General features: G+C 71.8%; 96 protein-coding genes and 6 pseudogenes. 59 read left to right on the forward strand and 43 right to left on the reverse strand.

Annotation, left to right across the window (positions count from 1 at the left end; all coding sequences use genetic code 11):
• Window positions 1–258 precede the first annotated feature (258 nt).
• Window positions 259–1,077, reverse strand: coding sequence for a type I methionyl aminopeptidase (map, locus tag ABT006_RS26195; RefSeq protein WP_350710556.1), 819 nt, complete (start codon window positions 1,075–1,077; stop codon window positions 259–261).
• 89 nt (window positions 1,078–1,166) lie between these two features.
• Between map and ABT006_RS26200 the strand changes: the two genes are divergently transcribed.
• Window positions 1,167–1,433 carry a helix-turn-helix domain-containing protein gene (locus tag ABT006_RS26200; protein ID WP_350710558.1) on the forward strand — a complete coding sequence of 89 codons (267 nt, stop codon included), beginning with the start codon at window positions 1,167–1,169 and terminating at the stop codon, window positions 1,431–1,433.
• Between the two features lie 38 nt (window positions 1,434–1,471).
• Here the strand turns inward: ABT006_RS26200 and ABT006_RS26205 are convergent, their stop codons facing one another.
• A complete protein-coding gene (locus ABT006_RS26205; RefSeq protein WP_350710560.1) occupies window positions 1,472–1,669 on the reverse strand; it encodes a hypothetical protein in 198 nt (65 codons plus the stop codon).
• A 109-nt stretch (window positions 1,670–1,778) separates the two neighbouring features.
• Here ABT006_RS26205 and ABT006_RS26210 point away from each other — a divergent pair, with 109 nt between their 5' ends.
• Both ABT006_RS26210 and ABT006_RS26215 read left to right on the forward strand, forming a co-directional pair.
• Window positions 1,779–2,192, forward strand: coding sequence for a hypothetical protein (locus ABT006_RS26210; RefSeq protein ID WP_350710562.1), 414 nt, complete (start codon window positions 1,779–1,781; stop codon window positions 2,190–2,192).
• Window positions 2,159–3,223: a hypothetical protein gene (locus ABT006_RS26215; RefSeq protein ID WP_350710564.1), complete on the forward strand. Its 1,065-nt coding sequence runs from the start codon at window positions 2,159–2,161 to the stop codon at window positions 3,221–3,223. The genes ABT006_RS26210 and ABT006_RS26215 overlap by 34 nt, the downstream gene beginning before the upstream one ends.
• Window positions 3,224–3,377: 154 nt before the next feature.
• Here ABT006_RS26215 and ABT006_RS26220 read toward each other — a convergent pair whose 3' ends face one another.
• A complete protein-coding gene (locus tag ABT006_RS26220; RefSeq protein ID WP_350710566.1) occupies window positions 3,378–3,635 on the reverse strand; it encodes a DapH/DapD/GlmU-related protein in 258 nt (85 codons plus the stop codon).
• 394 nt (window positions 3,636–4,029) lie between these two features.
• Here ABT006_RS26220 and ABT006_RS26225 point away from each other — a divergent pair, with 394 nt between their 5' ends.
• Entirely contained in the window at window positions 4,030–4,449 is a 420-nt protein-coding gene (locus ABT006_RS26225; protein WP_350710568.1) for a GNAT family N-acetyltransferase, read from the forward strand.
• A gap of 126 nt (window positions 4,450–4,575) precedes the next feature.
• Here ABT006_RS26225 and ABT006_RS26230 read toward each other — a convergent pair.
• The 4 genes and pseudogenes from ABT006_RS26230 to narY all read right to left on the reverse strand — a co-directional run.
• A pseudogene (locus ABT006_RS26230) lies at window positions 4,576–4,922 on the reverse strand (carboxymuconolactone decarboxylase family protein).
• A 64-nt stretch (window positions 4,923–4,986) separates the two neighbouring features.
• Window positions 4,987–5,736: a respiratory nitrate reductase subunit gamma gene (gene narI, locus ABT006_RS26235; protein ID WP_350710570.1), complete on the reverse strand. Its 750-nt coding sequence runs from the start codon at window positions 5,734–5,736 to the stop codon at window positions 4,987–4,989.
• A pseudogene (gene narJ / locus ABT006_RS26240) lies at window positions 5,733–6,397 on the reverse strand (nitrate reductase molybdenum cofactor assembly chaperone). The gene narI and the pseudogene narJ overlap by 4 nt, the downstream one beginning before the upstream one ends.
• Window positions 6,398–6,423: 26 nt before the next feature.
• Window positions 6,424–6,828, reverse strand: a pseudogene (gene narY / locus ABT006_RS26245) (nitrate reductase subunit beta); the annotation flags it as partial.
• Between narY and ABT006_RS26250 the strand changes: the two are divergent.
• Window positions 6,828–7,454, forward strand: a pseudogene (locus ABT006_RS26250) (MFS transporter); the annotation flags it as partial. The pseudogenes narY and ABT006_RS26250 overlap by 1 nt on opposite strands.
• Window positions 7,455–7,938: 484 nt before the next feature.
• On the opposite strand, the gene ABT006_RS26255 reads toward ABT006_RS26250, so the two are convergent.
• The 4 genes from ABT006_RS26255 to ABT006_RS26270 all read right to left on the reverse strand — a co-directional run bounded on the left by ABT006_RS26255 (window position 7,939) and on the right by ABT006_RS26270 (window position 10,151).
• Window positions 7,939–8,646 (reverse strand): hypothetical protein, encoded by a 708-nt coding sequence (locus ABT006_RS26255; protein WP_350710572.1) that lies wholly within the window; start codon window positions 8,644–8,646, stop codon window positions 7,939–7,941.
• A 109-nt stretch (window positions 8,647–8,755) separates the two neighbouring features.
• Complete coding sequence (locus tag ABT006_RS26260; RefSeq protein WP_350710573.1) at window positions 8,756–8,878, reverse strand: hypothetical protein; 123 nt, start codon at window positions 8,876–8,878, stop codon at window positions 8,756–8,758.
• Between the two features lie 75 nt (window positions 8,879–8,953).
• On the reverse strand, window positions 8,954–9,403 hold the full coding sequence (locus ABT006_RS26265) for a hemerythrin domain-containing protein (protein ID WP_350710575.1): 450 nt from the start codon (window positions 9,401–9,403) through the stop codon (window positions 8,954–8,956).
• A 130-nt stretch (window positions 9,404–9,533) separates the two neighbouring features.
• Window positions 9,534–10,151, reverse strand: coding sequence for a DUF2249 domain-containing protein (locus ABT006_RS26270; protein WP_350710577.1), 618 nt, complete (start codon window positions 10,149–10,151; stop codon window positions 9,534–9,536).
• Between ABT006_RS26270 and ABT006_RS26275 the strand changes: the two genes are divergently transcribed.
• From ABT006_RS26275 to ABT006_RS26285, 3 genes are all read left to right on the forward strand, one after another.
• Complete coding sequence (locus tag ABT006_RS26275; protein WP_350710579.1) at window positions 10,150–10,272, forward strand: cupredoxin domain-containing protein; 123 nt, start codon at window positions 10,150–10,152, stop codon at window positions 10,270–10,272. The two genes, ABT006_RS26270 and ABT006_RS26275, sit on opposite strands and share 2 nt — an antisense overlap.
• The gene (locus ABT006_RS26280) at window positions 10,272–10,739 is read left to right on the forward strand and encodes a cupredoxin domain-containing protein (RefSeq protein ID WP_350710581.1); all 468 of its coding nucleotides are present in this window, start codon (window positions 10,272–10,274) and stop codon (window positions 10,737–10,739) included. The genes ABT006_RS26275 and ABT006_RS26280 overlap by 1 nt, the downstream gene beginning before the upstream one ends.
• A 361-nt stretch (window positions 10,740–11,100) precedes the next feature.
• On the forward strand, window positions 11,101–14,424 hold the full coding sequence (locus ABT006_RS26285; protein ID WP_350710582.1) for a beta-N-acetylglucosaminidase domain-containing protein: 3,324 nt from the start codon (window positions 11,101–11,103) through the stop codon (window positions 14,422–14,424).
• Window positions 14,425–14,444: 20 nt separating this feature from the next.
• Here the strand turns inward: ABT006_RS26285 and ABT006_RS26290 are convergent, their stop codons facing one another.
• Window positions 14,445–15,218: a GntR family transcriptional regulator gene (locus ABT006_RS26290; RefSeq protein WP_350710584.1), complete on the reverse strand. Its 774-nt coding sequence runs from the start codon at window positions 15,216–15,218 to the stop codon at window positions 14,445–14,447.
• A gap of 140 nt (window positions 15,219–15,358) precedes the next feature.
• Here ABT006_RS26290 and ABT006_RS26295 point away from each other — a divergent pair, with 140 nt between their 5' ends.
• The 10 genes from ABT006_RS26295 to ABT006_RS26340 all read left to right on the forward strand — a co-directional run bounded on the left by ABT006_RS26295 (window position 15,359) and on the right by ABT006_RS26340 (window position 30,160).
• Complete coding sequence (locus tag ABT006_RS26295) at window positions 15,359–16,651, forward strand: ABC transporter substrate-binding protein (RefSeq protein WP_350710586.1); 1,293 nt, start codon at window positions 15,359–15,361, stop codon at window positions 16,649–16,651.
• The gene (locus ABT006_RS26300) at window positions 16,630–17,580 is read left to right on the forward strand and encodes a carbohydrate ABC transporter permease (protein ID WP_350710588.1); all 951 of its coding nucleotides are present in this window, start codon (window positions 16,630–16,632) and stop codon (window positions 17,578–17,580) included. The genes ABT006_RS26295 and ABT006_RS26300 overlap by 22 nt, the downstream gene beginning before the upstream one ends.
• Complete coding sequence (locus ABT006_RS26305) at window positions 17,581–18,486, forward strand: carbohydrate ABC transporter permease (RefSeq protein ID WP_350710590.1); 906 nt, start codon at window positions 17,581–17,583, stop codon at window positions 18,484–18,486.
• A complete protein-coding gene (locus tag ABT006_RS26310) occupies window positions 18,483–19,418 on the forward strand; it encodes an N-acetylglucosamine kinase (RefSeq protein WP_350710592.1) in 936 nt (311 codons plus the stop codon). Before ABT006_RS26305 ends, ABT006_RS26310 begins: the two co-directional genes overlap by 4 nt.
• Window positions 19,419–19,465: 47 nt before the next feature.
• On the forward strand, window positions 19,466–20,659 hold the full coding sequence (locus ABT006_RS26315; RefSeq protein WP_350710594.1) for a hypothetical protein: 1,194 nt from the start codon (window positions 19,466–19,468) through the stop codon (window positions 20,657–20,659).
• Window positions 20,652–21,401 (forward strand): sugar isomerase domain-containing protein, encoded by a 750-nt coding sequence (locus ABT006_RS26320; protein ID WP_350710596.1) that lies wholly within the window; start codon window positions 20,652–20,654, stop codon window positions 21,399–21,401. Before ABT006_RS26315 ends, ABT006_RS26320 begins: the two co-directional genes overlap by 8 nt.
• A 642-nt stretch (window positions 21,402–22,043) precedes the next feature.
• On the forward strand, window positions 22,044–25,253 hold the full coding sequence (locus ABT006_RS26325; protein WP_350710598.1) for a LamG-like jellyroll fold domain-containing protein: 3,210 nt from the start codon (window positions 22,044–22,046) through the stop codon (window positions 25,251–25,253).
• A gap of 604 nt (window positions 25,254–25,857) precedes the next feature.
• Complete coding sequence (locus tag ABT006_RS26330) at window positions 25,858–28,764, forward strand: beta-N-acetylglucosaminidase domain-containing protein (protein ID WP_350710600.1); 2,907 nt, start codon at window positions 25,858–25,860, stop codon at window positions 28,762–28,764.
• A 204-nt stretch (window positions 28,765–28,968) separates the two neighbouring features.
• Entirely contained in the window at window positions 28,969–29,322 is a 354-nt protein-coding gene (locus tag ABT006_RS26335) for a hypothetical protein (RefSeq protein WP_350710601.1), read from the forward strand.
• Between the two features lie 370 nt (window positions 29,323–29,692).
• A complete protein-coding gene (locus ABT006_RS26340) occupies window positions 29,693–30,160 on the forward strand; it encodes a nucleoside deaminase (RefSeq protein WP_350710603.1) in 468 nt (155 codons plus the stop codon).
• Between the two features lie 92 nt (window positions 30,161–30,252).
• Here the strand turns inward: ABT006_RS26340 and ABT006_RS26345 are convergent, their stop codons facing one another.
• A complete protein-coding gene (locus ABT006_RS26345; protein WP_350710605.1) occupies window positions 30,253–31,290 on the reverse strand; it encodes an SGNH/GDSL hydrolase family protein in 1,038 nt (345 codons plus the stop codon).
• An 86-nt stretch (window positions 31,291–31,376) separates the two neighbouring features.
• Between ABT006_RS26345 and ABT006_RS26350 the strand changes: the two genes are divergently transcribed.
• From ABT006_RS26350 to ABT006_RS26360, 3 genes are all read left to right on the forward strand, one after another.
• On the forward strand, window positions 31,377–31,802 hold the full coding sequence (locus tag ABT006_RS26350) for a VOC family protein (RefSeq protein ID WP_350710606.1): 426 nt from the start codon (window positions 31,377–31,379) through the stop codon (window positions 31,800–31,802).
• 111 nt (window positions 31,803–31,913) lie between these two features.
• A complete protein-coding gene (locus ABT006_RS26355) occupies window positions 31,914–32,321 on the forward strand; it encodes a YciI family protein (RefSeq protein WP_350710608.1) in 408 nt (135 codons plus the stop codon).
• A gap of 4 nt (window positions 32,322–32,325) precedes the next feature.
• On the forward strand, window positions 32,326–33,471 hold the full coding sequence (locus ABT006_RS26360) for an RNA polymerase sigma factor (RefSeq protein WP_350710610.1): 1,146 nt from the start codon (window positions 32,326–32,328) through the stop codon (window positions 33,469–33,471).
• Window positions 33,472–33,540: 69 nt separating this feature from the next.
• Here ABT006_RS26360 and ABT006_RS26365 read toward each other — a convergent pair.
• A pseudogene (locus ABT006_RS26365) lies at window positions 33,541–33,803 on the reverse strand (type B 50S ribosomal protein L31).
• Window positions 33,800–35,088: pseudogene (locus tag ABT006_RS26370) on the reverse strand (CobW family GTP-binding protein). The pseudogenes ABT006_RS26365 and ABT006_RS26370 overlap by 4 nt, the downstream one beginning before the upstream one ends.
• 251 nt (window positions 35,089–35,339) lie before the next feature.
• On the opposite strand from ABT006_RS26370, the gene rpmB reads away from it, so the two are divergent.
• The 4 genes from rpmB (at window position 35,340) to ABT006_RS26390 (ending at window position 38,867) form a co-directional block, all read left to right on the forward strand.
• On the forward strand, window positions 35,340–35,576 hold the full coding sequence (gene rpmB / locus ABT006_RS26375) for a 50S ribosomal protein L28 (protein ID WP_350710612.1): 237 nt from the start codon (window positions 35,340–35,342) through the stop codon (window positions 35,574–35,576).
• Window positions 35,576–35,743: a 50S ribosomal protein L33 gene (gene rpmG, locus ABT006_RS26380; RefSeq protein WP_350710614.1), complete on the forward strand. Its 168-nt coding sequence runs from the start codon at window positions 35,576–35,578 to the stop codon at window positions 35,741–35,743. Before rpmB ends, rpmG begins: the two co-directional genes overlap by 1 nt.
• 1 nt (window position 35,744) lies before the next feature.
• Window positions 35,745–36,050 carry a 30S ribosomal protein S14 gene (gene rpsN, locus ABT006_RS26385; RefSeq protein WP_350710615.1) on the forward strand — a complete coding sequence of 102 codons (306 nt, stop codon included), beginning with the start codon at window positions 35,745–35,747 and terminating at the stop codon, window positions 36,048–36,050.
• 477 nt (window positions 36,051–36,527) lie between these two features.
• A complete protein-coding gene (locus ABT006_RS26390) occupies window positions 36,528–38,867 on the forward strand; it encodes a heavy metal translocating P-type ATPase (protein ID WP_350710617.1) in 2,340 nt (779 codons plus the stop codon).
• A gap of 256 nt (window positions 38,868–39,123) precedes the next feature.
• Here ABT006_RS26390 and ABT006_RS26395 read toward each other — a convergent pair whose 3' ends face one another.
• The 5 genes from ABT006_RS26395 to ABT006_RS26415 all read right to left on the reverse strand — a co-directional run bounded on the left by ABT006_RS26395 (window position 39,124) and on the right by ABT006_RS26415 (window position 42,094).
• Entirely contained in the window at window positions 39,124–39,414 is a 291-nt protein-coding gene (locus ABT006_RS26395) for a sulfurtransferase TusA family protein (RefSeq protein WP_350710619.1), read from the reverse strand.
• On the reverse strand, window positions 39,411–39,566 hold the full coding sequence (locus ABT006_RS26400; protein ID WP_350710620.1) for a hypothetical protein: 156 nt from the start codon (window positions 39,564–39,566) through the stop codon (window positions 39,411–39,413). The genes ABT006_RS26395 and ABT006_RS26400 overlap by 4 nt, the downstream gene beginning before the upstream one ends.
• A 255-nt stretch (window positions 39,567–39,821) precedes the next feature.
• Window positions 39,822–40,904, reverse strand: coding sequence for a hypothetical protein (locus ABT006_RS26405; RefSeq protein WP_350710622.1), 1,083 nt, complete (start codon window positions 40,902–40,904; stop codon window positions 39,822–39,824).
• On the reverse strand, window positions 40,901–41,467 hold the full coding sequence (locus ABT006_RS26410) for an RNA polymerase sigma factor (RefSeq protein WP_350710624.1): 567 nt from the start codon (window positions 41,465–41,467) through the stop codon (window positions 40,901–40,903). The genes ABT006_RS26405 and ABT006_RS26410 overlap by 4 nt, the downstream gene beginning before the upstream one ends.
• A 123-nt stretch (window positions 41,468–41,590) precedes the next feature.
• On the reverse strand, window positions 41,591–42,094 hold the full coding sequence (locus tag ABT006_RS26415) for an O-acetyl-ADP-ribose deacetylase (RefSeq protein ID WP_350710626.1): 504 nt from the start codon (window positions 42,092–42,094) through the stop codon (window positions 41,591–41,593).
• 128 nt (window positions 42,095–42,222) lie between these two features.
• Here ABT006_RS26415 and ABT006_RS26420 point away from each other — a divergent pair, with 128 nt between their 5' ends.
• On the forward strand, window positions 42,223–43,236 hold the full coding sequence (locus tag ABT006_RS26420; RefSeq protein ID WP_350710628.1) for a hypothetical protein: 1,014 nt from the start codon (window positions 42,223–42,225) through the stop codon (window positions 43,234–43,236).
• Window positions 43,237–43,327: 91 nt separating this feature from the next.
• On the opposite strand, the gene ABT006_RS26425 is transcribed toward ABT006_RS26420, so the two are convergent.
• From ABT006_RS26425 to rox, 3 genes are all read right to left on the reverse strand, one after another.
• The gene (locus ABT006_RS26425) at window positions 43,328–44,122 is read right to left on the reverse strand and encodes a DUF2785 domain-containing protein (protein WP_350710629.1); all 795 of its coding nucleotides are present in this window, start codon (window positions 44,120–44,122) and stop codon (window positions 43,328–43,330) included.
• A 284-nt stretch (window positions 44,123–44,406) separates the two neighbouring features.
• Window positions 44,407–44,541 (reverse strand): transposase, encoded by a 135-nt coding sequence (locus tag ABT006_RS26430; RefSeq protein ID WP_350710730.1) that lies wholly within the window; start codon window positions 44,539–44,541, stop codon window positions 44,407–44,409.
• Window positions 44,542–44,684: 143 nt separating this feature from the next.
• Entirely contained in the window at window positions 44,685–46,148 is a 1,464-nt protein-coding gene (gene rox, locus ABT006_RS26435; RefSeq protein ID WP_350710631.1) for a rifampin monooxygenase, read from the reverse strand.
• 650 nt (window positions 46,149–46,798) lie between these two features.
• On the opposite strand from rox, the gene ABT006_RS26440 reads away from it, so the two are divergent.
• From ABT006_RS26440 to ABT006_RS26495, 12 genes are all read left to right on the forward strand, one after another.
• Window positions 46,799–47,476 (forward strand): hypothetical protein, encoded by a 678-nt coding sequence (locus ABT006_RS26440; RefSeq protein ID WP_350710633.1) that lies wholly within the window; start codon window positions 46,799–46,801, stop codon window positions 47,474–47,476.
• 89 nt (window positions 47,477–47,565) lie between these two features.
• Entirely contained in the window at window positions 47,566–48,918 is a 1,353-nt protein-coding gene (locus ABT006_RS26445; RefSeq protein WP_350710634.1) for a lanthionine synthetase C family protein, read from the forward strand.
• Entirely contained in the window at window positions 48,915–52,100 is a 3,186-nt protein-coding gene (locus ABT006_RS26450) for a lantibiotic dehydratase (RefSeq protein ID WP_350710636.1), read from the forward strand. The genes ABT006_RS26445 and ABT006_RS26450 overlap by 4 nt, the downstream gene beginning before the upstream one ends.
• A gap of 228 nt (window positions 52,101–52,328) precedes the next feature.
• Entirely contained in the window at window positions 52,329–52,814 is a 486-nt protein-coding gene (locus tag ABT006_RS26455; protein WP_350710638.1) for a hypothetical protein, read from the forward strand.
• 33 nt (window positions 52,815–52,847) lie between these two features.
• Window positions 52,848–53,738, forward strand: coding sequence for a tetratricopeptide repeat protein (locus ABT006_RS26460; protein ID WP_350710640.1), 891 nt, complete (start codon window positions 52,848–52,850; stop codon window positions 53,736–53,738).
• A gap of 154 nt (window positions 53,739–53,892) precedes the next feature.
• Entirely contained in the window at window positions 53,893–54,798 is a 906-nt protein-coding gene (locus ABT006_RS26465) for a hypothetical protein (RefSeq protein ID WP_350710642.1), read from the forward strand.
• Between the two features lie 9 nt (window positions 54,799–54,807).
• A complete protein-coding gene (locus ABT006_RS26470; RefSeq protein WP_350710644.1) occupies window positions 54,808–56,001 on the forward strand; it encodes a sensor histidine kinase in 1,194 nt (397 codons plus the stop codon).
• A complete protein-coding gene (locus ABT006_RS26475; protein WP_350710646.1) occupies window positions 55,998–56,660 on the forward strand; it encodes a response regulator in 663 nt (220 codons plus the stop codon). The genes ABT006_RS26470 and ABT006_RS26475 overlap by 4 nt, the downstream gene beginning before the upstream one ends.
• Before the next feature lie 273 nt (window positions 56,661–56,933).
• On the forward strand, window positions 56,934–58,835 hold the full coding sequence (locus ABT006_RS26480; protein WP_350710648.1) for a serine/threonine protein kinase: 1,902 nt from the start codon (window positions 56,934–56,936) through the stop codon (window positions 58,833–58,835).
• Window positions 58,832–61,234, forward strand: coding sequence for an FHA domain-containing protein (locus ABT006_RS26485; RefSeq protein WP_350710650.1), 2,403 nt, complete (start codon window positions 58,832–58,834; stop codon window positions 61,232–61,234). The genes ABT006_RS26480 and ABT006_RS26485 overlap by 4 nt, the downstream gene beginning before the upstream one ends.
• Complete coding sequence (locus tag ABT006_RS26490; RefSeq protein ID WP_350710652.1) at window positions 61,231–61,875, forward strand: hypothetical protein; 645 nt, start codon at window positions 61,231–61,233, stop codon at window positions 61,873–61,875. The genes ABT006_RS26485 and ABT006_RS26490 overlap by 4 nt, the downstream gene beginning before the upstream one ends.
• Window positions 61,876–62,060: 185 nt before the next feature.
• On the forward strand, window positions 62,061–62,672 hold the full coding sequence (locus ABT006_RS26495; RefSeq protein ID WP_350710654.1) for a hypothetical protein: 612 nt from the start codon (window positions 62,061–62,063) through the stop codon (window positions 62,670–62,672).
• A gap of 67 nt (window positions 62,673–62,739) precedes the next feature.
• Here ABT006_RS26495 and ABT006_RS26500 read toward each other — a convergent pair whose 3' ends face one another.
• Window positions 62,740–64,134, reverse strand: coding sequence for a serine hydrolase domain-containing protein (locus ABT006_RS26500; protein ID WP_350710656.1), 1,395 nt, complete (start codon window positions 64,132–64,134; stop codon window positions 62,740–62,742).
• A gap of 534 nt (window positions 64,135–64,668) precedes the next feature.
• Here ABT006_RS26500 and ABT006_RS26505 point away from each other — a divergent pair.
• Complete coding sequence (locus ABT006_RS26505; RefSeq protein ID WP_350710658.1) at window positions 64,669–65,424, forward strand: class I SAM-dependent DNA methyltransferase; 756 nt, start codon at window positions 64,669–64,671, stop codon at window positions 65,422–65,424.
• Between the two features lie 99 nt (window positions 65,425–65,523).
• On the opposite strand, the gene ABT006_RS26510 is transcribed toward ABT006_RS26505, so the two are convergent.
• Entirely contained in the window at window positions 65,524–66,555 is a 1,032-nt protein-coding gene (locus tag ABT006_RS26510; RefSeq protein ID WP_350710660.1) for a questin oxidase family protein, read from the reverse strand.
• Window positions 66,556–66,635: 80 nt separating this feature from the next.
• On the reverse strand, window positions 66,636–68,756 hold the full coding sequence (locus ABT006_RS26515; protein ID WP_350710662.1) for an amylo-alpha-1,6-glucosidase: 2,121 nt from the start codon (window positions 68,754–68,756) through the stop codon (window positions 66,636–66,638).
• 157 nt (window positions 68,757–68,913) lie between these two features.
• On the opposite strand from ABT006_RS26515, the gene ABT006_RS26520 reads away from it, so the two are divergent.
• The 4 genes from ABT006_RS26520 (at window position 68,914) to ABT006_RS26535 (ending at window position 73,253) form a co-directional block, all read left to right on the forward strand.
• Window positions 68,914–69,894, forward strand: a complete 981-nt coding sequence (locus ABT006_RS26520; RefSeq protein ID WP_350710664.1) for a LacI family DNA-binding transcriptional regulator — start codon at window positions 68,914–68,916, stop codon at window positions 69,892–69,894.
• 26 nt (window positions 69,895–69,920) lie between these two features.
• Window positions 69,921–71,171, forward strand: a complete 1,251-nt coding sequence (locus tag ABT006_RS26525) for a sugar ABC transporter substrate-binding protein (protein ID WP_350710666.1) — start codon at window positions 69,921–69,923, stop codon at window positions 71,169–71,171.
• 67 nt (window positions 71,172–71,238) lie between these two features.
• A complete protein-coding gene (locus tag ABT006_RS26530; protein ID WP_350710668.1) occupies window positions 71,239–72,366 on the forward strand; it encodes a carbohydrate ABC transporter permease in 1,128 nt (375 codons plus the stop codon).
• A complete protein-coding gene (locus ABT006_RS26535; RefSeq protein WP_350710670.1) occupies window positions 72,363–73,253 on the forward strand; it encodes a carbohydrate ABC transporter permease in 891 nt (296 codons plus the stop codon). The genes ABT006_RS26530 and ABT006_RS26535 overlap by 4 nt, the downstream gene beginning before the upstream one ends.
• Before the next feature lie 145 nt (window positions 73,254–73,398).
• Here ABT006_RS26535 and ABT006_RS26540 read toward each other — a convergent pair whose 3' ends face one another.
• Together ABT006_RS26540 and ABT006_RS26545 are read right to left on the reverse strand one after the other, a co-directional pair.
• Complete coding sequence (locus ABT006_RS26540) at window positions 73,399–75,069, reverse strand: glycoside hydrolase domain-containing protein (protein ID WP_502891024.1); 1,671 nt, start codon at window positions 75,067–75,069, stop codon at window positions 73,399–73,401.
• Between the two features lie 124 nt (window positions 75,070–75,193).
• Window positions 75,194–76,411 carry an MFS transporter gene (locus ABT006_RS26545; RefSeq protein WP_350710672.1) on the reverse strand — a complete coding sequence of 406 codons (1,218 nt, stop codon included), beginning with the start codon at window positions 76,409–76,411 and terminating at the stop codon, window positions 75,194–75,196.
• Between the two features lie 65 nt (window positions 76,412–76,476).
• Here ABT006_RS26545 and ABT006_RS26550 point away from each other — a divergent pair, with 65 nt between their 5' ends.
• A complete protein-coding gene (locus ABT006_RS26550) occupies window positions 76,477–77,469 on the forward strand; it encodes a helix-turn-helix domain-containing protein (RefSeq protein WP_350710674.1) in 993 nt (330 codons plus the stop codon).
• Between the two features lie 157 nt (window positions 77,470–77,626).
• Here ABT006_RS26550 and ABT006_RS26555 read toward each other — a convergent pair whose 3' ends face one another.
• A complete protein-coding gene (locus ABT006_RS26555) occupies window positions 77,627–78,412 on the reverse strand; it encodes a DeoR/GlpR family DNA-binding transcription regulator (RefSeq protein ID WP_350710676.1) in 786 nt (261 codons plus the stop codon).
• 153 nt (window positions 78,413–78,565) lie between these two features.
• Here ABT006_RS26555 and ABT006_RS26560 point away from each other — a divergent pair, with 153 nt between their 5' ends.
• The 9 genes from ABT006_RS26560 to ABT006_RS26600 all read left to right on the forward strand — a co-directional run bounded on the left by ABT006_RS26560 (window position 78,566) and on the right by ABT006_RS26600 (window position 87,085).
• On the forward strand, window positions 78,566–79,465 hold the full coding sequence (locus ABT006_RS26560) for an SIS domain-containing protein (protein ID WP_350710678.1): 900 nt from the start codon (window positions 78,566–78,568) through the stop codon (window positions 79,463–79,465).
• Window positions 79,462–80,409 (forward strand): 1-phosphofructokinase family hexose kinase, encoded by a 948-nt coding sequence (locus ABT006_RS26565; protein ID WP_350710680.1) that lies wholly within the window; start codon window positions 79,462–79,464, stop codon window positions 80,407–80,409. Before ABT006_RS26560 ends, ABT006_RS26565 begins: the two co-directional genes overlap by 4 nt.
• The gene (locus ABT006_RS26570; RefSeq protein WP_350710681.1) at window positions 80,387–81,253 is read left to right on the forward strand and encodes a class II fructose-bisphosphate aldolase; all 867 of its coding nucleotides are present in this window, start codon (window positions 80,387–80,389) and stop codon (window positions 81,251–81,253) included. The genes ABT006_RS26565 and ABT006_RS26570 overlap by 23 nt, the downstream gene beginning before the upstream one ends.
• Before the next feature lie 334 nt (window positions 81,254–81,587).
• Window positions 81,588–82,793 (forward strand): macrolide family glycosyltransferase, encoded by a 1,206-nt coding sequence (locus ABT006_RS26575; RefSeq protein WP_350710683.1) that lies wholly within the window; start codon window positions 81,588–81,590, stop codon window positions 82,791–82,793.
• Between the two features lie 84 nt (window positions 82,794–82,877).
• Window positions 82,878–84,380, forward strand: a complete 1,503-nt coding sequence (locus ABT006_RS26580) for a B12-binding domain-containing radical SAM protein (RefSeq protein ID WP_350710685.1) — start codon at window positions 82,878–82,880, stop codon at window positions 84,378–84,380.
• Between the two features lie 77 nt (window positions 84,381–84,457).
• Window positions 84,458–84,688 (forward strand): hypothetical protein, encoded by a 231-nt coding sequence (locus ABT006_RS26585; protein ID WP_350710687.1) that lies wholly within the window; start codon window positions 84,458–84,460, stop codon window positions 84,686–84,688.
• Window positions 84,689–84,827: 139 nt separating this feature from the next.
• Window positions 84,828–85,421, forward strand: coding sequence for a hypothetical protein (locus tag ABT006_RS26590; protein WP_350710689.1), 594 nt, complete (start codon window positions 84,828–84,830; stop codon window positions 85,419–85,421).
• A 10-nt stretch (window positions 85,422–85,431) separates the two neighbouring features.
• Complete coding sequence (locus ABT006_RS26595; protein WP_350710691.1) at window positions 85,432–85,992, forward strand: copper resistance CopC family protein; 561 nt, start codon at window positions 85,432–85,434, stop codon at window positions 85,990–85,992.
• Between the two features lie 520 nt (window positions 85,993–86,512).
• Window positions 86,513–87,085, forward strand: a complete 573-nt coding sequence (locus ABT006_RS26600; protein WP_350710693.1) for an SRPBCC family protein — start codon at window positions 86,513–86,515, stop codon at window positions 87,083–87,085.
• Between the two features lie 40 nt (window positions 87,086–87,125).
• On the opposite strand, the gene ABT006_RS26605 is transcribed toward ABT006_RS26600, so the two are convergent.
• The 11 genes from ABT006_RS26605 to ABT006_RS26655 all read right to left on the reverse strand — a co-directional run bounded on the left by ABT006_RS26605 (window position 87,126) and on the right by ABT006_RS26655 (window position 102,115).
• A complete protein-coding gene (locus ABT006_RS26605) occupies window positions 87,126–88,439 on the reverse strand; it encodes a cytochrome P450 (protein ID WP_350710695.1) in 1,314 nt (437 codons plus the stop codon).
• Window positions 88,436–89,875 carry an NDP-hexose 2,3-dehydratase family protein gene (locus ABT006_RS26610; protein WP_350710697.1) on the reverse strand — a complete coding sequence of 480 codons (1,440 nt, stop codon included), beginning with the start codon at window positions 89,873–89,875 and terminating at the stop codon, window positions 88,436–88,438. Before ABT006_RS26610 ends, ABT006_RS26605 begins: the two co-directional genes overlap by 4 nt.
• Window positions 89,876–89,960: 85 nt before the next feature.
• On the reverse strand, window positions 89,961–90,227 hold the full coding sequence (locus tag ABT006_RS26615) for a MoaD/ThiS family protein (protein ID WP_350677252.1): 267 nt from the start codon (window positions 90,225–90,227) through the stop codon (window positions 89,961–89,963).
• A 2-nt stretch (window positions 90,228–90,229) separates the two neighbouring features.
• On the reverse strand, window positions 90,230–91,180 hold the full coding sequence (locus ABT006_RS26620) for a formylglycine-generating enzyme family protein (protein ID WP_350710699.1): 951 nt from the start codon (window positions 91,178–91,180) through the stop codon (window positions 90,230–90,232).
• 4 nt (window positions 91,181–91,184) lie between these two features.
• The gene (locus ABT006_RS26625) at window positions 91,185–92,255 is read right to left on the reverse strand and encodes a methyltransferase (protein ID WP_350710701.1); all 1,071 of its coding nucleotides are present in this window, start codon (window positions 92,253–92,255) and stop codon (window positions 91,185–91,187) included.
• Between the two features lie 30 nt (window positions 92,256–92,285).
• Window positions 92,286–96,101 (reverse strand): type I polyketide synthase, encoded by a 3,816-nt coding sequence (locus ABT006_RS26630; protein ID WP_350710703.1) that lies wholly within the window; start codon window positions 96,099–96,101, stop codon window positions 92,286–92,288.
• Between the two features lie 43 nt (window positions 96,102–96,144).
• On the reverse strand, window positions 96,145–97,179 hold the full coding sequence (locus tag ABT006_RS26635; protein WP_350710705.1) for a ketoacyl-ACP synthase III family protein: 1,035 nt from the start codon (window positions 97,177–97,179) through the stop codon (window positions 96,145–96,147).
• Window positions 97,180–97,228: 49 nt separating this feature from the next.
• Window positions 97,229–98,491 (reverse strand): NAD(P)/FAD-dependent oxidoreductase, encoded by a 1,263-nt coding sequence (locus ABT006_RS26640; RefSeq protein WP_350710707.1) that lies wholly within the window; start codon window positions 98,489–98,491, stop codon window positions 97,229–97,231.
• Window positions 98,492–98,532: 41 nt separating this feature from the next.
• On the reverse strand, window positions 98,533–99,741 hold the full coding sequence (locus tag ABT006_RS26645; RefSeq protein ID WP_350710709.1) for a cytochrome P450: 1,209 nt from the start codon (window positions 99,739–99,741) through the stop codon (window positions 98,533–98,535).
• Between the two features lie 72 nt (window positions 99,742–99,813).
• Window positions 99,814–100,950 (reverse strand): nucleotide disphospho-sugar-binding domain-containing protein, encoded by a 1,137-nt coding sequence (locus tag ABT006_RS26650; RefSeq protein ID WP_350710711.1) that lies wholly within the window; start codon window positions 100,948–100,950, stop codon window positions 99,814–99,816.
• A 34-nt stretch (window positions 100,951–100,984) separates the two neighbouring features.
• Window positions 100,985–102,115 (reverse strand): DegT/DnrJ/EryC1/StrS family aminotransferase, encoded by a 1,131-nt coding sequence (locus tag ABT006_RS26655; RefSeq protein ID WP_350710713.1) that lies wholly within the window; start codon window positions 102,113–102,115, stop codon window positions 100,985–100,987.
• A gap of 197 nt (window positions 102,116–102,312) precedes the next feature.
• Here ABT006_RS26655 and ABT006_RS26660 point away from each other — a divergent pair, with 197 nt between their 5' ends.
• Entirely contained in the window at window positions 102,313–103,305 is a 993-nt protein-coding gene (locus ABT006_RS26660) for an aldo/keto reductase (protein WP_350710715.1), read from the forward strand.
• A gap of 50 nt (window positions 103,306–103,355) precedes the next feature.
• Window positions 103,356–104,549: a macrolide family glycosyltransferase gene (locus ABT006_RS26665; RefSeq protein ID WP_350710717.1), complete on the forward strand. Its 1,194-nt coding sequence runs from the start codon at window positions 103,356–103,358 to the stop codon at window positions 104,547–104,549.
• Window positions 104,550–104,704: 155 nt separating this feature from the next.
• Here ABT006_RS26665 and ABT006_RS26670 read toward each other — a convergent pair whose 3' ends face one another.
• From ABT006_RS26670 to ABT006_RS26680, 3 genes are read right to left on the reverse strand one after another with little or no spacing between them, the layout of a single operon-like run.
• The gene (locus tag ABT006_RS26670) at window positions 104,705–105,895 is read right to left on the reverse strand and encodes a DUF885 domain-containing protein (RefSeq protein WP_350710732.1); all 1,191 of its coding nucleotides are present in this window, start codon (window positions 105,893–105,895) and stop codon (window positions 104,705–104,707) included.
• Between the two features lie 53 nt (window positions 105,896–105,948).
• Window positions 105,949–107,631 (reverse strand): ABC transporter substrate-binding protein, encoded by a 1,683-nt coding sequence (locus ABT006_RS26675; RefSeq protein ID WP_350710719.1) that lies wholly within the window; start codon window positions 107,629–107,631, stop codon window positions 105,949–105,951.
• Window position 107,632: 1 nt separating this feature from the next.
• A complete protein-coding gene (locus ABT006_RS26680) occupies window positions 107,633–108,961 on the reverse strand; it encodes an aminotransferase class V-fold PLP-dependent enzyme (RefSeq protein ID WP_502891025.1) in 1,329 nt (442 codons plus the stop codon).
• A 198-nt stretch (window positions 108,962–109,159) separates the two neighbouring features.
• On the opposite strand from ABT006_RS26680, the gene ABT006_RS26685 reads away from it, so the two are divergent.
• From ABT006_RS26685 to ABT006_RS26700, 4 genes are all read left to right on the forward strand, one after another.
• Window positions 109,160–110,158 (forward strand): methyltransferase, encoded by a 999-nt coding sequence (locus tag ABT006_RS26685; RefSeq protein WP_350710722.1) that lies wholly within the window; start codon window positions 109,160–109,162, stop codon window positions 110,156–110,158.
• 23 nt (window positions 110,159–110,181) lie between these two features.
• Window positions 110,182–111,888, forward strand: a complete 1,707-nt coding sequence (locus ABT006_RS26690) for an ABC transporter substrate-binding protein (protein WP_350710724.1) — start codon at window positions 110,182–110,184, stop codon at window positions 111,886–111,888.
• A 116-nt stretch (window positions 111,889–112,004) separates the two neighbouring features.
• On the forward strand, window positions 112,005–112,991 hold the full coding sequence (locus ABT006_RS26695) for an ATP-binding cassette domain-containing protein (protein WP_350710726.1): 987 nt from the start codon (window positions 112,005–112,007) through the stop codon (window positions 112,989–112,991).
• Complete coding sequence (locus ABT006_RS26700; RefSeq protein ID WP_350710728.1) at window positions 112,988–113,830, forward strand: ABC transporter permease; 843 nt, start codon at window positions 112,988–112,990, stop codon at window positions 113,828–113,830. The genes ABT006_RS26695 and ABT006_RS26700 overlap by 4 nt, the downstream gene beginning before the upstream one ends.
• Window positions 113,831–114,079: the final 249 nt, after the last annotated feature.

Raw genomic sequence — 114,079 nt, forward strand, 5'->3', positions numbered from 1 at the left:
AGGACCCGCTTCGTGAGCTGCTGCAGCAGCCCGCCCTCGCCGGTCAGCTTCAGCCCGTCACCACGAGCCCGATCGACCAGCATCGCGATCAACTGCTCATCCGTGACCGCACTCACCGACCCTGCGGCCGGTTCCTGCCCCGAGGTGATCTCGGTCGTCATCTGGCGTCTCTCCCTTGATCGGTCGATCAGCCGTTATTTGTACAGTCCCCACGCCCAAGCCAAACAGGTTAAAGATCAAGCTAGGGCGGGCCGTGGGTCAGGAGGCTGTGGCGGGCTTCTTGGTGGGGTCGGCCGAGGTGGCGCCGTGAGTGGGGCGGCGGGTCAGGACTTGGGGGCCGGAAGCCGTGATGGCGACGGTGTGTTCGGAGTGGGCGGTGCGGGAGCCGTCGGCGGAGCGGATCGTCCAGCCGTCGTTGTCGAACTTGATCTTGTCGGTGGAGCGGCAGAACCAGGGCTCGATGGCGATGGTGAGACCGGGGGCGAGTTTCACGCCGCGACGGGCGCGGCCGTCGTTGGAGACGTGCGGGGCCTCGTGCATGGTGCGGCCGATGCCGTGGCCGCCGAACTCGGCGTTGACGCCGTAGCCGTAGGAGCGGGCGACCTGGCCGATAGCGGCGGAGATGTCGCCGAGGCGACCGCCGGGCTGGGCGGCGGTGATGCCGGCCTCCAGTGCGACCTCGGTGGCTTCGATCAGCTTCAGGTCGGCCGGGTCGGGGGTGCCGACGACGACGGAGAGCGCGGAGTCGGCGACCCAGCCGTCGATGCTGGCCGCCATGTCGATGCTGAGCAGGTCACCGTCCCGCAACACATAGTCGTGCGGCAGGCCGTGCAGCACCGCGTCGTTGACCGACAGGCACAGCACGTTGCGGAACGGGCCGCGGCCGAACGAAGGGGCGTAGTCCCAGTAGCAGGATTCGGCGCCGCGTTCGGAGATCCGGCGGCGGGCGTGGTGTTCGAGGTCCATCAGGTTGACGCCGACTGCGGCGACATCGCTCAGCTCGGCGAGCAGTTCGCCGACGAACTGGCCGGCCACCGCCATCCGGCCGATCTCCTCGGCGGACTTGAGTTCGATCACGACAGCCTCCCCCTCCGGGTGCGGTATTTTTATACCGGCATTTTTATACCACGTCAGGTCGGGGCACTCCGGCGGGATATCCTGCTGGCATGGTTCGCCAACCACTCACCGCCGAACAGATCGCAGCGGGCCAGCGCCTCGGAACCGCCCTCCGGGCCGCGCGTGCCGGCCGCAGCCTCGTCGAGGTGGCCCTGGCGGCCGGCATCTCCCCCGAGACGCTGCGCAAGATCGAGGCGGGCCGCCTTCCCGCGCCGGCGTTCGGCACCGTGGTCTGCCTCAGTCAGGCCCTCGGCGTCCCCCTCGGCGACCTGGCCGACGTCTGGCTGGCCGACATGCCCATCCGCCAGGCGTCCTGAAGGCCAGCCGCCCAGATCCTCCAACCAGCGGGGGTCGGTCACTCGCAGCGGTCCTCGGCGCCTCGGCCGTACGGCTCGCAGCAGTCGGGGCGGTGCCGGTAGACCCGCAGGTCGCGGCCGTGCCGCTCGCTGTACTCGGTCGTGATCTCGTACAGGCAGGCCCGCCATACGACGGTTTCCCCGCCGCCGGGCAGCACCTGGCCGTCACCCGGCCCGCCGCGCAGCAGCACGTCCACCCTTCGACGGTACGTCCCCGGTGAGCGCGCGACGCGGCGTGTGAAACTCTGCCCCTCGAGCGGGCGGCGTTGCGGGCCACGGCCCAGTCCCGCCAGGTTTTACGACCGGGTGACCCTGATCGACGCCGGCGAGTACACCACCCGGATCACCTGCTCACGCTGTGAGGAAGACATCAGCTTGGCCTGGCTCGGCGACCTGGTCAGGAAGAACGGCGGCCTGCGCTTCGACCACCTGGACGTGACGGTGCCCTGCTGTCGTGCCGTGGTCGAGCTCGACAGCCTGCGCTACGAGGAGCCGATCGGCTTCGCAAGGTTCGAGGTCAGTGCCATGAACCCGACCCGGGCGACATACGAGCTCGACGCCGAGGAACTCGCCGTAGTGGCTGGTCTTCTTGGCCATTCGTTGCGCAGATCCTCGCCCACTACTGAGGACAGGCATCAGGCCGGGGGCGGGCGGAGCGCAAACGGCGGGGTTCTACGATCCCACGCATGGGCTCCCGGGCGAACGTGGCCGTCAGACTGAACGGCGAATGGACGCACTGCGGCAGTAACGGCATGGGCTACAGCCTCGACGCGTGGCTTGCGCTCGGTCCAGCTCCCGCGCTGGCGGTCATCGAGTCCTTCGCCGTATGGGACCGGGACGAGTGGCAGATCGAGTCCTCGTGTGAGGCGGGCGCCCTGATCGACCTGGACGGCCAGGACCTGCTGTTCTTCCTGGACGCCGACTACGACCAGCGGCTCGCTGATCTGGACGGGTATCGCCGTACCTGGCCGGGCTGGACGATCCGCTGGGCATACAACGGCATCGCCGACATAACCGACGCACTCGACCTGGACAGGGCGGTCCTGCGACGTAAGCCATGGGACAACACCGATCTGTTCCAGTGGGGACATCCCGATGCCCAAGAGCCGCCGGACCTTCGATACCTCGTCACGGTCGGCGATGCCGGATACGGTCTGAGCGGCTGGGCGGTGCCACCGTGGCAGGTCGGACCTGACCTGCTCGACCAACTGACCGGCCTCCCGCAGCCGTCGACGTGGCCGGAGGTACCGCGCGGCGGCCTGCATCTGGATCCCGCCGCTCGCCGTGCCGGAGTCTGGTCGGTCGATCCGGTGCTGGGCCTAGCCGACCGGTTCGCCGAGTGCTGGCCGGGCTGGACCCTGGAGTTCTGGCAGGACCGGTATCAGGAGCAGGAGCGCCGGTGCGCCGGGGCGTTCCGCTTCCCTGATCCGGCGCCCGCCGTCGACCTGTGCGGCTACGCCCTATTGCGGCGGGTAATGCAGCATTGGGTGCGGGCCACCGCGGAGTTCCGGGACAGCTGGCCACAGGAGCAGGAGGACTATGACCCCTTCTACGGCACGCGCAATGCCAGACTCAGCGTCGCGGACCTGCAAAGACTCGGCGAATTGCTCCTCGGTCCGGACCGCGATCCCCACCACCCGCCGGCCATCCCGCACGGCTGGCCCGCGTTCTGGACCGAATGGGCGACGACCGGCGACTGGAGCCGACCCCTCGACGTCGCCGCGTACGCGCGCCAACTTCACGGTCACTGATACGAAGGCAACGCCGACAAGCCTCCGGAAGCCCTCGTCCGACATGCATGATGAGGCGTCCTCATTTGCCGCGAAGCGTTCGTCACCGAACGTGACGCTGGGGTCGGTCGCTGGTATTCGCACGTGCCGACGTGCGCCGGTGGAGCCGCAGGCCTCAGAAGGTTGCAGTAGATGCCGGCCTCAAACGCTCTCGCTCGACAACACTTGTTGCCGTCACCACACTCAGCGGCGGCACGTCCTTCGCGACAACGGCGCCCACGCCGACGACCGAGCCGCGACCGATTGTTACTCCGGGGGTGCCCGTGGCTGCGGCACCGATCCACACATCATCCTCGATGAGGATGGGCGCGTGCGTGATGAAGTCGTACCGTTCGTCGATCTCGACGGGGTGTCCAGCCGTGCTCAGAGTCACTCGGGGGACCGATCAGGACGCGGTCACCGATCGTGATGCCCCCGTAGTCGAGGAAGAAGCATCCCTGATTGATGAACATGCGCTCGCCGAACGATGCTCCAGGTCTGTAGTCGCAATAGAACGGGGGCAGGATGGACAGAGGAGGGGATCGGTTGGCCGAAGATCTCGATGAGCACCTTCCTGCGCGCATGCCAGCACCGCGGCCGGCGACCTGCACCGGCCCTGGGAACACCCCGGGCAGCCATGGGAGGTAGGCGGCCTCGTGTTCGCTCGGCCCACGCCCCGGCATCGGGGCAGGTCGGGACGAGAACGCGGCCCTGATCCAGGAACTTGACACACTGGGCGGAACGGGGCGACCTACGGTCGTGATGAGGGGCGTCTCTATTGTGGCGGTATGTCCATCGAGTTGGTGTCGCGCTTCACGGTTGACGACGGCGAGCTCAGCGCGCTGCACGCGCGCGCCTTTGGCGGCGGCGAGCAGTTGACACCGTGGCGCGAGCGCCTGCAACGACACGCTCTGAGTTGGGTGGGCGCGTTCGACGCCGGACGCCTGGTGGGATTCGTGCAGGTGTGCTGGGACGGGGGAGCCCACGCGTTCCTCCTGGATACCGCAGTGGATCCGCCCTGGCAGCACCAGGGGATCGGCCGGCGGCTGGTCGAGGCCGCGGCGGCGGACGCCACGGCGGCCGGCTGCCACTGGCTGCACGTCGACTTCGAACCCCACCTGGAGAAGTTCTACCTGCAAGGATGCGGATTCACGTCCACCTCGGCCGGTCTGCTGCGCCTCGGCGGCGAACCGGGCGCCGGCTCCTGAGCGTGGTGCGGCCGGCGTCCGGGTGTCCGCCGTCGCGACGCGCCCACCCCGCCTGACGGGCCCGCGCCCTCGGCGGGGACGAACTCTGGCGCGTCGGCGGCTTCGCCGCCGGCTCCGGTTGCCGGGCTACGACGCGGCTGCGCCGCCGTCGGGGAGTTTCTCGGCCACCGCCACTTCCTCGATCCAGCCGAGGGCGGCGATCGCGGTGGGGAAGCCGCACGTGGTGATGGCCCCGAGGGCGACGGCGCGCACCTCGTCGAGCGTTGCTCCGTGCTCGACGGCTTTGCGAACGTTGGAGCGCACCGCCCCCTCGGCCTCGGCTCCGATCGCCATGGCAAGTCGGATCAGCCGGTCGGTCCGCTCGTCGAAGGGCTGCGCTCACGTACGAGGCGAGCGAGCACCCCGTGCGCCTCGGCGACCTCCGGGAAGCGTTCGAGGAACTGCTTGTAGATGGTGGGCAGGTAGTCGACCACGTCTCCTCCGCCGTCCGTGAGTTCTCAATCCCCACCCGAGTTGTGACGCGGGGCGTTCCTGCCCTCACCGAACCGGTGACCCGGGCCGGCGGGCGGTCGCCTCGCGCACCGCGGCCGGCGAGGCGGGAGCGGCCGGGACGGGGCCGCGGCGCGCGCGGTAGACGACGTACGGGCGCCACAGGTAGGCCAGCGGCGCAGACCAGACGTGAACGAGCCGGGTGAACGGCCACAGCGCCAGGAACAGGAAACCGCCGATGGCGTGCAACTGGTAGACCAGCGGCGCGCCGACCATGAGGTCGCTACGCGGCGCGAACCAGAAGACGCTGCGGAACCAGACAGCGATCGTCTCCCGGTAGTCGTACCCGCTCCCGAGCAGGTTGGTGGCGACCGTGGCGGTCATGCCGAGCGTGACCATGGCCGCCAGCGCGGCATAGAGCACCTTGTCCATGGGGGTGGTCTTACGCCGGATCCGCCCGTTGACGAAGCGCCGGGCGATGAGCAGGACCAGTCCGGCAACGAGCATGAGGCCGGTGATGGTGCCGCCCCAGACGGCGGTCAGGTGGTAGGCGTGCTCGGGGATGCCGACGGCCTCGGTGACGGAGGCCGGCACCAGCAGCCCCATGGCGTGCCCGCCGATGACGCCGAACGCGCCGAGGTGGAACAGCGGCGATCCCAGGCGCAGGATCCGGTTCTCCAGCAGCTGGCTGGTGTGGGTGGTCCACCCGAACTGGTCGTGTCGCCACCGCCACACGTGGCCGGCGACGAACACCGACAGGCACAGGTAGGGCAGGACGATCCAGATGACGGTGTTCATCGCGGCGCCTCCGACGGCGGCAGGTGGGGTAGGGGGCGAGGCCGACGCCGGTGAGCTCGTCGGGGCCGAGGGCGTCCAGGCCGACGGACTCGACGGGCGGGCCGTCGAGGGCGAGCGCCGCGATGGCGTCCCGGTCGGCGTCGGTCAGCGCGGGCAGGGCGCTGGTGATCGCGTCGAGGAGCAGGTGGTAGGGCGTGCGGAGCTCGGCCAGCGCGGCGCGCAGCAGTTCGATACCGCGCCGGTGCTGGCGCAGCGGGGCTTCCCCCGCACCGGGGCCGACGGTCGCGGCGAACTCGAGCACGACCGGCAGCAGGTCGGGCAGCTCGCCGCCGGTCAGCCGCAGCCCGTGGGCGCGGTAGCGCTGCTGGAGGATGAGCAGCGCCATCCCCCGCTTGCGGGTGTCGCCGTGCAGGTAGTACGTCAGGTACAGGCCGGAACGGCGGCGCAGGTCGAAGGTCTGCACGTAGTGCCGCTGCACGTCGATCGGCGCGGTGCCCAGCAGCCAGGTGAGGAACTCCTCGACCTGGCCGCGCAGCCGCGGGTGCTCGATCCGCGCGGCTGCGCCACGCAGCTCGTCCCCGGCGCCGAGCAGGTCGGCGTCCGGGTAACCGAGCAACACGGACGTGAGCTGGAACAGCCGGATCCGGTTGGCCGCGGTCACCGGGACGGTGCCGATGGCGGAGGCGGTCACGACCGGCCCCACAGCGGGTTGATGGACAGCCCGGCCCGCCCGTCGCGGCGCCGGGTGACCAGCCCGCGCCGGCCGACGTGCACGTCGTCCTCGCCGTCGACGAGGTGGAAGCGCTCCACGGCCGCTGCGACCGGCGCCTCGCCCCCCATACCGGGCCCGCCCTCGCAGTCGAGTGAGCAGCCGGCCTGCGCATCGAGGGCGGCGGCGTCGGCGCGGTAAGCGGTCCGGATGACGTACCGCTCGTCGTACTTGGCGATCGCCAGCAGCCGGTACATCGACTCGACCTGGCCGGCGGTTATCCCGATGCGGTCCAACAGGTCCTAGGCGACGGTGCCGTCGAGGGTGCGGGCGCGCATGTACGAGCGCATGGCGGCCAGCTTCATCAACACGCCGGCGATGGCCCACCGGCTCCCCCTGGCGGCGACTGGCCGACGTCGGGCGGCTCACCGTGACCTGGCAGCTGTGCTTCCTGTACGCGGTCGGCCTCGGCGGCTTCGTCGCCTTCAGCGTCTACCTACCCGCCTACCTGGGCACCACGTACGAACTGAGCGCCGCCGACGGGGCGCTGCGCACCGCCGGCTTCGTGGTGCTGGCCGTGGCCGCCCGCCCCGTCGGCGGCTGGCTGTCCGACCGTCTGCACCCCGTGCCGGTGCTGGTGTGGTGCTTCGCCCTGGTGGCCGCCCTGGCCGTCGTCCAGGCCTTCGAACCGCCGCTGATGCCGGTTGCCACGGTGGCCCTCCTCGGCATGGCGAGCCTGCTCGGTGCCGCCAGCGGAGCCGTCTTCGCGCTGGTCGGCAAGGTCGCCCCGCCCGAGCAGGTCGGCGCGGTCACCGGGCTGGTCGGCGCGGCGGGCGGCCTCGGTGGATTCGTGCCGCCCCTCGTCATGGGCTGGGTGTACGGCGCACAGGGCTCGTACTCGATCGGGCTGATGCTGCTGTCGGACGTGGCGCTGGCCGCAGCGGTGTTCACCGCGGTGCGGATGAGCGGCTTCGCCCGCCGGTCCGGTCGGCAGCCGGTGGCGGCGTGAGACCTCGCGGTCGAGCGGGGATGTGCTGGAGTGCGCGGGTATCCACGACGTGCTCCTGACCGTGTTGCGCAACGTCAGGGTCGCCGGGCCGCCGTCGGTGGTGCAGGGGCAAGGGCGACCGCGCCGCTGAGGCTCCGCGTCGATCGAGGCCCGCAGGTCGTTGACGTGCGCCGTCAGCTCGGCGCAGAACCGGTTGAGCTCGGCCGGGTCGAGCTGGGCGAGGACGAGTTCCAGGTTGCCGCCGCCCGCCCCTGCCACCACCAGCCGGATCCCGCCGCCGCGACGGTCGTGGCGGGCGTGTTGGACGGTGCCGCCCGACGGCGGTGCGGCCACCGTGGGCCGCGGACCAGGATCAGCGCGACCCCGGCGCCGCCCACCCGAGCAGCAGCGGCAACCGGCTCCGCCGCCTCGTCGGCGTCGAACGGGTTCGGGTGAGCGGCGGTACCGGAGCTGGTCCGGAAGCAGACCGAGGGTGGCCTCGAAGTCAGCGACGAGGTCGCCGGTGAACAGCCGGAAAGCCCGACTGCCAGGGCATGTTCGCGGAATCGCCGTGCAGCGAATCGGTCCAGGGTGAACCGCCGACCATCACCGGCTCCGGTTCGTCGGCCTTACCCGGCTTCGTCGGGTCCTCAGCCTGCTTCGTCGACCCGAGCCCGTCGGCACCGAGCGGGCGGAGTCCATCCGCGCCGAGCGGGCGGTCCCGTTCCGATGCCAGCGGAATGAGCGTGTCGGGGACAACGGCCGTCGGCTCATCGGCGTCCGGCTGCGGCCAGCGCCGCCACCGCTGGACACTGGCGACCCCGACCAGGAGCAGCGAGCCCAGCAGCAGCGTCGTCCCGGTCCGTACGGGGGTGAGCAGGTCGATCTGGTAGCCCGCCACGCTCAGCTTGTGACCGAGCAGGTCCAGCAGCCGTGCTGGGCTGAACAACAGGCCCACGTAGCTGACCGTGTACGCCAGTCCGGTCAGCACCGAGCCGAGCGGGGAGATCCGTACGGTGGCGGTGAGTCCGAGCAGAAGGCCAGCAGCCGCAAGCACCAGCAACGGCTTCAGCAGAGCGTCAGGGGCCAGGGCCTCACCACTTTCCTGCGCATCCCCGAACACCCGCAGGGACCGGCCTTGTCCAGCGGCGAGCAGGACCCAGGCCAGCGGACCCACGACGAGCGCGGCGATTACGGTCTTGATGTGTCGCATTCGGGCAAGGTACCGAGCATCCGTCGTTGACCGGCAACGCGATAAGCAAAACTTAACCTGCCACCACACTGCGTCGTACGGCGTAGCTGACGGTGTCGAAGGTGGGCGGTCAGCATACGTAGCAGTCGATGAGTTCCACGCCGAAGATCGCGCCGACCCACCCCTCGACGAGGGTGTGCGTGGTGCCGGCGGCCCGCGCCGCCGCACCGCCACGGGCGGGGCACCCGAGCAACGCTGTCCGTCACCTCTGCCGCGAAACGGGTCGAACGCCAGAAGGGGGCGGGACGGGCTCGCGGCGCACCCGTACCTACGACCTGGCCGGATCGGCCTCCGCCATGGTGGTGATCCGGTCCCACGCCGGAATGGGAAGGGCGATCACGGCGGCCGGGAAGAGCCCGTGCTCCTCGTTGTCGATGTGCCGGTGCAGCCGGTCCAGGGCGGCGAGCACGGCGGGCCAGTCCGGGGCCGTCCGATCCACCGCACCGAGCACGCCGTGGATGTCGTCGTGTTCGGCGCAGAGCTTGTCGACGGCCTCGGCCAGGCTGCCCTCCTCGCGCAGTTCGACGAAGAGGCCGGTCTCCTCGGTCGCGGTGTGCGGGAGCAGCAGGGAGAGCAGGGCGTCCAGGGCGGCCAGCCGGTCGTCGGTCCCGGCGAGGATTGCCCGACGAAGCTCGCCGGCCGCGTTGGCGATCTCGTCGTGCTCGGCCGACAGCCGGCCGATCAGCGGGAAGTCGCGGCAGCCGCAGTAGTTGCACATTGTCCTTCTCCCTCTCCAGGCGCGGTTCGATCGTCCACCCGGTGCGGCGTGGCCAGCCAGGCCGAAAGACCCGCCGGCGCCGGGGCGGTGGTCACACCGCCCGGCGTCCCGCGATCCGTCGTCGTTCCGGTCAGCGGGGTGCGAGCGTCCGGCTCAGCCGGATCTGCCACACCTGCGGGCCGTCCTGCAGCCACTCGGTCGCCACCGCGCCGCCGTAGCGCTGATCGATCTCGGCGACCAGCGGCCTGGGCGCGTGCGGCGCGACCAGGATCAGCGCGTCACCCGCCCCCAGCCGGTCCAGGGCGGCGAGCACGGTGGCGTGCCGCTGTCCGTGCGGGAGGTCCCGGACGTCCAGCCGGGGGTCGATGCTCAGCACCGGCGCCTCGCCCACGCCGGCCGGGGCGTCCCCGCCGCAACCACAGGAGCCGCCGCCGCACCCGCCCCCGGCGGCCGGCGTCGCCTCGACCAGCAGATCGTGCATGCCGGCGAGCAACCCCGCGAGCGAGACGTCGGCGGCTCCGACCAGTAGCGGTACGACCAGGCGGTTTTCCTTGTCGAGGTGCACCGCGAACAGCGCGGCGAGGGCGCGAGCGGCCGCCGCCGCGGGCACCGCGCGGGTGAGGCCGGCCAGCTCGGAGACGAGCCCGACGATCGCCTTGTGCTCACCGAGCATGCCGTCGACGAGCAGCTTCCCCTCGGCGAGTGCCGCCGCGGCGGGGTACAGGGCGCTCTGGACGTTCGACGGCATGGTCCCCGGGCCGGTGCTGCGCGGCAAGGTCGGCGACACCTTCGAGATCACCCTGATCAACGACGGCACGGTCGACCACGGGATCGACTTCCACGCCGGTGCGGTCGCCCGGACGAGGTGATGCGCCCGATCGCGGTGATCATCGACCCGCCCAGGGTCGACCGCGAATTCGTCCTCGTCCAGTCCGAGCTGTACCTCGGCGGCGACGGCGAGCCCGGCGACCTGGCGAAGATGCAGGCGGAGCGGCCCGATGCCGTCGTCTTCAACGGCTACGTCGCCCAGTACGCCCACCGGCCGCTACCCGCGCGGGCCGGCGAGCGCGTCCGGGTCTGGCTGCTCGATGCCGGCCCCAACCGGGACAGTTCGTTCCACGTCGTCGGCGCCCAGTTCGACACCGTCTACCGGGAGGGGCGGTGGGAGGGCCGGCCGGCCGACCCCGGTGGGGCTCAGGTGCTCTCGCTGACTCCGGCCGCCGGCGGCTTCGTCGAGACGGTCTTTCCCGAGCCCGGACACTACCCGTTCGTCAGCCACGCCATGGTCGACGCGGAACGCGGTGCCCGGGGCGTCTTCGAGGTGACGCCCTCCTGACAGCTACCGCCGCCGCGACGACCGGAGGCCACGCCAAGCGGGCGCACGCCCATCCCGGCCGACCTCCCCAGCGGGTGGTTCGGTGTTGTGCCGGGTCACGAGCTGGTTCCCCTGAGTGCTGCGCGCGGTGGTTGATGGCCGGCCGCCCGCGTCTGCGTTCGCCGGCAGGGTTGACGTGGTCAGGCGTGGCATGGATTCTTGTTACTGGTATAGACCGGTGTGGCCAGCTGATCTGTTGGGAGTCGAGGATGCGGCGCGGCGGACCTCGGGCCTCAGCCTTCGCGGCGTTCCGCTCGGTGTGTGCCATGCCGGGATTCATGCCGATACCAGGCGCCAGCCAAGTTGAAGGAGTGGAGGTGTGATGTTTCTGTCGCGTTCGTTTCGTGGCTTTCGCCGTGCCGGAATATTCGCCGGACTGGTCGGGCTCGCCATTGGACTGGTGAACCCTCCTCCTGCCCGGGGCGAGGCCCAGGCTCCTGATCGGGTGGATGTGGCGCGCATTCTCCCGGTGCCGCAGCAGGTAGCGCCGCGTCCGGGCTCCGTCGTCCTGCCCGGCGATGTCGATGTCGTCGCGGGCGCGTCCGTGGATTCGGCGGCCGAGGAATCGCTCGTGGATCTGCTCGGGGCGCACGGTGTCACGGCCAGGGTCGTCCGAACCGCGGACATGTCGACGTCGCGCCCGTTGATCCTCCTCGGCGGGCCGGGCGAGACGTCGGCGAGCACCGCGGTGCTGAGTGCCCTCGGGGTCGAGGGGCCAGCGGGGCTGCCCGGTGAGGGGTACGTTCTGGCGGCCGGCCACGATCGTCTCGGGCGACCGCGGATCGTCCTCGCGGGTCTGGACGGCGCCGGCACCTTCTACGCCGTTCAGTCACTGCGTCAGCTGCTCGTGCCGGAAGGCTCCCGGGTAACGGTCGACGGTGTGGCGGTGCGCGACTGGCCGGGTTACCGAATTCGTGGCGGCATGGAGTCGTTCTACGGACCGGTGTGGTCGCAGGAGGACCGGCGTTCGCAGATCGAGTTCCTGGCTCGGCACAAGATGAACCAGTTCTTCTACGGGCCTGCGGACGATCTGCGTACCGGGTCGGAGTGGGACTCTCCGTACGACGCGGCGGAACTGGGCCGGCTGAAGGAGATCGTGGACCTGGCGCGGTCGCGTCATGTCGATTTCGTGTACCGGGTCTCGCCGGAGGCGCCCTTGGCCCCGGGTCAGGGGATCTGCCACGTGCGCGAGTCCGATCGGGCCAAGCTGCTGGCCCGCTTCGCGCAGTTGTGGGAGATCGGGGTCCGCAGTTACGTCATCGCCTGGGACGACGTGTCCGGTAACTTCGCGTGCCAGGAGGACCGGGACGCCTACCGGAACGATTCGTCGCCGCTCGCCGCCGCCCAGGCCGGGGTCACCAACCTGGTCCAACGCGAGTTCATCGAGAAGCACCCCGGCGCCACCCGCCTGGTGACCGTGCCGACCGAGTACTGGGGCATGACCCGCACGCCGTACAAGAACCGGTTCGACGAGTTGGTGAGCGCCGACGTCGACCTCTACTGGACCGGGCCGGAAGTGGTCTCGCCGAGCATCACCCGGGACGACCTCCGGGCCGCGCAGGCCGCCTGGCCGCGGCACCGGATCATGCTCTGGGACAACTACCCGGTCAACGACTACAGCCCCAACCGGCTGCTGTTGGGCCCACTGGTGAAGCGCGACGCCGGCATGGCGGACGACGTCATCGGCATCTCGTTCAACGAACTCGTCCAGCACCAGGAGGCCTCGCTGATCTCACTCGGCACGCAGGCCGACTACGCCTGGAACCCCGGGGCCTACGACCCGGAGCGCTCCTGGACGCGCACGCTGCAGATCGTCGGCGGCGACGCCTACCAGGAACTGCGGCTGTTCGCGGAGAACAACCGGGCCAGCGTCCTCGACAACACCGCCCGGCCGCGGTTCGCCGCACTCATCAACCGGCTCATCGCCGAGTACTCGGCGGGCCGGCCGGTGGGCGACGAACTCGAGCAACTCGATCGTGAGATGCGCCGCCTGGCGGAACTGCCCGCCGCGCTCCGGGCACAGCTCGACAACCCCGCGCTGCTCAAGCAGATCGGACCCTGGCTGGACCGCGTCGGAACGACCGGCCAGGCAGGCCGGGCGGCCGTGGCCATCCTCCGGGCCCAGGACCGGGGCGACGGCGAAGCCGCCTGGCTGGCACGACGGGATCAGGCGCGTGCCCGCGGCATCCTCGACAGGACGTGGCACCAGATCAGTCCCGGTCCGGTCGACGACCTGCTCAGCTTCGCGGCCTCGCAGAGCGACGGCTACATCGGTGACCGCTGGTACGGCGACCTTGGGGCTCCGACGGGCCTACCGGCTGCCGCCCAGGGGTCGGCGCTGGGCAACCTGACCGACCGGCGCGACGACACGGCGTATGTCGCCGCCGGCACACCGCAGGACGGCGACGCGATCACGGTGCCGATCACCAAGCCGCACCGGCTGTCGGCGGTGACCGTGGTGCAGGACGCGACCGCTCCCGCCGACGGCATGATCCAGGCGCTGGTCGACGGCGCCTGGGTGGATCTCGGACCGCTCGCTGACGGGTTCACCAAGGTGCCGGCCGCGGACCTCGCGGCCAGTGCGGTACGGATCCGGTGGACATCGGGCAGCGTGGCCCCGCACATCTACGAGATCGTCCCGCACTACTCCGACGTGTTCAGCGGCGCCGTCTCGGTCGATCCGCCGGGATCGCTCATCGCGCCCGGTAAGACGAAGCGATTCCAGGTCGCCTTCGAGGTGTTCGCGGATCACCGGATCAGTGGCCAGGTGAGCGCCACCGGCCCGGCCGGCTGGACCATCGACCCGGCGAAGCAGGTGTTCCGTGCCCAGCCGGGGGGCCGAACCGTCGTCGCGAGCGTACCGGTGGAGGTGACCGTCCCGGCCGATGCCGAGACGGGACGCCACCAGGTGACGGTGTCCTTCGCCGAGGACGGCGCGCCACCGGTGAACGTGTCGCTGCCGATCCTGGTCGGGGAGCAGAGCTACCCGAACCTCGTGACCGGGGCAGACCCGGCCGGCTACTGGCGGCTCGGCGACGCGACCGACTCCAGCACCGCCGTGGACGGCTCCGCCAGCCGGCAGAACGGCGCCTACCTGGCCGGTGCCCACCCGGGGGCCGAGGGCGCGATCACCGGTGACCGGGCGGCGGACCTCTCCGCCGGGTACATCGAGGCGCCGCGAAGCCCGCGAACCGACCTCCAGGGCGCGTTCACCCTGGAGGCGTGGGTGAAGCTCGACACGCTCGCCCCGGCGCCGGGGCAGGCGATCATCGAGAGTTACACCGGGCCGGCGGTCAACGGATATGCGCTGAGGGTGACAGACGGCGTCCTGCAGGCGTGGTCGCTGGGCGCTGCCGGGAAGGGGTACGGCCTGGTGACCGGCCGTACCCGGCTGACACCGAACACGTGGCACCACGTCGCCGCCGTCTTCGACGGGTCACGACTGACCGTGTACCTCGACGGGGTGGTGGACAACAGCGCCGCGACGTCGGTGTCGCCGGGCAGCGGTACGGCGAGCGTCAAGCTCGGTGGCCGCGGGGACGACGCGAACCAGCGGCTCCAGGGCGACCTCGACGAGGCGGCGATCTACGACCGGGCCCTGACAGCGGCCGAACTCGAGGCGCACCACCTCACCGGACTCGGCTGACCGGCCTCCGCCGATGTGCGTCAGCCCTCCGACGACGGGGGGCTGACGTGCATCTGGATGGCGTAACGATCCCCGCGGTAGAGCGACCGGCCGAACTCCACGACCTTTCCCATGTTGTCCACCGAGATGCGCTCGATCAGGAACGCCGGGCTGTCCTCCGCGACTTCGAGCCGCTTCGCCTCGGCGTCGGTCAGCCGGGCGATGGTGACCGTCTGCCGCGCCGATTCCAGCCGCACCCCGAAGACGCGGCCCAGCACCTCGTACAGCGAGTCATCGCGCCCCATCACCGCCAGCAGGTTGGGGAACCGCGTCGCGGCGAGGTTGGTCCGCTCCAGCGCCATCGGGATGCCGTCCGCGGTACGGATCCGCTCGATGTAGTGGGTCGGCTCGCCCGGGGCGATGTCGAGGCTGGCGGCGACGGCGCGGGTGGCCGGGCGGGTACGGGCGCGGTACGACTTGGCGCCCGGTGCCATGCCGCGCATCCGCATGTCCTCGCTGAACGAGCGGAAGATCTCCGAGTGGGTCAGCGTGGGGTGCTGCACGAAGGTCCCGCGCCCGGGCACCCGCCGGACCATTCTCTTCGACTCCAGCGCGTCGATGGAGCCCCGGACGGTCATCCGGGCGACGCCGAACCGTTCGGCGAGGACCCGCTCCGAGGGAAGTAGCGCGCCGTCCCGCGAGCTCAGGACCATGGCGGTGAGCACGTCTCTGATGTGCTCACCCTTGCCGCGGTTGTGCTCCGCCGGCAACGATTCAAGCGCCCCCTCGCTCGGCTCGTGTCGCCTCCTTGGCACGGACCCGATCCCCTCTCCCCGTAGTTGGAGCCATCCTACGGGCAGTTTCCGCCCCGCCGCCGACATCGATGCAACCCGTTGACCTCCGGTCTATACCGGTATTACGCTCGGCGCGTCCGCAGGTCTCGAGGATGGCGGCCATGACGATCGGAGACGAGATGCCCAGAAGATTCGGTGTGATGGGGGTGGTGGCGACACTCGCCGTCACCCTTGCCGCCTGCGCGCCGGGCGACAGCGGGGATGGCGGTGGCGACGCCGTCAACCTGAAGGTCTGGGGCTGGCGGCAGGAGGACGTCGCGGCGTACAAGAAGATCTTCCAGATCTACGAGAAGGCCCACCCGGGCGTGACCGTGGAGTACGTCCCCTACAAGAACACCGAGTACGACACGATCCTCAAGACCGGCCTCACCGATGCCAACGGCCCCGACGTCGCGCAGCTGCGCTCCTACGGACTGCTCCAGCCGCTGGTCGGCTCCGGCAGCCTGGTGCCCCTCGACGACCAGGTCGACAAGCTGAGCGGATTCCCGAAGCCGATCCTCGACGGCGCGAAGGGCGAGAAGGACGGGCGCGTCTACGGCGTTCCGTTCGCGATCCAGACGCTGCACGTCATCTACAACAAGAAGATCTTCGCCGACAACGGCATCGCCGCCCCCACCACCTGGGCGGACATGATCGCGGGCTTCGACAAGCTCAGCAAGGCCAGCGTCACCCCGCTGGCGAACACCGTCACCGACAAGTGGATGCTGCCGATCGAGCAGGAGATCTTCGGAGCCACCACGTACGGCGGCCCCGACTACCTCACCAAGATGCTCAACGGCTCGGCGAAGTTCACCGACGCGCCCTGGGTGAAGTCGCTAGAGACCTGGAAGGGCACCCAGAAGTACTGGCCGGCGCAGGCGTCCGGGGTGAACTACAGCGACGCGCAGGCCCTCTTCACCTCCGGCCGGGCCGCCATGTTCCCGGGTGGCGTGTGGGAGCTCGCCGGGTTCAAGAAGGCCAACCCCCAGCTCGACATGGGCATCTTCAACGTGCCGCCGGCGCCCGGCGCGGCGGTCGACAAGACGCTGGTGCCCGGCTACGTCGACGGGTCGTTCGGTGTCTCGGCGAAATCCCGCCACCGGGACGCGGCGCTGGACCTCGTGCGGTGGATGGCGACGGAGGAGTTCGGCAAGGCGTTGTCGAACGAGCTTCAGCAGATCTCCCCGGTGCCGGGTGTCGAGCCGCAGGACGAACTCCTGGCGCAGGCACTCAAGGCATACCAGGCGAACCCCAGCCCGTACGTCACCTACGCGTACTTCTCCGGCGGCACACCCACCGCCTGGGACCTCGCCTCCGAGGCGTTCTCCGACTACGTCCTGGGCCGAGGCAACGCCGCTGACGTGGCCGCACACATCCAACGAGGGGTCGATCAGTGGTTCCGGCCCAAGAACTGACGGTCCGTCCTGCCCGGCGGTCACGCCGCCGGGCGGGACGGGTCTCGGCAGGGTGGATCACGACGTTCTGCCTGCCGGCGTTCGCGCTCTACGGGCTGTTCCTCGTGGTGCCGCTCGTCACCGCCTTCTACTACGGGCTGTTCCGCTGGGACGGCACCCGCCAGGGGGAGTTCGTCGGGATCGGCAACTACCGGGAGATCCTCACCCGCTACCCGCTGAGCGACGAGATCCCCGCCGCGCTCGGACACAACGTGCTCTTCTTCGTCGGCACCATGGCGATCCAGAACACCATCGGGCTCGGCCTGGCGGTGCTCCTGCACCGCAACCCTCGGGGCAAGCGGCTGTTCCAGACGCTCTTCTCGCTCCCGTACCTGATCAGCCCGCTTATCGTCGGGTACATCTGGTCGCTGTTGCTGAGCCCCACCTTCGGCCCGATCAACTTCGCGCTCAGTGCGGTCGGCCTGGACGCCTGGGCGCGCCCGTGGCTCGGCGAGCCGGACCTCGCCCTGCCGGTACTGATCCTGGTCAACGCCTGGCAGTGGATCGGCGGACCGATGCTCATCTTCGGCGCCGCTCTGGCCGGTATTCCCCAGGAGTTGGAAGAGGCGGCCGCGGTGGACGGCGCGTCACCGACCCGCACGTTCTGGAGCATCCGGTTCCCACTTCTGATGCCGGCGGTCGGCGTGATCACCGTGTTGACGTTCATCGGATGCTTCAACATCTTCGACCTCGTCTACGCGCTGGGCGGTTCCGACGGCGGGCCCGGCGGCGCCATGGACGTGCTGGGTCTGCTCTATTACCGGACCGCCTTCCAGGGCGGCAGCAACGCGATCGGAGAGTCGTCGGCGTTGGCCATGCTGATCTTCGTGCTCATCTTCGGCGTCTCCCTGGCCCTGGAGCGGGCGCTGCGCCGCCGGGAGGTCCACTGAATGAGTACCACTACCACCCTTCGCGCCGCCCCCCGCCGGGCATCGAAGGTCGGAGCCGGGACCGTACGTCCGCGCGGCATCCGCCAGCGTTCGCTGCTGCACGGCGCAGGCAGCCAGCTCCTCCTGTGGACGTATGCCGCGATCGCCTTCGGCCCGCTGCTGCTGGTGCTGATCGGCTCGTTCCGGCCCAACGCGGAGATCCTCCGCGCGCCGGTCGGCCTGCCCAGCTCGTTCGACCTGAGCAACTACACCCGCGCGTGGCAGACCGCGTCGATCTCGACGTACTTCGTCAACTCCCTCACCGTCACCTGCGCTTCCGTGGCACTGTGCGTCAGCGTGTCGGCGATGACCGCCTACGCCCTGGCCAGGTGGAAGTTCCGGGGCCGCGCCCTGCTGGCGGCGTTCTTCCTGTCGGGGTTGATGATTCCTGCGAAACTCGGCCTGCTGCCGGTGTTCTACATGTTCCAGTCGATGGGTCTGATCGACAGCCGGATCGGGCTGGTGCTGCTCTACGCGGCGAGCGGAATCCCGTTCTCGGTCTTCGTGATCATGGGCTTCATGCGGGGACTGCCCGGTGAGCTGGAGGAGGCCGCGCGGATCGACGGGGCGAACGAGGGCCGGCTGTTCGTGTCGGTCGTCCTGCCCCTGATGCGGCCGGCGCTCGCGGTGGCAACCGTCTTCCAGTTCGCGCCGACCTGGAACGACTTCTTCTACCCGTTGGTACTGCTGCGCAGCGGCGACAAATACACCATTCCGGTCGGGCTGACCCGGTTCTTCGGCGAGTTCGCCGCCGACCGCGGCACCCTGTTCGCCGGACTCGTGATCGCCCTGGTGCCGCTGGCCGTGGTGTTCGCACTCGCGACCAAGCAGATTGTTGCAGGACTGACCGCAGGGATGTCGCGATGACCACGACGATCACCATCGACGGCGGCAAGTCGGAACTTCGGCTGCTGCTGCGTACCCCGGCGGGCCGTCGGCTCGGCGTCGGTCCGGGCTTCTCCTACCAGCCGCACGAGGATGGCGTCGAACGGATCCTGGCCGCCGTTCGTGGCGCCGCGGCGACGATCACCCTCCCCGCACAGGTGGCCGGCGTGGTAGCCGGTTTGACCGGCGTACCGGGGGAGCACGCTGAACGCCGGCGTCTCGCGCTCGCCCTCGAGCGGCAGTTCGGCGGCCGGGCCGTGGTCGTGGAGGACAGCATCCTCGCGCACGCCGGCGCTCTCGGCGGTCCCGGCGTGCTGTTGTGTGTCGGGACCGGGACGACAGTGCTCGCCGTGGACGCGGACGGCGACCACGCCCGGCTCGACGGATGGGGTCCCCACCTCGGTGACCGGGGCAGCGCGTACGCCATCGGACTGGCCGGAATGCGCGCCGCGACCGCGTCGCACGACCAGGTCGGGCCGGCAACGGCTATGGCCGACCGTCTCGTCACCGCGCTCGGCGGCATCGACCTGGCGTCGCTGCAGCGTTACTACCGGGACCCCGCCATGGTCGCCCGTACCGCGGCCTTCGCCCGCGACGTGCTCGAGGCGGCCGCGCAGGCCGACCCGGCGGCGGGGCGGATCTGCGCCCAGGCCGCGGCCGATCTCGCCGATACGGCGCAGGTGGCAGCCGTCCGGCTCGGCCTCAGCGGGGCAGCCCGACGGGTGTCCTTCAGCGGACGGCTGCTGGCCCCGGGGAACGCGCTCCACCAGGCGCTGGCGGCCGAACTCGAGGCCAGGGGGCTGTCGCTGGTCACACCCAGAGCGGAGCCGCTCGACGGCGGGCCGGCGTTGCTGAGCGCTGTCGCCCCCTACGCACGCCTGCTGGCGAGCCACGGAACCGGCGGCGACGCATGAGGGTCGGACACGGGGTGGTGCGTCTCGAGGTCGTGCCCGGAGAACCCATGGGTGGCTATGCCGACCGCTCCGACGGCGTCCAGAACGTGCTCGACCCGCTGGAGGTCCATGCCGTCACGTTCGCCGACGACGGCCACCGGTTCGCGCTGGTGGTCGCGGATCTGATCTGCGTCAACGTCGACGTCGTCGAGCGGATCCGCAGCGCCATGCGGGGCATCGGCGTGCAGTCCTGCTGGGTCGCCGCCACCCACACCCACGCGAGTCCCGAGGCGGGCTGCAGCCCCGGCGGCGAGGCCACGCCACGGCACCTCGCCGACCGGCTCGAAGCCGCATCGCTGGCGGCCGCACGGTCCGCCGTGGAGTCCGAGCGCGCCGCCAGACTCGGCTGTGTCCGCACACTGGTTCCCAGGCTGGCGGGTCGCCGTAACGTCGCCGACGCGGGCCCGCTGGACATTCCCGTCGACACCCTCACGGTCACCGCGGGTGCCGACGTGGTGGGGCTGGTCGTGATCTCTCCGGTCCACCCGACCATCCTTCCCGCCGACAACAACCATGTGAGCGCGGACCTGAACGGCGGCATCCGCCGGGCGCTGTCAGCACCGGGCAGGTGGGTGGTCGTCGCCACCGGTGCCGCCGGCGACATCAGTACCCGGCAAACCCGTCAGGGGCGGGGGCTCGACGAGGTGGATCGGCTCGGGGCCTGGTTGGCCGACCGGGTCCTACCGGTGCCGCCGCATGCCGGCGGGGGCACCCCGGCGCCGGTACGGCCGCCGATCTCGCGAACCGTCACGCTCGCCCCCAAGCAGCCCGCGGAGCTCGACGTAGCCCTGCGGCAGACGCCGCTGCCGGTGGGCAAGGACGAACGCATCCGCTGGGTCCTGCAACAGGGGAGGCGGATCGCGGAGGAGCAGGCGGCCCGCCGTCGCACCGAACCGTACGTCATCGACGTGGAGGCGGCGGACCTCGACGGGATCACGGTCGTGGCCGTTCCCGGCGAGCTGTTCCTGGAGCTGGGCGAGACGATCCGTTCGGCAGCGCCCGACCGGGTGGGGGACATCGTGGTCCTCGGCTATGCGAACGGCTACCTCGGCTACCTACCCGCCCGCGACACGCAACCCTGCTACGAAACCTATGTCAGTCCGGTCACCTCGGGCAGCGGCGAGATCGTCGTCGAGGCTGCCGTCGAAGCCGCCGTCGAAGCCGTCGGCGACCGTGAACATTCCAGGAGGATCAGTGCCTGAGCCGGCCTATGCCACCATCGCCCGGAACGCACTCGAACAGGTTCTGGCCACGGAGCTCGACGCCATCGAGGCCGCAGCCGGGCTCGTCGCCGACGCCATCGCCGCCGACGGCGTCCTACAGGCGTTCGGGACCGGCCACTCGCGGATCGTCACCCTCGAACTCGCCGGGCGTGCCGGTGGGCTCGCCGCCGTCAGCATGCTGGCGGTCAAGGATCTCGTGATGTTCGGCGGCGCCGACCCGGGGCCGATCCTCGACCCGACGTACGAGCGCGAGTCCGGTCTCGCCGAGCGGATCTACCGCCTCGCCGCACCCTCCGCGCACGACGCCTTCCTCATCGTCTCAAACTCCGGCATCAACGCCGCCGTCATCGAGATGGCGACGCTGGCCCGCGACCGAGCGCATCCGATCGTGGCGGTCACCTCACTGGCACACACGCGCTCGGCCGGTGCGCGTTCCACCCAGGGACCGCATCTCGCTGACCTGGCGGATGTGGTGATCGACAACCACGCGCCCGCAGGAGACGCGGCACTGGAGATCACCCCAGGAGTTCGGACCGGGGCGGTCTCGTCGTTCACCGGAGTCCTCATCGCGCAGCTCCTCACCGAACTGGTCTGCCGCCGGCTGTTGGCCCGCGGCATCGACCCGCCCGTCCACGTATCCGCGAACCTCGCTCAGGGCGACGCGCACAATCGCGGCCTCTATGAGCGGTACCGGGATCAGGTCCGGCCGATCGAACCCTGATCCGCCACGGACGGAGGCTTCCAGGCGTCGGGGGAGACGTTTCATCGGGGGAAGTCCTAGTTGAGTCGGCCTGGAGCGCGGTGCCTGCGTTGCCGCTGGTCCGTTTCTCCAGGCCGCTCGCCGAACCCGCCGTTGCGCGTCTTCGCGCAACGGGCTCTCCACGGTTGCTGCCCGTCAGGCGTTGTCGGGTGTAGCGCAGGGGTTGGGGATCGCGCGACGTATCTTGACTCCGGTCTATACCAGTATTAGCGTCTGCCGCATCTGCCCGAACGCGCGGGTGGTCATGGGCACCGAGTGCACGCCCGCCAGCCCGCGTCGCGGTTACCGACTCGATGAGGAGCAGGGCTGATGGCTGCTAGACGAAGTACGAACCGATGGGCATGCACGGCTGCACTCCTGGTGGCTTGTCTCGCGGCCGGGGGAGTCGTCCTGGCGCCGGTTACCGCAGCGGCGCCGGCTTCACCACGGGCTGCGTCCGGGCCGTCAGCTGGGGACGCCATGCCTGACGGGCCAATCGGTCGTCCAGACCAGCCGGCGTTCCCCGACGGATACGTCCAGCGCGTGCAGGCGGCCCTGCGGCAAGGGGCCGACACGTGGGGCGAGCAGCTCATGGCGCTGCCTGACGGCCCGACGATGGCAAACATGCGGGACCTTCTCGTACCGGCCAACCACGGCGACGACTTCTGGCATGACACCCGGTGGAACAACCTTCCATTGACATACCCGATGCCGGACCTCAAGAACTTCAGCGCGCAGCGGGACTTCAGCTTCCACTTCACCGACGGCAGCCAGATCAACTCGGACTTCGCCGACGGGCGGACTCGGCAGTGGGTCAAGTTCTACGTCGGCGACGGGACCGAACTCTACGGCTCGTCCGAGACCAGGCTTGACGAGCCGACGCTCGCCGATGGTTACCAGCCGGTGCTGCAGAACCGCTACACCGACCGCCAGGGACGGACCTATGAACGGGAGTCCTACGTCACCCGGTTCTCCGGCTCCGCTCGGCTCATGAGCATGATCCGCTTCATCGTCCGGCCGGGGAACTCCGGCCAGACGTCGGCCACGCTCCGCGTCAACCTGAACGGCATGTACGTCGCCGGGGCCGTGGCTGTCGAGAACAACCTCAAGGTGGGCGACAAGCTCGCGCTCGCCTACAGCGGCCAGGCTGCGTGGAGCGCACCGGATCTGACCTACACCCTCGACCTCAGCAAGGGCCCGGCGGAGGTCCACCTGCTCATGATGAACCAGCCCCAGGCGCTCGAGACGGTCGTCATGGACAGCAGCGGATACGACGCCAGGCGGGCACAGATGACCGCCTACTGGAAGGGCCAGCTCGACACCGGGAGTGGGGTGCAGATTCCGGAGAAGTACGCCGCCGACGCCATGCGGTCCATGCTGCTGGCCAACCTCGTCATGGGCTACAACCTCACGATCGGCAACGGCTACGAGCTGCCCGACGACCCGAAGTTCGCCTGGATCCCCGAGGTGGTGGCCACGGTGGGGTCGCTCGGCGACTTCGGCTACGCGCCGCGCACCCGGCAGACGATGGACGAGTTCCTCGTCCGGGGGCAGTACCTTGACGGGTTCACGACCTGGGAGCGGGGCATCAAGCTCCAGGCGGCCGCGAGGTACCACCTCCAGACCGGGGACTCCGGGCTCATCACGGCCCACCTGGCCACCTTCAAGGCGTGGCTCAACGACATCGCGGCCCAGCGGAGCAACGACCCCAACGGTCTGCTCGCCAAGACGAGCCTCTATTCCGACAACAGCGCACGGGCTCACGGCATCCACCACCAGGCAGACGTGTGGCGCGGCCTGCGCGACATGGGTGTCGTCCTGCGTCTCATCGGCCACCCCGACGACGCGGCCGCCTTCACCGTACAGGCAGACGGGCTACGCGCCGCGACCCTCGCCGCGATCGACCGGAGTAAGACCCAATTGCCCGACGGCTCGGTCTTCGTGCCCGTTGCGCTGCTCGAGCCGAACGACTTCGACCCGGCCGGGATGATCACGAACTCACCGCAGGGCAGCTACTGGAACCTCATCATGCCGTACGCCCTGGGCAGCGGCTTGATCGACCTCAACAGCCCTGTCGGGCAGGGGCTGACGACCTTCCTCAACAAGCACGGCGCCACGTTCCTCGGGCTCACCCGGTTCAATCTCAGCGGTGAGCCGGTCGAGGCGTGCCAGACCCGCCCTGCCGGCCCGTGGCCCGCAGCGGACGGTTACCGTTCGAGCGGCGTCGACCAGCAGTACGGCTGGTCCTACCTCAAGTATCTCGACCAGATCGGTGATGCCGACCGGATCGGGCTGACGTTCTACGGCATGCTCGCCCAGGGCTTCACCCGCAACACCTTCATCGGGGGCGAGGGCGAAACCGTCGCGCCGTGCCCGATGGAGTACTACCGCTCTCAGTTCCGGGCACCCCTGTCACCGAACAACGCCACGTACCTCAAGGCGCTGCGGGGGATGCTCGTCAACGAGACCCTCGACGCCGCGGGTGTGCCGACCGAGCTCGACCTCGCGCCGGCAACGCCCAAGCCGTGGCTGTCCGACGGCCAGACGGTCGGGGTCACCGAACTGCCGACCTTGTTCGGCCCGGTGACCTACTCCATCACCTCGGCCGTTGCCCGGGGCACGATCGAAGCCACGGTGACGCCCCCGCCCGCCGCGGCGGGTCGCCCCGGGCTCCAGCAGGTCAAGCTGCACCTACGACTGCCGGCCGGCTACCGGCTGGAGGCCGCAACCGCCAACGGCGCGGCAGTCGCCGTCGAGGGCGACGCCGTGACGGTACCGGGCACAGGGACGACGACCGTTCGAGCTACGGTGTCGCGCGTTAAGGTGGGCCAACTGTCCCGGGCGCAGGTCGTTGCGACCGAACTGGCGACCATGGTCGCCCCGGGGGCGACGACTAATCTCGGGATGCTCGTCGAGATGTCCGGGACCGCAGTCGTCCAGGGCCGGATCTCGGTGGACCTTCCGAACGGATGGACGCCATCGTCCGAGCAGATCCTGTTCACCCGCAACGCCAAGAGCGGGCTCGCTTGGCAGCAGGTCCGTACGCGCGTCTCGGTCCCGGAGAATGCGGCGCCGGGTGACTACCGGATTGTCATGACCGCCCGCCCGGATGGCGGGGAGCCGAGGGCGTTCACCACGACCGTGACGGTGGCCAGGCCGGCTCCCGGGACCTACGCCGACCTGGTGCGGGCCGACGGCGCCGTCGGTTACTGGCGGCTCGACGACAGCGGGGCGACAGTGCTCGACAGGTCCGGGCACGGCAACAACGGGGTGGTCCGGGGATCCGTGGTCCAGGGCCAGCCGGGGCCGCTGGCCGATGGGAACAGCCGGTCGATGAGCCTTGAGGGCGGCTACATCGAGGTACCTGACTCGGCAAGCCTGAGCCTGACCGGCCCCTATGCCCTTGAGGCATGGGTCTACGTCCGGGAGGGCGGCGACCAGGGCGTGCTGGAGAAGTACGACTCGCCCGCCCGTAACGGATACCTCCTGCGCCTGGGTGCGAAGAACCGGCCGGCGGCGATGAACCTCTCGGACTCCCTGTCCACCACCGGTCCGGTCGGTGCCCCCGTGCTGCAGTGGGGCTGGCACCACCTGGTGTCCGTCTTCGATGGCTCGACGCTCAAGGTCTATCTCGACGGCACCGAGCGCGCGTCCGTGCCGATCAGCCGGGTGCCGACCGACGGGGCTGCCTCGCTGAAGATCGGGGCACGAGGGGATGACGCGGCGAACCGCTTCGGTGGCTGGATGTCCGAGGTCGCCGTCTACGATCGCGCGCTCACCCCGGAAAAGGTGAAGGCCCACTACGTCAAGGGTGTGACGGTCGTGAGACGGTGAAGCCTGTTGATCAACCGACCTCGGTCGTACTGTCGTAGCGGCGGATCTGGTGGCCCGCAGGGCCGGCACTCACCCTTCGGGTTGGCCGATGGCGGCCCGGATCGCGTCCCGGATCGGCTCGATGGTCGCCACCCCCACCGCCGGTGTTGTCCAGGACGCAGAACAACGGATGGTAGCCGTAAGGTCGGTCCGGACCGCCCTGCGGCGTTGCCGCTGTGTTTTCCCCGGACCGCCTTCCGGCTGAAGTGGGGGCAGTCATTACTGACACTCTGCAACGGGCAAATGTAACGGTTGATGAGGAGTAACGACGCCAGCGGCAACACCACCTGCCGGCCGTCGGGCACCAGCGCGAACGTGTGCGACGCCACCAAGGCGGGCAGCCGGACCTGACGTGGGACGCCGAAGGCGAACTCGCCACCGTCGGAGGGTCCGATGGTGTGCCGGATCTGGGCGAGGATCCAGATTAATTCAAAATCATGATTACAGGCTTGGATGGAGCCATTGACGAAGCTCTATGGTCTAGTCCAGTATTTCCAAAGCCGATGCGTGCCTGCCGCGCGTCACGGCCTCCAGTCACGATCCTCAAGTTCCTAGGAGTGCGCCCATGCGAAACGGCTACCCTCGGGGACGCTGGCGCTTCCCACGCACAGTGGCCGGCTGTGCGCTCGCCTCGCTGCTCGGCACGGTCGGGCTGTTGGGCTCACCGTCCACGGCCAGCGGCGCTGCGGCAACCCCGCCTCTCAATCCACAGCCACGGGAGCTGTCCGTCACCGGGACCCCGCTCAACCTGCCGGTCGCAGTGACAATCGTCCGCGGCGCGGCCGCGGACCAGCCGGCCGTGGACGCCGTGGTGGCCGCTTTCGCCGTGTACGGCACCAGGGTCACCCTCACCGAGACCGATCCCGGCGCCGGAACAACCGTCTACGTCGGAGGAGCGGGGGAGACGCCCGCCAGCGCGGCCGCCCTGAACGCAATCGGGGTCACCACCCCGAGCACCCTGCCGGATCAGGGTTATCTGCTGGCCACCGGGACGGACTCCGGCGGCAGGCAACGGGTCGTGCTCTCCGGCGGCGACAAGGTGGGCACCTTCTACGCCGCCCAGACCCTGAGGCAGCTCCTGACGTCGGATTCCTCTGGCGCGGAGATCGCGCGCGTCACGATCAAGGACTGGCCAGCCTTCTCGTTCCGCGGTGGTATGGACTCGGCCAACCCCCCACCACCCGGGGTGGCCTTGTGGACGAAAGCTGACCGGCTGGAACAGGTGGAGGTCCTCGCCCGGAACAAGATGAACCGCTTCTTCTACGGGCCCGCGGCGGACCCACGTACGGGCGGCAGCGGCAGCAACAACTGGCGGACCCCGTACACGGACGCCGAACTTGGCGACCTTCAGGAAGTCGTCACCAGGGCCAACAACCTGCACGTCGCGTTCGTATACCGGATCTCACCCGAGATGCCACTCGACCAGGCCAACGGCATCTGCCACTCGTCCGCCACGGAGCGCAGGACGCTGCTCTCCCGGCTCGACCAGCTGCGCCAGATCGGAGTCAGGCACTTCGTCATCGCCTGGGACGACGTCTTCCCGACACGGCCGTTCTCCTGCGCCACCGACACCGGCACGTACGGAACCGGGGTCACGGCGTGGGCCCGGGCACAGGCCGACGTCACGAACTTCGTCCAGACACAGTTCATCGGCACCCACGCCGACATGGGCCAGCTGTACACCGTCAGCAGCGAGTACGCCGGGACGGCGGTCAGCAGCTACCGCACCGAGTTCGACACCCGGCTGGGCACCGAAGTGGGCGTGTACTGGACCGGACCCGAGGTGCTGTCTCCGCGTATCACCAAGAAGAATCTCGACGACGCACAGTTGGCGTTCCCCCGGCACCGCCTCGCCATCTGGGACAACTTCCCGGTCAACGACCAGGTCTGGGACCGGCTCCAGATGGGCCCGCTGGCCGGGCGCGAGCCCGCGCTCTCGGCTGCTCCAGGAATCCTGTTCAACGAGATGACCCAGCAGGGCCCCTCTCAGCTGCCCCTGCTCACCGCCGCCGACTTCGCCTGGAATCCGGCGCAGTACCAGCCAGAGAACTCCTGGTCCCGCGCCATCGACACCCTCGGTGGGCCGAAGGCCAGCCAGCTCCGAACCTTCGCCGACATCAACCGCTCGTCCGTCATCGACCACACCGACTCGGTGGCGCTGGCGGACGCCATCAGAAGCTTCCGCATCGCCCTCCGCACCGGAACCGGGGTGGACGGCGCCGCCGCCGCACTCAAACAGAGGCTCTCTGACCTCAGAACGGCCAGCACGGACCTGCAGACCATGCAAAGCAGCCTGACAACCCAGGCGAAGCCTTGGCTGCAGCAGACGGTACGCCTCGTGGACGCGGCGACCCGCGCCGTGGATCTTCTGACCGCCGAGCGCGCCGGACAGGCCACCGTCGCGAAGAACCTTCGCCAGGAGATCCGTAACCTCCTTCCCGCCATCGCCGCCCACCCCGAGTCGGTGGCGCACGGCGTGCTCCACCCCCTGGTGACCTTCGCGCTGCGCCGGGGCATCGACCGGGTGGACCTGAGCGGGGACGGGCGCTCCGACGTCCTGGCCGTGACGGGAAACGGCGCGCTGAACGCGTACGAGAACCTGCGCACCACGGTGAACTGGCCGGAGCTGGGCGCCACCCAGGCGGTCGGGCAGGGATGGTCTACCTCGCAACTGCCCATCATCGGTGATCTTGACGGTGACCGGCTCGCGGACCTGCTCACAGTGACCAGCACCGGAGCCCTGACGCAGTTCAGGAACACCGGGTCCTTCACGGGTGGCATGTTCGCCGCAGGCGTCCAGGTCGGCGGTGGCTGGCAGGGGACGTTGGCGGTGCACCTGGCCGACCTCGATGACGACGGGCGCGCCGACCTGCTCGGGGTGTTCCCGGACGGCACGCTCAAGGCATTTCGCAACGCCGGCATGAACAACGGCGCGGTCACCTGGGGTCCGGCCGTCCCGGTCGGCCAGGGGTGGAGCACCGCCGAGCTTCCATTCGTCGGTGACCTCACGGGTGACGGAAGAGCCGACCTGATGTCCATCAAGCCGGACGGATCGCTGTGGCACTTCCTGAACACCGGCAGCTTCAGCGGAGGTCTGTTCGCCGCCGGTCAACGGGTCGGTGCGGGCTGGACCGGTTACCTGGCCATGCACGTCGTCGACCTCGATGGTGACGGACCTGCGGATGTGCTCGGCGTGCTGGCGGACGGGACGCTTGCCGCCTTCCGCAACCAGGGTGTGACCAACGGGCTGGTCAGCTTCGGGCCCCGAGCTTCGGTGGGCCAGGGTTGGAACGCCAACATGCTGCCCTACCCGACCGATCTGAGCGGGGACGGCCGCGCCGACCTGGTCTCGATCAACGGTGCGGGCCGGCTCATCACGAACGTCAATGCGGGTCGTTTCGCGAGCGGATTGATGTTCCCGACGGCGGCAGCACACGGCCCAGGATGGGGCGGAACCATTTTCCTTCGCTGACGGGCCGCCTCAGTTGGCCATCGGGCGACGATGCCGACGCCCGTGTGGTGGCGCGGCACCAGCTTGCCGAGGTGGCGGGGTACAGCTCGAGCGAGCTGTACCCCGAAGCCGTTCCATTCCGTCCCACGTTCTCGTCGCTCACCGTCACGGCCACGCTGCCGCCTCGCTACGGCGCGGGTTGAGCCGGGCTGGCACACTCGCCGCATGACAAGACCCACCATCCGGGCCACAGTCGAGTCGGGTGCCGTGTACGACGACCCGGGCGAGGACCTTCTGCTGGATCTCGCCGAGCGGGTCCACTCGGCGGGCGAGGAGTTCCTGGTTGTCCATCGCACTGGCGCCCCCGACGGGCAGACCTACATCCAGTGCGCCGAGACCAGGGACGACGACGGGAGGTGGCGTCTGGTCGTCGAGTACCGCGACGGCGGGCCGGACCGTCACTTCCAGGCGTACGTCGACGAACTGGACGTGCTCCAGTCGGTCGTCACCGGTTGGGCGGCCGGCCGGCCCGACTGGCGCGGCGGCCTCGAATGGGAGCGGCTCACGTTCGATCAATGAGACGCCCTGGATCCCGACACGACCGGACGCCCGGAGCCGAGGCGTTCGAGGCTGCGCACCGATGCACGAAACACGTGTGCAAGCAGGCTGCGAAGCAGCCTCCTCCGGTCTACCTGACTGCCCTGGTCAGCCCCGACGATCGCACCTGGGGCGTCATGCACCCCTGAGCGCACGCGCAGGGCCGGCGGGTGGCCACCTGAGCCAGTCGGCCGCGGTGCAACACAACGCGTGGCGGCTGCGGCAACAGCGCAATCATCGCTATCCTGTCGCAGCAGCCGACCGGCTGACCTCCATCGCCAACAGCGAAGCCACGTGAAGCAGTGTCTTGGCAGCGGCGGTTGAACTCCCGGGGAGACCCATGGTGAGCGACATGGAACTGCGGCATCTCCGCCGCTGTATCGAGTTGGCCGTCGAGGCTCTCGAAGAGGGCGACGAGCCGTTCGGCTCGGTGCTGGTCGACGCCGACGGGACCGTACTCGCCGAGGACCGCAACCGGGTGGCGGGCGGCGACCGGACCCGCCACCCGGAGTTCGAGCTGGCCCGCTGGGCCGCGGCGAACATGTCCCCTGAACAACGAGCGCAGGCGACCGTCTTCACCTCCGGTGAGCACTGCCCCATGTGTGCTGCGGCGCACGGCTGGGTGGGTCTCGGCCGGATCGTGTACGTGGCTTCTTCCGAGCAGTTGGCGGGCTGGCTGGCCGAGATGAACGTGCCGCCGCCACCCGTGCGGTCTCTGCCGATCCGGGACATCGCTCCCCACGTCGTGGTGGAAGGGCCCGTGCCTGACCTCGCCGCGCAGGTGCACGACCTTCACCGCCGCTACTACGGCGCACGCTGAGGCGCGTCTCCACCCGATGCCGCCGCAGCGCGGCGGGCCGCCCCGGGCCGTCACCCAGACGGCGGCTTCGGTGTGCCGAGGGCCGGCTGCGGTCAACTGCGACGGAACCAGGGGGCGGCGGTGGTGTCGTTCTTGTAGAAGCTGATCAGCGCCTGGGCGACCTTTCTCCGGCCGGAGGTGCTGGGGTGCACGCCGTCGCTCTGGTAGTCAGCGCAGGACCACTCCAGCCCGTCGCTGCGCCCCGGCACGCCGCCCGCCACGTCGTCCGCGCCGAGCCCGTCCGCCCACAGATACGGACCCCAGGCCAGCCATGGAGCCGGGGCGCCGCTGCCGGCGTACGCCAGTCGCGGATCTCCGGCGATCTGGTCCTCGACCAGCCACTTGACGGCAAACGCCTGCTCGTAGGCGCCGGTGCCGCGGGTCGGGGTGGAGTAGTCACCGTAGGTGCGGCTGGACAGGTGGACGATTCGCAGGTTCGGGTACTTGCTCCGGGCGATGGTGACGATGCTGCGGAGGGAGTCTCGTAGCTTCTGCGCCCCGCCGGGGAACGCGCCCAGCCCGTCCCCGGCGAACTGCTGCTTCAGCCAGACCGTCTGCACCTGGGCCGGGGTGACCCCGGCCTGCCTCAGCCGATCGTTGAGGATCTGCCAGGTGCTGCTGTTCGGGTCGGCCCAGTCGGTCGCAGCACGCCCGCCCTGGGCTCCGTCGACCATCACCAACCGGGGGTTGATGGTGGTGTCACCTGCCGCCGCCTGCATGAACGCCTGGAACTCCTGGGTGGTGTTCGACATGCCGATCGAGGCGAGAACGATCCGGCCGTTGGTCGGGTCGGCGGCGCCCGCCGCGTTGCGCGGGACGACCTGGGTGGCCGCCAGGGACCGCCCCGCCGAGTCGTGTGCGGCCGGGCGGACGTTGACGCCACCGGGGTAGAGCCCGCCCTGCGCCCCGAGGTACGTACCGGTACGCAGGTCCGGCAACGGCGTGCGACCGGTGTGGGTACGCGTGCAGTCGGATGCCTGTGCGGCGGTGGGTGGACCGGCAACCGCCAGTCCGGCCGCCAGCACCAGGATGCCCAGGGCCGCCGGCGCCGATCGGCCGCGTGGCCGGTCCTGCCACGAGATGAGTCTCATCCGCTCCTCCACGCTCCACAGCGAACGGCGACGGCGCTCCCGGTCTGCACAATATATGGAGGTTAATCGATTAGATAGTGGGCGCGGTGGAGCGGACACGGCTCAGCCTCTCACCCACCTCGCGGGTGGGTGAGAATGACGGCATGCCGAGCCGTCTCACCGTCATCGCCATCGACGCCATCCGACCACAACTGATCGCCGACTTCTGGTGCTCGGTTCTCGGCTGGCAGGTTGTTGACGAGGATGGTGAGGTGATCACCATCGCAGCCTCCGACCGTTCCTGGCCGATGATCGACGTGGTGGCTGTGCCAGAGGGCAAGGTGATCAAGAACCGGCTGCATTTCGACTTGCGTGCCGACGGCGTGTCCACCGCGGAGGAGCTTGACCGGTTGCTCGCCCTCGGTGCGCGACGCGTCGACGTGGGACAGCCCTCCGACGTGAGCTGGGTTGTGCTTGCTGATCCTGAAGGCAACGAGTTCTGCCTGCTGTCACGCCCTGTCCAGGAGCTCTAGGACAGCGGCGAGCCAAAAACTTCGGACGGCGATGTCGAGAACCCGTGGCTGGCTCCGTCCCCGCGGTGAACGTGACCAGAATGGGTCGCACCAGCACCGAGGAGAAACACCATGGCCAAGTACTTGCTGCTCAAGCACTACCGGGGCGCTCCGGCTGCGGTCAACGACGTGCCCATGGACCAGTGGACGCCGGAGGAGATCTCGGCGCACGTGCAGTACATGCGCGACTTCGCGGCCCGGCTCGAGGGGACCGGAGAGTTCGTCGACGGTCAGGCGCTCGCCCCGGAGGGGACGTTCGTCCGGTACGACGGTGAGGGTCGCCCGCCGGTCACCGACGGCCCGTTCGCCGAGACCAAGGACCTCATCGCCGGGTGGATGGTGATCGACGTCGACAGCTACGAGCGCGCCATCGAGCTGGCTGGGGAGCTGTCGGCCGCCCCTGGAGCGGGTGGAAAGCCGATCCACGAGTGGCTCGAGGTGCGCCCGTTCCTGGCCGAGCCGCCCACCATCACGGAGTGATCTGATGGACGAGGCCCTGCTCCGGGGCCTCACGCCGAGCGTCCTCGGGATCCTCGTCCGCCGCGGAGCCGCCTTCGCGGCGGCCGAGGACGCCGTGCAGGACGCGCTGGTCGAGGCGGTCCGCGTCTGGCCGGCCGACCCGCCGCAGGATCCGAAGGGCTGGCTGGTCACCGTGGCCTGGCGCCGGTTCCTCGACGCGACCCGGGCGGACGCCGCCCGCCGCCGGCGTGAGGACCTCATCGACGAGGAGTCGGCGCCCGGGCCCGCGCCCGCGCTCGACGACACGCTCCAGCTCTACTTCCTGTGCGCCCACCCGTCACTGACGCCGTCGTCCGCGGTCGCGCTCACGCTGCGCGCCGTCGGTGGGCTGACCACCCGTCAGATCGCCCAGGCCTACCTGGTGCCCGAGGCGACCATGGCGCAACGCATCAGCCGGGCCAAGCGCACCGTCTCCGGCGTGCGGTTCAACCAGCCCGGCGACGTCGCCACCGTGCTGCGCGTGCTCTACCTGGTCTTCAACGAGGGCTACTCCGGCGACGTGGACCTCGCCGCCGAGGCCATCCGGCTCACCCGGCAGCTCGCGACCGCGATCGATCACCCCGAGGTGGCGGGGCTGCTCGCCCTCATGCTGCTGCACCACGCCCGGCGCGCCACCCGGACCGCGCCCGACGGCAGTCTGATGCCACTCGCCGAGCAGGACCGCGGCCGGTGGGACACCACGTCGATCGCCGAGGGCGTCGAGATCCTGCAGGCGGCCCTCGCCCGTGACCGGCTGGGCGAGTTCCAGGCCCAGGCCGCCATCGCGGCACTGCACGCTGACGCGCGCACCGCCGAGGAGACCGACTGGGTGCAGATCGTCGAGTGGTACGACGAACTCGCGCGCCTGACCGACAGCCCGGTCGTCCGGCTCAACCGCGCGGTGGCCGTCGGCGAGGCCGACGGACCGCGCGCCGGGCTGGCGGCGCTCGCGGCGCTGGACGACGCACTACCGCGCCACGCCGCGGTGGCGGCGTACCTCCACGAACGCGACGGGGACCTGGCCACGGCGGCACGGCTGTACGCCAAGGCGGCCCAGAAGGCCCCCAACCTCGCCGAGCGCGACCACCTGACGCGCCAGGCCGCCCGGCTCAACGCCCGTCGGCGTCGCTGACGGGTCGCGCTCGGATCCCGCCCGCGCCGACGAGGCGGGGCGTGTGCCGCCCGGTCGATGCGCGCGTGCTCATCGTGGTTGCTGCCGATCGCGGCGGGCGTACTTGGCGCGGAACTTCTCCACTCGGCCCTCGGTGTCGAGCAGGCGTCGCCTGCCGGTCCAGAAGGGGTGGCTGGCGGAGGAGATCTGCACGTCGATGACGGGGTAGGTTTGCCGTCGGTCCACTCGATCGTCTGGTCGCTGGTGGCGGTGGAGCGGGTGAGGAAGGCGAAGTCGGCGGCGCGGTCGCGGTAGACGACGGGCTTGTAGTCGGGGTGGATGTCGGATCTCATGTGGGTTCTCCGTCGGCGTCGGTGTCGGTCGGGTCGAGGTCGGCGAGCGGGAAGCAGCCGGTGAACGGGTCGTCGTAGCCGCGCCAGGCGTCCTCGCCGTCGGCGAGTTCGGCGTCGGTGAGCAGGCAGCCGGTGAGGGTGCGGTGCAGGCCGGCGGGGTCGAGGTCGAGGCCGATGAAGACGAGGTGCTGGTTCCGGTCGCCGTAGTAGGGGTCCCAGTCGATGGCGGCGGCGAGCCGGCGGTGGTCGGACGCCTCGTCCCAGTACGGGTCGGGGAGGGCGGCCAGCCAGCGGCCGAGGGAGCCGAGGCCGAGGCCGCCTCCGGCGAAGTCCCAGGCGATGACCGCGTCCGGTTGGCTGGCCAGCCACAGGTGCCCTCGGGAGCGGATCACTTCGGCGTTGACCTCCTCGAGGGCGTCGTGCAGCCGTCGGGGGTGGGGCGGCGGGCGCGGAAGACCGCGGACACCACTCCGCAGTCGGGGTGTGGATCGTGCAGGCCGAGGTGGTAACCCTCCAATCCACGGGTCAGGACGCCGGGGGTCTCGGTGCGGTGCCGGTGGGTGCCGCGCAGCTGGCGGGTCAGCGCGGCGGCGTCGATCTGGTCGCCGTCGACACGTACCTGCGTCGCCCACGGCGCCATGCGCTCCAGCAGCACCGACAGCCGGCTGGTCTCGTACGCACCCTCCCGTGACTGCCCCCACAGGACGAGGGTGTCGACGTATTCGATCTGGCGGACGATGACGTCGGCGAGCCCACGGTCGTCGTTGTCGGCGGCGTGGATGCCGAGGGTCTTGAGTTCGTCGGTGCTGGCCAGCCCGTCGAGCAGGTGCTCCGCGTCGACGACGGTGACGTACGAGTCGACGTGCAGCAGGTCGGTGATCGGCGCGCCGTCGACCAGGCAGTGCGCGCAGACGGCGGCGACGGCTTCCGGCTTGACCACCTCCGGCAGCATCAGCACCAGATCCCGGTGCGGGTGGGCGCGCGCCAGCCGGGCGAGGGTCGGCAGTACGTCCTCGCGCAGGGTGCAGGAGACGCAGCCGTGGGCGAGTGCGACGCGCTCGTCCTCGAGTATTCCCTCGCTGTCGCGCACGATCCGGTGGACGGTGCCGGCGCCGAGGCCGGCGAGGTCGTGCCGGACCAGCAGCAACGACGGGTCCGCCGCGAGCAGGCTGCGGGCAACGGCGTACGTGGCGGACGGCCAGAAGCCACTGAGCACGGTCAACGACGGTCGGGCGTCGGACGCCGGCACTCCGGTGTCGGCCGGTGCGAGCGGGGACGTTGACATCACAGTCCTCTCGACTTAGTTGAAAACGATTGTCATTATAAGCGCGCGGTCGACGGCGAGTGGCGGGCGAGGTCTTCTCGCACGAAAGCGCCGGGTTGGCCCGGCGGTGCCGGTGGCGTGGTCGTGGTGCCGGTGCCGCTGCCCCCGGCGTCCGGTCGAGGTTGTTCGGCCCCGGGTGGAGGCCGCCCGAGCGGCCACGGTAAGAATGAAAACGATTGTCGTTACGGCACTTCGTCCCTGAAGGAGTATCTGTGTCCCGTCGCTGTGATGTCACCGGCGCGAAGCCGAGCTTCGGCAACGCCGTGTCCCACTCCCACCGGCGCACCCGCCGCCGATGGAACCCCAACCTGCAGAACCACCGCTACTGGCTGCCCTCGGAGCGACGCTGGGTCCGTCTGACGCTGACCGCCAAGGCGCTGAAGACGGTGGACCGCAAGGGCATCGAGAAGGTCGTCGCGGAGCTGCGCACCCGGGGGGTGACGCTCTGATGGCTCGGCAGACCGACGTCCGTCCGATTGTCCGGCTGCGCAGCACCGCCGGCACCGGCTACACGTACGTCACCCGCAAGAACCGCCGCAACGACCCCGACCGGCTGGTGCTGCGCAAGTACGACCCGGTCGTCCGCCGGCACGTCGATTTCCGGGAGGCGCGCTGACATGGCCCGCAAGAGCCTCGCCAACCGACAGGCCCGCCGCGCCGACCTCGTCACTCGCCACGCGCCGCACCGCGCCGAGCTGAAACGGACCATCGCCTCGCCGGACACCGACCCGGCGGTGCGGGACGACGCCGTCCGCCAACTGGCGCGACTGCCCCGCGACTCCAGCCCGGTGCGGCTGCGCAACCGGGACGTCATTGACGGCCGACCGCGAGGTGTGCTGACCCGCTTCGGGTTGTCGCGCGTGCGGTTCCGGGAGATGGCGCTGCGGGGCGAGCTGCCGGGGATCCGCAAGGCGTCCTGGTGACGACGCCACCCACCGCGCTGGCATCCGTATCGACGAGGTCGGCGTACCCGACGGACGCGGGTGCGCGAAGAGGAACGACCAGCCTGTAGGGCCGCGAGACACGGACGGATTTCATCGACTGGGGCGGACTGCCGCCGGCGGGGTGCCCACGCCGGCGGCAGCCTCGGGCGCCGGCAGGGTGGTGCTGCCCGGCAGCTGGTCGATACCGGACCGTACGGTCAGGACAAGGCGATGCGTACCTCGATCCGGCCGTCGGTGCGGCACCCGCAGCGTGTGCACCCGTCGCCGGACGTCGCGCAGACAGGTCCGGGACGTGCCGGTAACGGTGGCCGGTCGTACGCTGTCCCTTGACCGGACCGGTCTCCTGCACGCAACGTTCCTTGGACATCGAGGCTGCTTTCGCCCGCGCCGTCCGGCCCGCGCCGGAATACCTCGGTTGCCTGGTCCGACCGGCCGTGCCGCTGGGACGATCCGTAGGTGAGGGCGGAACCGCGCGAGTGCGTACCGGAGCGGCCGGTGGGGCGGCGCCGGGTGGACTGGCGGCAGTGGGCGCCGCTGACCCTGCTCACCCTGGCCGTGCTGGTCGGCGCCGGGTCATGGCTCGCCGGGCTGCCGGAGGCGGCCCGACTGGTCTGGGTAGCGGTGACCCTCGTGGCACTGCTGCCGGCCACCTGGTCGACGCTGCGGCAGCTGTGGCGCCGGCAGTTCGGGGTGGACGTGATCGCCGTCCTGGCGCTGGTCGGCACGCTGCTGGTCCGCGAGTACCTGGCCGGCGCGGTGATCGCCGTGATGGTCGCCACCGGGCAGGCGCTGGAGGACTACGCGCAGCGTCGGGCCAGCCGTGACCTGCGCGCGCTGCTGGAACGGGCACCCCGGCAGGCGCGGCGACGTACCCCGGACGGCGGGATCGAGGTGGTGCCCCTGGACCAGGTGGCGGTGGGAGACCGGCTCGTTGTCGGCCCCGGCGACGTGGTGCCGGTGGACGGGACCGTCGAGGAGGCCGCGACCCTGGACGAGTCGACGGTCACCGGCGAATCGCGGCTGGTCACCCGCACTGTCGGTGAGCAGGTCGTCAGCGGTGTGGTCAACGCCGGCGCCGGGTTCGGGCTGCGGGCCGGCAAGAGCGCGGCGGAGAGCACGTACGCGGGCATCGTCCGGCTCGCGGAGGAGGCCACCGCGCACAAGGCCCCGATGGTTCGACTCGCCGACCGGTACGCCGCCGCGTTCGTGCCGTTCACCCTGCTGCTGGCGGGGCTCGCCTGGCTGCTCAGCGGCCAGTTCCTGCGGGCGGTGGCGGTGCTGGTGGTGGCCACCCCCTGCCCACTGTTGCTGGCCGCCCCCATCGCGATCGTCTCCGGGCTGTCCCGGGTGGCCCGGCGCGGCGTACTGGTCCGCGACGGCGGGTCGCTGGAGCTGCTGGGCCGGGCCCGCACCCTGCTGATGGACAAGACCGGCACGCTCACCACCGGCCGCCCACGTGCCGCCGAGACGCTGGTCGCCCCCGGTGGCGACCGGGACGAGGTGCTGCGGCTTGCCGCCTCCGTCGAGCAGCTCTCCCCGCACGTGCTTGCCGCCGCCCTGGTCCGGCAGGCCCGCGAGCAGGGGCTGCCGCTGGCCGAGCCGAACGACGTCACCGAGGAACCGGGGCGCGGGGTTACCGGCCGGGTGGACGGCCGCCTGGTCCGAGTCGGCCAGCTCACCGGCGAACCACCCGAGTGGGCGCGTCGGGTACACGAGCGCGCCGAAATGGCCGGCCGTTCCACTGTGTGGGTCAGCGACGACCGCATCCCGCTCGGTGCGATCCTGCTGGAGGACCCGGTACGTCCCGACGCCCGGCGTACCGTGCGGCGGCTTCGGGAGGCCGGCCTCCGCCGGCTGATCATGGTCACCGGCGACCGGTCGGGGACCGCTCGGCACGTGGCGCAGGCCGTCGGCGTGGACGACGTGATCGCCCAGTGCTCGCCGCAGGAGAAAGTGGCCCGGGTCCGGGAGGAGTCCGGCCGGACGATCACGGTGATGGTCGGCGACGGCGTCAACGACGCCCCGGCCCTGGCTGCGGCGCACGTGGGCGTGGCAATGGGCGCCACCGGGGCGACGGCGTCCGCCGACGTCGCCGACGCGGTGCTCACCGTGGACCGGCTGGACCGGCTCGCCGACGCCGTCGACATCGCCCGGTACGCGCGCCGCATCGCGGTGCAGAGCGCTACCGTCGGAATGGGCCTGGCCGTCGTCGCCATGATCGCCGCTGCGGCCGGCGGGCTGCCCCCGGTCGTCGGCGCGTTCCTCCAGGAGGGCATCGACGTGCTGGTGATCCTCAACGCGCTGCGCGCCCTCGGGGGCGGCCTGCGCCGCCGCGACGTCCCGCCGGAAACCCGGAAACTGCTCGACCGGTACGCCGGCGAGCACGGCGGGGTGCGGGACGTGCTGACCCGGCTGCGCGACACCGCCGACCTGGTGGCGACCCGTCCCGACGCGCTGGAATGTGTGCCGGCGCTGCGCGACGTGCACCGCCGCCTGGTCGACGAGGTGCTGCCGCACGAGGCGGCCGAGGAACGCCACCTCTACCCGGCGCTGGCGGGCCCGCTCGGCAGCGCCGACGCGACCTCGACGATGAGCCGCGCACACGTGGAGATCCACCGGCTCATGAACCGGATCGGCGGCCACCTGGCCCAGCACCCGGACGGCCGGCTGCGCCGCGAGGAGGTGCCCGACCTGCTGGCCGCCCTGTACGGCCTGGACGCCGTGCTCCGGCTGCACCTGGCCCAGGAAGAGGAGGACTTCTTCTCCCTCAACCCGACCTACGCACCAGAACGTTAGGGGTGGCGCGGATTCCGGCGGGGCATCCTTGGCGATCACACGGTGCCGCGGGAACCGCGGCCGACGCACCGACCGGACCACTGCCAGTGGTGGTGGCAGCGCCGTCGCCGGACCCGGCGACCACGTCGTACGGGCCATCCGGGGAGCAGTTGACCCGGCCGTCCCCGCCGATGCCGACCCCGGCCGGGCTGGAGATCGCCGAATCGGAGCGGCTCGCGCTCGGCACGGTGAAGTGGGTGAACGCCCCGCAGGCCGGTCAGCGGCGGGTGATCCAGGGCCGCTGCCGGTCGACCGGCGCGGCTGCTGCGGTGACGCGGATCGCGTAGACCGTGCCGGACCCGGATGGTTGGCGGCCGAGCCAGGTGTGGCCGGTCAGGTGGCACCAGGCGGGTAGGTCGACGGCTGCGACGGGGTCGGTGGCGACGACGTGCACGATGGTGCCCGGCGGGACGCCGTCGATCTCCTCCCGCAGGCGGAGCAGGAGGGTCACGCAGAGAAGGCCGCTGCCGTCGACGGTGCGGACGGCAGGGTCGGTGGGCGGGCTCATCGGCTCCTCGTGGTGGCGGCGACGGCGGGCAGGATGGCGAGGGACACGAGGCCGCCGACGAGCGCCAGGGCCGGACAGCCGGCGGCGGAGACGACCAGGCCGGAGGCAAGGCCGCTGGTGGCGCCGGCGACAGCGATGGACAGGTCCATCATGCCCCGGGTCCTGGCCCCCGTCGGCCGGGGGCACCGCGTCGGTGACCATCTGCGGCGCCGGCGACGAGGCCGACGTTCCCGCCCAGTCCGAGTAGGGCGATGGCGATGGCGAGCAGGCCTTCAGGGCGGCCAGGCCGTCAAGACCGTAACTGGTGCGCCGCCCCGAGCGCGACGAGACGCGGAGCGGGCGCCGGGCGCTGAGGATCCGCTGATCCTCAGCGCCCGGCCCGAGAACTGCTCGGCGGTCCGGGACGCCTACTCGCAGCCCAGGGCCTCCTTGTACCCGGCGGGCGGGCCGCCGGCGGCCACCTTGTCGGCGGTCTCCCAGAACACCTCCGGCCAGTCACCCTCGTCGTTCATCTGGTGTAGCACCTTCCACTTGTGGCTGCTGCGCAGCGCGTCCGCGGCCCGCTGGAGGGCGGCGTCGTCGCCGGCCTCTTTCGCCCGCAGCCATTCGGCGATCCATCCGCAGCCGATCCGGCTGGTCACCTTGGCACCGAACTGGTATGCGTCGTTGGTGCCGAGGCCGTTCAGCGCGGCGATGTCGAAGCCCGGCGGGAGCGGCACGTCGGCGAGCACCTTGGCCGCCTGCTCGTTCACCCGCTCCGGTGTGACGATCTCGGCCGGAAGCGCGGCCAGCCAGGTGCGGGCGTCGACGCGGACCACGTCGGCGACAACGCGATCGAACTCGCTCCGCGTCCAGGCGCCCCCGGTACGCAGTTCGACGAAGGAACCGTCTCGGGGACGGAGCATGACGGCGAAGTCGCTCGCGCTGTACCGGAACAGGTCGGCCGGCCAGCCGTCGACCTTCACCGGTTCCGGCTTGCTGACCTGGAGCCGATCCTTGTGGTAGTCGTCGTACTGGGCGGCCGGGTACCAGTTCATCTCCAGGTGCTGTCCGCCGTTGCTGAACGCGATGGTGCCCTCCTTCTCGGCGAACCCGTAGACGGTGGTCGCCTTCCAGCCGGGTTGGTCGATCAGCAGCCGCGGGTTCTCCTCGGCCGCCTTGAGCACCATCGCCGAGTACGCGGCCGGGCCCGTCGCTTCGGAGGTGACCGCCGGGGTCGCCGGGCGCCCTTCCGGCTGATCGACCTTCATGATCGAGACGGCCAGGACACCGGCGAGAAGGGTGGCGGCGACGCTTGCGCCGGCGAGCCCGCTCATCATGCCGCGGCGTGCCCGGGGGCGCTTGCCGGGCGGCTCGGCGACGGGTCCGAGGGTCGGCACGGACATGATCTCCTCCAGGAGGTTCTGCGCGGCCCCGTCGAGGTGCCTGATGACATCGGGCCGGTACGGGTCGGCGTCTCGGACCATCCGGCCGAGGTGCTCGTCGGTCATCTGCCCTCCTCCGAGGTGCGTGCTGCCATGACGTCGAGTACATGTCCGGGCGGGCCGAGGTCGTCACCGACGAGATCTCGCAGTCGGGCCCGGGCACGGGACAGCCGGGTACGGACCGCAGCCGGGCTCACGTGAAGGACCGCAGCGGCCTCGCGCGGCTCCAGGCCCTCCCAGAAGGTCAGCATCAACACCTCGCGGTCCAACTCACCCAGCCGGGCCAGCGCGGCCTGGACCGTGAGCCGCTCGGGCACCTCGCTGCCCGGGTCGACGGCGACGGCGACCCTGAGTCGTTGCCGCAACCGTTCACCGAGCCGTTCCCGGCGTACTCCGCCGCGATGGTGGTTGGCCAGCACCCGTCGGGCCACGCCGTACAGCCACAGCCGAACCTCCGCCTCCGGCGGCATGTCACGGCTGCGCCGCCAGGCGACGAGGAACGTCTCGGCGACCACGTCTGCCGCGTCTTCGGGCTGCTCGACGCGCCGCATGGCGTACGCCAGCAGCGGCTCGAAGTTCGCCGCGTAGACGCGTCGGAAGCGGTCCTCGTGCTCAGTCCCCGAACCCACGTCTAGTCCATGTCCGGGCGAGCGCCCATCGTGACAGACCCGACCAGGGCATCGCGGCGCTCGCCGGGCCGACCTCGGTCCGGGTCCCGCCGAGGTGGCACGGGGCTGGCACGTACGAGGCGGTCAGGCGTGCAGCGCCGCGGTCAGCAGGTCGTGCGTGGCCTCGTCGAAGGCGACGAGGCGTACCTGCCCGACCTCGGTGGGCGTGGCCTGGATCGTGGTCACGGCGATCGCCGCCGCCCGGTCGGGCGGGAACCCGTAGACGCCGGTGGCGATGGCCGGGAACGCGACGCTGCGCGCGCCGATGACGTCGGCGACCTCGAGACATCGCCGGTAGCACGACGCCAGGACGTCGGTCTCCCCGTGGCCGCCGCCCGCCCACACCGGGCCGACCGTGTGGATGACGTGTCGTACCGGTGGGTCCAGGTCGAACGCCGGAGTGGCCACCGCGTCGCCCGGCTCGCACGGCGCCAGCGCGGCGCCCGCCTGGGCGAGCCGTGGCCCGGCCGCGCGGTGGATCGCCCCGTCGACGCCGCCGCCACCGAGCAGCGACTCGTTCGCCGCGGTGACGATCGCGTCGACGTCCTCGTCGGTGATGTCACCCAGTACGACCTCGATCGAAGGCATGCCCCGATCCTGCCACCACGGTGGGGGCGGGGCCGGTCGAGTCGCGGACCACCAGGAGGTGGCCGGTCGACCGGCGGCGGGGACGGGTCGACCGGGGCTTGAGCGCGAGCGACAGCGCCATCCGCCCCATGTCGGTCATCGGCAGCCGGATGGTGGTGAGGCTGTGCGATCGGTGCCTTCGGCTCTATTCTTGCGCGGTGCCGTACGCCGACCTCGGTTTCGAGCAGTGGAACGACCTGTCTGACGGCGCTGCCCGCCGGATGGCCCAGGACATCGCCGACCGACACGACCTGACCGTGGCGGGCCTGAAGAACACGGCGTACGCGGGGCGGTCGCACCGGATGGCGCTGTTCGACCGCGACGGGATGCGATTCGCTCTCGTACCCGGCGGCCGGCCCACTCTCGGCTACGACGCGGCCCGATTCCGGCCCGCTCCGGAGCAGGCTGCCAGCTACGCCGACAGCGCCGGCGAGTACGGTCTTCCACCCCTGGCCGAGTACGTCGACGCGATGACCTCGCCGGTACGCAGCGCCGAGATGCCGGCGATGCTGATCGCGGTGGACGCGTTCGACCCCTGCGAGACTCCGCTGGCGCCGGACGACCCTCGGGTACTCGAACTCGTCGCGTCGACCGGAAATCGGCGCGGCGGGGTGAAGATATTCCGATCTGGTGGTGGTCTGACGGTCGAGTTCGACCAGACCGGGCAGGTAGCGCGGGCCCGAGCAACCCGGGAGGTCTCCCACGACGAGGCTATGGCCGGGCTCGCGAGCATCGGCTTGCGGACGACCACGGCGGACGAGTGGGAGTGGGCCTGTGGGGCCGGTGCGACAACCCTTTTCCGTTGGGGCGATGACTGCCCCAACGACGGCTACCCGTTCGACCACAAGACTGGCGCGCACCGCGAGGCGAACCTGTGGGGGTTGGCGATCGGGCAAGATCCCTACAAGCATGAGGCGACCACCGAGCGAACCATCGTGTGCGGAGGCGACGGCGGCGGCGCCACGTGTGGCGGCAGCGGCTTTTTCCTGGGCTGGCTCACCCTCGCGACTGCCTACCGCGACAAGGATTTCGGCCAGTGGCTCGCCTCCGACGACCGGTACTCCCACGAGATCCTGACCCGGCCCGTCATCAGCCTGAGCTGAGCAGCGTCAACGGCGGGTCAACTTCTCGACGCCGCCGGTGCCCATGACCTCGCAGCCCGCAGTCCATCACGTGCGCCTGGTCCGCACGCGTTCAGCCGATGGCCTTGGCGTCGCTTTCCAGCACGTCGACCAGCCGCTGCTTGACCGGGTGGCGGTGGGTGATCTGCTGCCGGGGGCCGTCTGGTCGGACCTGTATGCCGCAATCGACGAAGACGTAGAGCGCCCGCAGTGTGCGCAGCGCGTTGGAGACGTACGTGGGTGTGGTCGAGGCGGACACGGCACGGAAGTCGGCGGTGATCGGGTCGAGCCAGCTCGTTGACGCTGCGGCGGTGAGCTCCGGGCGGGTCAGAGTCAGGGCGACGGCGCGGGCGAGACGGTCGTCCTCACGCTCGGCCCAGAGGTGGTCGGTGCGGGCGAGCAGCCGGGCGCCCGCCAGGTCGAGCATGGCGGCGGGATCGACGTCACGGTGGCGGCCGAAGGTGCCGAGCAGGTCGGCGCCGTGCGCCACCGCGTGTAGCCAGCCCAGCCGCGGGTGGTATCCCCGCAGGTCCGTCTCTGCCGGATACCAGCGACTGAAGGCGTCGAGCCAGCGCGGACGGAAGTCTCCCCGACTGACGATCATGTCCAGGACCAGGGGCGCGAAGGTGCGGGCCTCGGTGCGCGGGTCGGTGAACCGGTCGGCCATCTCGTCGCCGAGTCGCTCACGGCGGTCACCGGCGATGACGTCGCGTTCGATCCAGGTGCGCAGTACGACGTACGGATGGCCGTCGCGAATGCTCGGGTCCGGATCGCGTAGGCACTGCGCCAGTTCCGCGGTCAGTTCGTCCAGCTCGCGCCCTGATGGAAGGCGGCAGTCATCCTCGAAAATCTTGATCCAGTCGGTCACGCGCGGCAAGCTACCGTGCGCTGATCGAGTCCCGCCAGCCGATAACGGCGCCGGCTGGTCGACACGGTCGGGACCGTCGCCGCCCAGGCCGCGCACGCCCGCAGGTAAGGCTCGAACTACGCGTCGTCGAACTTCTCCACGTCGAGCTCAAGTCGTACCCAACCAACCGTGGACAGGACCTTACCCACGCTGCCGTTTCCGGAGACGCCGGGCGGCCAGCGGCAGTTGCGGACTTCCTCGCCCACACCGGCCTCGCCCCCCGGAGCCCCACTCGACCCAACCATTCAAGGTCTGTAGCGGTGTCCCTCGGTGTCGTTGCGGAGCTGGACGATGGCCATGATGTGCAGGACCCGGTTGATGCGCCGGTTGCCGGCACGGGACAGCCGGTGACGGGTTCGGTCGCCGGAGAAGGCGCCCAGCGGCGCGGTCCGCCGCCGGAGTTGACTGTCTGCCTACCCGCGCGGCACTGGCTCGGGCACCCGATCCGCGCGCTCGCCGGGATACCTGCAGCGCACCTTCACGCCGGCATCCCCGGGGGCGTCGCAGTCCTCGAGAGCGTCCCTCACCCGGCCGTAGGAGCTCCTGTGGCGCCGAACCACTTGGCCAGCGCGACCTCGAGCGTCTGCTGATCCTCGCCGACCCACGCGACGTGCCCGTCCGGCCGGAGCAGCACCGCCGGTACGTCCAACTCTTCGCTGATGTCGGCGACGTGGTCGACCCGGTCGGCCCAGCCGTCCACCGAAAGCCGCCCCGTCCGGTCGAGCAGCAGCCCGCTGCCGGTGCGCATCAGCTCGAACAGGCGCCCATGCTTCAGTTGGACGTCACGCAGCCGCCGCCCGAGCAGGGCATGACCCTCACCGAAGTCGTACCGGATGCTGATCGCCGTGATCTTCTCGATCAGGAACCGGTTGACGTCGTCGAAGTCCATCAGCTGCGTCAACAACCGCCGAACCGCCTGCGGTCCGGGCTCGTTGGTCGTCAGGTGCATCTGTGCGCGGGTGTTGTTCAGCACGTCGGCGGCCACCGGATGCCGCTCGGACTCGTAACTGTCCAGCAGGTCGTCCGGCGCCCAGCCGTTGATGGCCGCCGCCAGCTTCCAACCCAGGTTGAACGAGTCCTGGATCCCGAGATTGAGCCCCTGCCCACCCATCGGCGGGTGGACGTGCGCGGCGTCCCCGGCCAGAAACACCCGTCCGACCCGGTAGCGCTCGGCCTGGCGGGTCGCGTCGCCGAAGCGCGACAGCCAGCGGGGGGAGTGGACGCCGAAGTCGGTGCCGGCGTATCTGCGCAGCTGTTGCTTGAACTCCTCGAGCGTCGGCGGCACCGAGCGGTCTTCGACCACGCCTTCCGCCGGCACGACCGCCCGGAACACCCCCGGCTTGCCCGACGGCCCGATCCCGAACCGCTTCTCGGTCTTGCGCACCTCGGTCATCACCGCGGTGATGTCGTCCGGGGACGCCCTCACCTCCATCTCGCCCAGCAGCGTGTCGATTTTCGACGGCTCGCCAGGGAACCCGACCCCGAGCAGTTTCCGAACCGTGCTGCGCCCACCGTCGCAGCCGACGACAAACCGCGCCCGCAACGGCGATGCGGTTTCATTTCCAAGGTGGACGGTCACGCCGTCGTCGTCCTGCTCCAGCCCGACCACTGCACAGCCGCGCCGGATCTCGGCTCCGACTTCGGCCGCGTGCTCGGCGAGCAGCCGGTCGGTGAGCGTCTGCGGAATGCCGAGCACGTATCCGTGCGCGGTGTCCAGCCCGGTGGGAGCGGGCTTTTCGATGCCCGCGAAGAATCCCCGGATGTCGCCGGGACGGATCGGGTACTGCTTGCCGTTCTCGAGGAACCGCTCCAACAGCCCCCGCTGATCCATCACCTCGATACTGCGCACGTGCAGCCCGAGCGACCGCACGAACGGTGGCGGCTCGGCCTCCTTCTCCAGCACGAGCACGTTGACGCCCCGCAGACGCAATTCGCTCGCCAACATCATGCCGGTCGGGCCGCCGCCGGCGATGATCACATCGAACATGCATTCCCCCATGGTGTGCCGGTTCTTGCGCTCGGCCGACGATTGTGCGCCACGACCGGGGTCTTGCCGCAAGCCCGGGGGTGCGGTATATGTTAATAGTGGCAGGGAGCTTTCCTTCTTGCCTTTCTAGTTTCACGCCAGCGCCCAGCCGAGCCGACAGCGCGACGGCTGGCTCGCCGAGCACGATGGCAGACGAGCACCTTTTCGAACATCACACGGTCGTGCTCCGGCGAGCGCATCCGGCTCAGCTCCCAGGCCCTGGCAAAGTCGTTAGGTGATGCCGAGCAGGGCGAGTGGTCGGTGGGGTTGCGGGCGTGGTGTCGGCGGCGATGTTGGTGGTGCCGGCCAGGCGGAGGGCGCCGATCGCGGCGTCGCGGAGGGTGGCCATGACCTGCGGGCCGGTACCGGCACGGACCTGGCAGCGATCTTCGTCGTAGGCGACGTCGCGGACCCAGTGCGGTCGGCGGGACGCCGTGTGTCGGGGTGGCGTAGCAGCCAGGCGGTGATCCGACGGACTTTCAGAATCCAGTTTCACGCGTCGACGACATTCGGCGCACATGGGTCTCAGGGACGTAGGAGAATCATGCCAGGTGTGAAGGCCTGCAGCTGCTCACGTGTCGGGCCGCCCGAATCAATTTTGGGAGAACGTTATGCCTGACTCCACGGACAACGGCCCTTTCAGGGACGTCGAAGGCCACCAAGACCCACTGGTCGAACGGCTGCGCCCGGACCCCTCGCGACCGCCGGAAGTCGGTCTCACCGTGAGCGGGTTACTGGGAGACAGTGACCGCCCCGGCCACCGGCGTCTCTACCTCACGAAAGGGCTCGACTACTTCATCGAGTTCTCCGTCAGTGACGTCCTCGACAGTTCGCGGATTCCATCTGAGAAGGCGCCGTTCCTCGGCACTGAGGCAACCCGGATCACGTTGAAGAAGGGTGCCCACATCGCCTACACGCGCACGGCATCGGTCCGGCCGCCGGATGAGTTCGACCTGGACCTTCGGCGAAGGCGACCAACATCTGCCGGCGGCCCCGTGCGCCGCGGCCCCCAGCGGGCCCGGCGCCGGCCGGAGTTCCGTGCCGCCCTGTATGACGAGAACACGAACCCGATCGACGAGTACACCCAACCGATGACGGACCCGGAGGGGAATTGTCGGCCAATTCCGTGGACCGAAGCGTTCTGGACGTGCACGTGTGGGGACTGGGGATGCACCAACACGTGCGACATCTGGCCCTCCTGTGAGTCGACCTGCACGGGCTGCCTTCCGGATGAGGATTGGGACAAAACGATCAGCTGCATTGAGACGGCCTGCACTCCTCGCTGTTGAGCGCGTCGGCCCCTGGTTGACGATCACCACCGGGATGCCCCTCGCAGCGCGTGCACCCCTCACCGACCTCAAAACCCAAGGGAGTCCAGGTGCCTGAGTCCGCAACGCCTGACATTGTGCTTTCGCCGGTCTGGGCCGGCGCCCTCGACGCGACCCGGCAGAGCGCGGCGCTTTTCGCGGCACGGGATGTCGCTATCCGTGTCACTGATCGCGAACGCATCGCTCGGTCGCTTCCATTGGCACGCCGCCAGACGCTCTATCCCGGGTCGGTTCAGTGGAACCCATGCGGACTCGCTGGAGGGCATGCGGGGATCTCTGTGATGTGCTCCTATTTCGATCAGTGCTTTCCGGGGGAGGGGTGGGACGCGGTCGGCCACGGTTTCCTCGCCGAAGGGGTAACCGCTCTGGAGAACGGTGGCCCGGAGCACGCCGGGCTGTTCGCCGGACTTGGCGGCTTCGCCTTCGCACTGGAATCGCTGAGCCGGAACGGCGACCGCTACCAGCGGGCGCTCGCGGCCGCCGACGAGCTGCTGGCCCCGCAGGCGTCGGAGCTCGCCGCGCGACTGAACGCCATCGGCACCGGCCTGCCGGTGAGTGCCTTCGATCTCGTCTCCGGGGTGAGTGGTGTGGGGGCCTACCTCTTGAGGCGCGACTCGCTCGGTGTGCTGCCGGACGTTCTCACCGCTCTGGTACGCCTTGCCGAATCCCCCCGAGGCATACCCCGCTGGGCCACCCCGCCGGAACTGCTGCTCTCCGAGTCGACGCGCCGTGCCTATCCCTCGGGACAGCTCAACTGCGGGCTCGCACACGGCATACCCGGCCCCCTGGCGCTGCTGTCCCTCGCCCTGCTAAGCGATTACGAGGTCCCCGGTCAGCGCGAGGCGGTGCGCTCCCTCGCCCAATGGTTGCTCTCGCAGCGGGTCGACGACGTATGGGGAGGCGGCTGGCCCGACGCCGTACCGTTGACGCCGGCGGGCAGGCCAACCTCTAGTGGAGCGTCCGGCCCGACGCGGGGTGCCTGGTGTTACGGCACTCCAGGGGTCGCGCGTTCCCTGTGGCTGGCAGGCTGCGCCTTGGACGACGGCGGGCTGCGCAGCGCGGCGGTCGAGGGAATGACCAGCATCCTGCGACGCCCTGCCGAATTGCGCTACGTCCCCTCACCCACTTTCTGCCATGGTGTGGCTGGGCTACTCCAGATCGTCCTGCGCTTCGCGCGAGACACCCCGTCGGACACCCTCGCGGACGCGTCGACTGAGCTCGTCGATCAGCTTCTGGCGGCGTACGATCCCGAGCGGCCGTTCGGCTACGCCTCCTTGGAGACGGCGGACGTCGCCGTGGACCGGGCCGGCCTGCTGGACGGTGCCGCGGGTGTCGCCATGACCCTGCTGGCCGCAGCTACCGGGATCGAGCCGGTCTGGGACCGGAGCTTTTTGCTCTCATGACCGGAACCCACCGCGTGCAGCGGGCACGCCAGGGCCACCGACCCGTGCTGTACGAGCCGCTCGGATGGGCCGTTCTACGGGCCCCTCTCCTCCCAGCGGGCTCCCGCAACCTCACTCTCCCGGCCCGGTCCGGCTCGTCGCTGCTCCCCCCTGATCCGCTGCTGCCCCTTGCGATACGGGTGGCCAGTCCGGATCTGGCCGCCGCACTGGAGCGGACCGGTCTCCAGGACAGGCGGGCTCCCCGCCTGGCCCGCAAGCTCAGGCGCTACCTCATCAGGATGACCACCAGGCCGACGCCTTTCGGCCTGTTCGCAGGAGTCGGCCTGGTGCGGTGGGCCCAGACCACGAACATCGCGATTGTCCCGGCCGCGTCACGCACCCACACGCGGGCCGACATGGGTTGGCTGCAGAAGCTGACCGAGCGGCTACGCGACGACCCGGACATCCGTCCGCACCTGCGCCTGATGGCCAGTCCCGCTGTGCTGCTGTACGGTGGCCGCGCCATCCTTGCGGTGGGGCCGGGGGCAGGCAGCTCCGTACGCGCTACAGCGGCCGTACGCCTCGTGCTGAGTGCGGCACGGGTGGCCACCTCGAGAGCCGAACTGGTGCAGGCGGTCCGGGAGATACCCGGTGCTACGCCGGACAAGGCTGGTCGGTTGGTCGAAGACCTGTTGACGCAGGGATTCCTCATCTCCGAGTTGAGCCCGGCACCGACCTGCGGCGATCCGATGACGCGGTTGCGTAGGTCCCTGGAGGCAACCCCTTCGGAACGGGCACACGTCGTCGCCCGGCAACTGGCCGGGCTGGTCGACGAGCTGGCCAGGTGGGACGAGTTGCCCCTCGACCGGAAGGCGGACCACCTGCAGCCTCTGCAGCACCGGATGGTCGATGTGGACACTGCCGTGACCGCTGTGGGCGCCGGCACGGGAAGGGTCGGCATCAACGGTGGTGGGGCGCGGAAGGTCCTACAGACCGACACCGCCCTCTCGTTCCGGTCCACCGGACTGCACGCCTCGGTGGCAGCCGAAGCGGCCGAGGCCGCTGGCCTGCTCCTACGCCTGGGCCACCTGCCGGAGGGAATGCCACACCTGGGGGAGTACCGGCGAAGGTTCGAGGGCCGGTACGGGCCGCACCGCCGAGTCCCGCTGCTAGAGCTTCTCGACCCCGCGACCGGGCTCGGACCGCCGTCCTCCCACGGCGGCGCGGGCAGGCCCAGGCGCGGTCCGCGTGACCAGCTCCTCCTCGACCTCGCCGTGTCAGCCAACCGGGAGGGCCGCCGAGTGGTGGAGCTGGACGACGAGCTCCTTGCCCGTCTGGCCACGTCTGATCCTGTCCCCGAGCACATTCCGCCGTCACTCGAGTTGTCCTTCTTCGTCGCCGCCGCCTCGTCGGCTGCCATCGACCGTGGGGACTTCCAGATCGTCGTCGGCCCCAGCGTCGGCGCGTCCGCCGCTGGCCGCGGCCTGGGCAGGTTCGCCGGCCTTCTCGGGCCCCCCGCTGGGGAGGCGCTGGCTGAACTCGCACGCATCGAGCAGGCGTACGACCCCAGCACGCTCATTGCTGAGGTCGTCTATTCGCCCGACCCCCCACGCTCCGCGAACGTGGCGCTGAGGCCCGCTGTCCGGCGACACGAGATCCTCGTCGATGCATGGCCCGGCGTTCCGGCCGAGGGCGTGATACCGGTGCGCGAGCTGGTCGTCGGCCTGAGGGACGGGCGCTTCGTGGTCGGTTGGCCTGCGGGGGGAGCCGAGGTCGTCGGGGTCCAAGGGCACATGCTCAACACCCGGCGGGCATCGGCCTCGGTCCGGTTCCTGGTCGATGTCGCCCACGACGGCCGCTGCCAGTTGACCGCCTTCTCCTGGGGACCGGCGGCTGGACTGGCCTACCTGCCAAGGGTCCAGCGCCACCGGATCGTCCTGGCTCCCGCCCAGTGGCGGCTCGACCCGGCCACCGCCAACGGGTCCGGCCCCGACGACGACTTCGGGCCAGCGCTCTCGACATGGCGGACCACATGGGATGTACCCCGCCACGTCTACCTGACGGTGGCCGACAACCGGCTGCTTCTCGACCTCGACGACGTACGGGACGTCGAGCTGCTTCGAGAGGAACTCAGGGCGGGTGTCCCCGGTGGGTCCGCGATGCTCCAGGAAGCGCTGCCCGGACCGGAGCACGCCTGGCTGCCGGGAACCGACGGCGGCCACATGTGCGAGGTGGTGGCCCCTCTCGTCCGCCGTGGCGGGGGGCGCCCAGGTGGCGACACACTGTCCGTCACCAAGGTCGTCGACCCGGTGGAACGGCTGCGCCCACCGGGCAGCGACTGGCTGTACCTGAAGCTCTACTGCGACCCGCATCGAGAGGAGGACCTAATCGGTGGACCCGTACGCACCTTCGCCGAGCACGCCACCCGGTCCGGCCTCGCGGACGGCTGGTTCTTCGTCCGCTATGCGGATCCGGAGTGCCACGTCCGCCTCCGCTTCCATGGAGATCCAGCTGCGCTCACCGGCCCGCTGATGGAGCAGGTCTGTGCCTGGGCCGGCGGACTGACGGCCGAAGGCATCTGCGGGAAGTTCTCGTTCGAGACGTACGAGCGTGAAATCGAGAGGTACGGGGGCGAGGCCGGGATGGCGGCGGCAGAGCGTCTGTTCATGGCCGACAGCCCGGGCGTCGCCGAGATGCTGCAGGCCCACGTCGAAGGCCGGCTCGGCACAGACCTGCTGGAGCTGGCCGTGGTCAGCATTGATGACCTCCTGGCCTGCCTGGGCCTGTCCCGGGAAGAACGAGCCACCTTCTCCTACGGCGGTCCACCTTCCTCCCACCCCGGCGGCTTCGAATACCGCAGACGGCAACGTGCCCTGCGCCAGGCGCTAGGAGCCGCCCCACCCACCGACGACGAAGTGTCCCGGCTGCTCAACGCCCGACGGCCAGCACTCGAGTCCGCCATCGCCCAGCTCACCGCCCTGCACCGCGACGGCAATCTGTGGCGGTCCCGAGAGGCACTGTGCCACAGCTACGTGCACCTGCACGTGAACCGCCTCCTCGGGACGGACACCTCGGGCGAGGCAATGGCCCTGGAGTTGCTCCGCCGCACCCATGCCGGCCTCGTGCGGGCGCCTCTGACTTCTGCGGTGCCGCGGCCCGGTGCTGTCGCGGACAGTACTGCAACGGCAGTTGGTCACGGGTAGCCGCGCCGTCGGTAGTGGCAGGTGCGGTCTTGGTATTGGACAGGCTGATGTGGGCGTACCAGGGCTGCCAGTCGCGCACCTGGTACTGGTCCAGGCCGGCTCCGTTCTTGAGGAGCCGATGAGAGTGTGGCTATCTGTTCAGCCCGGACCCGCCGCGTCGCTGCCGGGGAGCATCGCGCTGCCCAGCCAGTCAGGTCAGGCGTTGGTGGGCGGGTGGAGGATGTCGACATGACCACGACCGTGTCTCGTCCTGGCATCGGCCTACTGACCCTCGAACGCGGGCCCGGCGATCTCTCCGTATGGCGACCCCAACAGCCGGTCACGAGCTCGGCCTACCGCGCCCCGATCGCGGTCAACATCCTGCTCGACGGCGTCGACGACCTCGACCACGTCGATCTGCCAATGATCGCCCGCGTGCTCGACGACATCGATCACTACCTGGTGGCAGGGCTTCGCTTCGTGCACGCCACGATGCTGACCGATCCGGCCTGGTTCGGCTTGGCCGAGGACGAGCTCGATCCCTACCGGGAAGTCCCTGCCGAGGAGCTTCCGCTGGACAACCCGCAGCTCAACTTCTACACCGACAGCGAATGGATCCTGCACTTCCAGGAGGGGCGCTTTGCCGTCTGCGACCCCTACGGCCTGGCTGTGATATTCGCTCAGCACCGGCCGGTACGGCTGGAAGACCTGAGCGACGCCGAGGAAATCGACTGATTCGCAGAGCATCCGCTGTCGTATCGTGCCGGCATGATCGACGAGCCGACTGATCCGGACGATCGCCCCGAGTGGCTGGTCGAGCAGGGGCGGGTGGACGAGGCGATCACGGTTCTCGAAGCCCGGGCCAGCGGCGGGGACTGGCTGGACGTGGAACGCCTGACCGATCTGCTGATGGAGCATGGCCGCGTCGAGGAGGCGGAGGCGCGTTGGCGGGCGGCCATCGAGGCCGGTCTGCCTCGGGCGTACGGCGGCCTCGCGAACCTGCTGGCGGATGCGGGCCGGACCGACGAGGCAATCGCCGGGTGGCGGGCGGCGGTGGAGGCGGGTGAGCCAGAAGCCCGGGCCCGTCTCGCCGCGTTGCTCGCCAGGACCGGCCGGATCGACGAGGCCATCGGCGAGTACCAGACGGCGATCGCGGCTGGTGACGCGGCGGCGGGCGTCCGGCTGGCCAAGGTGTATGCCCGGGCGGGCCGGCTGGACGAGGCGGTCCGCGCCTATCGGTCAGCGATCGGCGGGGAGGGTGTTTCTCGATGGCCGCTGGGCGCGCTGTTGGAGAAGCTGGGCCGCGCCGACGAGGCGGTAGCCGCCTACCAGGCTGCCGTTGACGCGGGCGAGGGGCACGTTCGCGTGCGGCTGCTGGCGGCCCAGGGCCGCCTGGAGGAGGCGACTCAGCTCGTCCGCGACACGCTGGCCGAGCCGGGGCACAACTCTTCGTACCGGCAGCTTGGCTGGCTGTTGACCGAACAGCGGCGCTTCGAGGAAATCGAGGCCGAGGCACTGCTGCTCAAGGACGACAACCTGGTAGGGCTGTCGTATCTTCTCGCCGGCGCCAAGCAGTCCGCGAACTACCACGAGAACTGTCCAGCCGACTGCAAGGGCAGCACCCGGGTGGTGCGACACCTCCCAGGGACGCGGGGATGAGGTGCGGCGGGCCCTGAGCCGGGCGGGACGTGGACGAGCGGGGACGTGCCGTATCACCAGCGGCATACATGTCCTGGCTTCGCGGCAGATGTCGACTCGACCGCTGGTGGGCGATCGTCGGAGCTGACCGTTTCGACGACCCGACGGAGATGCCATGCCCACGTACGCCCGGTCCCGCCTGCCTGACGCTGCTGGCCTTGCCTGCGTCGCCGCCCTGGCGATCGCACTCACTCGGGCCGCCCTGCCGGCAGCTGACGGCTACACGAAGGGTTTCGCCCCCTGGTGGGTTCCCGCGGTCGGCGCCCTGTTCGGCGTCGGTGCCGCGCTGGCCATGCGGCGGCGGCCCGGTTCGGTCCGGATACCACGCCTGGCGGTGCTGGCCACCGCGTGGTCGGCACTCGTCCTGCTGATCTGGTCGGCCGGCGGCATTGTCTTCGACGCGCTGCGGGCGCTGGCAGTGCTCGGTGTGCCAGGGCTGCCACCGGTCGTCGACTGGCCGGGGTTCATGGCTCGCGCCGCAGCGCTCGCGGCCGGGGCACTGCTGGCCGCAGCCGCCCTCCGCCATGCCAGGGCCACCGGCGCAAACCGCGCCCCGAAGGTCTGGCCCGGCTATGCGGCAGCCGCACTGGTCCTGCCGTACCCGGCCCTGAAGGTCTACTGGGCGATGGGTGGCGAGTTGGCGCGGCAGGCGGTGGGCTCGGTTTCTCTCGAGGGCTTCCCCGTCATGGAGCTGGTCGTCTTCGGGGTAGCCGGCGGGATCGCCCTTGCGCTGGTACAGCCGTGGGGTCGGTTCCTGCCACGCTGGATGCTGCTTGCCGCCGGCTGGACCGCGACCGGTGTGCTGCTCAGCATGGGGGCGCTGGCCGGGCTCGGCGCCCTGGCGCAGGCGATGGGCGTGGTCGACGGCCCGGTACGGTTCACCGACGGCGGGTGGATTGTGGCCTTCGTGTACGGAACCTGGCTGCTGCTCGGTCTCGCTTTCGGCGCCGCCACGCTCGGATACCAGTGGCGCGCCCAGCCGGCACCCGCGCCGTCCGCCCCCCTGTCGACGGCTGCCTAGGCTGGGGGCATGGCGCGCTGGACGGGGCGAGAGGGCCCGCTGCTGTCGGTGCTGGTCAGCGTCCCGGTTGCGGCCTTGTCGCTGGTCATGGCGTTCGTGTCGCTGCCGGTCGGCCCGGCCGTACCGCTCGGGTTGGGGGTGCTGGGCGCGCATACGGCGCTGCTGGCCCGGCGGGCAGCGCCGCGGGCCGCATTTGGTCTGGTGTGTGTCGCGTTGGCGGTGCAGGCCGCCGTCAGCGGACTGTTCCTGATCATGCCCTCGGTGCTGGTCTTCCCGTTCGCCATCTACTCCCTGGGGGTCTACGCGAGTCGACGCTTTGCCGCAGCTGGCCTGGCCGTGGCGGCCGTCGCCGCGGTGCTGGCCGCTCTGCGCCTCGTCAACGATCCCAGCGTGACGGCGGCTGGACTCCGACCGAACCCGTTCCTGGTATGCGGCTTGTTGGTCGCGGTCGTCGTCGCGGCGTGGATCCTCGGCCTTTACCGCCGCACCCAACTGGCCTACCTCGCGTTGCTCGAGGAGCGGACTCGGCAGGCCGCAGCCGAACAGAAAGAGCGCGCCCGGCGGGCGGTCATCGAGGAGCGGAACCGGATCGCCCGGGACATGCACGACGTTGTCGCGCACTCACTCTCCGTCATTATGAGTCAGGCGAAGGGTGGACAGTTCCTGGTCCGCAGCCAGCCGGAGCGGGCGGCGGAGATACTGGCGACCATCGAGAACGCGGGCCGGCTCGCCCTGACGGACATGCGCGGGCTGCTCGGCGTACTGAGGTCCGCCGAGTCGGACAGCGAAAGCCGGGAGCCCCAGCCGGGGCTGCGGGATCTGCCGCAGCTTCTTGACCGTGTACGGGCCGCGGGCCTGCCGGTCAGCCACCACGAACACGGCGCCGCGCGGCCCGTCACCCCCGGCGCCGAACTGGCGATCTTCCGTACCGTGCAGGAGGCGCTCACCAACACCGTCAAACACGCCGGCCCGGACAGCCGGGCGGTGGTTACGGTGAGCTGGACCGTCGACGGCCTCTCCGTGACGGTCCGCGACCGGGGCAACCGGGACGACGCTGCGGCCGGGACCGGCCACGGCCTGATCGGCATGCGGGAACGGATCGCCGCGGCAGGGGGGTCGATCTCGGCGGGTCCGGCTGACGGCGGCTTCCTGGTGATCGCCCGACTGCCGTACGCGGCGCCGGCGGACGAGGCAGTCGCATGACCATCCGGATGTTCCTCGTCGACGACCAGGACCTGGTACGCGCCGGCGCAGCGATGATGATCGACGCGCAGGACGACATGACCGTGGTCGGCCAGGCGGCCGACGGGGCGCAGGCGCTCCAGGCGCTCGCCGTCACCGCCGCCGACATCGTGCTGATGGACGTCCGGATGCCCCGCGTCGACGGCGTGGCGGCAACCCGTCAACTCCTCGCCGGTCCCGGGCCGAGGCCCAAGGTCATTGTCCTCACCACGTTCGACCTGGACGAGTACGCCTTCGCGGCGCTGCGCGCCGGCGCCAGCGGTTTCCTGCTCAAGGATGCCCCGGCGGCCGAGATGCTCGCCGGCATCCGCGCAGTCCACAACGGTGACGCGGTCATCGCGCCCTCGACCACCCGGCGGTTGCTCGACCGCGTCAGCGTGCACCTACCCGCCTCGCCGTGCGGGCCGGACCCGGCGGCGACCCTCACCCCGCGGGAGCGTGAAGTGTTGCTCCACGTCGCGCGAGGATCTTCGAACGCCGAGATCGCGTCCCGGCTGTTCCTGAGTGCGGGGACAGTGAAGATCCACGTGAGTCGGATCCTGGCCAAGCTCGGCCTGCGCGACCGGGTGCACCTGGTCATCTGGGCATACGAGCACCGGCTCGTCCACCCCGACGCGTGACCCGACAGCCCTGCCACGAAGCCCACCGAACCAGCCGTCCGCGCCTGAGCGGTAGCTGTTCGATCGTCTGATCCGCGAACACGATCCGCTGCGGCGGCGAGAACAGCCGCGTCCGGAGCGGAGACTCGCGGCGAGCGCGCACGTCCCGTCGGTATCTCGGCTTGCGGTCGGCTCCGCCGGATTTGCCGCGTGCCGCGATGGACTTTCCAAGCGGTGCAAGGGCGAAGGCTTGCCATAGGAACAAATTTTGATTCGTCACTACGGTTTGGCACGATGACCTTCGTGTCGGTTGCGCAGCACAGCTACGTGGGACCGCCGGACGCGCCGGACCGGTATGAGCTGATCGAGCGACGCGCCGCTGGTGGCGAGGGGGAGGTCTGGCGCGCTCGCGAGCACCACGGAGATGTGGCGTTCTCATACGCGGTGAAGATCCTCCGGGTGCCGGCGGAGGACCAGACCGACCGCGGCTTGGAGGGCCTTCGGCTACAGGCGGCGTTGGCGACCCAACTCGAACACCCGGCGCTGGTGAAGGTCAAAGAGGTCTTCGTCGGCCCGGCGCCTCATCCGGCTGGAAGATCCACTGCGGACACGTCACCACGGCTGTACTTCGTGATGAAGTGGATCGAAGGCCGCAGCCTCCAGGAAATGCTGGAAACCGGCGGGGTACGCGGGCTGGACATCCTCAAGCCGCTTGAGCCGATCGCCGAGGCCATCGACTACCTGCACAGCGGCCAGGACACCGACGGCATACCGGTTTTGCATCGGGACATCAAACCGGCCAACATCCTGGTCTCCGGCAGCGGACGGGCCTATCTGGTCGATTTCGGCCTGGTCCGGCTGCGTAGCACCAGCGGCACCGCCCGGGTGTACGGCACGGCACCGTTCATGGCACCGGAGTCCCTGGCCCGGGGGGAGTACACCCCGGCCACGGACCGCTACGCCCTCGGCGCGACCGTCTACTACGCGGTGACCAGCGAGATGCCGGTGCCCGGCGACGTCGACGGCATGACCCAGCGGCTCACCGCGGCACTCGGCCCAGGACAGGACCGGGTGATCCGCGGGATCCTGTCGATGGTCGCGGTGACCGCCGAGCGTCGGCCGGCCGCCGCGGCGGCCTGGGTCAACGCCCTGCACGCCGCACCGCTGGAGACCGCGATCGGCGGGGCACCACGACCGTCCCCGCTGCCGCCCACCTCTGGGCCGCCGGGCTCCCCGTTGCCGCCCACCTCCGGCCCGCCGGGCTCTCCGTTGCCGCCCACCCCCGGGCCGTCGAACCACCCGTTGCCGCCCACCTCCGGGCCGCCCGGCTTCCCGCCGTCGGGCAACCCTGCGTCGCCGGGCTACCCGCTGCCGCCCGGCCCACGGCCGTCGGGGGCTCCGGGGCCGCCGGACTATCCGCTGCCGCCCGGCCCACGGCCGGCTCCCGGGCCGCCGGACTACCCGCTGCCGCCCGGCCCCGGGCCGTCCGGCTTTCCCGGGGCGCCCGGCCAGCCCCGGAAGAAGTCCAAAGCCCCGATGATCATCGGAATCGTGGCAACGGTCCTCATGGCCGCCTGCTGCGTACCGTCGCTGTGGAGCCTCAGCCGGGACAGCCTGCCCGGCGGCCTCGGTGCGAGTCCGACCCCCAGCATCGACCGTGCCTCCCCGCCGCCGGCAGTGACCGCACTGGAGCCTGTGCTGCTGTCGGTGGCCGACGTCGTGTCCGCGATGAAGCTCGAAGACCGTGACCCGGTCAAGTCGAGCCCCTCCAACGACGCGCTGCACAACGGCCTGACCAGGCTTGCGCTCTGCTCGGACGGCAACGTTCCCAGTGGCGCGATCGGGGCGCACAGCAGCAACGGCTACTGGGTGACCACCGGCCAGTACCCGTACCTCGGCTCGGCGGTCGCCGGCTTCTACGGGACCGCGGCCGCCCCGTTCCTCGATGCCACCCGCAAGACGGCCGAGCGGTGCGGATGGCGGCCGTTCACGGTGCCGAAGTTGGGTGAGGAGTCGTTCGGGATCACCGTCAGCGGCTCCAACGGCGTCTACGCGATGATCTTCGTCCGCTCGGGCCAGGTGCTCTTCCAGGTCGCGATCCAGAACGACTACGAAGGTGGCAGTCACCAGAGCGACCTGATCAAGATGGCGACGTCGATGGCCAAGCGGTTGCCGAAACCCAGGGCGAACCGATGACCGTCCCCGAGGCAGGTGGCGGCGCGAGCACCACCTTGCTGGTCGGCGTACCCGGTGAGGACGGGGAGCGACGGGTCACCGCGGCCGGCGGGCCGCTGCGGATCGGCCGTGATCCCCTCTGTCCGATCGTCCTGGACGACTCGCGGGCCTCCCGCGAGCACCTGGAAGTCACCTACCGGGCCGGACGGTGGCACCTGCGTGACCTCGCCAGCCGGAACGGCACGTTCCTCGACGGCCGTCCGGTGCACGAGCTGGAGATCAGGGTCGCCTGCGCGGTGCGGCTCGGCAACGCCGTCGACGGTCCGGTGCTCACCTTCCGCCCGGAAGGGTCTCCCGCCGCACCGCCGCCGGTGACCGATTCCGCGCAGCCGCGCCTTTCTACCGAGGTACGGCCGAGCGGGCCCGTATCCGCGGCCGAGCCATCACCTGGTGCACGGTTCGCGCTGGGCCGGACTCCCTCGGCCAGCTACCCGACCGCGGATCGGATCCTGATCGGGCGGGCGCCGGAAAACGACATCGTCCTCGACGACCTGCTGGTCTCCCGCTACCACGCCGACCTTGTCCGGGATGGCGCCGGATTCCGCGTGATCGACCTGGGTACGCGCAACGGCACGTACGTCAACGGGCGGCAGGTCGAGCAGGCGGTGCTGAATCCCGGGGACCTCCTCTCGTTCGGGCACCACCAGATGGTGTTCGACGGCACCGCGCTGCACGACTACGTCGACGCCGGCCGGGTGTCGCTGCGCGCCGAAGGGCTCGGCGTCACAGTCGGCACGCGGAACCTGCTCTCCGGGGTCTCGTTCGAGCTGGACGAGTGCAGTCTGCTCGCGGTGGTCGGCCCGAGCGGTGCCGGCAAGTCGACGCTGCTGGGGGCGCTGACCGGCAACCGCCCGGCGCAGGCCGGCACGGTGCGCTACCAGGACCGCGACCTCTACGCCGAGTACGCCGACCTGCGGCACCGCATCGGCCTGGTGCCGCAGGACGACATCCTGCACCGCCAGCTGACCGTACGCCGCGCGTTGCGCTACGCGGCCGGGCTGCGCTTCGGCGCCGACGTGACGCCTGCGGAGCGGGACCAGCGCATCGACGAGGTACTCGCCCAGCTCGCCCTCACGGCACACGCCGACCAGCGCATCGACACGCTCTCAGGTGGACAGCGCAAGCGCACCTCGGTGGCCCTGGAACTGCTCACCGAGCCCTCGCTCCTCTTCCTCGACGAGCCGACCTCCGGGCTCGACCCGGCGCTGGACCGCGACGTGATGCACGGCCTGCGCGAGCTGGCCGATCGCGGCCGAACCGTCGTGGTGGTGACGCACAGCCCGCTGCACCTGAGCGTGTGCGACCGGGTGCTGGTGCTCGCCCGTGGCGGCAAGGTCGCCTACTTCGGCCCGCCGGACGAGCTGCTCGACTTCTTCGGGGCGGCCGAGTACGCCGACGTGTTCACCGCGGTCGCCGCCGACCCGGACGTCTGGGCCGCCAAGTTCGCGGCCACCCGCCCGCCGGCCAAGACCGCACCGCCGACCGAGCGGACGGCGGCCACCGCGTCACCGCCGCGCCAGGGATGGTGGCGGCAGACGGCGATCCTCGCCCGTCGCACGGTCGCCGTCACCCTCGCCGACCGGCTGTACGCGGCGCTCTCCCTCGGCCTGCCGGTGGGCCTCGCCGCCCTGCTGCACGTGGTTCCCGGCTCCGACGGGCTCGGGCTGCCCGCACAGCCGCCCGGGCGCAGCACCGAGGCCGCCCAACTGCTGGTCATCCTGACCATCGGCGCGGTCTTCATCGGGCTGGCCGGGGGCATCCGGGAGTTCGTCGGGGAGGGTGCGATCTACCGCCGGGAACGGGCGGTGGGCATGGCGCCCGGCGCCTACCTGAGCGCGAAGCTGGCCGTGTTCGCCGTACTGAACGCGTTCCAGGCGGCATTGTTCGTCCTGCTCGGCATGGTGGGCCGGCCGGCGCCACCCGAGGCGCTCGTGCTGGGCGTGCCGCTGGTCGAGTTGATCGCGGTGGTCTGGCTGACCACGCTGGCAGCCACCGTGCTCGGGCTGCTGGTCAGTGTCTACGTGTCCACCAGCGAGCAGACGATGCCGGTGCTGGTCGGGCTCGTGATGGCGCAGCTCGTGCTCTGCGGCGGGCTGTTCGCCGTGGTCGAGCGCGCCGGCATCGAACAGCTCTCCTGGCTTGCCCCGGCTCGCTGGGGCTACGCCGCCGCAGCCGCCACGGTGGACCTGCGCGCCATAATGCTGAAGCCCGCGCCGGACGCACTCTGGGCGCACACCATCGGCGCGTGGAGCTGGGCGATGGCCGTTCTGGCGGGTCAGACCGTACTGCTGGCCGCAGTGGTGCGGTGGGCGCTACGCCGCCACGAGCCCGTACTGGAGAGCCGGAGGAACCGCACGTGAGCCGCCGCAAGGATTCTGCCGCCGCCCTCGAAGCCGTTCTGCGCGACGGCTGGAGCAGTGCGTGCCGGCTGTACGAGCACCTGGCGCGCGGTGGCCAGTTGGTCGCGCTGCCGCCCAGCGGACTGCGGCTGAGCCAGAACGAAACGATCTTCGGCGACACGGTGCTGGGTTACGCACGCTTCTACGGCACCGCCGTGCAGTATCGGGAGAGCAGCCACTTCTGGTTCGGCTCGACGAGCTTCGTGCTCGCCGGCATGGCCGGTGACGCCATCAGCAACGCCAGTGCCCGCAGCCGCGCCCAGGCGATGGCGGCGGTCCAGTGGCGGGACCAGGCGCAGGTGCGGATGATCCTGACCAACCAGCGGCTGCTCGGGGACTACCAGGGCAACATGCTGAGCTTCTGGCACAACGGTGTACTGGAACTCACCGCCGACCTGACCCAGTGGTCGTTCATCCTCCGCTACCAGGAGGGCAATCCGCTGATGCTGCATGGCCCGGCGGCGCCGTGGTACGCGGTCGCGATCGCATGGCTGATCTTCGGCCCGCAGGGCATGCACCTTCCGGCACTCGCACCGATAAGCGCAGCCGTCGCGCAGCGTTCCCGCGCCATCACCGGCGAGGTCGTGCCTGACCAGGTCTAGTCACCCGGTGACACCGTGGTTCGACGTCGCATGGTTGGTGACCGTCATCGCCCGTTCCCATCAGGGGATTCCGAGCATCAACCGGCGCAGCGTGTTGCAGAAAGGCATCGGCGACGTCGGCAGCATGACCTTCGGCGCGTCGCAGTACGTGCTGGGCCACGACGAGAGCTTCGAGGATGTGACAGGTGCTGGAAAACAACATGGCAGCCAAACGCCGGCGCGCGATGGTGTTGGGTGCGTTGGTTGTCGGGGGTCTGCTGATCGTGGGCGTGTTGGCGCGGCCTGCGGACACGGCGCAGCGGACGGGGAACGCCCAACCCTCCCCGTCGCAGGCGGTAGCCATGCGTCTCGACAAGCCCGAAAAGTTCCTGAGTGGCTGGCCGGAGTCGAAGAACCGAAAGTGGCGGAATGCGGCGCAGCAGAGCGTGGGCGCCTTGAAGACGCTTCTTGACGGCGACGCCACCAGCGCGGTCGCAACTGCTTACACCACTGCGGATGACAAGTACACGATTGTCGTGAGCGGAGTGTCCGGCAAGGTGCCGAACCCGACTGCGGCACTCGACCGCATCTTCGCGACACTGCCGAGGTTGTCCGAGGTCAAGCCCACGCGGCCCGGCCCGATGGGCGGTGAAGCGCGCTGCGGCAAGGGAGAGGATCAGGGCGTCTGGGTCAACACCTGCGCCTGGGCGGACGACTACAGCATCGGCATGGTGGCCTTCATCGGCTTTCCGCAGACAGGCGATCCGGACGACATGTTTGTGCGGGCACGATCCCAGATCGAGCACCCGGTCGCCTGAGGTCATGGGATGGGGCGGACAGCCGCATCGGCCACCCGCCCATCCGTGCTCGTCACGATCGTCGGCGTTACCCGGCGAGCATCTCGGCCGGGACGACCCCAACGGGTGCGGCGTGCCCGCCGGCAGCGCGGCGGGCCCGAACCAGAGCCCAGACCCGGGTCATCATGACGCTCACATTGGTGATCGCAGCGACCGCCGTCCAGACGACCAGCGGCAGCGTGTAGTACGCCAACTGCACGAATGTGACGTCCCGTCCGCCGCCCACGACCTGACCGAGCAGGTCGGGCAGCATCACCAGCAACGCCATCGGCACCAGCCGTGGCACCAGCCGCATGACCGGCTGCCAGAGTGGCCTGACGGCGAAGCGGCGCGCCCACTCGCCGCTGCGGCGAAGGTTGCGCACGCCCAACGCCGAGCTGACCAACGTGAAGCCGGCCAGCACAAGGTCGATGATCAGCCGCAGGGCTGCAGGCTCCTGCGGGCTGTCGCCGCTCACCAACTCCGCGATGGCGTCCGCCAGCTGATCGGTGCCCTCGTTGCCCAGGCCGATGCCGCTGTTGCCCAGCACCGCGACGCCATAGCCGGACGGCAGCAGCAGCTGGCTGGCGGTGAAGGTGAACCACACGCCGTTGTGGCGGACCCAGCCGTTGTCGTCACGATCCCAGCCCAGGCCGTAGGTCGAGCCCGAGCCGGACGACGTGTGCATGGCGGTGATGCTCGATGCGGAAACCAGGCGCGCACCGCTGGCCGCAACACCGCCGCTGTTCTGCATGATCAGCCACTGGGCCATGTCCGCCGCGGTGGCGATCACCCCGTCAGAGCCCGCCACGAACCGCTTCGGCTCGGCCGCAGGGACCGTCGCCCCGTACGCGTACACGTGACCCTCACGCACCTGCTCCGGCAGGTCGCCCGGGGTCTGATCAATGCTGACGGTGGACCGCATACCCACTGGCTCGAACACCCGATCGCGCAGGTAGTCCGCGAACGGCTTCCCGGAGACCACCTCGACCAGCCGCGCCGCGAGGTGATAGTTCGTGTTCGTGTACGCGTACCTGGTGCCGGGATCGGCCGCCAGGGTGGCCGCGCGCGCCCGCTGCTGCGCGGCCGCGAGCGAGTCCGGCTGCCGCAGGCTCTTCTCCCGTAGCGTGCGGTCGGTGATCCCGGAGGTCTGATTCAGCAACTCCCGCACCGTGACTCGTGCCCCGCGGGCGTCGTCGATCTGGAAGTCCGGTAGGTACCGGCGAACGGGCGCGTCCAGCTCCACCTTCCCCGCCTCCACCAGCTGCATTACCGCCAGGGCAGTGAACGACTTGCTGACGGACGCGACCGGCATCGGCGTCGTCGCGGTCACCGCCGCGCCGGACGCGTCGTGACCATGACCGCCGACATGCAGCACCCGATCTCCCCTGGTGATCGCCACGGCGATCCCCGGATACCCGGCCCTGCTCGCGAAGTCCTCCACGACCCGCTCCACCGCTGCGGCATCCACGGCGTCGTCGCCGCCCGCATCAGCGGCCAGCGCGGGGCCGGAGCCCACAGAAACCGCCAAGCCCGTGGCCGCCGCCAGAACGGTTCCCCGCCACCAGCAGAAACTGTCCGCCCTCACCGCGTGCTCCGATCATCTCGATTGACGTCGGCCACGCTACGAATCGCGCCCTGCCAGCACAGGATCCGATCGACAGCAACCACCCCTGACTTTCGTCAGGGCCTGGGCACGCGCCGGACGGCAACGGGCTGTCGGCGCGGGCGCTCTCACCGCCCTCATTCGTTGTGCGACAGACCGTGCGATCGCGAGGACCGACTCAGCGAATCCGAACAGCATCTGCGGGGAAGGCGGTCTTGACGACCGTCGGGAGACGAGACAGTGCACAGTGGACATCGGGCGACGGGGCCGATCGGGGATGAGGTGTGGTGGCGGCTTCAGCCGCCGGGAGGCGGTCGTGGCCCCTTCGAAAATGGGTGGCATGACCAGAGGAAGGCGGGCAGGCTTGCGCCCGTGACGAGCAGCGACCTGTGGGACGAGGACACCGCGGAGCGGTACGACGACCTCGCGGCCGAGATGTTCGCCCCCCAGGTGCTCGACCCCGCTGTGGACTTCCTCGCCCGGTTGGCGGGTTCCGGCCCCGCGTTGGAGTTCGCGATCGGCACGGGGCGGGTGGCGATCCCGCTCTCCGCCCGAGGCGTCTCGGTGACCGGGATCGAGCTGTCGCAGCCGATGGTCGACCGGCTGCGGCGCAAGGTGCCCGCGGAGGAGTTGCCGGTCGTCGTCGGTGACATGGCCACGACGACCGCCCCCGGCCGGTTCTCGCTCGTGTACGTGGTGTGGAACAGCATCGGCAACCTGCGCACCCAGGACGAGCAGGTGCGGTGCTTCCGTAACGCTGCCCGGCACCTGTCGCCGGGTGGTCGCTTCGTTGTCGAGCTGTGGGTGCCGGGTATCCGGCGGTTCCCGCCAGGGCAGGCGGCGGTGCCGTTCGAGGTGACCGACCGGCATGTCGGCTTCGACACCTACGACATGGTCACGCAGCAGGGGACCTCTCACCACTACCGGCGGCTGGACGACGGGAGCATTCGCTACGGCCACAGCAACTTCCGCTACATCTGGCCTGCCGAGTGCGACCTCATGGCGCGGCTGGCCGGCTTGACGCTGGAGCAGCGGGTGGCGGACTGGAACGGCGCTCCCTTCACGTCCGACAGCGAGAGCCACGTGTCGGTCTGGCGCAAGCCACTCGACGCCGCCGAGGAGGGCTAGCCGAGCCCGGCGGCTTCCGGGAGGCAGTGAGCGTATCGAATCCAGCGGCCCAGGCGCGGGCGCGGAGCGAGGTCGCGGCGGCACGTGCGCCGGGAGTTCTCAGTCGGCGGCGATCTGGCGGACGGAGTGGATCGCCAGGCCGATCGTCGCGGGGTTGCCGGTGCGGGCGTGCGTGTCGATGGCCGTGTCGGCGAACTTGATCGCGTGGGCGTCGCCGGTAGCGGCGGCCAGGGACATCAGCTCGGCAGCCTGCGTCGCCGGCGTTGCATCAGGAGGGCGTGCCACGGCGGGGGAGTACGCGGCGGTGACGGCGGCTGCCGCCGCCCACGCAGCTGCCAGGCTCGGCCTCCACAGCGCCGGTGGCAGAGCGGGCAGGGTCCGCAGGACCGCGTGGGGAGCGGTCGCCGCGTGTACGAGCATGACGGGGTTGGCGTATCCGTGGTGGGCATGGCGGGTGACGGCGGCCTCGACGACGGCTGCCAGCCGTGCGAGAACCTGATCCTCGGCACGCCCGGGTACGGCGCCGGCAGCGGCCGGCCACTCGGGCAGGTCGGCGAGCTGGGCGAGACGGGCGCGGATGCCGAACCGTTGGTCGGGGACCCTCGGGACGGCATCCAGCGCCGAGCGCGGATCGGTCGATGGGTAGGGGCCGACGCCCGGCGGGGCGAGCGGCTGCCATCGGGCGGCCCAGTAGGCGAGGCCGTGGCCCAACTCGGCGACACGTGCGCCGGTCTGCGCGTCGAGCAGGGCGCGGACGGCATGGCCGACCCGGATCACGCCGTGGGTGGCGCCGGCGGCGATGCCGGGAAGCAGGCGGGGCCACCAGCGGGCCAGCACCTCGCGCCACGGGCCGAGGGTCAGCTCGCGGTCGAAGTAGTCGAGCCAGTCCCCGGTGCGGCTGGGATCACCGAGGGGGTCACGCCACTCGTCGGCGGCGATGGGGGCGATTCCTCTCGGCCGCGGCTCCAGGCGGCCCAGGTGGGCGTCCAGCCACCGGTGGACGAGATCCCCGTACCCGTGACGGACCAGGACTTCGGCGACCATCGGCGCGTGGTTGGACAACCAGCCGTCGCGCTCCGGGCCGGTGCGTTGGAGTCGTGCGAACGCCTCGTCGAGGATCCCGTCTGCCATGTCCACGATGCTGCGACCTGAACCGCGCTTGAGGTCAAGCCCGCCGCTCGCTGCGCAGGCCGGAGGTAGGCGGAAACGGGTCAGCGGGAAGCCGCACGGGTCCGCGAGCCGTCGGACGGGCGCGGCTGCGGGACGCGGGCGGGGATCACGGTGAGGGCACGAGGGAGGTCGACGACGGTCGTCCGTCCGGTGCCGTCGACGGCGACGGTGACCGCGTGGTTGGCGAGGCGGAGGCCGGTGACCGACAGTGCGCCGAGTTCGGGCCCGGCCAGCGGGGCGAGTCGGACCGTGCCGGCCGGAACGTCCGGGTAGAGGCCCAGGGCGGCCTGGAGCAGCAGCACCGCGCTCGCCGCCGACCATGCCTGCGGGTGGCAGGCGGCGGGGTAGGGGACCGGGCGGCCGAGTACCGACCGGTCGTCACCGCCGTACAGCTCCGGTAGCCGGTAGTCGAACGCCTCGGCGGCCCCGAGCAGCCCTTCGGCGAGGCCGCGCGCGGCTTCCGTGAAGCCGGCCCGGGCCAGCCCCGCGAGCACGATCGCCGTGTCGTGGGACCAGACAGACCCGCAGTGGTACGACAGCGGGCTGAACCCGGCGTCGTCGGTGGACATGGTGCGCAGCCCGAACCCGCCGGCCATCGCGTTGCCGGTGAGCAGGCGGGCGACCTGCGCCTCCTCGGCGGCGTCGAGCAGGCCGGTGCCGAGCAGGTGGCCGATGTTGCTGGTCAGTGAGTCGACGGGGCGCTTGTCCCGGTCCAGTGCCAGCGCCGGTCGGGGGCCCTGCGGGCCGCCGTCGACCCAGAAGGCGGCGCGGAAGCGGTCGGCCAGCCGCTGCGCGTGGCCCCGCCAGCGGTCCGCCCCCGGGCGGCCGAAGGCATCCAGCAGGGCCGCCCCGTTGACCGCCGCCTCGTGCGCGTACCCCTGCACCTCGGCCAGCACGATGGGTGCCGTCGCCAGCCGGCCGTCACGGAACCGGACCGCGTCGCCGGAATCCTTCCAGCCCTGGTTGGACAGCCCGTGACCGGTGCTGTCCACGTACTCGACCAGGCCGTCGCCGTCGGCGTCGGCGTGCTCGCCGAGCCAGCCCAGGGCCGCCTCCAGGTGCGGCAGCAGCGGCTCGACCTGGTCGTCGGCCAGGCCCCAGCGCCAGGCGTCGTGCAGCAGGTTGACCCACAGCAGGGTGGCGTCGACGGTGCCGTAGTACGCCGGCGGCAGCCGCAGCCGGTGGTCGGGCAGGGCGAACTCGTGCCGGCGCAGTTCGTGCAGGATCTTGCCGGGGGCCTCGCCGGTGCCCGGGTCGACCCGGGTGCCCTGCCGGCGGGCGAGCACCCGCAGCGTGCCGGCGGCCAGGTCGGTGCCGAGCGGCAGCATCATCCGGGCGGCCCAGAGGCTGTCCCGCCCGAAGAGGGTGAGGAACCAGGGCACCCCGGCGCCGAGGAAGACGTCCTGTGGCGCGCCCGGGTCGGCGAGGCGCAGCCCGCGCAGATCGTCCAGGCTGCGGCGCAGGAGCCGGGTCAGTCGGCGGTCGTCGGCGTGGACGTCGGGCTCGGACCAGTTGGGTTTGCCGGGCGGGCAGACCACCACCGCGCGCGGGTCCTCGACGGTCAGTCGCCAGCGCAGCGTGACGGTGTCGCCGGGAGCCAGTTCCACCGGCCAGGACAGCCGTGGCGCGGTGGCCCGGTCGGCGACGACGTCGGCGCCCTCGCCGACGACCGTCACCACGATGCCGTCCGCCGCCCACGTGAGCTCGCCGGGCCGCCCGGTCCGGGCCGCCAGCGGCTGCGTCGTCGCGCCGGACTTGACCAGCTCGATCGGGGCGAGGTCGCAGCCGAGGTCGACGCTGACGACGGCCTTGACCGCGACCGTGGCGGTCGAGACGATGCGCACCTCCTCGCTGAGCCCGCGCGGGTCGAGCCGCCGTGTCCGGTCGAGCCGGACGGTCGGGTCGGGGGTGGGGTCGCCGAGCCAGCGGGCCAGGCCGACGAAGCGGGCGCCGTGCGGCTCGACCGCGCCGCGGGCCACCGCCTCCGGCTCGCGGTCGTCGACCCGCAACTCGGCCCGGGAGAGCACCCGGGCGTCGGCGTGGAAGACACCCTGGACGCCGGCCGGGCGGATCTGCCCGGCCGCGTCCCCCAGCGCGCTGGTGGGGGCGAGGACCACCGCCACCAGGTCGTGCAGCAGGGGTTGCAGGTGGCGTTCGATCACGACTCGACTCCAGATCCTTCTCGGACGGACCGATGTCTTGACAGGCGGTCCTCGGGCGGTGCAAAGTGCGAAACATTCCTGGAACTTGAACGATCAAATCTTGCCGTACGGGGCTTGGATCGTTCAAGACGGCGAGAGGCATGAAGTGGCCGAAAAAGTGACCATCGCGACCGTTGCCCGGCGCGCCCGGGTCAGCCGGCAGACCGTGTCCAACGTGCTCAACGCCCCGCACATCGTGCGCGAGGAAACCCGGCGGCGGGTGCAGGAGGCGATTGACGCCCTGGGCTACCGGGCCAACCAGGCCGCCCGGCAGATGCGCACCGGCCGGTCCCGGCTGATCGCGGTCCGCATCGAACCCACCCGGGACGGGATCAACGGCTCCGTGCTCGACCGGTTCCTGCACGGCCTCACCGAGACCGCCGAGACCGCCGGCTACCGGATCATGCTCTACACCGCCACCGACGTCGACCGCGAGATCGTCGCCTACGACGACCTGCTCGGCGCGTACGACCTCGACGCCTTCGTCCTGACCGGCACCGACCACGGCGACCCGCGGACGGCCTGGCTCGCCGGACGTGGCGTGCCCTTCGTGACCTTCGGCCGGCCCTGGGACGCTCCCGACGCGCACCCCTGGGTCGACGTCGACGGCGCGGCCGGTACCGCGCAGGCCACCGCCTACCTGCTGGCGGCCGGTCACCGGCGGATCGCCTTCGTCGGTTGGCCGGCCGGCTCCGGCGTGGGCGACGACCGCCGCGCCGGTTGGCACGCGACGCTGGCCGCCGCAGGGGTCGACCCGGGCGGGCTGGACCGGGAGACCGTGGACGGCATCGCCGAGGGTGGGCAGGTCGCCCGGGACCTGCTCGGCGGCGCCGCACCGCCGACCGCCCTGGTCTGTGCCAGCGACTCCCTCGCCCTGGGCGCCCTTCAGGCAGTCCGGGCCGCCGAACCGGCCGTGCCGGTGATCGGCTTCGACGACACCCCGGTCGCCGCCGCGATCGGGCTGAGCAGCGTCAGCCAACCCCTCGGCGAGGCCGCGGCCCGCTGCGTGGACCTGCTCACCGCCGTCCTCGACGGGCCCCACCGCACCCCCGACCACGTGTTGCTCCAGCCCTCACTGGTCCTGCGACACACCGCCTGACCCCCGTCCCCCACCAGGAGAACCAGATGGCAACCCGATCCCTCACCCGGGTGGCAGTGGCCGGCATCGCCGCCGTCACCTTCCTCGCCTCCGCCGCCTGTGGCAGCGGCTTCGACGACTCCTCCGGCGACACCCCACAGTCCAGCGGCCCGGCCAACCTGCAGATCCTGATCGGGTCCTCCGGCGACGCCGAGACCAAGGCCGTCCAGGAGGCCGCGGCGAAGTGGGCGTCGTCGTCGGGCAACCAGGCCACGGTCACCCCGGCCCAGGACCTCACCCAACAGCTCGGCCAGGCCCTCGCCGGCGGCACCCCGCCGGACGTCTTCTACGTCGACGCCGCCCGGTTCGCCGACTACGCCAGTGTCGGTGCCCTGGAGCCGTACGGCGACAAGATCAGCAACCCGGACGACTTCCACGAGAGCCTCCGCACCACCTTCACCTACGACGGCAGGCTCTACTGCGCGCCGAAGGACTTCTCCACCCTCGCCCTCCAGATCAACACCGACCTGTGGGCCAGGGCCGGCCTCACCGACTCGGACGTGCCCACCACCTGGGACCAGTTCACCGCCACCGCCGAGAAGATCAAGGCCAAGGGCCTTGTCCCGCTCGCCCTCGGTGACACGCGGGACCGCATCGGCGCGTTCATGGTGCAGAACGGCGGCTGGCTGATGAGCAAGGACGGCAAGCAGGCCACCGCCGACACCCCGGAGAACCTGGCCGCCCTCCAGTACGTCAAGAAGATGCTCACCGACGGCCTCGCCCGCTACCCGAAGCAGCTCGACGCCGGCTGGTCGGGTGAGGCGTTCGGCAAGGGCAAGGCCGTCATGACCATCGAGGGCAACTGGCTCAAGGGCGCCTTGCAGAACGACTTCCCGAACGTGAAGTACAAGGTCGTGGAGTTGCCCGCCGGCCCGAAGGGGAAGGGCACGCTCTCCTTCACCCAGTGCTGGGGCGTCGCGGCCAAGTCGAAGCACAAGGAGCAGGCGATCAGGTTCGTCGAGGCGATGACCGCCGGCGAACAGCAGATGGCCTTCGCCAAGGCGTTCGGCGTCATGCCGTCCCGCCAGTCCGTGCGCGACCAGTACACCAGCGCCTTCCCGGCGGACAAGCCCTTCATCGACGGTGCCGCGTACGCCCAGGGCCCGGTGAACGCCCCCAAGATGGACAGTGTCCTCACCGACCTCGAGGCCGGCCTCCAGGGCCTGGCCGCCGGGGACCCGAAGGCCGTGCTGGCCAACTTCGACAAGAACGCCAAGGCGGCGCTCGGCGGTAACTGAGGTGCACCGCGGGGGCGCCGCCGGCCGGCGGCGCCCCCGCGGTCAGCCACGAGTCGAAGGAGGGGAGTTGGCAACCGAAGCACTGGCGGCGCCCGCCGCCGCGACCGCCGGCCCGCCCCGCCGCCCGGGCCGCGGCGTCCGGAGCGGGGAGAATCTCGCCGGCTGGCTCTTCGTGGCGCCGGTCGTCGTCATCCTCGGGCTGTTCCTGCTGCTGCCGATCCTGATGGCGCTCTGGGTGAGCCTGACCGACTGGAACGGCCAGGGCAGCCCGTTCACCGCCGACGTCCCGTTCGTCGGCACGGAGAACTACACCCGGCTGTTCACCGAGGACGGGCTCGCCCGCCGGGACCTGATGACCAGCATCCGGAACAACATCTACTACGTGGCGATCGTCGTGCCGGCGCAGACGCTGCTCGCCCTCGGGCTCGCGCTGGTGGTCGACAACCGGATGCTGAAGGGGAAGGCATTCTTCCGGACCGCGTTCTACTTCCCGTCGGTGACCAGTTCGGTCGCGATCAGCGTGGTCTTCCTGTTCCTGTTCGCCAACTCCGGCGCGGTCAACAACCTGCTGGGCGTCTTCGGCGTCGACGGGCCGCAGTGGTTCGCCGACTCGCGCGGGGTGCTGCACCTGCTCTTCGGCGCGGTCGGCGTGGATGCCGCGCCCGCCGCCCTGACCGGCGGCGGCCCCCTCGGGTTGAGTTGGTGGGAGTGGCTCTCCGGGCCGAGCGTCGCGATGGTGTCGATCATCGCGCTGGTGGTCTGGACGACCTCTGGGACGTTCATGCTGATGTTCCTCGCCGCGCTGCAGGGCGTCCCGGTGGCGCTCGACGAGGCGAGCATCCTCGACGGCGCGACCCGCTGGCAGCGGTTCCGGCACGTCACCCTGCCGCTGATCAAGCCCACCACGTTCCTGGTGCTCACCCTCGGCCTGATCGGCTCCTGGCAGGTCTTCGACCAGGTGTACGTGATGAGCCAGGGCGAGCCGGCGAAGACCACGCTCACTCCGGCGTACCTGTCGTACCGGACGGCGTTCCGGGACTTCGAGTACGGCTCCGGCGCGGCGATCTCGTTCGTGCTGTTCCTGATCATCATCGTGCTCACCCTGGTCCAGCGCCGGGTGATGGCCGACCGGGACGCCGAGGGCCGCCGGCGCGGCTGGCGGCGTCGCCGCGTACCGGAAGGGGGCCGCAGATGACCGCGCTGACCGACCGGCCGCCGGTCGCGGCGCCCGCCCGTCGCGGCGGCCCCGCCGCCCGCACCCTGGCCACCCGTTTCCTGGGGTACGCCACCCTGGTCTTCTTCGGGCTGGTCTTCCTCTACCCGTTCGTGATCCAGATCGGCAACTCGCTCAAGACCGAGCCCGACGCGGCGGCCAACCCGCTCTCGCCGGTCCCGGACCCGCTGACGCTGGCCGGCTTCGAACGGATCTTCGCCGGCACCAACTTCCCGCTCTGGCTCGGCAACTCGCTGTTGGTCACCGTGCTGGTCACCCTCGGCCGGGTCTTCTTCGCCTCGCTCGCCGGGTACGCGCTGGCCCGGCTGCGTTTCCGCGGCCGCGGCGGCCTCTTCGCCGCGATCATCGCCGTGATGGCGGTGCCCTCCGTCGTCCTGCTGATCCCGAAGTTCCTGGTGCTCAACCAACTGGGCATGTACAACAGCTACGCCGGGCTGATCGTGCCGCTGCTCGCCGACGCGGCCGGCGTGTTCATCATGAAGCAGTTCTTCGAGTCCATCCCTGTGAGTGTGGAGGAGGCGGCCCGCATCGACGGTGCGAGCGTCTTCCGGACCTTCTGGTCCGTGGTGCTGCCGATGGCGAAGCCGGCCCTGATCACGCTGACGATCCTGTCGTTCCAGGGCTCCTGGAACGAGTTCCCGCACAGCCTGGTCGCCGTGCAGGATCCTGACCTGTTCACCCTGCCGCGCGGCCTGGCCGACCTCGTCAGCGGCTCGCTCGGCAAGGGCACGCAGTACCCGCTCAAGCTGGGAGCGGCGCTGCTGGCCACCATCCCGGTGGCGATCATCTTCGTCGTCTTCCAGCGGTACTTCGTGCGCGACGCCAACGAGGGGGCCGACAAGGTCTGACGCGAGCGGGACCACGCGACGGGGTGGTGGAGCGGGTCGTCACCCGGACAGGACAAGTGACTGCCGATGCCATGCCGGTGCTCCTGCTGGCCCCTCACCGGTCCACCGGCACGGTGCCGGTGGACCGGTGGTGGCCGCGAACTGCTCAGGCGCGGGTGATGCGGACCGCGTCGGCGACGACGTAGCCCGTGCCGCTGGTCCACCGGCTCACGCCGACCTTGTCGCCGTCGCCGGCGGCCAGCGTGAACACGCCGAGCGACACCCACCGGCCGCCGTTGAGGCGCTGGTTGACCCGTACCGACTGGTTGCCGCTGGTGGTGGCCACGATGTACGGGGTCGAGTCGTTGTAGCCGGAGGCGGCGGGGTACCAGACCGAGACCTCGTACGCGCCGGTCTCGGGCAGGTTCGCCTTGTACCAGGCCACGTCGCTGGCGGAGACCGGGTCGGCGAACCGGTAGTCGGGACCGATCCGCTGGCTGGAATAGGTCGAGGTCCCCCAGTTCGCGCTCGCCGTGAACCGACCCGCGGTGGTGTTGTCGACCGTGACGCTGAACTCCTGCGGCGGCGTAGTACCGGCCGAGACGTCGAGGTAGTCGCGGTCGATGTAGATCCGCACCCCGCCCCAGGTCTCGTAGCTGTCCCCGGTGTACTGGTGGATCCGCTGACGGTTGGCGTAGTGCCCGTCCGGGCAGTAGCTGCCGGCGTCGGTGTCCGCCACGCCGTTCCACCAGGCGAAGAAGAGGTGGTCGACGCGGGTGTACCGGGGGTCGTCGTAGGCGGCGCACAGGTCCCGGACACCGGAGGAGCCGCTGGAGTACATGCCCGAGAGGTAGCCGAGCGCGTGGAGCCGTTCGGTCCAGCCGGACAGGTACGAGAGCACCGCCGCCTTGCACGACTCGCTCGACGGGTAGTGCTCGATGTCGTTGTAGATCACGCTTCCGGCGGGGATGCCCAGCGCGCTGGCCGCGTTCACCGCGCTGGTCGCCCGGGTGGCGCCCTGCGACCGGGCCGTGGCCGGGTCGTACGACATCTTCGGCGTGCGGGTGCCGCACGGGGCCTGGTAGTCCAGCTCGATGGGGATCAGGTGCCAGCCCTTGTTGGTCTGGTTGGTCACCCAGGTCGCCGTCAGGTTGGCCTGGGTGCAGGACCGGCTGGCGCCGCTGATGTAGATGCCGACCGCACGGTACGGCGAGCTGTTGCGCCACGCGTCCATGGTCGACTGGGCCGGGGCGGTGCACGTGTCGAAGCCCTTGCCGGTGTAGGTGCCCGGCTGCGGACCGGCCGCCGCCAGCGGCGCCACCGAGGTCGGCCCGGCGGCCGTGCGTGCGAGGTCCAGGGGCGCCGGCGTGGCGCCCCGACCGAGGCTGGCGGAGGCCAGGATGCGGCGGACCGTCGACTCGGTGTCCGGCGTGTGGGCGGCCGTGACGAGGACGCCGGCGTCGCGCACCGCGACCTGGATGGTGCCGTCGCGCGACAGCGGGGCGTCCACGGTCGCCCGGCCCGTCGTCGTGACGGCGGTGTCCGCCGTGAGGCGGTCGGCGGTGACGGCGTCGATCGGTTCGATGACGAGTCCCGCCGTGCGCCCGACCAGGCCGGAGGGGCACCAGGGCTCGTCGCCGGGGTGGCCCAGGTAGACGGTGGGCCGGTCGAACCGGACGCAGGCGTGGGGGTCCTCGGCCAGGTCGACGACCTGCCATCCGGCGGGTACCGCCACCCGGTAGCCGCGGTAGCTGACGGTCCGGTCCTCGGTGGGGGCCGCCCAGGTCGGGGTCACCGCCCCCACCGAACCGACGATGGCGACCGTGAGGCTCGCCATGATCCTTCTTATCGTCATCGAAGCCTCACTGTGGGGAAGAATTTTGCCGGCAGGTGAACGGCCTTGCAAAATTTCTACCAGTCGCGGGCGGGTATAGCCAGAGACCAATCTCGATGCTCGACCTTCAGCGTGGCGGGGAGAGGACACGCCACAGCGCCAGCGTCGCCGCGAGCGACGCGCCGCCGGCCAGCGCCATCACCGCGCCGGGAAGGAGCACGTCGCTCAGGGCGCCGCCGGCCGCGGCGGCCAGTCCCTGGGTCGCCATCAGGCCGGCGCTGAGCAGCCCGAAGGCCTGACCGCGACGGGCCTCCGGAACGGCGTCGAGGAACCGCTGGGCCAGTCCGAGCTGGTAGGCGAAGCCCGCGGTGGCCACCGCGAAGAGGGCCGCCGCCGGCCACAGGCCCGGCCGGGCGGCGAAGACCAGCATGGGTACGCCGAGCAGCAGCGCGAGCCAGGGTGTCCACGCCTCCCGGCGGGCGGGGGCGACGAACCGCCCGACCAGCAGGTTCCCGACGAGCATCCCGGACGCGGCGGCCATCAACAGCACGCCCGCGCTGGCGTCCGGCCCGAGACCGGCGGCGTACGGCACGGCGACGCCCTCCGCCCCGACCAGCAGCGAGCCGGGCAGCCACTGCGCCAGCAGCAGCCCGCGGATCCGCCGGTCGGCGAGCAGCGCCCGGTTGACCCGCCAGGTCTCCCGGACCGCCCCGGAACCGTCCGGCCGTGCGCGGGGCGGTCGCGCCGCGAGCCCGGCGCGGGCGAGCAGGGCCGAGACGGCACACGTCGCGGCGGCCACCCACAGCGCGCCGTACGGGCCGATCCAACCGAGCAGGAGCCCGCCGAGGGCGAACCCGGCCACCTGGGTGCCGCCCGCCGCGACGGTGAGCAGGGACCGCCCGAGCACGTACGTGTCGCCCGGCAGCACCTCCGGCAGCAGCGCCGAGCGCGCGGCGCTGCCGACCGGGGCCAGCAGGCCGACGGCCGCGGCCAGGACCAGCATGCCTGCCGGGGAGAGCGCCCCGAGGGCAAGGACCACCACCAGGGCGAGCCGGAGCAGGTCGTACCCGACGATCACCGCGCGCGGAGGCCACCGGTCGGCGAGCGCGAGCATGAACAGCCCACCCAGCGCGTGGGGCAGGAACCCGGTCACGTACGCCAGGGCGGCGAGCAGCCCCGAGCCGGTGCGCTCGTAGACGAGCACGGACAGGGCGAGCATCTTCACCGTCTCGCCGATCATGAACACGCCGAAGCTGCCGAGGAGCACCCGGAACTCGGCGACGGCGAAGGCGTCGCGGTAGGCGGCGGGTCGCCCGGCGCCGGTTCTGGCGGAGGTGGTGGTCACCCGGGCATCGTGCGGGCCGTTCCGGTGGCCGGCCTATCCTTTCGCTGTCGGACGAAAGGTGCGGTGTGCGGATCGAGGTGACCCTGGCCGACGTGGCGGCGAGCCGCTACGCCATCTCCCCGCTGGGCGAGGCGGTGGCGGCACTGCGGCTCTGCGCCGGGCAGAACCCCGCCTCCGTGCTGGCGCCGTGGGTGGCCCGGGCGCGACCGGGGTACCAGCGGCTGCGGCGGGAGTTGCCGGCAGTGGGTGCGCTGCTGGCGTTGCTGCGCCGCGGCGGCTACAACGCGGACTTCATCCAGCCACCACCGGACGGCACCGGGCGGGACTTCGCCGACGAACTGGCCGTGGTGCGGGCGACCCCGCTCGCGCAGGCCCGCGGCGAACTGGCCCGCAACCTCGCCGGTCCACGCGGCACCCCACCGGCGTACGCTCGCCGGATCTACGACTCGCCCCACGTGGTGGACCTGCTCGCGGACGCGATCGAGGCCGCCTGGGCGACCCTGGTCGAGCCGGACTGGCCCCGCCTGCGCGCAGTCCTCGAACGGGACCTGCTGCACCGGGCCGGCCGGCTCCTCGCGTACGGCTGGGGGGCGGCCGTCGCCGACCTGGACCCCCGGCTGCGGTGGGCGCCCGGCGGGGCCGTCGGGGCGATCGAGGTCGCCGACGGCGACCCGGGCGTCCGCCGACTCGACGGCCGGGGCCTGCTCTTCGTCCCCACGGTCTTCGGCACCATGATCACCTACGTCGACCCGCCGTGGCCGTTCGCCGTCGTCTACCGGGCCTCGGGGGTGGCGGAACTGCTGGGGCCGCCCGACCCGGCCCGGCCGGAGGACGCGCTGGACCGGCTGGTCGGACAGGGGCGGGCGGCGGTGCTGCGGGCGCTGGCCGCGCCCGCCACCACCAGCCAGCTCGCCGCCCAGCTCGGGGCCAGCCTGGGCGGGGTGGGCGGCCATCTGGCGGTGCTGCGCGACGCCGGGCTGGTGGCCCGTGCCCGCACCGGCCGCACGGTGCTCTACCGGCGCACCCCGCTCGGTGAGGCGCTCGCGGGGCGTGGGTGAACAGGGCCGGCGCACCTGGCTGCCCCGGCCGTCGTCCCTGCCCGTGCGGCGACACCTCGGCCGCGCCACCGGCCGCCGGGCGCGCCGGGAGGCGACAGACCGCGGCCGGGCCGCCGGAGGGCGCCGTGGTGTCGGCCGACCCCGGTGACGCGGCGGGTCAGGCCCGCACCACGGTCACTCCGGCCTGGGCCAGGAGCGCCGCCTGCTCGTCGTCCGCACCGGTGTCGGTGACCAGGGTGTCGATCTCGCCGACGGTGCAGATGCGCGCGAACGCGCGCCGGCCCAGCTTCGAGCCGTCCGCCACCACGATCGCGCGGGCCGCGGTGGCCAGCATGGTGTGGTTGACGGCCGCCTCGCCGTCGTGGTGCGCGCTCGCCCCGTGCCGGTGGTCGATCGCGTCCACCCCGATCACCGCGACGTCCAGCGCCACCCCGTCGAGCATCGTCGCGGCGATGGGACCGACCAGCTCGTACGAGTGGGGCCGGGCCGTCCCTCCCGTGAGGACCACCCGGATGTGCGGGCGGACGATGAGCTCGTTGGCGATGTTGAGCGCGTTGGTGACCACCGTCAGCGCCGGTGCGCGGCTGTCGGCGGCCAGGTCGACGCGCAGCGCCAGGGCGCGGGCGACCTCCGTCGCGGTGGTGCCGCCGTTGATGCCGACGGTGGAGTGCGGGGCGATCATGGCCGCGGCGGCCTCGCCGATGCGCTGCTTCTCCGGTGCGTGCCGGCCCGCTTTGTAGCGCAGCGGCAGATCGTAGGTGACGTTGCTCGCGGCGGCGCCGCCCCTGGTCCGCGTGACCAGCTGCTGGGCGGCGAGCTCGTCGAAGTCGCGGCGCACCGTCGCGCCACTGACCCGCAGCGCTGCGGCGGTCGTCTCGATGTCCAGCTGGCCCTGCTCGGCCAGCATCTCGAGCAGCCTGTTCCACCGTTCGTAGCGGTTCATCGTCGCGCACTCCGGTCCCTGGACGCATCCGGCGGACAACCCTATCGGCTCGCCCGCCGTGCCCGGCCCACCTTGACCGGTGCCGCCCGTCGTCGTAGCGTCCTGCAACAAGTTGCAAATTTACGGCACTTTTATTGCATGAGGTGACAGTCGATGGCGTACATCACCGAGGAGATCACGTCGCAGCCGGAGTTGTGGTCGCGAGCCGCGAGCCTGGCCCGGTCGTCGGCCGTGACCGCGGCGCTGCCCGCACCCGGTGAGCGGGTCGCCGTCGTCGGGTGCGGCACGTCGCTGTTCATGGCGCAGTGCTTCGCCGCGCTGCGGGAGTCCGCCGGCGGCGAGACCGACGCCTTCGCGGCTTCGCAGTTCCCGCACCACCGCCGCTACGACCAGGTCGTCGCCCTGACCCGCTCCGGGACCACCACCGAGGTGCTCCGCCTGCTCGCCGACCTCCCCGCCGGTCAGCGGTCCACCGTCGTCACCGCCGTCCCCGACGAGGCGGCCACGCGGCTGGCCGACCGGTCCGTGGTGCTGGACTTCGCCGACGAGCGGTCGGTCGTGCAGACCCGGTTCGCCACGACGGCGCTCGCGCTGTGGCGCTGCGCCGTCGGCGCCGGGCTGGGCACCGCGGTCGACGACGCCCGCGCGGTCCTGGCCGCCCCCGTCGACCCGGCGCTGCTCGACCGCCGGCAGTTCACCTTCCTCGGCACCGGCTGGTCGGTCGGGCTGGCGCACGAGGCGGCCCTGAAGCTGCGCGAGGCCGCGCAGGCCTGGGCGGAGTCGTACCCCGCGATGGAGTACCGGCACGGCCCCATCAGCGTCGCCGACGCGCAGTCGGCGGTGTGGATCCTCGGGCCGGCGCCGGACGGCCTGCGGGAGGACGTCGCTGCCACCGGCGCCATGGTGGTCCAGTCCCCGGCGGACCCGATGGCGCAGCTGGTCGCCGCGCAGCGGCTCGCCGTCGCGGTCGCCAGCCGCAAGGGCCTCGACCCGGACCGGCCGCGCCACCTCACCCGGTCCGTCGTGCTGCCGGCGACCGCGAGCCGACCGTGATCCTCGCGGTGTGTCCCAACCCGGCGATCGACGTCACCTACACGGTGCCCGATCTCGTTCCCGGCACCTCGCACCGGGTCACCACGACGCGGTGCCGGGCCGGGGGCAAGGGGGTGAACGTGGCGCGCGTGCTGTCCCTGCTCGGCGCCCGGACCCGACTGCTGGGCCTGGCCGGCGGCACGACCGGCGAGACCATCCGGGAGGAGCTGCGCGACGCCGGCATCCCGGCCGACCTCACCACCGTCGGCGGCGAGTCCCGGCGCACGGTCACCGTGGTGTCCCCGAAAACGGCGACCGTCCTGAACGAACCGGGCCCCGTCGTCACGGCGACCGAGTGGGGCGCCTTCACCGAACGCTTCGACGACGCCGTCGCGTCCGCGGCGGTCGTGGTGCTCTCGGGGAGCTGCCCGCCCGGCGTGCCGGTCACCGCGTACCGCGACCTCACCGTCGCGGCCCACTCGGCGGGGGCGGTCGTGCTGGTCGACGCGGCGGGGGCCGCGCTGCACCACGCGCTCACCGCACGCCCCGACATGGTCAAGCCCAACGTGGACGAGATCGCCGACATCGTCGGGGCCGCGCCCCGCACCCGGGCGGAGGCGGTCGCCGCCGCGTACCGGCTGGGCGACCTGGGAGCCGGGGCCTCGGTAATCTCCCGCGGCGCCCAGGGCTTCGTCGCGGTTGCCGGCGGGACCGCGTACGAGGTGCGCGCGTCGGAGACCGTGCTCGGCAACCCCACCGGCGCGGGCGACGCCCTGGCCGCCGTCCTCGCCCAGGGACTCGCCACCGGGCAGCCGTGGCCGCGGACCCTCGCCCGGGCCGCCGCGATCTCGGCCGCGGCCGTCGTCTCGCCGTACGCCGGGGACTTCGACGCCCCCACGGCGGACCGGCTGCTCACCCACGTCACCGTCGAGGAGGTCACCGATGCCGCTCGCCGCCACCGCTGAACTGGTCGCCGCCGCCCGCGCCGCCGGCACCGCCGTGCTGGCCTTCAACGTCATCACGCTCGAACACGCCCAGGCGATCGCCGCCGGCGCCGCCGCCGCCGACCGCCCGGCGATCCTCCAGATCAGCCAGAACGCGGTGCGCTACCACGCCGGCGTGCTGCCGATCGCCGCCGCGGCGGCCGAGGTCGCGCGCCTCTGCCCGGTCCCGCTCGGCCTGCACCTCGACCACGTGGAGGACGTCACGCTGCTGCGCCAGGCGGCGGACGCCGGGTTCAGCTCGGTGATGTTCGACGCCGGCGCGCTGCCGTACGAGCAGAACGTCGCGGCCACCCGCGCCGCGGCGGACTGGGCCCGCGAGCAGGGCCTGTGGCTGGAGGCGGAGCTGGGTTACGTCGGCGGCAAGCCGGGAGCGCCGGCCAGCGCCCACCTCGCCGGAGTCCGCACCGACCCGGAGGAGGCGGCCCGCTACGTGGCGGAGACGGGCGTCGACGCGCTCGCCGTCGCCGTCGGCAGCTCCCACGCGATGACCACCCGGGCGGCGACGCTGGACCAGGAGCTGATCGTGGCGCTGCGCGAGGCCGTGCCGGTGCCGCTGGTCCTGCACGGGTCGTCCGGCGTGCCCTTCGCGGAGCTGCGGGCCGGGGTCGGCAACGGCATCGTCAAGGTCAACGTCGGGACCGCCCTCAACGTGGCGTTCACCGGCGCGGTCCGGGCCGCGCTCGCCACGGACAGCTCGGTCGACCCCCGGCGCTACCTGAGGGCCGGCCGGGAGGCCATGACCGCCGCCGTCGCGGAGCTGCTCGCCGTGCTTCCGGAGCCGTCCGGGGCGCCCGCCCTCGGCTGAACCACCGGGCCGGCCGCCACGGCGGCCGGCCCCACCGCCGACGGGCTCCGGCGCTCCACCGCCCGCCCTGCCCACCTCCGACGCCCCGGCGCTCCACCCGGCGGCGCCCTTCCCGGCAGCGAGAGACGGGCCGGCGACACGCCGCCGCGGCCGTCGCCGGATCTTCCGGCATAGCGATACCTCGATCAATTGTGCTATATATGTTTAAAGCCTTGGCCCCTCGTCGTGTCGTCGTCGCCCTTGTCGGCGGGCGCGGCCAGGCCCCAGTGGAGCCACCGCTCCGCGCGCACGCGCCGCGTTGCCAACGCCGAGACGACCAGCCGGGAGTGAGCCCATGCGCCAGCGTCACATCCTCTTCGCCAACGTCCAGGGGCACGGTCACGTCTACCCGTCGCTCGGCCTCGTCAGCGAGCTGGCCCGGCGGGGGCACCGCATCACGTACGTGACGACCCCGCTGTTCGCCGACGAGGTCAAGGCCGCCGGCGCCGAGGTCGCGCTGTACAAGTCCGAGTTCGACACCTTCCACGTGCCCGAGGTCGTCAAGCAGGAGGACGCCGAGACGCAACTGCACCTGGTGTACGTCCGGGAGAACGTGGCCATCCTGCGGGCCGCCGAGGAGGCGCTGGGGGAGAACCCGCCCGACCTCGTCGTCTACGACGTGTTCCCGTTCATCGCGGGGCGGCTCCTGGCCACCCGGTGGAACCGGCCGGCCGTACGCCTCACCGGCGGCTTCGCCGCGAACGAGCACTACTCGCTGTTCGAGGAGCTGTGGAAGAGCAACGGCCAACGCCACCCGGCCGACGTGGAGGCCGTGCACTCGGTGCTGGTCGACCTGCTCGGGCAGTACGGCGTCGACACCCCGGTCAAGGAGTACTGGGACGAGATCGAGGGCCTCACCATCGTTTTCCTGCCGAAGTTGTTCCAGCCCTTCGCCGAGACCTTCGACGAGCGGTTCGTGTTCGTCGGGCCCACCCTCACCGGCCGGGACGGCCAGCCCGGCTGGCAGCCGCCGCGGCCGGACGCGCCGGTGCTGCTCGTCTCGCTCGGCAACCAGTTCAACGAGCACCCGGAGTTCTTCCGCGCCTGCGCGCAGGCCTTCGCCGACACCCCCTGGCACGTGGTCATGGCGATCGGCGGCTTCCTCGACCCGGCGGTGCTGGGCCCCCTGCCGCCCAACGTCGAGGCACACCAGTGGATCCCGTTCCACTCCGTGCTCGCGCACGCGACGGCGTGCCTGACGCACGGCACCACCGGAGCCGTGCTGGAGGCCTTCGCCGCGGGCGTCCCCCTGGTGCTCGTGCCGCACTTCGCGACCGAGGCCGCCCCGTCCGCGGAGCGCGTCATCGAGTTGGGCCTGGGCTCCGTGCTGCGACCGGACCAGCTCGAGCCGGTCAGCATCCGCGAGGCCGTGGAGCGGCTCGCGGCCGACTCCGCCGTCCGGGAGCGCGTCCGCGAGATGCAGCGCGACATCCTCTCCGCCGGTGGGCCGGCCCGGGCGGCGGACGAGGTCGAGGCGTACCTGGAGCGGGTCGCGCCCTGACCGTCCACTTGACATATCGATTCCGAATTCAATATGCGCCGTCGTGGTCCTTGTTTCCACTTCAAAACTAGGTAGTATTTCGCCATGGGTCTTCGTGACGTCAGCGTGCTGCTGCTGTACCCGCCGAACCAGACCGCCCCCGGCACGGTGTGCAAGCCGAACGGATCGCTCGCGTACCCGAACCTGGGCGGAGCCCTGCGGGAGCACGGCGTGCACGTCCGCGTCTTCGACGCCTGCGTCGGCGAGGGCGCCGACCCGCTCGACGAGATCTTCGCCAACCCCACGCCGCTGCCCAGTGGTTTCCTCCGCACCGGCGTCAGCGACGAGCGGATCCTCGAGGTGGTGAAGGACCACGACATCGTCGGCATCACCTCGATCTTCACCGACCAGGAGACGATGGTCCTGCACTGCGCGCGGCTCATCCGGGCGGCCTACCCGGAGAAGCTCCTCGTCACCGGCGGGGTCAACGCGCGGTCGCGGCTGCCGCAGTTCTTCGGGGCGGGCTTCGACGTGGTCTGCCTGTCCGAGGCCGAGCACACGATCATCGACATCGTCGAGGCCGTACGACGGTCGGCGCACCCGAGCTTCGCCGACATCCACGGCGTCGCCTTCCTCGACGACGGCCGGATCCGGATGAACCCCGCGCGGGCGCAGGACGTCGTGTGGGACCTGGACACCCTGCCCATGCCGGCCTGGGACCTGCTGCCCAACGAGCGGTACTGGACCATCGCCCGGCCGCACTCCGGCCTCTTCGAGCCCGGCGCCGAGCTGCGCTACGCGACCATGATGACCTCGCTCGGATGCCCGTTCCACTGCGCGTACTGCCACATCGCCGGCGAGCAGGAGGGGAGCCCCAGCGGCCCGATCGGCAAGTTCCGCGTCAAGTCGGACGACCGGGTGCTGGCGGAGATCGAGACGCTGAAGAACCTGGGCGTCGACAACGTGTTCATCGAGGACGACTCGCTCCTGGGCGACAAGCGGCGCGGCCTCCGGCTGCTCAAGAAGATCCAGGGCGCGGGCGTGACGATCTGCGACCTCAACGGCATCAACCTCATCCACCTGCTCAAGCGCTGGAAGCCCGACCACGAGGTCCTGGAGGCGATGGCCGACGCGGGCTTCACGCAGATCAACATGCCCTTCGAGTCGGGCAACCTGCGGATCATCCGCAAGTACGCGAGCAACAAGCTCAACATCGAGAAGGCCGACCTGCCCGGGCTGATCGTCGCCATGAAGGAGTACGGCTTCCAGATCTACGGCAACTACATGATGGGCTACCCGGACGAGACGCTGGAGGAGATCGAGACGACGATCCAGCTCGCCAAGGAGCACGTTTCCTACGGGCTGGACGCCGCGAACTTCTTCCTCGTCGTACCGCTGCCCGGCGCGCCGTTGTTCGACATGGCGATCGCGGGCGGCCACATCAGCCCCGACTTCGACCCGGACACGATGAACATCTACCGGGCCAACATGACGGGCACCCTGGTGCCGGCGGAGGTCCTGGAGGAGCTGCGCCACCGCGCCTGGGACGAGGTCAACTCTCCGACCTGGAAGAACGCCAAGAAGGCGTGGGCGGCGACCGTCAGCTGACCGGCCGCACCCTCCACTCCTCCTGAGCGCCGGCGGCGAAGTCGCTCAGCGCGATCCGGTTCGGCGGCCCGGTTCTGGTGATCAGACTGGAGACGTGCCGCTCGACCGTACGGGGCGACAGGCGCAGCCGCTCGGCGATCACCGCCTACCTGGGCACCGGCGACCCGACCCGCGCCACCGCGACGGTGGACGCCTGGGCCGAGCTGACCACTGGCGGCTTCGCGCTGGAGACCGTCCCCGGTGACCACTTCTACCTGGTGCCGGAGCGGGATCGCCTGCTCGCCGCGGTGACCGCGCGGCTGCGCTGACGGTCCGCCGCCGGATCCCGGCCCGATCCACGACGCCCTCACCTCTGCCGGCGTACTCAGCGCAAGCTCAGAGTCACGCTGCGGTCGTCACGCCTCTAGCGTTGAGGGGACACCTTCCGGTGTGGAGTCTGGAGGATCCATGGCAACCGCTGCGAGCAACGCGTCACCCGGCCTGATGGCGTCACTCAACGGCAGGTTCCACCGCACGGCGCTCGCCCTGTACATGGCGGTCGTCGTCGCGCACTGGGCGGAGCACCTGGTGCAGGCGTACCAGATCTGGGTGCTCGGCTGGCCGCGGCCGGAGGCGCGCGGCGTGCTGGGGATGCCGTTCCCCTGGCTGGTCAGTTCCGAGTGGATGCACTACGGCTACGCCATCGTGATGCTGATCGGTCTGTTCATGCTGCGGTCCGGGTTCACCGGCCGCTCCCGGGCCTGGTGGATGGTGGCCCTGGCCCTGCAGTTCTGGCACCACATCGAGCACGCGCTGCTGCTCGTGCAGGCCCACACCACCTTCCGGCTGCCGGGCGCGGCCGAGCCGACCAGCCTGCTCCAGCTGATCGTGCCCCGGGTGGAGCTGCATCTGTTCTACAACTCGGTGGTCTTCCTCCCGATGCTGATCGCCATGTACCTGCACCTGCGCCCGAACGCCGCGGAGCGGGCCGCCGCGACGTGCTCCTGCGTGCACCGGGCCGGTGCGCCGACGTGGCGCCAGCCCGTGGCCGCCACCGACTGACCCGGCCGTCATGTCGAGCACGAGACGGATCTACGCCGGCGCCGCCCTCACCGTGGCGGCGCTGGTGGCCGTCCTCGCCCTCGCCGGCAGGATCGACTCCACGCCCACCGCCGGGTCGAAGGTCGAGGTGGTCTCGGTCGAGCCGGCCGACGGTGCCGTCCTGTCGGGCGCGCCGACGGCGGTACGGATCCGGGTCGACGGCCGGCCGGTCCTCGCCGGATCCCACATCTCCGTCTACGACGCGGACCGTTCCCTGCTCAACCAGGGGGCGTTGACGGCCGTCGGCCGCGACGGCCTGGCCCAGGCGGTGCGGGTCACCGGGTCCGGTGCGGTCGCCGTCGCGTACCACGTGGTCACCGACGACGGTCGGGACGCCTCCGGCATCGCCCGGTTCACGGTGGGCGCGGCGGGCGGGGTGGCGGCCCCGCAGCCGGAGCCCCCGGCGCCGGCCCACGCCCACGGGGTCGACCCGGTCGGCGCCGCCCTGCTCGCCGTCGACGGCCTCGCGCTCCTCGTCGTGCTCGTGCTGCTCGCCCGGCGCCGCTCCCGCGCCGACCGCGACATCGACTGACCCCGCGACCCCGTCCCGGCCCGCCCGGTGGCCCGCCGGCGCCGGTCCGCTCTCCGGATCCCGCCCGGTGGCACCCGCCTCGGACCATTTCGAGGGCCCGCCCGTCCGCCCGTCCGCCCGTCCGCGCGCCCGCCCGCCGTGCGTCCGCCCGTCCGCGCGCCCGCCCGCCGTGCGCCCGCCCGCCGTGCGCCCGCCCGCCGTGCGTCCGCCCGCCGTGCGTCCGCCCGCCGTGCGCCCGGCTCGCGTCGCGGCTATCTTCCCGAGGCCCCGCCGCCCGGGTCGCCGGTCGTCGCCTGGGTCGCCGATCGGGCCGGCCCGGACGGTCGCTCGCCGTTCGGGGCAGCGTCGATCACCGCCCCGTCGCGCCGCCTTCATGTCACCCGCTCGTGTGGTGCGGACGTGGGGCGACGGCGCGGCGGGCACAAATCGGACGTTACGTAAGTCATGGCTGCTAAAGTCCTCGACGTGCGGGCCGGACCGGCTCCGCTGGCACCACGCACCAGCAGGAAGGCCATGTGGCATGAACAAGACGTCCGACGTCGTCAGGGACACCGAGCGCGAGCTGCGCGATCACCCCAGCGGCATGAACGCCCTGGTGGTCCGGCGCAGCTACGACGCCTCACCGGAGGAGTTGTGGGACGCCATCACCGATCCCGAGCGCCTGGTGCGCTGGTTCCTGCCGATCTCCGGTGACCTGCGGGTCGGCGGGCGCTTCCAACTGGAGGGCAACGCCAGCGGCGAGATCCTGCGGTGCGAGCGGCCGAACACGATCGGCCTGACCTGGGAGTCGGGTGACGGCAGCAGCGAGGTCGAGCTGCGGCTCACGCCGGCGGGGGACGCCACCGTCCTGGAGTTGGAGCACGCGCCGGTGCCGGCCGACATCATCCCGAACGCGGCGCCGGGGGCGTGGGGCATCGGCGCCGGCTGGGAGATGAGCCTGGTCGCGCTGGACGACTACCTCGCCGGCACGCTGCCCGAGGGCCGCGCGGTCGACTGGATCGCCACGGCGGGTCCCGAGGACCTGGCGGCCGCGTCCGAGTCGGCCGAGCGGATCAGCCAGGCGTGGACGACGGTGATCGCCCAGCGGGGCTGACCCCCGGCGCGGTCCCGCCCCTGGCGGCCGTGCAGTCGGCTCACCAGGCGACCGGCAGCGCGTACAGGCCGAAGATGTTGCCGTCCTCCTTGAGCGGCAGGTCGTCCACGTCCACGGTCAGCCGCAGTCCGGGCAGCCGCCGGACCAGCCGGCTCAACGCGACGTCCAGTTCCAGCCGGGCCAGGTGCTGGCCGGGGCAGATGTGGCGTCCGTAGCCGAAGGCGAGGTGGTGGCGGGCGTCGCGGTCCGGGTCGAACTCGTCCGGGCGGTCGAACGCCGTCGGGTCCCGGTTCGCGGCCTGGCCCAGCGCCACCACCCCGTCCCCGGCCCGGATGGTCACCCCACCGATCGTCACGTCGGCGGTGGCGGTGCGCGCGGTCGCCGCCTCGACGACGGTGAAGTACCGCAGCAACTCCTCGACGGCGGCGGGGAACCGGCCCGGCTCGGCGCGCAGGCGGGCGAGCCGCTCCGGATGGGTCAACAGGGCCAGCACGCTCAGTGAGATCATGTTCGACGTCGTGACGTGCCCGGCGACCAGCAGCACGAAGGCCATGCTCACCACGGCCTCGTGGTCCGGCGCGCCGGCCGCGCGCTGCGCGGCGAGCAGCCGGCTGAGCACGTCGTCCCCGGGGTGCCGCTCCTTGTCGGTCACCACGCCGTCGAGGAAGTCGCGGATCTCGCGGGCGCACCGGGCCCGCTCGTTCGCGGGCGCGCCCCGACTCAGCATCCGGGTGGACCGGCGTTCGAAGAACGCGTGTTCGCCGTACGGCACGCCGAGCATCTCGCAGATCACCCGCGACGGCACCGGATAGCTGAACGACGGCACCAGGTCGGCGCTCGACCGCCCGGCCGTCATGGCGTCGAGGTGCTCGTCCACCACCCGCTCGACCAACGGCCGCAGTTGTCGCACCCGCCGCGCGGCGAACTCGTCGACGATCTGGCGGCGGGCCGCGGTGTGCTCCGGCGGGTCCATCCAGTTCAGCGGGGGGCGGAAGTTCTCGAACGAGGCCTGCCGCTGGCTCTCCGTGGTCGGCGCGAACCGCGGGAAACCGGCCCGGCGCCGGTCCGCGCTCATCCGCGGGTCGCTGAGCACCTGCTTGACGTCGGCGTACCGGGACACCACCCAGGCCGTGTTGCCGCCGAGCATGGGCAGCCGGGCGACCGGCTGTTCGGTCCGCAGCCGGGCGTACTCCGCCGGCGGGCTGAACGGGCACCGGCGGGGCAGCGGGAACGCGTCGATCCCGGCCGCGCTCCCGGCCCCGGCCGGCCCGGCCGCCACCGGCTCGGGCGCGACCGCCGGCCCGGGTGGGACCGCCGGCCGGCCGCCGTCGGGCCGGTCGCCGCGCCCGGTCATCGCAGCGCCCGTAGGCAGAGCAGGAGGCTGCGGGCCTCGATGTTGACCTGGTAGCTGAAGGCCGCCACGGCGGTCAGCTGGCGCAGGGTCAGCCAGGTGTAGTCCGGCGGTGTCGCGGTGGGGAAGTCCGCGCCCACCTCCACCACCATGTGCCGGGTCACCGCGTGGTGGAACCGCCCGCCCTCCTCCGACTGCAGCACGTCGTAGTGCACGCGCACCTCGTCGGAGAGGACCAGGCCGAGGTACTCCGGGCGGCCGTCCCGGGCCGGGCCGGTGAAGTTGTCCGGGGTGCACTGCACGGTCGGCCCCAGCTCGACGGTGTCCCGGTAACCGGGCCGCAGATCGGCGTGGGCGAGCACGTGCAGCACGCCGTCGATGCGTCGGACGACGAACGCCACCAGACCCGTCCCGCACGGCGCCAGCAACGGCTGGCACCACTGCGCCACCTCCCGGTTGCTGGCCCGCACCCGCCGGCCGACGATGCGGAAGAACCGGCCGGAGCGGTGGCGGATCTCGTCGTCGGTGCGGTACCAGTCCCGCACCTCGCGCAGCGGGACCTGCCGGGTCGCCAGGGTGGGACCGGCCTTGTTGGCGGTCAGCCAGTTGCGGACCTCGAGCAGCGGTTGCCACGCGCCGTCGTCGGCGAGCGAGGACGCCGCCACCGCGCGACCGATCGTCCCGGCGTCCCCGTCCCCGTCCTCGTCGGCGACCGCGTGGCCGGGCAGGCAGGACAGCACGGTACGGGCGTCCATGTTGACCAGGTTCGGCCGGTGCAGCAGGTCGTGGATCTGGCCGAGGGTCAGCCACACGAAGTCCTCGTGCGGTGCCACCTCGTCGGCGACCTCGACGATGATGTTCCGGTTGCGCTTGCCCCGGAACCAGGAACCCTGCTCCGACTGGAGCACGTCCACGAGGACCCGGCCGCGCCCCGGTTCCAGGAAGTACTCCACGTAGCGGGACCGGGCGCCGCGGTGCGTGCGCTGGTAGTTGCTCGGGGTGGACTGCACGGTGGGGGAGAACTGGACGCCGTTGACGTTGCCCGGCTCCATCTTGGCCTGCATGAGGAAGTGCAGCACCCCGTCGATCTCCCGGGCCAGGATGCCGAGGATCGCCCGGTCGGGCTGGTGGATGATCGGCTGCCACCACTCGCCGACCGGCCCGCGGTCGGTCCGTACGTGCAGTCCCTCGACGCTGAAGAACCGGCCGCTCTCGTGCACCAGGTCGCCGGAGTCGGGCGCGAAGTGCCAGCCGGTCAGGTCGGCGAACGGCACCTCGGTGACCTCGAACGGGTTCGCCCGCTGTCGCTGCGCGAGCCAGGCCGCCAGCCGGCCGGCCGAGCGGGGGCGGTGCCGGGCCGACCGGGCCAGCCGGCGAGCGAGGTCGTCACGGTCGGCCCGGCCGGGGCCGGGTCGGGCGTCGGTGTGCGGCAGGAGCATGCTTCCTCCCTGACGGGGACGCGCTCGGCGGGACGCCGGTGGCCGGACGCCGGCCGGGTCGGGACCCGGGCGTCCGACCGGTGGGTCAGCCCCCGGCCAGCGGCGGGACGATGGCGACCGTGCTGTCGGCCCGGGCGGTCACCCGGGACCGGTCCGCCTTCTCGACGAGGTCCCCGTCGAGGTAGACGTTGTAGTAGGTCAGCGGCTCGCCCGTGTCGTCGAGCAGCCGGCGGCGGTAGACGGGGTACGTCTCGACGAACTCCCTGATGACGTCCCGCACGGTGCCCTCGCGGCACTCGAAACTCTTCTGCCCCCGGTGGGCCCAGCCGGCCGACAGCAACACCGTGACCATCGCTACCTCCCGTTGTCGTCGACGTCGGGGACCGCCGTGACGTCACGCGCACAACGGAAGCCGAGAGCGAAGTTGGACCATCCGGTCGGGTCCCCGTACAACCGTTCCGCGCACCGCACCTGGTAGCGGAAGTTCATCCAGGACCCGCCCCGGATCACCCGGAAACGCCCCATCACCAGGTGGATCGTCGGGTCGCACCGGGTGGTGGGCGCGTACAGGTGCGCCAGCGTGGACGTCCACTCGTAGACGTTGCCGGTCATGTCGGCGCACCCGTCGACGCTGTCGCCGCGCGGCGAGAACGCGCCGACCGGCGTGGTCTGCGGCATCGGCCCCTGCGCGGCGTGGATCGCCCCCCACCAGGTCCGCCAGGCGTCCAGGTCGCCGAGGGCCCCGGCCGTGTGCTCCGCGGTGTTGGCGTTCCGGCTGTCCCAGGTGTCTCCCCAGGGCCACAGCCGGTACGACGGGCCGGTGGCGGCCCGCTCCCACTCCGACTCGGTGGGCAACCGCCGGCCCGCCCAGCGGGCGTACGCCTCGGCGTCCTCGAAGGAGATGTGCACGACGGGGTGGTCGTCGCGGTTGCGGACGCCGCTGCCGTACCCGGCGGGGCGGTGCCAGCAGGCGCCCTCGAGGACCTCCCAGTACTGCTCGCCGTAGACCATGCTGCCCCCGGCCCGCTCGGCGGACGTGACGTAGCCGGTGCGGGAGACGAAGGCGGCGAACTGGGCGACGGTCACCTGGTGCCGGTCGATGAGGTAGTCGGGCAGCGTGACCGGAGTCTGCGGCGTCTCGTCGGTGAACCAGTCGCGGGGGAACGCCTGGCCCTCGCTGTCCAGCCAGTCCAGCGTCCGCTCGGGCGAGCCCTGCAGGAACGTCCCGCCCGGGATGCGGACCATGTCCTCGGGGGGCGCCTCCGGCGCGGGCCGGGCGGCGTCGAGGTCGCCGATGCGCGCCATCGCGTCAGCCCCCGTCCGGCCCGGTGACCGGGGTCGGCGTGGCCTCCAGGATGCCGACGACGCTCGGCGCCGGGCAGGGCGTGACGGACTCCAGCCGGAAGCCCGCCGCCCGCAGCAGCTCGCGGAACTCCGCCACGGTGCGCTCCCGGCCGCCGTGGCAGACCATCATGTTCAGGTCGTTCATGACCACCTGGGCGACGCTCGGCGCCGTGGTGACCGTCGCCGGCATCAGCGACTCGACGAGGACCACGCGGCTGTCGGGCCGGGCCGCCCGGCGGACGGTGCGCAGCACCTGCACGCACTGCTCGTCGTCCCAGTCGTGCAGCACGCTCTTGAGCACGTAGGCGTCCGCGCCCGACGGCACGGACACGAAGAAGTCACCGGTCTCCACCCCGCACCGGTCGGCGACGCCCTGCTCGGCGACGGTGCGCGCCGCGTCGGCCACGCCGTCCGGGGTGTCGAAGACCGTGCCGCGCAGGTGCGGGTGCGCCGCGAGCACCCCGGCGAGCAGGGCGCCGCTGCCGCCGCCCACGTCCACCACCGTGCGCAGGTCGCCGAAGTCGTACGCCGACAGCAGCGTGGGCACGAAGGCCCGCGAGCCCTCGGCCATGGCCGCGTTGAACGCCGCCTGCCGCTGCGGGTCCGCCATCAGGTGGTCGAAACAGCTCCGGCCGTGCACGTGCTCCCACGCCACCTCGCCGGTGCGCACGCTGTGTTCGAGCTGCCCCCACGCGGCCCAGCTCTCCGGCCCGGACAGCAGCAGCACCAGCTCCCGCATCGACCCGGTCACGTCCGCCCGCAGCACCTCGCCGTGTTCGGTGAGGGCGAAGGTGCCCGGCGCGGGCTCGTCGAGCACCTCCAGGAAGACCAGCGCCCGCAGCAGCCGGCGTAGCGACGGGGCGTCCGCGCCGGTGGCCGCCGCGAGGTCGCCGACGTCCCGCGCGCCGTCGGCGAGCAGGTCCGGTATCCGCAGCCGGACCGCCACGTGCAGCGTCTGCGCCGTGAAGAACCCGTAGATCAGCTGTTGCATCCGGTGCCGCAGCCCGGGCCGGGCGGCGGTCGTGGTGAGTTCCATGCGCTCCTCCGGGTCGACGCGTCCGGTGGGTCAGCGGGCCGCGGTGCCGGCGACGGCCCCGTCCGGCGACGGGGCGGCGAGCAGTTCGGCCAGGTGCACCGCGATCGCCGTGACGGTGGGCTGCTGCCAGAACAGCGAGGCGGGCAGCACCTGGCGGTAGGTCTTCTCCAGCCGCCGGCGCACGATGACCGTCATGACCGAGTCCATGCCCTGCTGCACCAGCGGCAGGCGCGGGTCGAGCGCTTCGGCGGCCAGCTTCATCTCGGCGGCGACCACCGCGCGCACCTCCTCGATCAGGCGTTCGCGCAGTTCCTCCGGGTCGAGGTCGGCCAGGGACTGCCGGGCCGGGCCGGCCCCGTCGGTGTCGGCGGCCGGGGCGTCGGGGACCACCGGGTAGCGCAGGCCCGTGAGCCGGGCGGCGACCGTGCCGTCCGCCCCGGAGACCGTCACGTCGACGGTGTCCTCCCGCCCCTCGTCCCGGACGACGTCGACGATGGCGACGGCCGGCGGCGCACCGGTCGTCCAGATCCGCTCGATCGTGTCGACCAGGCGCAGCCGGGGCTCGCCGGGGAACGCGGCCGGCGCGATGGACACCGCCGCGTCGACGACCGCCGCCCAGTCCTCGGCCGGCTCGGGGAAGCGGACCCGGGCCCGCAGCCCGCTGTTGCCGGTGGTGAGGCGGTCGACCCGCCACGGGAAGCCGGTCTCGGGCACGCCGACCCGGGCCAGCCGGTCCCGGACGAGCCCCGGGTCGGCGACCACTCCGCCCGGCCCCCGGGCGTCGACGGCCCGCGCCGGCGGGGCGGCGTCGTCCCGCGTCACGCGCGCGGTGGCGTGGGTCAGCCACGGCGCGGCGTCCGCGCCGGCCGGGCGGGAGGCGAGCAGCAGCTTTCCGCCGTCGTCCACCACCTGGATCTCCTGGCGCCCGGCCGTGGCCAGCGGCACCCGCATCGACAGGTCGTGCAGGGCCACCGGCGCGCCGTCGCGGGCGCCGGCGGCGAGGAAGGTGGCGGCGAGCACCGCGGCCGGCACGAGTTCCGCGCCCTGCACGGTGTGGCTGCCCGGGTACGGACGGCTGGCGTCGCTGAGCACCGTGTGCCACAGCCGCAGCTCGCTGCCGGCGACGGTGGTCGCCGTGCCGAGCAGGGTGTGCGAGCCGATGTCGTGCCCGCCGGCGGCCACCGGGGGAGTGGGCTCGCGCCACAGCTCCTGGTGCCGCCAGGCGTACCGGGGCAGGTCGGTGAGCCCGCCGTCGGGCCGCAGCGCGGCCCAGTCGACCTCGACACCGTGGCAGTGCGCCTCGGCCACGGCGGCGAGGGCCGTGCGGTGCCCGGGGGCGTGGCGGCGCAGCGTGGTCCCGACGTACCCGTCCTCGATGCCGGCGTGGTCGAGGGTCTCGCGCAGCGAGTGGGCGACGACCGGATGGGCGGAGATCTCGACGAACGTGCGGTGCCCGTCGGCCAGGGCGGCGCCGACCGCGTCGACCAGGCGGACCGGCCGGCGCAGGTTCGCCGCCCAGTACGCCCCGTCGCAGGCGGCCGCGGCGCGCGGGTCGTCGAGCACCGTCGAGTACATCGGCACGGTGCCCGCCGAGGCGCGCAGGTCGGCCGCGGCGGCTCGTAGCTCGTCGGCGAGGGCGTCCATGTGCGGGCTGTGGAAGGCCACGTCGGACTGCACCCGCCGGACCGCGATCCGGTCCGCCGGCCACTGCTCGATCACGGCGTCCACGGCGGCGATGTCGCCGGAGACCACGGTGGACGCGGGGGCGGAGGCGATCGCCGCGACCAGGTCGGCGCGGCCGGCGAGCCGCTCGGCGACGTCGGCGAACGGCAGGGTGACCATGGCCATCGCGCCCCGGCCGGCGGCCCGCCGCAGCAGGGCGGACCGGCGGCAGATCAGCCGGGCCCCGTCGGCCGGGGTCAGGATGCCCGCGGTCACGGCGGCGGCGACCTCGCCGACCGAGTGCCCGATGACGGCGGCCGGACGGCCCCCGTACGCCCGCCAGACCGCGGCCAGGCCGACGTGCATGGCGAAGGTCAGCGTCTGGATGCGGTCCACCCCGGCCAGTTCGGGGTCGGCGAGCGCCTGCCGCAGCGAGAAGCCGGCCTCCTCGGCGACGACCGGCTCGATCTCGTCGATCGCGGCGGCGAAGGCCGGTTCGTGGGCCAGCAGGTCGCGGCCCATGCCGGCCCAGTGCGAGCCGTGCCCGGAGAAGACCCAGACGGGCCGGGCGGGCCGGCCGGCCGGCGCCACTCCCGAGACCGTGTCGGGGTCCGGTTGGCCGGCGGCGAGCCGGCGCAGGGCGGCGACCACCTCGTCGCGGTCCTGCCCGGTGACCACCGCCCGGTGGGTCAGGTGGGCCCGGCGGCGCGCGAGCGTGTGGCCGACGTCGGCCAGGCCCGGCCGGTTGTCCCCGTCGAGCCGGTCGGCGAGCCGGGCGGCCTGCTGGCGCAGGGCGGCGTCGGACCGGGCCGACAGCGGGAACAGCGGCCGGGCGGCGTCGTCGGCCGCCGGCGCGTCGGCGCCGGCGGGAACGGGCGGCGCCTCCTCCAGGACGACGTGGGCGATGGTGCCGCCGTAGCCGAACCCGGAGACCGCCGCGCGGCGCGGACCGTCCCGCTCGGGCCAGGGCAGCGTGCCGGTCACCAGGCGCAGCCCGGTGCCGTCGCCGACGGCGTCGATCGGCTCGCCGCGCAGCGGGGTGCCCGGGATCTGGCCGTGGTGCAGCGCGAGGACGGCCTTCATCAGCCCCGCGACACCGGCGGCGCCTTCCAGGTGCCCGACGTTGGACTTGATCGAGCCGATGAGGCAGGGCCGGTCGCCGGGGCGGTCGGCGCCGTAGACGGCGGCCAGCGCGGTCGCCTCGACGGGGTCGCCGAGCTGGGTGCCGGTGCCGTGCGCCTCCACGTAGTCCACGCTGGCCGGGGCGACGCCCGCCCGGTCGCAGGCGCGGTGGACGACGTGCTGCTGCGCGGGGCCGGACGGGGCCATGATGCCGTCGGTGTGACCGTCCTGGTTGACCGCGCTGCCGCGGATCACCGCCAGGATCCGGTCGCCGTCCCGTTCGGCCTCGTCGAGCCGCTTGAGCACCAGCACGCCGCACCCCTCGCCGCGGCCGTACCCGTCGGCGTCGCGGTCGAACGACTTGCTCACGCCGTCGGGGGCGAGGGTGCCGGCGGCCTGGAGGGAGGCGTTCTGCCCGGGGGCGAGCACCAGGTTCACGCCGCCGGCCAGGGCCACCGTGCTCTCCCGCAGCAGCAGGCTCTGGCAGGCCAGGTGCACCGCGACCAGCGACGCCGAGCAGGCCGTGTCGACGGCGACGCTCGGGCCGCGCAGGTCCAGCGCGTAGGAGATGCGGTTGGCCAGGGCGCAGGTGGCCGCGCCGATCCCGGTGTACGCCTCGACGGTCGGCAGGTCCTCCAGCAGCCGGTCGCCGTAGTCGGTGGTGCTGACGCCGACGAAGACGCCCGTGTCGGTGCCGGCCAGCCGGGTGGGTGGCAGGCCGGCGTGCTCCAGGGCCTCCCAGCCGACCTCGAGCAGGATCCGCTGCTGCGGGTCCATCTCGGCCGCCTCCCGGGGCGAGAGGCCGAAGAACTCCGGGTCGAAGCCCGCGACGTCGCGCAGGTAGCTGCCGGCGGTGACGGTGTCGCGCAGCACCGCCTCGTACTCGGGGCCGCGCTCCCGGTAGGCGCGCCAGCGCTGCGCCGGGATCTCCCCGGCGGTCTGGCCACCCTTGAGCAGCAGCTCCCAGAGGGCGTCCGGGGTGTCGACGTCGCCGGGCAGCCGGCAACCGATGCCGATGACGGCCACCTGGTACGGGTTGTCGGCGGGATCGTCCCGGGTCATCGTCGTACCTCCGTTGGTCGGGTCGCGGCGCGGGCGGGGGCGGTCAGCGGTCGACGTAGGGGTTGTCCAGCACGCGCAGGACGGCGGCGGTGAACTCCACGCCGGGGCCCATCGCGAGCCAGAGCACGTGGTCGCCGGCGGTGACCTCGCCGGCCCGCAGCGAGTGGTGCAGGGCGAGCAGGTGGTCGCTGGCCCCGCAGTGCCCGATCATGCGACCGAAGTCGAAGGTGGACTTCTCCATCCCCAGCCCCAGGGGCGCCATGCAGCGCTGCTCGACCACCTCGCGGGAGTAGTTCATGAAGGAGACCTTGGCCAGGTCGGCCGTGCCGATGCCGGCCTCGGCGAGCGCCTGCTCGGCGACGGTGGTCATCGTCTCCTGCGCCTCGCCGAGCACGGCGAGCACGGGGGTCTGCTCGGTGATGTGGTAGAAGAGCCGGGCGCCGAAGTCGAGTTCCCGGCCGACGGTCATGCCGGGCGGGAACATCGGCTCGCCGCCGCGGTGCACCTCCTCGGCCTCCGGCACGGTGATGGAGCAGACCGACAGCAGCTCGGCGAAGCCGCTCTCGGTGCTCAGCACCACCGCCGAGGCGGCGTCGCCGAGGATGAAGCCGAGGTTGGTGCGCCAGCGGTCCAGCAGCGGGGTGCCGTAGTTGTCGGCGGCGACGAGCATCGCGGCCTTGCGTTCCGGCGCGGCCTTGAGGTAGCTGGCCGCGATCTCGAGCATGGTGAACATGCCGTTGCAGCCCTGCCGGATCTCGGTCGCCCGGGGCACCCCGCCCAGGAGGTAGTGCTGGAGGTAGGCGTGCGGCAGCCAGCCCTCGGGGCCCTGGTGCCAGGTGGCCGCGTAGAGCAGCAGGTCGATGTCGCCGCGGCCCAGCTCGCTCTCCTTGAGGGCGTCCTGCGCGGCGCGTAGCGCCATGTCCGGCGCGGGCAGTTCGCCGGCGATCGCGGCGCCGCCCAGCCCGTGCGTCTCGATGTCCTCCTGCGGGTACAGGCCCTGGGCGACGGCGTCCTCGACGGTGACGGTCTCAGGAAGGTAGGCCCCGATCCCACGGATGTACGTTCCGGCGGTGCGCATCGGCTTCTCTCCTCGGCGTTGGATGTGATCGAGGCAGTTCGCTTTAAGATTATATAGCGCCTGACGGCCGGTCAATGGCCGTCCGAGGGGCGATCTCGAGCGTCTCGTCGCCCCGCGCCAGCCCCGACAGCAGGGAGACGAACGAGATCTTCGGCGGCATCAGCCGGTCCGGGTCCACGATGGTCTGGGCACGCAGGTGCAGCTCGTCGCGGCCGTGCGCGCCGTCGTAGAAGAACCGGATCAGGTCGATCAGGGCGGCGAGGAAGTCCCGGTAGCGGTCCTCGTACCCCTGCATGAGGTGACGCTCCTTCTCCGGCGCGGCCAGCGCCTCGTGCACCGCCCGGGACAGGCTGAGCGCGCCGCGCATCGCCAGCGTCACGCCGGAGGACAGCAGGGGGTCGATGAAGGCGGCCGCGTCGCCGACCAGCACCCAGCCCGGCCCGGAGAACTGGCTGCACGCGTACGACCAGTCCCGCGCGGTGCGGTAGACGTCGACCCGCCGCGCGCCGCTGGTGAGCCAGGAGACCTCGTTCGACTCCGCGATCTGTTTCTCCAGCAACTGCTCCGGGGGCAGGCCGGACTCGACGAACCGGTCCGACGGGGTGACGTACCCGATCCCGGTCAGGGTGGGGCTCAGCGGCGCGTACCAGAGCCAGCCGTGGGAGCGGCTCTCGACGAGCAGGTCGCCCTCGTGGTCGCCGGGGTAGCGCAGCGCCCCGGCGTAGTAGCTCCACGTCGCCATGTTGCGCAGGTCGTCGTGCCAGGAGACCAGCCCGAAGTGCCGGCCGAGCCAGCGCTGCTGCCCTGACGCGTCGACCACGATCGCGGCACGGGCGTCGACCGGGTCGGCCTCTCCCCGGAACTGGTAGCTGACGCCCGCGATCCGGTCGCCGTCGGTCAGCGGCCCCCGGACGGTGGCTCCCTCGACCACCACCACGCCCAGTTCCCGCGCCCGGTCCAGCAGCATCGCGTCGAACTCGGCGCGCCGGACCTGCCACGAGTAGTCGAACCGGGCGTCGCGGATCTCCCGGAACCGGAACGACCACGGGGCGGTCTGGTCGGCCCCCCACAGCAGGCTGCCGCCGTGCTTGATCTGGAAGCGCAGCTCCGCCATCCGCTCGCGCACGCCGAGCGCGTCCAAGGTGAGGGTGACGCCGCTGATCAGGGACTCGCCGATGTGGTAGCGGGGGAACTTCTCGCGCTCCAGCAGCAGGACCCGGTGGCCCTCCTGGGCGAGCAGACCGGCCGTGCTCGATCCGGCCGGGCCGCCGCCCACGACGATCACGTCGTACTCGGGTTCGGGATGGCTCATGGTCGACGACTCCTCCTGCTCGGACAGGGACGACGCGGCGCTCAACCGCCCGGCGTGAACGCGATCGGCAGGCTGGCCAGGCCCCGGAACATCGTGCGCGGCTGATAGGTCAGGCCGTCCGCAGCGCAGCCCAGCCGCAGGCCCGGCAGCCGGGCCAGCGCGGCCACCGCGGCGCGCAACTGCGTACGGGCGAGGTAGGACCCGAGGCAGTAGCGCATCCCCGCGCCGAAGGACAGCGACGGGACCGGGTCCCGCCGGATGTCGAACTCGTCGGGCCGGTCGTACCGCTGCGGGTCCCGGTTCGCCGCGCCGGCCAGGACGACCACGACGTCGTCGCGGCGCAACCGCCGGCCGTGCAGCTCCACGTCGACGTCGAGCTGCCGGGTGTTGGACTGCACCGACGGGTCGTACCGCAGGCACTCCTCGACGGCCTGGGCCAGCAGGTCCGGCCGGCGCCGGAGCAGGTCGAGCTGGTCGGGGTGCGCCAGCAGGCTCAGCACGGCGTTGCCCACCTGGCTCGCCACCGTCTCGTGGCCGGTGAAGATGAACGTGACCACCGTGCTGACGATCTCGTTGCGACTCATCAGGCCGCCGTCGTGGGCGTCGAGCATCAGCGCCAGCAGGTCCTCGCCGCCCTCGCGCCGCCGCCTCGCGAGGGCCCGCTCCACGTAGTCGGCGAACTCGGCGATCGCCGCGTGGCCGCGATGCATGTCCTCGGCGCTGGCGCCCCGGTCCAGGGTCCGCCCCACGTCGCGCGACCAGCGCCCGACCGGCTCCCAGTCGGCGGCGGGCAGGCCGAGCAGGCCGAGGACCGCGCGCAGCGCCAGCGGGTACGCCAGCTCGTCGACCACGTCCATCGCGCCCCGGGCCAGGGCGGGCCGCAGCAGGTCGTCGACGGTGCCGGCGATGACCGGTTCCAGCCGGCGCAGCGCGGACGGCGAGAAGGCCGGGCCGACCACCCCGCGCAGCCGGCCGTGGTCGGGCTCGTCCTGGAACAGGATGATGTCGCCGACGATCTCGGCGAGCAGCCCGGGCCCGACGAGGTCGGTCCAGAACCGGCGGATGCCGGTCCGGGCGAAGCGCTCGTCGCCGAGCACGCCGCGCACGTCGGCGAAGCGGGAGACGTACCAGACCCGGTGGGCGCCGAGGTGGACCGGGTCGTGCCGCAGCAGCCAGTGGTAGGACGGGTACGGGTCACGCCGGACGTCGGCGTCGGTGGGATCGAACGCGGTCACGGCATCGACCAGCACGAGGTGCCCCTTCCAGTGGCTGCCTCGCGCCGCCCGCCGCCGCCGATGGTGGCGGCGGGCGGCGCGACCGGCTCAACCCGAGACGCGCTCGACGATGCGCCGCACCGTCTCCGCGGGCGTGGGCAGCGCGACCATCTCCTCGCGTACCTCCCGGGCCGCGGTGCGCAGCGACTCGTCCCCGACCAGCCGGCGCAGCAGGTCCGCGTCGACCTTGTCCGACGTGCTGACCAGGCCGATGCCGCGCCGGCTGACGGCCTCCCGGGCGGTGTGCTGGAACTGGTCGCGCGGGTCCGGGGCGAGCAGCTGCGGGATGCCGGCGTCGATGGCGGTCATCACCGTGCCGCCGCCGCCGTGGTGCACCACCGCGGTGCAGGTGCGCAGCAGGGTGTGCAGCGGCGTCCAGCCGACCGACCGGACGTTGCGCGGCAGCGTGCCCAGCGGGCTGATGTCGAGGTCGCCGAGGGCGAGCACGAAGTCGGCGTCCACCTCGCCGGCGGCGGCGATGATGGGCTCCACGGCGCCGATGCCGAACGCCTGGAGCTCGATGGTGCCCATGGTGATCGCCACCTCGGGCCGGGCGGGCACCGGCGGCAGCCGGTCGCCGAGGACGGCGCCGCCGCCGTACGGCACCCAGCGCATGAACCAGCCCTCGGGCTCCGCCTCCAGCAGCAGGCTCGGCGGGAACGACTCGATCGTCGCCACCGGCTCGGGCAGGCTGACCTGGTGCTTGCCCATGAGGTCGGTCAGGAAGGAGGCGATCGAGCGGTGCATGCCCCGGGTCCGCCAGGCGCTCTGGTTGCGCTGCACGGCCGGCACCCCGGCGCGGTCGGCGGCCAGCAGCCCGACGGTGGCGCCCTGCTCGTAGACCACCAGGTCGGGCCGGAAGTCGTCGGTCAGGGCGATGGTGCCGTCGACCAGCGGGCGGTTCACCGCCGCGATCTGCACCCCCCACTCCTCCAGGTCGATCGCGGGGCGCGTGGCGACGGTCTCGGCGAAGCGCGGGTTGTCCTTCGCCACCTGCTCGAAGACCTTCACCGCGCTGAAGTCGGGCGCCACGTCGACCACCTCCAGGCCGGCGGCGGCGGCCCGGTCGGCGTGCTCGGCGACCGCGATCAGCACGTCGTGGCCGGCCGTGCGGAAGCCCCAGGCGAGCTGGATCAGCGGGAAGAGGTGGCCGATACCGGGGGAGGAGACGAACAGCACGCGCATGTCGGAGCCCTTCTGTTCAGGGTTGCGGCGGGGGTCACCAGCCGGACTTGATCGTTTCGACGACGTGGGACCGGTCGTCCTCGGTGAGCCACCAGCCCACCGGGATGTGGACCACCCGGTCCGCCACCCGGTCCAGCCCGGGCAGGGTGGTACGGGCCGACGCGACGCAGCTGTGCGCGTCGTTGCGGCGTGACACGACGCTGGTGGCGATGCCGGCGTCGCGCAGCCGGCGCATGAAGTCGGGACGGTCGCGGACCTTCAGCGGGTACATCCAGAAGGCGGGCTCCCGGTCGTCGGCCCGCTCGGTCTGCTCGACGCCGTCGATGCCGGCCAGTTCCTTGTCGTAGAACGCGGCGTTCTCCCGGTGCCGGCGCAGCAGCTCGTCGACCCGTTCCAGGTTGGACAGGCCGATCGCCCCGCCGATCTCGTTGAGGATGAACCGGTAGCCCCACTCGGCGACGTCGTAGTCGCCGGTGATCCGGTCCGACGCCCGCTCGATGCCGAGCCAGCGGCGCAGCCGGAGCCGGTCGTACAGGTCGTCGTCGGGCAGCACGACGAAGCCGCCGCTGCCGGTCGTCAGGATCTTGATGGCGCCGGTGCTGTACACGCAGACGTTGCCGTGCGTGCCCAGTGGCGCGCCCCGGTAGGTGGCGCCCCACGCCTGCGCGCAGTCCTCGACGACCAGCGGGCGGCGGGCGTACCCCGCCGTGGCCCGGTCCACGACGGCGCGCAGCCGGTTGAGGTCCACCGGGTAGCCGAGCCAGTGGACCACCACGATGGCCCGGGTGGCGGGCGAGATCTTCGCGGCCAGGTCGTCGAGGTCCATGTTGAGGGTGGCCGGGTCGACGTCCACCCACCGGATGCGCAGCCCGTTGGCGAGGATGGGCCAGTTCGTGCCCTCGAAGGTCAGCGGCGTGGTGAGCACCTCGCCCGGGCCGTCGTGCTCCGGCTCGTCGGCCCCCGGCCGCGCGGCGAGGCTCAGGGCCAGGTGGAGCCCGGCCGTACCGCAGTTGACCGAGACCACCCGGGGGTTGCCGAGGCGGCTGCCCACGGCCGCCTCGTACTCGGCGACGGTCGGCCCGTGCTCCAGCCGGCCACTGCTCAGGACGGCGGAGACGCGGGTGCCGACGTCCGGAGACATGGCGACCTTGGACAGCGGGATCATGACGCCCCTCTCGCTAGTTGCCACATGATTCTCAAGTCCTCTGGGAGGGTCGTCAAGGGAGCCCTGTCGATATAGCCCGACAGGCGTTCTTCCTGATTGCGGAACTCGCGACCGGCGAGGTGAAGGAGTTGAGAAATGTATATCTTCAACAGGCCGCCGGACGCCGCGTCCGGCACCGGGTGCACGGGAGGTCCGGGGTGTCGTCGCTGCATGTCCGGCTCGGGCGGACCGGCCTGCGGGTCAGCCGGGTCGCGATCGGGACCGTCAACTTCGGCGGCCGGGTCGACGAGGCCGACGCCCACCGGCTGCTCGACCACGCCGTCGCGCAGGGCATCAACCTGGTCGACACCGCCGACATCTACGGCTGGCGGGTGCACCGGGGCTGGACCGAGGAGATGATCGGGCGCTGGCTCGCCAAGGACCCGGCCCGCCGGGACGAGGTGGTCCTCGCGACCAAGGTCGGCAACCCGATGGGCGACGACCCCAACGCCCGGGGCCTGTCGGCCCGACACGTCGTCGCCGCCTGCGAGGCGTCGCTGCGCCGGCTCCAGACCGACACCATCGACCTCTACCAGATGCACCACGTCGACCGGGAGGTCGGCTGGGACGAGATCTGGCAGGCCATGGAGCAGCTCGTCCGGCAGGGCAAGGTCCGCTACGTCGGCTCCTCGAACTTCGCCGGCTGGGACCTGGTGAGCGCCCAGGAGGCCGCGCGCCGGCACCGGCTGCTCGGGCTGGTCAGCGAGCAGTGCGTCTACAACCTGGTCAGCCGGTACGTCGAGCTGGAGGTGCTCCCGGCCGCCGCCGCCGAGGGCATCGGGGTGCTCGTCTGGTCACCGCTGCACGGCGGGCTGCTCGGCGGTGTGCTGCGGAAGCTGGCCGATGGCACCGCGGTCAAGTCCGCGCAGGGACGGGCCGCCGAGGCGGTCGAGCACCACCGCGCGACCCTCGCCGCGTACGAGAAGTTCTGCGCCGAGGCCGGCCGGGACCCGGCGGAGGTCGGCATGGCCTGGGTGCTGCACCGGCCGGCGGTGACCGCCGCGGTCGTCGGGCCGCGTACCCCCGAACACCTGGACGGCGCCCTGCGGGCCCTGCACCGGCCGCTGTCCGCGGCCGAGCTCGCCCGGCTCGACGAGCTGTTCCCGCCGCTCGGCCGGGGCGGCGCCGCCCCGGACGCCTGGATGTCCTGACCCGACCCGCGCCGGCGCGCCCGGGACCCCGACCACGGACGGAGTCGACGATGGCCCACCTCCTGATCGTCAACGTCGCCAGCCACGGCCTGATCCTGCCCACCCTCACCGTGGTCACCGAGCTGGTCCGGCGCGGGCACCGGGTCAGCTACGTCACCGCCGGCGGGTTCGCCGAGCCGGTCCGCGCCGCCGGCGCGACAGTCGTCCCCTACCAGTCGGAGATCATCGACGCGGACGCCGCCGAGGTGTTCGGCTCGGACGACCTCGGCGTCCGCCCCCACCTGATGTACCTGCGCGAGAACGTCTCGGTGCTCCGGGCCACCGCCGCGGCGCTCGACGGCGACGTGCCGGACCTGGTCCTCTACGACGACTTCCCGTTCATCGCCGGGCAGTTGCTGGCCGCCCGCTGGAAGCGGCCGGCCGTCCGGCTCAGCGCGGCGTTCGCGTCGAACGAGCACTACTCGTTCTCCCAGGACATGGTCACCCTGGCCGGCACGATCGACCCGCTCGACCTGCCGGTGTTCCGCGACACCCTGCGGGACCTGCTGGCCGAGCACGGCCTCTCCCGGTCGGTCGTGGAGTGCTGGAACCACGTGGAGGAGCTCAACCTGGTCTTCGTCCCGAAGGCGTTCCAGATCGCCGGCGACACCTTCGACGACCGCTTCGTCTTCGTCGGGCCGTGCTTCGACGACCGGCGGTTCCTCGGCGAGTGGAGCCGCCCGGCCGACGACCTGCCGGTGGTGCTGGTGTCGCTCGGCACCACCTTCAACGACCGGCCCGGCTTCTTCCGCGACTGCGCGCGGGCGTTCGACGGCCAACCGTGGCACGTGGTGATGACGCTGGGCGGCCAGGTCGACCCCGCGGCTCTCGGCGACCTGCCGCCCAACGTCGAGGCGCACCGCTGGGTTTCGCACGTCAAGGTGCTCGAACAGGCGACGGTCTGCGTGACGCACGGCGGCATGGGCACCCTCATGGAGGCGCTGTACTGGGGGCGCCCGCTGGTGGTCGTGCCGCAGTCCTTCGACGTGCTGCCGATGGCCCGGCGCGTCGACCAGCTCGGCCTCGGCGCGGTGCTGCCCGGGGAGAAGGCCGACGGCGACACGCTGCTCGCCGCCGTCGGGGCCGTCACGGCCGATCCCGCGCTGATCGCCCGGGTCGAGGCCATGCGGGGCCACGTCCGCCGGGCCGGCGGCGCGGTCCGGGCCGCCGACGCGGTGGAGGCGCACCTGGCCCGCGCCCGCTGAAACCCCGCCCGCGCATCCACCGGCCGCGCACGGCACCGCCCGGTGGGCGGGGCGGCGGTCGGTGGCGGCGCCCACCTGCACGTCGAGCGCCGACGCGGAGGGGCAGCGGCGGGCGCTGCCACTTCTCGCGGTATCGCAAGCGCTGGCGCGGGCGCTCAGCCGGCGGCGGGCACCGGACGCGCGCCCGCGGGGACGGTGCCGTCGCGGAGCTGCGCGGGACGTAGCTGCTCGGTCAGCAGGGTGCGGTACCGCGCGACGAGCGGCTCGCCGGCCGGCCGGGCGGCGAGCCACCCGCCGACCAGCCGGGCCCCCTCGATGTACGTCACCGAGTAGGCCCGCCACAGCGGGTCGGTCAGGAAGGTGGCGATCTGCTCGGCCCGGTCGCGCGGCAGCAGCAGCCACCGGTGCAGGTGCTCCACCGCGTCGTCGATCGACGCCCCCCGGTCGTGCAGCAGGATCGCCGCGTCCTGTCGGGCCGGCATCAGCTCGTTGACGAGCCCCACCATCCGCTCGACGAGTTCGCCCTCGACGGGCACCCCCTCGTCGGCCAGCACCTCGGTGGTCCACCGTCCCCAGCCGGGCCCGAGCAGCGCCGCCGCCGCGTGTTCGGCCGTGCCCTCCGCCACCAGGCACTGCGGGGTGTTGACCAGGGCGATCCGGTGTTCGTCCCAGCCCCGGGCGAGCACCAGGCCGGCCTCCTTGAGGCAGTGCTCGGTGTGGTGGCCCGGGTACGCCTCGTGGGTGGCCATCAGCGGCAGCACGGCGATGGTCCGCCCCGCCGTCTCGTTCAGCGTCACCGTGGAGCGGAAGCCGCCGTGGTACCGGTTGAACGCGTTCCACGGCCGGTCGCGTACCACCTCGATGTCGACCCGCTCGGCGTCGGGCAGGCCGAGCAGTGGCCGGGCGCGGGCGCGCAGCGCGTCGGCGACGGCCCGCACGGCGTGGCCCAGCCGCTCCGGCGGCACCACGTTGCGGGCGTAGAACGCCTCGACCTTGTCCATCAGCGGGCCGGTGCCCGGCAGCAGCGCGTCGATGGCGTCGTGGGCGGCGGCGTACCGGTCCGGGTCGCCCAGCCGCACCTCGACGTCGAAGTAGGTCTCCACCTCGGCCAGGAAGCCGATCTGCTCGCCGGCCGCCCGCCGGGCCGCGCACTCCATTGCGGCCAGTTGCGCGGCGAGGAACCGCCGCCGCTCCGCGTCGAGGTCCGCGTCGCCCAGGCGGCGCAGCAGGTCGCGGGCCTGCCCGGCCAGCTCCGCCGGGTCCGGCGCCGGCTCCGCGGCGACCCGCTCGGCGAGGGCCGGGTCACCGAACCAGCAGTCGACGTAGCCCTCGACGAGCCGGCCCATCCGCAGCCCGAGCGCGAGGTAGTCGGCGACCACCGCGTCGGCGGCGGCACCGGTCACCGGTCCACCCCGAGCCGCACGTCGGCGAGGTCGGGCAGGCCGGCGAGCGCCGGCAGGGCGGTCGCGCGCCGCACCCGGGGCCCACGCGGCGCGGCGTCCGTGGCCCGCCGGAACAGCAGGGGTACGACCGCGGCGTCGGCGAGCAGCAGCCGTTCCACCTCCTGCCACCGCGCGACCGCCTCGCGCGGGTCGGCGGCGTCCAGCGCGCGTTCGACCAGCCCGTCGACCCGGGCGTCGCGGTAGCCGCCGGGATTGCCGGGCCCCTCGCCGACCAGCGGTTGCAGGAACACCCGGGCGTTGCCGTAGGCCCAGGGCGCGGTGAACGCGGCCACCGCCAGGTCCCACCGGAGGGCGGGCGCGCCGCCCGTGCCGGCGAGCAGGGCCCGGTGGTTGGCGTCGTCGAGCGCGACCAGGCGTACGTCGATGCCGGCGGCGCCGAGGTCGGCCGCCCACGACCGGGCCAGCGCCAGGTCCTCGGCCGTGTCGGGATGCACCGCGGTCAGGGTGAGCCCGTCCGGGTACCCCGCGGCGGCGAGCCGCTCGCGCGGGTCCGCATCGGCGTCGGGGGTCGGGTCGGCGAGCGGGTCGGGCTGCCGGTGTCCGTCGTTGCCGGGGGGCACGACGGTGTGCGCGGCGCGGACCTCGGACCACGGGTCGGCGGCCCGGGCGATGCGCACCAGCGCCGCCCGGTCGACCGCCCCGGCGACGACCCGGCGCACCGCGGCGTCGGCGACGGCCGGGCTGGCGGGGTCGCGCAGGTTGAACACCAGGCAGGGATCGAGCCGGTGACCGGGCACCGGGCCGCTCGGCACGCCCCACGGCAGGTCGGCGTCGTCGGCGGCGAGCCGGTCGGTCAGTTCGCGCGGTCCGCCCGTGGCGACGCGGAACTCGACGGCGTCGAACCGCTGCTGGCGGATCGGGTCGGTCTCCGCGCGCCACGCCGGGTTCGGCTCCAGCCGGATCGTGCCACCCGGGCGCCACGACACGACGCGGTACGGGCCATTGGCGACCAGGTGCTCGTGCAGGTCGACGCTGCCCGGCAGGTGGGCGTCGTACTCCGCCGGCGCCGGGGAGGCGCCGCTCAGCGCCAGCATGTCGACGAAGTCCAGCGCCGGGCGGTCCAGCTCGAAGACCACCGTCTCGTCGTCGACGGCGAAGACCCCGGGGATGTCGTGGGCGTCCTGGAAGCCGGCGAGCAGCGCGGCGGTGACCGGGCGGCCGGCGACCGCCGCGGCGTACTCGTCGCAGTACCGGCCCATGCCCCGCAGGGTGCCCCGGAAGTACGCCAGCGCGGGGTGCCGGGTGAGCGGGTTGGCCAGCCGCTTGAAGCCGCGTACGACGTCGTGCGCCGTCACCGGGCGGGGGGTCGGCGTGTCCCAGAGCACTCCGGAGCGCAGGTGCACCACGTAGCTGCGGTGGCTGGCGCCCAGGCCGGCGTTGTAGGTCGACGGGACGTCGGCGGCCAGGTCGGCGACCGGCGCGAGGGCGCGCCAGTCGCCCGGGTCGGGCGCCGGGCGGTAGCTGATCAGCTGCCGGGTGCACAGCCGCAGCAACTGGCGCTCGGCCGGCGACCAGGCGGCCGCCGGATCCGCCTGGTGGACGGCGGCCGGCCCGAGCAGCCGCAGGGTGCCCCACCGCCGGGTGTCGTTCGTCGTCGGTGCACTGCGCGCCTGCGTCACTTCAGGACATCTCCTCGGCGAGGCGGACCATCGTCCGTACGGTGTGGTCGATCTCTTCCCGGTTGTTGAACAGGTGGGTGGTGATGCGCGCCGCGTAGTGCTGGTGCGGTGAGCCGGGCACGTCGAACTCCGTCCAGCGGGTCCAGATCCGGTGCTCGGTCTCCAGGCGCTTGACGAAGCCGATGAACTTCTTGATGTTCCAGGCGTCCTCGGGCCGCCGGAACGGGTTGAACGCGAGCAGCGGCGAGCGCAGCCGCGGGTCGGCGCCGGGGGAGTACATCGCCTCGGCGCCGAACGCGTCGATGAGCCGGCCGCGGGCGTACTCGGCGAGGTCCATGATGTACGCCTCGATGCGGTCGCGGCCGATGTCGTCCCACAGCTCGAAGGCCCGGGCCAGGGCGGCGCCCCGCGCCAGGTTGGCGCTGCCGGCGCTCTGCAGGAAGTCGCCCATGTTGTAGCTCTCCACGGCGGTGCTGGTCCGCGGCGGCGGGCTGCCCATCATCGGGTACCAGGTCGAGATGAGCGGCCAGAACGTGGGCAGCGGCAGCGGGTTGTGCTCGGGGACGACCTTGTTGCGGACGTAGATCAGGCCGGTGCCCAGCGGGCCGCACTGGAACTTCGACCCGGAGCAGGTGATGAAGTCCGCCCCGGTCGCGCGCAGGTCGATGTCGAGCATGCCGGGGATCAGCGCGCCGTCGATGACGGTGGTCAGCCCGTGCCGGTGCGCCAGCTCGCACAGCTGCCGGATCGGGAACATCGTCCCGGTGAACAGGGTGATCGCGGCGAACGAGAGCACCTTCGTCCGGGGCGTGATCGCGGCCTCGACCAGCTCGACGATCTCCTCCGCGCGCACCTCGTGGCCGGACGGCGGGGTGACGGTCTTGAGCACCACCCCGAACCGGTTGCGCAGCAGGTTGAAGTTGGACAGCACGGAGTAGCACTCGTGCGTGGTCGTCACCACCTCGTCGCCCTCGCGCAGGTCGAGGCCGTGGATGACCCGGGCGACCCCCTCGGTGGCGTTGTGGCAGATCACGATCTCGTCCCCGTCCACGCCGAACGTCCTGGCCATGGCGTCCCGGTACTCGGTGAACATCGCCGGGCGGTAGACGTCGAGCAGGCCGCCGGTCCACTGCCGGGTCACCCGGTCCACGGTGTCCAGCACCTCGTACGGCATCGCGCCGACCGTCCCCGTGTTGAGGTGCACGGTCGTCGGGTCCAGGGCGAACAGCTCGCGGATGCGGGCCCAGGACGCGGTGCGCAGCGGACTCTGCGCCGGTGACGCCGACACGGTGGCCGGGCCAGGGGACTCCACGGTACGGCTCACGGTGATCCCTTCGTAGCCGACGGCGGGCCCGGAGCTCGGCGGCGTTCCGGGCCGGGAACTGCAATCACTTTCTCAAGCGGACATGGTCAGGACTATCGCGCAAGTTGCGCTCCTGGCCTCCACTGCACCTGACAGGCACTTGAGTCAGGTATAGCATTCGATGCAGTGCAGCGGCAGCGTCCGCCATCACGGGCCGGAGGGGACATGGACAGGTTGCAGTCGGCGCTGGCCCTCTACGAGGAGGCGATGGGCTACACCTACGCGGCAGCCCTGCGGGCCGCCGCCACCATCGGCGTCGCCGACCACCTGGTCGACGGGCCCCGTACGCCCGCCGAGCTGGCCGCAGCGACGGGCACCGACGCGGACGCGCTGCGGCGGGTGCTGCGCCTGCTGGCGGTCCGCGACGTGGTCCGCGAATCCGACGGCCGGTTCGCGCTCACCGACAAGGGCGCGGCGCTGCGATCGGACTCGCCGGTGCCCGCGCGGGCCGGCATCCTCATGTTCACCGACACGATGTTCTGGACGATGAGCCACCGGGTGGCGGGCGCGCTGGGGCCGGAACGGCCCGCCTTCGCCGACATCTTCGGCAGCTCGCTGGACGCCTACTTCGACGGCGACGCCGAGGTCGAGGCGCTCTACTACGAGGGCATGGAGACGGTCAGCGCGGCGGAACACCTCATCCTCGCCCGCGCCGGCGGCTTCCCCGCCACCGGCACCGTGGCGGACGTCGGCGGCGGCCGGGGCGGCTTCCTGCTCACCGTCCTGCGCGAGCACCCCGGCCTGCAGGGCGTGCTGCTGGACCGCGCGGAGGTGGTCGCCCGGCACCGGCTGGACGCCCCGGACGTGGCGGGGCGCTGGAAGGTGGTCGAGGGCGACTTCCTCCGCGAGGTGCCCCACGCCGACGTGCACGTGCTCAAGCGCATCCTGCACAACTGGGGCGACGAGGACAGCGTCCGGATCCTGACGAACTGCCGCCGGGTCATGCCCGCGCACGGCCGGGTGCTCGTGATCGACGCGGTGGTCCCGGAGGGCAACGACGCGCACCAGAGCAAGGAGATGGACTTCATGATGCTCGCCGCGCGCACCGGCCAGGAACGCACCGCCGCCGAGCTGGAACCGCTGTTCACCGCGGCGGGGCTGCGCCTGGACCGGGTGGTCGGCACCTCGTCGGTCATGTCCATCGCGGTCGGCGTGCCGGCCTGACCCACGGAAGGGGCCGCAGACCCGTGCCGGACCACGACCAGCAGCCGCGCCACGGCGGCACGCTGCGCTACTACGGGCCCGGTGGCCTCGACCACCTGGACCCCGCCGCCGCCTACTACGCCTTCTCCCACCAGGTCATCCGGCTCTTCGCCCGGCAGCTGTTCAGCTATCCGACCACCGAGGACGCCGCCGCGCTGGTGCCGGTGCCCGACGTGGCCGCCGAACTGCCCACGGTGGACAACGGCGGGCTCAGCGAGGACGGCCGCACGTACACGATCCGCCTGCGCGACGGGGTCCGGTGGGACACCACGCCGCCGCGGCCGGTGACCGCCGGGGACTTCGTGCGCGGCTTCAAGCGGATGGCCAACCCGGTCGCCGGGGCCGGCGCCATCGCCTACTACACGAGCACCGTCGCCGGCATGGCGGAGTTCGCCGAGGGCTACCGCGCCCGCTTCGCCGGTCGTACGCCCACCGCCGCCGAGCTGGCCGACTACCAGAACAGCCACGAGATCCGCGGCCTGTGGGCCAAGGACGACCGGACCCTGGTGATCGAGCTGCTGCGCCCCGCCAACGACATGCTCAACCTGCTGGCGATGCCGTTCGCCTCCGCCGCCCCGCGGGAGTTCGACGACCTCGTCCCGGACGGTCCGGACTTCGCGCGGCTGGTCCGCTCCAACGGGCCGTACCGCATCACCAGCTATGCCCGGGGCAGCCACCTGACGATGGACCACAACCCCGCCTGGCGGGCCGACGCCGACCCGATCCGCCGCCGCTACGTGGACCGCATCGAGGTCCGGATGGCGAGGGTGAGCGACGAGCGGGTCCGCGCCGAGATCGAGAGCGGGGCGGCCGACCTCTCCTGGGGCGCCGCCGTGGGCAGGCCCCGCCGGCGTACCGAAGCCGACCGGAACCTCGGCTGGGCGCTGAACCCCTACCTGGCGTTCAACCTGCACAGCCCGCACGAACGGGGAGCGCTGCGCAACCGCACCGTCCGGCTGGCGATCGCGTACGCCGTGGACAAGGCGCGGCTGGTCCGGTTCTTCGACGACATGGACATCGGCACGGTGACCCGCCCCGCGCACACGGCCATCCCGCCGGGCAACTTCGGCCACCGCGAGTACGACCCGTACCCGACGCCGGGGGACCGGGGCGACCGGGCCCGCTGCCGGGAACTGCTCGCGGAGGCCGGGTACCCCGACGGGCTGCGGCTCACCATGATCTACCGGATCGACGCGGTGCACGGCCAGGTGGCCAAGGCGATCGCCGAGGACCTGGGCGCGGGCGGCGTCGACGTCCGGCTGGTGGAGATCGACCAGACCGACGAGTACTACCGCATCCTCCAGGACCCGGCCCGCGCGGCGGCGGGAGAGTGGGACATCACGCCGGCCGCCTGGATGCCGGACTGGTTCGGCAACAACGGGCGGTCGTACGTCCAGCCCATGTTCCAGTCCAACACCGGCGTCGGCACGGCCAACTACGGCGGATACCACAACCCGGTCGTCGACGACCTGATCGACCGCGCGCTGTCCGCCCGGACGGAGGCCGAGGCGGAGGAGCTGTGGCACCGGGTCGACCGGCAGGTGCTCCAGGACGTGGCGATCGTGCCGATCCTGGCCTGCGAGCCGACCATCGAGCACCTGACCAGCTCCCGGGTGCGAGGGGCGATCCCGCTGCCGCACGTGGACCGCTGGTACGACGCGGCGAACCTCTGGCTGGACCCGACCGACTGAATTCGGCCCACGGCTAATAGCAGCCTTGACTGATATAAGCGGTTCTTGTAGTTTGACCCCGACGGAATCTCGTGATCCAGCTGCCCGAGTTCGCCTGTGACGCGACAGGAGTGAGCATGACAACCAATCCGGCCTTGGCCATCGAGACCCGTGAGCTGGTGAAGGTCTTCGGCCAGACGCGCGCGGTCGACGGACTGGACCTGGCGGTGCGGGCCGGGACGATCCACGGGGTGCTGGGCCCGAACGGGGCCGGCAAGACGACGGCCATCAAGATGCTCGCCACGCTGATGCGACCCACCTCCGGCACCGCGTCCGTGCTCGGGCACGACGTGGTCCGCGAGGCCGCCGAGGTCCGGCGCCGCATCGGCCTCACCGGCCAGACCATGTCCCTCGACGAGGACATGACCGGCATGCAGAATCTGATCCTCGCCGGCCGCCTGCAGGGTCTCCGGCACGCGTCCGCGGTCGCCCGGGCGGAGCAGCTGATGGAGGCGTTCGACCTCGCCGAGGTCGGCAGCCGACTGGTGAAGACCTTCTCCGGCGGGCAGCGGCGGCGCATCGACGTGGCCGCGAGCATGGTGGTCACCCCCGAGCTGCTGTTCCTCGACGAGCCGACCACCGGCCTCGACCCGCGTAGCCGCAGCGAGGTCTGGGAGATGATCCGGGCGCTGGTCCGGGACGGGGGCACGGTCCTGCTGACCACGCAGTACCTCGACGAGGCGGACCACCTCGCCGACGAGCTGACGCTCATCGACCACGGCCGCATCGTGGCGCAGGGCACCCCGCCGGAGCTGAAGGCGAGCCGCGCCGCCGGCGTGCTCGACGTCCGGCTGCGCGACCCCGAGCGCCGGGCCGACGCGGGCACCCTGCTCGCCCGGGCCGTCGGCGCCGCCGCCGACCTCGACTCGGATCCGGCGCGGCTGTCGGTGCGGGTGACCGACCCCGACCGGGCGGCGCTGGCCCTGGGCGAGCTGGCGCGGGCCGGCATCCACGTCGACGACTTCACGCTCGGTCAGCCCTCGCTCGACACGGTGTTCCTCGCCCTCACCGGCCACTCGACGCTCGACGCCAGCGAAGAAGAGGAAGCAGAGGTACGGGCATGACGACACCCAGCACCGAGGCGCGGCCGCTGCCGGCCGAGATCTTCAGCCGGTCGGTGGCCGGCGCGGAACGGCCGCCCCGCCCCGGCCCGCTGTTCGCCGTCCGCACCTTCGCCTGGCGAAACCTGATCAAGCTCCGGTACGTGCAGGACCACCTGGGCACGGCGGTGGTCTTCCCGATCATCCTGACGCTGGTCTTCACCTACCTGCTCGGCGGCGCGATCGCCGGCTCGCCCCGGGAGTACCTGCAGTTCTTCCTCCCCGGCGTGATCGTCCTCTCGCTGGTGTCGTCGAGCATGATGAGCGCCCTGACGCTCAACCGGGACATCGCCACCGGCATGTTCGACCGGGTCCGCAGCACGCCCATCTGGCAGCCCGCGGTGCTGGTCGGGGCGATGACCGGCGACGCCGTCCGGTACGCCCTGACCTCGATCGTGCCGCTGTCGCTGGGCCTGCTGCTCGGCTTCCGGCCGGACGGCGGCCTGTCCGGGGTGGTGCTTGCCTTGCTCTACCTGCAACTGTTCACGTTCAGCATCGCCTGGCTGTGGATGCTGTTCGCGGTGCTGATCCCGCAGCCGACCGCCGCCGCCGGCGTGGTCAACCTCCTACAGTTCGTGCTGCTCTTCGGCAGCAACATCCTGGCGCCGTCACAGACGATGCCCGGCTGGCTGGAGGCGGTGGTCAAGCTGAACCCGGTCACCCACGCCGCGACCGCCACCCGGGGGCTGATGCACGGCACGGTGACCTCGGGGGAGATGGGTGCCGGACTGCTGACCTGTGCCGTGCTCATCGTGCTGCTCGCCCCGCCCACGATCTGGCTCTACAGCCGCAAGCAGCGCTGACACCCCTTACCGACGGCCCCGGTGCCCCTGCCTTCCCCGGCAGGCGCCCGGGGCCGTCGCGGCGTACCCCGGTGTTGTCCTGCTGACGTACCCACCGGCCGACGGGGCGCGCATCCCCCGGTGTGGGCGGTGCGGCCCGGGCGGGGAGCGTCGTCACGGCCGGCGGCGTCGGCCGAGGGCGGCCGGGAGCACGCCTGGACGACCTCCTGGAGCACCTCGACCCGGATGCTCGGCGGCCTGATCATGTGC

Origin of the sequence: Micromonospora sp. NPDC002717 (assembly GCF_040295705.1) — a bacterium.
Lineage (GTDB): Bacteria > Actinomycetota > Actinomycetes > Mycobacteriales > Micromonosporaceae > Micromonospora.

Excerpts from the sequence above, each read along its gene's own strand:
- ABT006_RS26200 (WP_350710558.1), top strand. The coding sequence starts at position 1,167 with ATGGTTCGCCAACCACTCACCGCCGAACAGATCGCAGCGGGCCAGCGC.
- ABT006_RS26215 (WP_350710564.1), top strand. The coding sequence starts at position 2,159 with ATGGGCTCCCGGGCGAACGTGGCCGTCAGACTGAACGGCGAATGGACG.
- ABT006_RS26225 (WP_350710568.1), top strand. The coding sequence starts at position 4,030 with ATGTCCATCGAGTTGGTGTCGCGCTTCACGGTTGACGACGGCGAGCTC.
- narI (WP_350710570.1), bottom strand. The coding sequence starts at position 5,736 with ATGAACACCGTCATCTGGATCGTCCTGCCCTACCTGTGCCTGTCGGTG.
- ABT006_RS26255 (WP_350710572.1), bottom strand. The coding sequence starts at position 8,646 with ATGCGACACATCAAGACCGTAATCGCCGCGCTCGTCGTGGGTCCGCTG.
- ABT006_RS26265 (WP_350710575.1), bottom strand. The coding sequence starts at position 9,403 with ATGTGCAACTACTGCGGCTGCCGCGACTTCCCGCTGATCGGCCGGCTG.
- ABT006_RS26275 (WP_350710579.1), top strand. The coding sequence starts at position 10,150 with ATGGTCCCCGGGCCGGTGCTGCGCGGCAAGGTCGGCGACACCTTCGAG.
- ABT006_RS26270 (WP_350710577.1), bottom strand. The coding sequence starts at position 10,151 with ATGCCGTCGAACGTCCAGAGCGCCCTGTACCCCGCCGCGGCGGCACTC.
- ABT006_RS26280 (WP_350710581.1), top strand. The coding sequence starts at position 10,272 with ATGCGCCCGATCGCGGTGATCATCGACCCGCCCAGGGTCGACCGCGAA.
- ABT006_RS26285 (WP_350710582.1), top strand. The coding sequence starts at position 11,101 with ATGTTTCTGTCGCGTTCGTTTCGTGGCTTTCGCCGTGCCGGAATATTC.
- ABT006_RS26295 (WP_350710586.1), top strand. The coding sequence starts at position 15,359 with ATGACGATCGGAGACGAGATGCCCAGAAGATTCGGTGTGATGGGGGTG.
- ABT006_RS26305 (WP_350710590.1), top strand. The coding sequence starts at position 17,581 with ATGAGTACCACTACCACCCTTCGCGCCGCCCCCCGCCGGGCATCGAAG.
- ABT006_RS26310 (WP_350710592.1), top strand. The coding sequence starts at position 18,483 with ATGACCACGACGATCACCATCGACGGCGGCAAGTCGGAACTTCGGCTG.
- ABT006_RS26315 (WP_350710594.1), top strand. The coding sequence starts at position 19,466 with ATGGGTGGCTATGCCGACCGCTCCGACGGCGTCCAGAACGTGCTCGAC.
- ABT006_RS26325 (WP_350710598.1), top strand. The coding sequence starts at position 22,044 with ATGCGGGACCTTCTCGTACCGGCCAACCACGGCGACGACTTCTGGCAT.
- ABT006_RS26330 (WP_350710600.1), top strand. The coding sequence starts at position 25,858 with ATGCGAAACGGCTACCCTCGGGGACGCTGGCGCTTCCCACGCACAGTG.
- ABT006_RS26335 (WP_350710601.1), top strand. The coding sequence starts at position 28,969 with ATGACAAGACCCACCATCCGGGCCACAGTCGAGTCGGGTGCCGTGTAC.
- ABT006_RS26340 (WP_350710603.1), top strand. The coding sequence starts at position 29,693 with ATGGAACTGCGGCATCTCCGCCGCTGTATCGAGTTGGCCGTCGAGGCT.
- ABT006_RS26345 (WP_350710605.1), bottom strand. The coding sequence starts at position 31,290 with ATGAGACTCATCTCGTGGCAGGACCGGCCACGCGGCCGATCGGCGCCG.
- ABT006_RS26355 (WP_350710608.1), top strand. The coding sequence starts at position 31,914 with ATGGCCAAGTACTTGCTGCTCAAGCACTACCGGGGCGCTCCGGCTGCG.
- ABT006_RS26360 (WP_350710610.1), top strand. The coding sequence starts at position 32,326 with ATGGACGAGGCCCTGCTCCGGGGCCTCACGCCGAGCGTCCTCGGGATC.
- rpmG (WP_350710614.1), top strand. The coding sequence starts at position 35,576 with ATGGCTCGGCAGACCGACGTCCGTCCGATTGTCCGGCTGCGCAGCACC.
- rpsN (WP_350710615.1), top strand. The coding sequence starts at position 35,745 with ATGGCCCGCAAGAGCCTCGCCAACCGACAGGCCCGCCGCGCCGACCTC.
- ABT006_RS26395 (WP_350710619.1), bottom strand. The coding sequence starts at position 39,414 with ATGAGCCCGCCCACCGACCCTGCCGTCCGCACCGTCGACGGCAGCGGC.
- ABT006_RS26400 (WP_350710620.1), bottom strand. The coding sequence starts at position 39,566 with ATGATGGACCTGTCCATCGCTGTCGCCGGCGCCACCAGCGGCCTTGCC.
- ABT006_RS26405 (WP_350710622.1), bottom strand. The coding sequence starts at position 40,904 with ATGACCGACGAGCACCTCGGCCGGATGGTCCGAGACGCCGACCCGTAC.
- ABT006_RS26415 (WP_350710626.1), bottom strand. The coding sequence starts at position 42,094 with ATGCCTTCGATCGAGGTCGTACTGGGTGACATCACCGACGAGGACGTC.
- ABT006_RS26420 (WP_350710628.1), top strand. The coding sequence starts at position 42,223 with ATGTCGGTCATCGGCAGCCGGATGGTGGTGAGGCTGTGCGATCGGTGC.
- rox (WP_350710631.1), bottom strand. The coding sequence starts at position 46,148 with ATGTTCGATGTGATCATCGCCGGCGGCGGCCCGACCGGCATGATGTTG.
- ABT006_RS26440 (WP_350710633.1), top strand. The coding sequence starts at position 46,799 with ATGCCTGACTCCACGGACAACGGCCCTTTCAGGGACGTCGAAGGCCAC.
- ABT006_RS26450 (WP_350710636.1), top strand. The coding sequence starts at position 48,915 with ATGACCGGAACCCACCGCGTGCAGCGGGCACGCCAGGGCCACCGACCC.
- ABT006_RS26455 (WP_350710638.1), top strand. The coding sequence starts at position 52,329 with ATGACCACGACCGTGTCTCGTCCTGGCATCGGCCTACTGACCCTCGAA.
- ABT006_RS26460 (WP_350710640.1), top strand. The coding sequence starts at position 52,848 with ATGATCGACGAGCCGACTGATCCGGACGATCGCCCCGAGTGGCTGGTC.
- ABT006_RS26465 (WP_350710642.1), top strand. The coding sequence starts at position 53,893 with ATGCCCACGTACGCCCGGTCCCGCCTGCCTGACGCTGCTGGCCTTGCC.
- ABT006_RS26470 (WP_350710644.1), top strand. The coding sequence starts at position 54,808 with ATGGCGCGCTGGACGGGGCGAGAGGGCCCGCTGCTGTCGGTGCTGGTC.
- ABT006_RS26475 (WP_350710646.1), top strand. The coding sequence starts at position 55,998 with ATGACCATCCGGATGTTCCTCGTCGACGACCAGGACCTGGTACGCGCC.
- ABT006_RS26480 (WP_350710648.1), top strand. The coding sequence starts at position 56,934 with ATGACCTTCGTGTCGGTTGCGCAGCACAGCTACGTGGGACCGCCGGAC.
- ABT006_RS26485 (WP_350710650.1), top strand. The coding sequence starts at position 58,832 with ATGACCGTCCCCGAGGCAGGTGGCGGCGCGAGCACCACCTTGCTGGTC.
- ABT006_RS26510 (WP_350710660.1), bottom strand. The coding sequence starts at position 66,555 with ATGGCAGACGGGATCCTCGACGAGGCGTTCGCACGACTCCAACGCACC.
- ABT006_RS26525 (WP_350710666.1), top strand. The coding sequence starts at position 69,921 with ATGGCAACCCGATCCCTCACCCGGGTGGCAGTGGCCGGCATCGCCGCC.
- ABT006_RS26535 (WP_350710670.1), top strand. The coding sequence starts at position 72,363 with ATGACCGCGCTGACCGACCGGCCGCCGGTCGCGGCGCCCGCCCGTCGC.
- ABT006_RS26540 (WP_502891024.1), bottom strand. The coding sequence starts at position 75,069 with ATGGCGAGCCTCACGGTCGCCATCGTCGGTTCGGTGGGGGCGGTGACC.
- ABT006_RS26555 (WP_350710676.1), bottom strand. The coding sequence starts at position 78,412 with ATGAACCGCTACGAACGGTGGAACAGGCTGCTCGAGATGCTGGCCGAG.
- ABT006_RS26560 (WP_350710678.1), top strand. The coding sequence starts at position 78,566 with ATGGCGTACATCACCGAGGAGATCACGTCGCAGCCGGAGTTGTGGTCG.
- ABT006_RS26570 (WP_350710681.1), top strand. The coding sequence starts at position 80,387 with ATGCCGCTCGCCGCCACCGCTGAACTGGTCGCCGCCGCCCGCGCCGCC.
- ABT006_RS26575 (WP_350710683.1), top strand. The coding sequence starts at position 81,588 with ATGCGCCAGCGTCACATCCTCTTCGCCAACGTCCAGGGGCACGGTCAC.
- ABT006_RS26580 (WP_350710685.1), top strand. The coding sequence starts at position 82,878 with ATGGGTCTTCGTGACGTCAGCGTGCTGCTGCTGTACCCGCCGAACCAG.
- ABT006_RS26590 (WP_350710689.1), top strand. The coding sequence starts at position 84,828 with ATGGCAACCGCTGCGAGCAACGCGTCACCCGGCCTGATGGCGTCACTC.
- ABT006_RS26595 (WP_350710691.1), top strand. The coding sequence starts at position 85,432 with ATGTCGAGCACGAGACGGATCTACGCCGGCGCCGCCCTCACCGTGGCG.
- ABT006_RS26600 (WP_350710693.1), top strand. The coding sequence starts at position 86,513 with ATGAACAAGACGTCCGACGTCGTCAGGGACACCGAGCGCGAGCTGCGC.
- ABT006_RS26605 (WP_350710695.1), bottom strand. The coding sequence starts at position 88,439 with ATGACCGGGCGCGGCGACCGGCCCGACGGCGGCCGGCCGGCGGTCCCA.
- ABT006_RS26610 (WP_350710697.1), bottom strand. The coding sequence starts at position 89,875 with ATGCTCCTGCCGCACACCGACGCCCGACCCGGCCCCGGCCGGGCCGAC.
- ABT006_RS26615 (WP_350677252.1), bottom strand. The coding sequence starts at position 90,227 with ATGGTCACGGTGTTGCTGTCGGCCGGCTGGGCCCACCGGGGGCAGAAG.
- ABT006_RS26620 (WP_350710699.1), bottom strand. The coding sequence starts at position 91,180 with ATGGCGCGCATCGGCGACCTCGACGCCGCCCGGCCCGCGCCGGAGGCG.
- ABT006_RS26625 (WP_350710701.1), bottom strand. The coding sequence starts at position 92,255 with ATGGAACTCACCACGACCGCCGCCCGGCCCGGGCTGCGGCACCGGATG.
- ABT006_RS26630 (WP_350710703.1), bottom strand. The coding sequence starts at position 96,101 with ATGACCCGGGACGATCCCGCCGACAACCCGTACCAGGTGGCCGTCATC.
- ABT006_RS26635 (WP_350710705.1), bottom strand. The coding sequence starts at position 97,179 with ATGCGCACCGCCGGAACGTACATCCGTGGGATCGGGGCCTACCTTCCT.
- ABT006_RS26640 (WP_350710707.1), bottom strand. The coding sequence starts at position 98,491 with ATGAGCCATCCCGAACCCGAGTACGACGTGATCGTCGTGGGCGGCGGC.
- ABT006_RS26650 (WP_350710711.1), bottom strand. The coding sequence starts at position 100,950 with ATGCGCGTGCTGTTCGTCTCCTCCCCCGGTATCGGCCACCTCTTCCCG.
- ABT006_RS26655 (WP_350710713.1), bottom strand. The coding sequence starts at position 102,115 with ATGATCCCGCTGTCCAAGGTCGCCATGTCTCCGGACGTCGGCACCCGC.
- ABT006_RS26665 (WP_350710717.1), top strand. The coding sequence starts at position 103,356 with ATGGCCCACCTCCTGATCGTCAACGTCGCCAGCCACGGCCTGATCCTG.
- ABT006_RS26670 (WP_350710732.1), bottom strand. The coding sequence starts at position 105,895 with ATGGGCCGGCTCGTCGAGGGCTACGTCGACTGCTGGTTCGGTGACCCG.
- ABT006_RS26685 (WP_350710722.1), top strand. The coding sequence starts at position 109,160 with ATGGACAGGTTGCAGTCGGCGCTGGCCCTCTACGAGGAGGCGATGGGC.
- ABT006_RS26695 (WP_350710726.1), top strand. The coding sequence starts at position 112,005 with ATGACAACCAATCCGGCCTTGGCCATCGAGACCCGTGAGCTGGTGAAG.
- ABT006_RS26700 (WP_350710728.1), top strand. The coding sequence starts at position 112,988 with ATGACGACACCCAGCACCGAGGCGCGGCCGCTGCCGGCCGAGATCTTC.